This is a genomic window from Streptomyces sp. NPDC040432, assembly GCF_055595445.1.
Genome location: NZ_JBVIVP010000001.1, coordinates 394359 through 508915, shown reverse-complemented (window position 1 = coordinate 508915; position 114557 = coordinate 394359). Strand labels below are relative to the sequence as shown.

94 protein-coding genes and 2 pseudogenes (2 of these 96 cut by a window edge) are annotated in these 114557 nt (G+C 73.5%); 63 read left to right on the top strand and 33 right to left on the bottom strand.

The features are described 5' to 3' along the window. The 3 genes in view from ACZ58N_RS02305 to ACZ58N_RS02295 are tightly spaced (at most 54 nt apart) and all read right to left on the bottom strand, a layout consistent with a single transcriptional unit that may run on beyond the window. A protein-coding gene (locus ACZ58N_RS02305; protein ID WP_471155198.1) for a Tm-1-like ATP-binding domain-containing protein crosses the window boundary here: on the bottom strand, positions 1-884 show its 5' portion. It extends 373 nt beyond the left edge of the window; 884 of the gene's 1257 nt are visible here — the first part of the coding sequence; the start codon lies at positions 882-884; the stop codon falls past the left edge of the window. A 48-nt stretch (positions 885-932) separates the two neighbouring features. After that, a complete protein-coding gene (locus tag ACZ58N_RS02300) occupies positions 933-1436 on the bottom strand; it encodes an NUDIX hydrolase (protein WP_471154555.1) in 504 nt (167 codons plus the stop codon). Positions 1437-1490: 54 nt separating this feature from the next. Continuing rightward, complete coding sequence (locus ACZ58N_RS02295; protein WP_471154553.1) at positions 1491-2576, bottom strand: cation diffusion facilitator family transporter; 1086 nt, start codon at positions 2574-2576, stop codon at positions 1491-1493. Between the two features lie 164 nt (positions 2577-2740). On the opposite strand from ACZ58N_RS02295, the gene ACZ58N_RS02290 reads away from it, so the two are divergent. From ACZ58N_RS02290 to ACZ58N_RS02280, 3 genes are read left to right on the top strand one after another with little or no spacing between them, the layout of a single operon-like run. Continuing rightward, positions 2741-5128, top strand: a complete 2388-nt coding sequence (locus ACZ58N_RS02290) for an FHA domain-containing protein (RefSeq protein WP_471154552.1) — start codon at positions 2741-2743, stop codon at positions 5126-5128. Positions 5129-5134: 6 nt separating this feature from the next. Next, entirely contained in the window at positions 5135-5761 is a 627-nt protein-coding gene (locus ACZ58N_RS02285; RefSeq protein ID WP_471154549.1) for an SH3 domain-containing protein, read from the top strand. Further along, the gene (locus tag ACZ58N_RS02280; RefSeq protein WP_471154546.1) at positions 5758-6735 is read left to right on the top strand and encodes a serine/threonine-protein kinase; all 978 of its coding nucleotides are present in this window, start codon (positions 5758-5760) and stop codon (positions 6733-6735) included. The genes ACZ58N_RS02285 and ACZ58N_RS02280 overlap by 4 nt, the downstream gene beginning before the upstream one ends. On the opposite strand, the gene ACZ58N_RS02275 is transcribed toward ACZ58N_RS02280, so the two are convergent. After that, positions 6730-7986, bottom strand: a complete 1257-nt coding sequence (locus ACZ58N_RS02275; RefSeq protein WP_471154544.1) for a streptophobe family protein — start codon at positions 7984-7986, stop codon at positions 6730-6732. The two genes, ACZ58N_RS02280 and ACZ58N_RS02275, sit on opposite strands and share 6 nt — an antisense overlap. A 126-nt stretch (positions 7987-8112) precedes the next feature. On the opposite strand from ACZ58N_RS02275, the gene ACZ58N_RS02270 reads away from it, so the two are divergent. Continuing rightward, the gene (locus ACZ58N_RS02270) at positions 8113-9657 is read left to right on the top strand and encodes a DUF6777 domain-containing protein (RefSeq protein WP_471154542.1); all 1545 of its coding nucleotides are present in this window, start codon (positions 8113-8115) and stop codon (positions 9655-9657) included. 64 nt (positions 9658-9721) lie between these two features. After that, entirely contained in the window at positions 9722-11938 is a 2217-nt protein-coding gene (locus ACZ58N_RS02265; RefSeq protein ID WP_471154541.1) for a SpoIIE family protein phosphatase, read from the top strand. A 71-nt stretch (positions 11939-12009) separates the two neighbouring features. Here ACZ58N_RS02265 and ACZ58N_RS02260 read toward each other — a convergent pair whose 3' ends face one another. The 3 genes from ACZ58N_RS02260 to ACZ58N_RS02250 all read right to left on the bottom strand — a co-directional run bounded on the left by ACZ58N_RS02260 (position 12010) and on the right by ACZ58N_RS02250 (position 15539). Continuing rightward, the gene (locus ACZ58N_RS02260) at positions 12010-13962 is read right to left on the bottom strand and encodes an ABC transporter permease (protein WP_471154539.1); all 1953 of its coding nucleotides are present in this window, start codon (positions 13960-13962) and stop codon (positions 12010-12012) included. A gap of 174 nt (positions 13963-14136) precedes the next feature. Then, positions 14137-14946 carry a molybdate ABC transporter substrate-binding protein gene (gene modA, locus ACZ58N_RS02255; RefSeq protein WP_471154537.1) on the bottom strand — a complete coding sequence of 270 codons (810 nt, stop codon included), beginning with the start codon at positions 14944-14946 and terminating at the stop codon, positions 14137-14139. A 197-nt stretch (positions 14947-15143) separates the two neighbouring features. Further along, positions 15144-15539 carry a TOBE domain-containing protein gene (locus ACZ58N_RS02250; protein ID WP_471154535.1) on the bottom strand — a complete coding sequence of 132 codons (396 nt, stop codon included), beginning with the start codon at positions 15537-15539 and terminating at the stop codon, positions 15144-15146. Between the two features lie 134 nt (positions 15540-15673). Here ACZ58N_RS02250 and ACZ58N_RS02245 point away from each other — a divergent pair, with 134 nt between their 5' ends. Continuing rightward, positions 15674-16099 (top strand): RNA-binding S4 domain-containing protein, encoded by a 426-nt coding sequence (locus ACZ58N_RS02245; protein WP_471154533.1) that lies wholly within the window; start codon positions 15674-15676, stop codon positions 16097-16099. Between the two features lie 54 nt (positions 16100-16153). On the opposite strand, the gene ACZ58N_RS02240 is transcribed toward ACZ58N_RS02245, so the two are convergent. Together ACZ58N_RS02240 and dhaL are read right to left on the bottom strand one after the other, a co-directional pair. Continuing rightward, positions 16154-16561, bottom strand: a complete 408-nt coding sequence (locus tag ACZ58N_RS02240; RefSeq protein ID WP_471154531.1) for a PTS-dependent dihydroxyacetone kinase phosphotransferase subunit DhaM — start codon at positions 16559-16561, stop codon at positions 16154-16156. Beyond that, a complete protein-coding gene (dhaL, locus tag ACZ58N_RS02235) occupies positions 16558-17166 on the bottom strand; it encodes a dihydroxyacetone kinase subunit DhaL (protein ID WP_471154529.1) in 609 nt (202 codons plus the stop codon). Before dhaL ends, ACZ58N_RS02240 begins: the two co-directional genes overlap by 4 nt. A 367-nt stretch (positions 17167-17533) precedes the next feature. Here dhaL and ACZ58N_RS02230 point away from each other — a divergent pair, with 367 nt between their 5' ends. Further along, positions 17534-18229: a DUF4142 domain-containing protein gene (locus ACZ58N_RS02230; RefSeq protein ID WP_471154526.1), complete on the top strand. Its 696-nt coding sequence runs from the start codon at positions 17534-17536 to the stop codon at positions 18227-18229. A 9-nt stretch (positions 18230-18238) separates the two neighbouring features. Continuing rightward, complete coding sequence (locus ACZ58N_RS02225; protein WP_471154525.1) at positions 18239-19609, top strand: DUF1996 domain-containing protein; 1371 nt, start codon at positions 18239-18241, stop codon at positions 19607-19609. Positions 19610-20343: 734 nt separating this feature from the next. On the opposite strand, the gene ACZ58N_RS02220 is transcribed toward ACZ58N_RS02225, so the two are convergent. Next, positions 20344-21609, bottom strand: coding sequence for a PucR family transcriptional regulator (locus tag ACZ58N_RS02220; protein ID WP_471154523.1), 1266 nt, complete (start codon positions 21607-21609; stop codon positions 20344-20346). 611 nt (positions 21610-22220) lie between these two features. Here ACZ58N_RS02220 and ACZ58N_RS02215 point away from each other — a divergent pair. The 6 genes and pseudogenes from ACZ58N_RS02215 (at position 22221) to ACZ58N_RS02190 (ending at position 29324) form a co-directional block, all read left to right on the top strand. Beyond that, positions 22221-23690 carry a hypothetical protein gene (locus ACZ58N_RS02215; protein WP_471154521.1) on the top strand — a complete coding sequence of 490 codons (1470 nt, stop codon included), beginning with the start codon at positions 22221-22223 and terminating at the stop codon, positions 23688-23690. Then, positions 23687-25135 carry an NADH-ubiquinone oxidoreductase-F iron-sulfur binding region domain-containing protein gene (locus ACZ58N_RS02210; protein WP_471154520.1) on the top strand — a complete coding sequence of 483 codons (1449 nt, stop codon included), beginning with the start codon at positions 23687-23689 and terminating at the stop codon, positions 25133-25135. The genes ACZ58N_RS02215 and ACZ58N_RS02210 overlap by 4 nt, the downstream gene beginning before the upstream one ends. Before the next feature lie 145 nt (positions 25136-25280). Then, a complete protein-coding gene (locus ACZ58N_RS02205; protein WP_471154518.1) occupies positions 25281-26399 on the top strand; it encodes an SCO0930 family lipoprotein in 1119 nt (372 codons plus the stop codon). A gap of 51 nt (positions 26400-26450) precedes the next feature. Further along, positions 26451-27086: a hypothetical protein gene (locus ACZ58N_RS02200; protein WP_471154515.1), complete on the top strand. Its 636-nt coding sequence runs from the start codon at positions 26451-26453 to the stop codon at positions 27084-27086. Between the two features lie 309 nt (positions 27087-27395). Continuing rightward, positions 27396-28564: pseudogene (locus ACZ58N_RS02195) on the top strand (molybdopterin-dependent oxidoreductase); the annotation flags it as partial. Positions 28565-28685: 121 nt separating this feature from the next. Then, positions 28686-29324, top strand: a complete 639-nt coding sequence (locus ACZ58N_RS02190; protein WP_471154512.1) for a fasciclin domain-containing protein — start codon at positions 28686-28688, stop codon at positions 29322-29324. A 99-nt stretch (positions 29325-29423) separates the two neighbouring features. Here ACZ58N_RS02190 and ACZ58N_RS02185 read toward each other — a convergent pair whose 3' ends face one another. Both ACZ58N_RS02185 and ACZ58N_RS02180 read right to left on the bottom strand, forming a co-directional pair. Continuing rightward, a complete protein-coding gene (locus tag ACZ58N_RS02185; RefSeq protein WP_471154509.1) occupies positions 29424-29714 on the bottom strand; it encodes a YkvA family protein in 291 nt (96 codons plus the stop codon). A 17-nt stretch (positions 29715-29731) separates the two neighbouring features. Beyond that, the gene (locus ACZ58N_RS02180) at positions 29732-30196 is read right to left on the bottom strand and encodes a MarR family winged helix-turn-helix transcriptional regulator (RefSeq protein ID WP_471154506.1); all 465 of its coding nucleotides are present in this window, start codon (positions 30194-30196) and stop codon (positions 29732-29734) included. Positions 30197-30305: 109 nt separating this feature from the next. Between ACZ58N_RS02180 and ACZ58N_RS02175 the strand changes: the two genes are divergently transcribed. From ACZ58N_RS02175 to ACZ58N_RS02165, 3 genes are all read left to right on the top strand, one after another. Then, entirely contained in the window at positions 30306-30881 is a 576-nt protein-coding gene (locus ACZ58N_RS02175) for a DoxX family membrane protein (RefSeq protein ID WP_471154504.1), read from the top strand. Between the two features lie 46 nt (positions 30882-30927). Next, positions 30928-32730: a glycoside hydrolase family 15 protein gene (locus ACZ58N_RS02170; RefSeq protein ID WP_471154502.1), complete on the top strand. Its 1803-nt coding sequence runs from the start codon at positions 30928-30930 to the stop codon at positions 32728-32730. 272 nt (positions 32731-33002) lie between these two features. Further along, a complete protein-coding gene (locus ACZ58N_RS02165) occupies positions 33003-34358 on the top strand; it encodes a serine hydrolase domain-containing protein (protein ID WP_471154499.1) in 1356 nt (451 codons plus the stop codon). 10 nt (positions 34359-34368) lie between these two features. Here ACZ58N_RS02165 and ACZ58N_RS02160 read toward each other — a convergent pair whose 3' ends face one another. Next, complete coding sequence (locus tag ACZ58N_RS02160; protein WP_471155195.1) at positions 34369-36537, bottom strand: SpoIIE family protein phosphatase; 2169 nt, start codon at positions 36535-36537, stop codon at positions 34369-34371. Between the two features lie 124 nt (positions 36538-36661). Here ACZ58N_RS02160 and ACZ58N_RS02155 point away from each other — a divergent pair, with 124 nt between their 5' ends. Further along, positions 36662-37390 (top strand): class I SAM-dependent methyltransferase, encoded by a 729-nt coding sequence (locus ACZ58N_RS02155; protein ID WP_471154497.1) that lies wholly within the window; start codon positions 36662-36664, stop codon positions 37388-37390. Positions 37391-37517: 127 nt separating this feature from the next. On the opposite strand, the gene ACZ58N_RS02150 is transcribed toward ACZ58N_RS02155, so the two are convergent. Further along, a complete protein-coding gene (locus tag ACZ58N_RS02150; RefSeq protein WP_471154495.1) occupies positions 37518-38435 on the bottom strand; it encodes an alpha/beta hydrolase fold domain-containing protein in 918 nt (305 codons plus the stop codon). 213 nt (positions 38436-38648) lie between these two features. Between ACZ58N_RS02150 and tdh the strand changes: the two genes are divergently transcribed. The 3 genes from tdh to ACZ58N_RS02135 all read left to right on the top strand — a co-directional run bounded on the left by tdh (position 38649) and on the right by ACZ58N_RS02135 (position 41918). Then, complete coding sequence (tdh, locus tag ACZ58N_RS02145; RefSeq protein WP_471154492.1) at positions 38649-39677, top strand: L-threonine 3-dehydrogenase; 1029 nt, start codon at positions 38649-38651, stop codon at positions 39675-39677. 105 nt (positions 39678-39782) lie between these two features. After that, positions 39783-40991, top strand: a complete 1209-nt coding sequence (locus ACZ58N_RS02140) for a glycine C-acetyltransferase (RefSeq protein WP_471154489.1) — start codon at positions 39783-39785, stop codon at positions 40989-40991. A 12-nt stretch (positions 40992-41003) separates the two neighbouring features. Then, positions 41004-41918: a LysR family transcriptional regulator gene (locus ACZ58N_RS02135; RefSeq protein WP_471154487.1), complete on the top strand. Its 915-nt coding sequence runs from the start codon at positions 41004-41006 to the stop codon at positions 41916-41918. Between the two features lie 118 nt (positions 41919-42036). Here ACZ58N_RS02135 and ACZ58N_RS02130 read toward each other — a convergent pair whose 3' ends face one another. Both ACZ58N_RS02130 and ACZ58N_RS02125 read right to left on the bottom strand, forming a co-directional pair. Beyond that, the gene (locus ACZ58N_RS02130; RefSeq protein ID WP_471154485.1) at positions 42037-45432 is read right to left on the bottom strand and encodes a hypothetical protein; all 3396 of its coding nucleotides are present in this window, start codon (positions 45430-45432) and stop codon (positions 42037-42039) included. Between the two features lie 121 nt (positions 45433-45553). Then, entirely contained in the window at positions 45554-46333 is a 780-nt protein-coding gene (locus tag ACZ58N_RS02125; protein ID WP_471154483.1) for a DeoR/GlpR family DNA-binding transcription regulator, read from the bottom strand. Positions 46334-46476: 143 nt separating this feature from the next. Here ACZ58N_RS02125 and ACZ58N_RS02120 point away from each other — a divergent pair, with 143 nt between their 5' ends. From ACZ58N_RS02120 to ACZ58N_RS02065, 12 genes are all read left to right on the top strand, one after another. Further along, positions 46477-47379 (top strand): SIS domain-containing protein, encoded by a 903-nt coding sequence (locus ACZ58N_RS02120; protein ID WP_471154482.1) that lies wholly within the window; start codon positions 46477-46479, stop codon positions 47377-47379. Beyond that, positions 47376-48212 (top strand): class II fructose-bisphosphate aldolase, encoded by an 837-nt coding sequence (locus ACZ58N_RS02115; RefSeq protein ID WP_471154479.1) that lies wholly within the window; start codon positions 47376-47378, stop codon positions 48210-48212. Before ACZ58N_RS02120 ends, ACZ58N_RS02115 begins: the two co-directional genes overlap by 4 nt. Positions 48213-48286: 74 nt before the next feature. After that, positions 48287-48841 (top strand): hypothetical protein, encoded by a 555-nt coding sequence (locus tag ACZ58N_RS02110; protein ID WP_471154477.1) that lies wholly within the window; start codon positions 48287-48289, stop codon positions 48839-48841. Between the two features lie 164 nt (positions 48842-49005). Continuing rightward, positions 49006-50196, top strand: coding sequence for an acyl-CoA dehydrogenase family protein (locus ACZ58N_RS02105; protein ID WP_471154474.1), 1191 nt, complete (start codon positions 49006-49008; stop codon positions 50194-50196). 62 nt (positions 50197-50258) lie between these two features. After that, positions 50259-50801 carry a chloramphenicol phosphotransferase CPT gene (gene cpt / locus ACZ58N_RS02100; RefSeq protein WP_471154473.1) on the top strand — a complete coding sequence of 181 codons (543 nt, stop codon included), beginning with the start codon at positions 50259-50261 and terminating at the stop codon, positions 50799-50801. A gap of 493 nt (positions 50802-51294) precedes the next feature. Further along, positions 51295-52095, top strand: coding sequence for a class II aldolase/adducin family protein (locus ACZ58N_RS02095; RefSeq protein ID WP_471154470.1), 801 nt, complete (start codon positions 51295-51297; stop codon positions 52093-52095). Between the two features lie 54 nt (positions 52096-52149). Continuing rightward, entirely contained in the window at positions 52150-53160 is a 1011-nt protein-coding gene (locus ACZ58N_RS02090) for an ABC transporter permease (protein ID WP_471154467.1), read from the top strand. A 56-nt stretch (positions 53161-53216) separates the two neighbouring features. Further along, positions 53217-54749 (top strand): FAD/NAD(P)-binding protein, encoded by a 1533-nt coding sequence (locus ACZ58N_RS02085; RefSeq protein WP_471154464.1) that lies wholly within the window; start codon positions 53217-53219, stop codon positions 54747-54749. Then, positions 54746-55183, top strand: a complete 438-nt coding sequence (locus ACZ58N_RS02080; RefSeq protein WP_471154461.1) for a tyrosinase family oxidase copper chaperone — start codon at positions 54746-54748, stop codon at positions 55181-55183. The genes ACZ58N_RS02085 and ACZ58N_RS02080 overlap by 4 nt, the downstream gene beginning before the upstream one ends. Positions 55184-55202: 19 nt before the next feature. After that, positions 55203-56069, top strand: coding sequence for a tyrosinase family protein (locus ACZ58N_RS02075; protein ID WP_471154459.1), 867 nt, complete (start codon positions 55203-55205; stop codon positions 56067-56069). A gap of 86 nt (positions 56070-56155) precedes the next feature. Further along, entirely contained in the window at positions 56156-56608 is a 453-nt protein-coding gene (locus tag ACZ58N_RS02070) for a MoaF-related domain-containing protein (protein WP_471154457.1), read from the top strand. Between the two features lie 76 nt (positions 56609-56684). After that, on the top strand, positions 56685-58124 hold the full coding sequence (locus ACZ58N_RS02065; RefSeq protein WP_471154454.1) for an amino acid permease: 1440 nt from the start codon (positions 56685-56687) through the stop codon (positions 58122-58124). Between the two features lie 49 nt (positions 58125-58173). On the opposite strand, the gene ACZ58N_RS02060 is transcribed toward ACZ58N_RS02065, so the two are convergent. After that, positions 58174-59037 (bottom strand): helix-turn-helix transcriptional regulator, encoded by an 864-nt coding sequence (locus tag ACZ58N_RS02060; protein WP_471154452.1) that lies wholly within the window; start codon positions 59035-59037, stop codon positions 58174-58176. 259 nt (positions 59038-59296) lie between these two features. Between ACZ58N_RS02060 and ACZ58N_RS02055 the strand changes: the two genes are divergently transcribed. The 4 genes from ACZ58N_RS02055 to ACZ58N_RS02040 are packed head-to-tail and all read left to right on the top strand — an operon-like array spanning position 59297 to position 64336. After that, positions 59297-59677, top strand: coding sequence for a YybH family protein (locus tag ACZ58N_RS02055; protein WP_471154450.1), 381 nt, complete (start codon positions 59297-59299; stop codon positions 59675-59677). A gap of 47 nt (positions 59678-59724) precedes the next feature. Then, the gene (locus tag ACZ58N_RS02050; RefSeq protein ID WP_471154448.1) at positions 59725-60684 is read left to right on the top strand and encodes an oxygenase MpaB family protein; all 960 of its coding nucleotides are present in this window, start codon (positions 59725-59727) and stop codon (positions 60682-60684) included. After that, positions 60666-62753, top strand: a complete 2088-nt coding sequence (locus ACZ58N_RS02045) for a serine/threonine-protein kinase (protein WP_471154445.1) — start codon at positions 60666-60668, stop codon at positions 62751-62753. Before ACZ58N_RS02050 ends, ACZ58N_RS02045 begins: the two co-directional genes overlap by 19 nt. Further along, entirely contained in the window at positions 62750-64336 is a 1587-nt protein-coding gene (locus ACZ58N_RS02040; RefSeq protein ID WP_471154442.1) for a phytoene desaturase family protein, read from the top strand. Before ACZ58N_RS02045 ends, ACZ58N_RS02040 begins: the two co-directional genes overlap by 4 nt. Before the next feature lie 105 nt (positions 64337-64441). On the opposite strand, the gene ACZ58N_RS02035 is transcribed toward ACZ58N_RS02040, so the two are convergent. Beyond that, positions 64442-64891 carry a nitroreductase family deazaflavin-dependent oxidoreductase gene (locus ACZ58N_RS02035; protein ID WP_471154439.1) on the bottom strand — a complete coding sequence of 150 codons (450 nt, stop codon included), beginning with the start codon at positions 64889-64891 and terminating at the stop codon, positions 64442-64444. A gap of 96 nt (positions 64892-64987) precedes the next feature. After that, positions 64988-66163 (bottom strand): FAD-dependent monooxygenase, encoded by a 1176-nt coding sequence (locus ACZ58N_RS02030; RefSeq protein WP_471154436.1) that lies wholly within the window; start codon positions 66161-66163, stop codon positions 64988-64990. Between the two features lie 83 nt (positions 66164-66246). Here ACZ58N_RS02030 and ACZ58N_RS02025 point away from each other — a divergent pair, with 83 nt between their 5' ends. Both ACZ58N_RS02025 and ACZ58N_RS02020 read left to right on the top strand, forming a co-directional pair. Further along, complete coding sequence (locus ACZ58N_RS02025) at positions 66247-66849, top strand: TetR/AcrR family transcriptional regulator (protein ID WP_471154434.1); 603 nt, start codon at positions 66247-66249, stop codon at positions 66847-66849. A gap of 222 nt (positions 66850-67071) precedes the next feature. Further along, positions 67072-67449 (top strand): VOC family protein, encoded by a 378-nt coding sequence (locus tag ACZ58N_RS02020; RefSeq protein ID WP_471154432.1) that lies wholly within the window; start codon positions 67072-67074, stop codon positions 67447-67449. Positions 67450-67510: 61 nt separating this feature from the next. Here ACZ58N_RS02020 and ACZ58N_RS02015 read toward each other — a convergent pair whose 3' ends face one another. Next, positions 67511-69481 (bottom strand): serine hydrolase domain-containing protein, encoded by a 1971-nt coding sequence (locus ACZ58N_RS02015; protein ID WP_471154429.1) that lies wholly within the window; start codon positions 69479-69481, stop codon positions 67511-67513. Between the two features lie 146 nt (positions 69482-69627). On the opposite strand from ACZ58N_RS02015, the gene ACZ58N_RS02010 reads away from it, so the two are divergent. Beyond that, on the top strand, positions 69628-70734 hold the full coding sequence (locus tag ACZ58N_RS02010; RefSeq protein ID WP_471154428.1) for a nitronate monooxygenase: 1107 nt from the start codon (positions 69628-69630) through the stop codon (positions 70732-70734). A 90-nt stretch (positions 70735-70824) separates the two neighbouring features. Further along, entirely contained in the window at positions 70825-72390 is a 1566-nt protein-coding gene (locus ACZ58N_RS02005; protein WP_471154425.1) for an acyl-CoA synthetase, read from the top strand. A gap of 59 nt (positions 72391-72449) precedes the next feature. Here ACZ58N_RS02005 and ACZ58N_RS02000 read toward each other — a convergent pair whose 3' ends face one another. Further along, entirely contained in the window at positions 72450-72998 is a 549-nt protein-coding gene (locus ACZ58N_RS02000; protein WP_471154424.1) for a DinB family protein, read from the bottom strand. Positions 72999-73151: 153 nt separating this feature from the next. Between ACZ58N_RS02000 and ACZ58N_RS01995 the strand changes: the two genes are divergently transcribed. After that, a complete protein-coding gene (locus ACZ58N_RS01995; RefSeq protein WP_471154421.1) occupies positions 73152-74291 on the top strand; it encodes a calcium:cation antiporter in 1140 nt (379 codons plus the stop codon). 78 nt (positions 74292-74369) lie between these two features. Here the strand turns inward: ACZ58N_RS01995 and ACZ58N_RS01990 are convergent, their stop codons facing one another. Continuing rightward, positions 74370-76817, bottom strand: a complete 2448-nt coding sequence (locus ACZ58N_RS01990) for a penicillin acylase family protein (protein ID WP_471154418.1) — start codon at positions 76815-76817, stop codon at positions 74370-74372. A 198-nt stretch (positions 76818-77015) separates the two neighbouring features. Between ACZ58N_RS01990 and ACZ58N_RS01985 the strand changes: the two genes are divergently transcribed. Then, entirely contained in the window at positions 77016-78566 is a 1551-nt protein-coding gene (locus ACZ58N_RS01985; protein ID WP_471154416.1) for a fatty acyl-CoA synthetase, read from the top strand. A 367-nt stretch (positions 78567-78933) separates the two neighbouring features. On the opposite strand, the gene ACZ58N_RS01980 is transcribed toward ACZ58N_RS01985, so the two are convergent. Together ACZ58N_RS01980 and paaK are read right to left on the bottom strand one after the other, a co-directional pair. Then, complete coding sequence (locus ACZ58N_RS01980) at positions 78934-79791, bottom strand: YhjD/YihY/BrkB family envelope integrity protein (RefSeq protein WP_471154413.1); 858 nt, start codon at positions 79789-79791, stop codon at positions 78934-78936. 81 nt (positions 79792-79872) lie between these two features. Continuing rightward, entirely contained in the window at positions 79873-81198 is a 1326-nt protein-coding gene (paaK, locus tag ACZ58N_RS01975) for a phenylacetate--CoA ligase PaaK (protein ID WP_471154411.1), read from the bottom strand. A gap of 183 nt (positions 81199-81381) precedes the next feature. Between paaK and ACZ58N_RS01970 the strand changes: the two genes are divergently transcribed. Continuing rightward, the gene (locus ACZ58N_RS01970) at positions 81382-81597 is read left to right on the top strand and encodes a hypothetical protein (RefSeq protein WP_471154408.1); all 216 of its coding nucleotides are present in this window, start codon (positions 81382-81384) and stop codon (positions 81595-81597) included. 639 nt (positions 81598-82236) lie between these two features. Here the strand turns inward: ACZ58N_RS01970 and ACZ58N_RS01965 are convergent. Then, positions 82237-83868, bottom strand: coding sequence for an acyl-CoA synthetase (locus ACZ58N_RS01965; RefSeq protein ID WP_471154406.1), 1632 nt, complete (start codon positions 83866-83868; stop codon positions 82237-82239). A gap of 199 nt (positions 83869-84067) precedes the next feature. Between ACZ58N_RS01965 and ACZ58N_RS01960 the strand changes: the two genes are divergently transcribed. From ACZ58N_RS01960 to ACZ58N_RS01940, 5 genes are all read left to right on the top strand, one after another. After that, positions 84068-84868: a crotonase/enoyl-CoA hydratase family protein gene (locus ACZ58N_RS01960; RefSeq protein WP_471154403.1), complete on the top strand. Its 801-nt coding sequence runs from the start codon at positions 84068-84070 to the stop codon at positions 84866-84868. Between the two features lie 120 nt (positions 84869-84988). After that, positions 84989-85972, top strand: coding sequence for a Zn-ribbon domain-containing OB-fold protein (locus ACZ58N_RS01955; RefSeq protein ID WP_471154401.1), 984 nt, complete (start codon positions 84989-84991; stop codon positions 85970-85972). Then, complete coding sequence (locus tag ACZ58N_RS01950) at positions 85972-87048, top strand: thiolase domain-containing protein (protein WP_471154398.1); 1077 nt, start codon at positions 85972-85974, stop codon at positions 87046-87048. The genes ACZ58N_RS01955 and ACZ58N_RS01950 overlap by 1 nt, the downstream gene beginning before the upstream one ends. Next, positions 87045-88229, top strand: a complete 1185-nt coding sequence (locus ACZ58N_RS01945) for a thiolase domain-containing protein (RefSeq protein WP_471154396.1) — start codon at positions 87045-87047, stop codon at positions 88227-88229. Before ACZ58N_RS01950 ends, ACZ58N_RS01945 begins: the two co-directional genes overlap by 4 nt. 215 nt (positions 88230-88444) lie before the next feature. Further along, positions 88445-88684, top strand: coding sequence for a DUF397 domain-containing protein (locus ACZ58N_RS01940; RefSeq protein ID WP_471154393.1), 240 nt, complete (start codon positions 88445-88447; stop codon positions 88682-88684). A 164-nt stretch (positions 88685-88848) separates the two neighbouring features. Here ACZ58N_RS01940 and ACZ58N_RS01935 read toward each other — a convergent pair whose 3' ends face one another. Then, entirely contained in the window at positions 88849-90039 is a 1191-nt protein-coding gene (locus ACZ58N_RS01935) for a low temperature requirement protein A (RefSeq protein ID WP_471154390.1), read from the bottom strand. 26 nt (positions 90040-90065) lie between these two features. Here ACZ58N_RS01935 and ACZ58N_RS01930 point away from each other — a divergent pair, with 26 nt between their 5' ends. The 3 genes from ACZ58N_RS01930 to ACZ58N_RS01920 all read left to right on the top strand — a co-directional run bounded on the left by ACZ58N_RS01930 (position 90066) and on the right by ACZ58N_RS01920 (position 94335). Next, entirely contained in the window at positions 90066-90473 is a 408-nt protein-coding gene (locus ACZ58N_RS01930) for an ACT domain-containing protein (RefSeq protein ID WP_471154388.1), read from the top strand. A 101-nt stretch (positions 90474-90574) separates the two neighbouring features. Further along, positions 90575-93403, top strand: a complete 2829-nt coding sequence (locus ACZ58N_RS01925; RefSeq protein ID WP_471154386.1) for an ATP-binding protein — start codon at positions 90575-90577, stop codon at positions 93401-93403. Between the two features lie 431 nt (positions 93404-93834). Further along, positions 93835-94335 carry a hypothetical protein gene (locus ACZ58N_RS01920; protein ID WP_281209983.1) on the top strand — a complete coding sequence of 167 codons (501 nt, stop codon included), beginning with the start codon at positions 93835-93837 and terminating at the stop codon, positions 94333-94335. A gap of 44 nt (positions 94336-94379) precedes the next feature. Here the strand turns inward: ACZ58N_RS01920 and kstD are convergent, their stop codons facing one another. From kstD to ACZ58N_RS01905, 3 genes are all read right to left on the bottom strand, one after another. After that, positions 94380-96185 carry a 3-oxosteroid 1-dehydrogenase gene (gene kstD, locus ACZ58N_RS01915; protein WP_471154384.1) on the bottom strand — a complete coding sequence of 602 codons (1806 nt, stop codon included), beginning with the start codon at positions 96183-96185 and terminating at the stop codon, positions 94380-94382. A 164-nt stretch (positions 96186-96349) separates the two neighbouring features. Then, positions 96350-97534 (bottom strand): GDSL-type esterase/lipase family protein, encoded by a 1185-nt coding sequence (locus tag ACZ58N_RS01910; RefSeq protein ID WP_471154383.1) that lies wholly within the window; start codon positions 97532-97534, stop codon positions 96350-96352. A 16-nt stretch (positions 97535-97550) separates the two neighbouring features. Continuing rightward, positions 97551-98135 carry a TetR/AcrR family transcriptional regulator gene (locus ACZ58N_RS01905; RefSeq protein WP_471154381.1) on the bottom strand — a complete coding sequence of 195 codons (585 nt, stop codon included), beginning with the start codon at positions 98133-98135 and terminating at the stop codon, positions 97551-97553. Positions 98136-98230: 95 nt separating this feature from the next. On the opposite strand from ACZ58N_RS01905, the gene ACZ58N_RS01900 reads away from it, so the two are divergent. After that, positions 98231-98722 carry an FBP domain-containing protein gene (locus ACZ58N_RS01900; protein WP_471154379.1) on the top strand — a complete coding sequence of 164 codons (492 nt, stop codon included), beginning with the start codon at positions 98231-98233 and terminating at the stop codon, positions 98720-98722. 115 nt (positions 98723-98837) lie between these two features. On the opposite strand, the gene ACZ58N_RS01895 is transcribed toward ACZ58N_RS01900, so the two are convergent. After that, positions 98838-99962, bottom strand: coding sequence for an aminoglycoside phosphotransferase family protein (locus tag ACZ58N_RS01895; protein ID WP_471154376.1), 1125 nt, complete (start codon positions 99960-99962; stop codon positions 98838-98840). A gap of 229 nt (positions 99963-100191) precedes the next feature. Between ACZ58N_RS01895 and ACZ58N_RS01890 the strand changes: the two genes are divergently transcribed. After that, positions 100192-101691, top strand: a complete 1500-nt coding sequence (locus tag ACZ58N_RS01890) for a DNA-binding protein NsdB (protein WP_471154374.1) — start codon at positions 100192-100194, stop codon at positions 101689-101691. A gap of 138 nt (positions 101692-101829) precedes the next feature. Here ACZ58N_RS01890 and ACZ58N_RS01885 read toward each other — a convergent pair whose 3' ends face one another. After that, positions 101830-103254 carry a PP2C family protein-serine/threonine phosphatase gene (locus ACZ58N_RS01885; RefSeq protein WP_471154371.1) on the bottom strand — a complete coding sequence of 475 codons (1425 nt, stop codon included), beginning with the start codon at positions 103252-103254 and terminating at the stop codon, positions 101830-101832. A gap of 463 nt (positions 103255-103717) precedes the next feature. On the opposite strand from ACZ58N_RS01885, the gene ACZ58N_RS01880 reads away from it, so the two are divergent. Beyond that, a complete protein-coding gene (locus tag ACZ58N_RS01880) occupies positions 103718-105976 on the top strand; it encodes a xanthine dehydrogenase family protein molybdopterin-binding subunit (protein ID WP_471154368.1) in 2259 nt (752 codons plus the stop codon). Positions 105977-105991: 15 nt separating this feature from the next. Beyond that, positions 105992-106447, top strand: coding sequence for a (2Fe-2S)-binding protein (locus ACZ58N_RS01875; RefSeq protein ID WP_471154366.1), 456 nt, complete (start codon positions 105992-105994; stop codon positions 106445-106447). 63 nt (positions 106448-106510) lie between these two features. On the opposite strand, the gene ACZ58N_RS01870 is transcribed toward ACZ58N_RS01875, so the two are convergent. Further along, positions 106511-106924 (bottom strand): SHOCT domain-containing protein, encoded by a 414-nt coding sequence (locus ACZ58N_RS01870; RefSeq protein WP_471154365.1) that lies wholly within the window; start codon positions 106922-106924, stop codon positions 106511-106513. A 153-nt stretch (positions 106925-107077) separates the two neighbouring features. Between ACZ58N_RS01870 and ACZ58N_RS01865 the strand changes: the two genes are divergently transcribed. Continuing rightward, on the top strand, positions 107078-109099 hold the full coding sequence (locus tag ACZ58N_RS01865) for an APC family permease (protein WP_471154364.1): 2022 nt from the start codon (positions 107078-107080) through the stop codon (positions 109097-109099). A 31-nt stretch (positions 109100-109130) separates the two neighbouring features. On the opposite strand, the pseudogene ACZ58N_RS01860 reads toward ACZ58N_RS01865, so the two are convergent. Continuing rightward, positions 109131-110270: pseudogene (locus tag ACZ58N_RS01860) on the bottom strand (RsbRD N-terminal domain-containing protein); the annotation flags it as partial. 127 nt (positions 110271-110397) lie between these two features. Here ACZ58N_RS01860 and ACZ58N_RS01855 point away from each other — a divergent pair. The 6 genes from ACZ58N_RS01855 to ACZ58N_RS01830 all read left to right on the top strand — a co-directional run. Beyond that, positions 110398-110961: a TetR/AcrR family transcriptional regulator gene (locus ACZ58N_RS01855; RefSeq protein WP_471154361.1), complete on the top strand. Its 564-nt coding sequence runs from the start codon at positions 110398-110400 to the stop codon at positions 110959-110961. Between the two features lie 320 nt (positions 110962-111281). Further along, positions 111282-111692, top strand: a complete 411-nt coding sequence (locus ACZ58N_RS01850) for a hypothetical protein (protein ID WP_471154359.1) — start codon at positions 111282-111284, stop codon at positions 111690-111692. After that, the gene (locus ACZ58N_RS01845; protein WP_471154357.1) at positions 111689-112453 is read left to right on the top strand and encodes a transcriptional regulator; all 765 of its coding nucleotides are present in this window, start codon (positions 111689-111691) and stop codon (positions 112451-112453) included. Before ACZ58N_RS01850 ends, ACZ58N_RS01845 begins: the two co-directional genes overlap by 4 nt. Further along, a complete protein-coding gene (locus ACZ58N_RS01840) occupies positions 112450-112965 on the top strand; it encodes a roadblock/LC7 domain-containing protein (protein ID WP_471154355.1) in 516 nt (171 codons plus the stop codon). The genes ACZ58N_RS01845 and ACZ58N_RS01840 overlap by 4 nt, the downstream gene beginning before the upstream one ends. A 97-nt stretch (positions 112966-113062) precedes the next feature. Beyond that, on the top strand, positions 113063-113437 hold the full coding sequence (locus tag ACZ58N_RS01835) for a hypothetical protein (protein ID WP_389701753.1): 375 nt from the start codon (positions 113063-113065) through the stop codon (positions 113435-113437). Between the two features lie 185 nt (positions 113438-113622). After that, positions 113623-114557, top strand: the 5' end (the start) of a protein-coding gene (locus ACZ58N_RS01830; protein WP_471154352.1) for a bifunctional glycosyltransferase/CDP-glycerol:glycerophosphate glycerophosphotransferase. The gene runs 2641 nt beyond the window's last position; only the first 935 of its 3576 coding nucleotides appear in the window; the start codon lies at positions 113623-113625; its stop codon lies beyond the right edge, outside the window.

The window sequence follows — 114557 nt, the reverse complement described above, 5'->3', positions numbered from 1 at the left end:
CCGAACTTCACCATGTCCAGCGCCCCCAGGCTCACCACCTGCGGGATCCCCGCCCGCCCGGCCGCGGTGAGCCGGTCGGGTCCGGCGGTCAGGATGCCGCCGCACAGGTCGTCGGCGAGTTCGCTGAGGGTGAGGTCCAGCACGCCGGCGAACACCCCCTGCCCGGCCAGGGTCTCCAGAGTGCGGCCACCGGAGCCGCTGACGTGGAAGACCAGCACCTCGTAGCCCAGCTCCGTCAGCCGCTCCCGCGCCGCGTCCACCCCGATCGTGGTGACGCCGGCCATGCTGGCCGCGACCAGCGGACGGGGTCCCGAGCCGAGCCGGGCCGGACGGCTCCGGTCCTGGGCGGCGCGGGCCCAGCCCTTCGCCATCCCGGCGACGGCCTCCACGGCATTGGCCAGCACCGGGGCGGAGACGCTGTTGATCCCCGCGATGTCCACCACGCTGTACATCATCGTGAGGTCCGAGGAGCCGACGTACGGGGCCACGTCCCCGGACGCCATCGACGAGACCATCACCTTGGGCACGCCCAGCGGCAGGGCCCGCATCGCGCGGCTCGCGATGGAGGTGCCGCCGCTGCCCCCGATCGCGAGGACCCCGTGCAGCCGACCCTCGGCGTGCAGGCGTAACAAGGTCGCCTCGGCCCCCTTCGCCATCGTGGTCACGGCCGCGCCCCGGTCGGCGGCCGCGCGCAGCTCCGACAGTTCCGTTCCCGCCGCCCGGGCCACCGCTTCGCGCGGCACGTCCGCGGGCACCTTCGGTTCGCCCATGATCCCGGTATCGACCAGGACCACATCGACGCCGGCGCGCGACAGCCTCTCGCGCAGCCAGCCGTACTCGACACCCTTGGTGTCCAGGGTTCCCACCAGCACGACGTTCGTCATATGTGCAATGTCCATGCAGGTGGGGTTTGTTGGCAAGTAAAGGTCGGGTCAACCCTTCAGGAGTCCCAACAGTCGCTCCAGGAACGGGATTTGAGAGGCAATCAGCTTGTTTCTGGCCACCGTGGGAGCGAACCAGGCCACCCGGTCCAGTTCCGGGAACTCCTCCTCGCGGCCCGAGTGCGGCGGCCACTCCATCGTGAAGGTGCCGGGCACCATCAGGGCGGGGTCGAGGTCGGCCTCCACCGCCCAGATGGTCACCAGCTTCCCGCTCGTCAGCCGTACGTCGCCCAGCGGCAGGTGTTCGCCCTCCGGCGGCGGCAGCCCGATCTCCTCGGTGAACTCCCGGCGGGCCGCCTCCCGCGGGGTCTCCTCGGGGCCGTACTCGCCCTTCGGGATGGCCCAGCCACCGGCGTCCCGCCCCGACCACAGCGGACCGCCCATGTGCCCCAGCAGCACCTCGATCCCGGAGCCCGGATCCTCCGCGACCCCGTCGGCGGTCCGCCGGAAGAGGAGCAGCCCGGCACTGCGCTTGTACCTGATCGGTCCCGTCATGGACCCATGTATGCCCCGCCCCGACCGCGCTCAGCGGTCGGGGCGGGGTGAAGGTCAGTGCGGGTGCGGGCCCTGCCGGTGCACCGGGCCGTGGGCGTCGGCGCAGTGCCCGTCGCCCGAGTTCTCGTCGCCCGGACGGCCGACCGAGAGCAGCGAGTCCTGGACGTGGTCCACCTGGAGGGTGGTGTGGGTGATCCCGTACTCCTTCTCCAACAGGGCCTCCAAATCGCGGCGCACGGCGTGGCAGTCGCCCGCCGGCTCCACCAGCACGTGCGCGGACAACGCCGCCTGCCCCGAGGTGATCGTCCAGATGTGCAGGTCGTGGACCTCCGTCACCGGCGGGTGCCCGGCGAGCCGGTCGCCGACCGCGTCCGGGTCCAGGTGGGCCGGCGCCGCCTCCAGGAAGATCCGGCCCGACTCCCGGACCAGTCCGTAACCCGCCTTGACCATCAGCACCACCACCACGAGCGAGGCGATGGAGTCGGCCTGCCGGAAACCGGTGGTCAGCACGATCAGACCGGCCACCGCCGTCCCGATGAAGGCGAACAGGTCGTTCAGGATGTGCTGGTAGGCGCCCTCGACGGCCAGCGAGGTCCGGTTCGCCCGGGAGATGCACCAGGCCGCCACCACGTTGACGACGATGCCCGCCAGTGCCGTCACCAGCACCAGGCCGCCCTCCACCGGCGGCGGATCGATCAGGCGCCGCACGGCCTCGTACGCCAACCACACCGCCAGGAGCAGCAGCGTCAGACCGTTGGCCTGCGCCGAGAGTATCTCCGCGCGCTTGAGGCCGAACGTGAAACCGCCGCGGGCCGGGCGGGCGGCCAACCGCATCGCGATCAACGCCAGGACGATCGAGACGGCGTCCGTCAGCATGTGCGCCGCGTCGGAGATCAGCGCCAGCGAATGCGCCATGACGCCGATGACCACCTCGATCGCCATGAACCCGCAGATCAGGGCCAGCGCGATGCCCAACCAGCGGCGGTCGGCGTCCGGGTCCACCCCGTGGGAGTGCCCGCCGGGGCCGTGCGCGTGGGCGCCGTGACCGTGCTCGGGGTGCTCGCGCCCGGCGGGGTCCCGGGCCTCCCGGCCGCCTCGCCCCGGGTGTCCGTGCTCGTGCGCCTGCTCGTGCGCGCTCATCGCTTCCCCCGTCTTTGTTCGCCGTCTGTTCGGTTCCGACGCGTGAAGTGAAGCGCACCGCGACGCGAACGGCAAAGGCTGCAACGGGGACCGTTGTCATTACCTTTAACACCCCTCTGACCTGCTGTTATGCCAGCAGCGCAGGATCATGGGAAAATCTGTCCATGGTCCAGCGCCCCGGTGTGCCGACCCCACCCGAACTCGTCCTGGAAACCGCCCGCGGCTCCACCGAGATGAGCCCGGAGCGGACCTACCACGTCGGCCGTGACCCCCTCTGCGAGATCTGCCTCGACGACGCCCGGGTCTCCTGGCACCACGCGGTACTGCGCCCCGACGGCGACCACTGGACCGTCGAGGACGAGGGCAGCACCAACGGCACCTGGGCGGACGGCCAACGGGTCCACGCCTGGAGCGTCGGCCCCGGCAGCGAACTGCGCTTCGGCAGCCCCCAGGACGGCCCGCGCGCCGTCCTCGTCGGCCGGCCGCCGCCACCGCCGCCGGCCCCCGACCCCGGATCCGTCGCCCGGCCCGCCCGGCCCTCCGGCGTCGCGGCACCCGCCCTGACCGGCACCTTCCGCCGGCCCACCAGCGTCCGGCCGCTACCCGCCCGGACCGCCGTGCGGATCGGCCGCGACCCCGCCAACGACCTCGTCCTCGACGACCTCGTCGTCTCCCGCCGACACGCCGAACTGCGCGCCCTCGCCGACGGCACCCACGAGATCGCCGACCTCGGCAGCCACAACGGCACCTACCTCAACGGCGCCCCCGTCGAACGGGCCCCCGTCACCGAGGGCGACATCGTCGGCATCGGACACTCGGCGTTCTGCCTCGTCGGCGACCGGCTCCAGGAGTACGTCGACACCGGCGAGGTCTCCCTCGACGTCCAGGACCTCGCCGTCACCGTCGACCACGGCCGCAAGACCCTCCTCGACCACGTCTCCTTCCCCGTCGGCGCGAAGTGCCTGCTCGCCGTCATCGGCCCCAGCGGCGCCGGCAAGTCCACCCTGCTCGGCGCCCTCACCGGACTGCGCCCCGCAGACCACGGCAGTGTCCTCTATGACGGCCGCGACCTCTACCGCGACTACGCGGAACTGCGCAGCCGCATCGGCCTCGTCCCCCAGGACGACATCCTGCACGCCCAACTCACCGTCCGGAGGGCCCTCACCTACGCCGCCGAACTCCGGTTCCCGCAGGACACGGCCAAGGCCGAACGGCAGGCCCGGGTGGACGAGGTGATCGGCGAACTCGGCCTCGAACAGCGCGCCGACCAGCCCATCCACAGCCTCTCCGGCGGCCAGCGCAAACGCGTCTCCGTGGCCCTCGAACTGCTGACGAAGCCCTCCCTCCTCTTCCTCGACGAACCCACCTCCGGCCTCGACCCCGGCATGGACCGCTCCGTCATGCACATGTTGCGCGGGCTGGCGGACGACGGCCGCACCGTCATCGTCGTCACCCACAGCGTGCTCAGTCTCGACGTCTGCGACCGGCTGCTGGTCCTCGCGCCCGGCGGACGCACCGCCTACTTCGGGCCTCCCGGCCGCACCCTGGACTTCTTCGGCTTCAGCCAGTGGCCCGAGGCCTTCGAGGCCTTCGAGAAGGAACGGGACCGCGACTGGGCCGGCCGGTACAGGGCCTCCCCCGAGTACCGCAGGTACGTCACGGGCACCGCCCGACCCCCGCTGCCCGACGGAACCCGGCCGCGCCCCGCCGACGCCGACGTCGCACCGCCGCCCACCGCGCAGAGTTGGGGGTCCCAGCTCTCCACGCTGATCCGCCGGTACGCGGCCGCCCTCGGGGCCGACCGCACCTTCCTCGCCATCATGGTCGCGCTGCCCTTCGTCATGGGCGCCATGGCCCGCGCCCTCGCCGGCAGCACCCTCACCAGGGAATCGGCGATCAACGCCCTGCTCATCCTGTGCGTCGGAGGCGTCCTGACGGGCGCCGCGAACGCGGTCCGGGAACTCGTCAAGGAACGGGTGATCTACCAGCGCGAACGCGCCGTCGGACTCTCCAGATCGGCCTACCTGATGTCCAAGGTCGTCGTGCTGGGCGCCATCACCGTCGCGCAGGCCGTCGTCCTCACGCTCGTCGGCCTCCTCGGCGTGGAACTCGGCGCCCCCGACGGCAAGGGAGTCTTCCTCCCGCCGCTCCTGGAGATCATCGTGGCCGTCGCCCTGCTGTCCTTCACCGCGATGATGCTCGGCCTGCTGGTCTCCGCCCTCGTCAAGAAGGAGGAGGTCACCATGCCGCTGCTGGTCCTCCTCGCCATCGTGCAGGTGGTCTTCTGCGGGGCGCTCCTGCAACTCGACGGGGTCCCCGTCATCGAACAGCTCGCGTGGCTCGTGCCCTCGCGCTGGGCGCTCGGCGCGATGGCAGCCACCCTCGACCTCGGCCGGATCGTGCCCGGCCCGCTCACCGACGACCCCCTGTTCGCCCACTCCGCCGGGGTCTGGCTGCTCGACATCGGCATGCTGGTGGCCCTGTCCGTCCTGTTCGGGGTGCTGATCGCCCGGCTGCTGCGCCGGCACGAGCCCGCGATCATGCGGAAGTAGGCGCCGGTGAACAGCGGACCGGGCACGCCCGGCGCCGGATTCCGGCCCACGCACGTCGTCCCCGGCGACGGACTGCCCGCCTGGGAAGCCCCCGACCCGACCCGGCCGACCGCCGCGCTCGACGCCTTCCTCCCGGTGCAATTGCTGTCCCGAACCGGCGAATGGGCGGAGGTCCTCTGCTCCAACGGGTGGTCCGCCTGGGTCGACGGACGGCTCCTGGTGGCCGTCCCGCAGCCGCCCCCGACGGCGGGCCGCCCCCTCGAACGGACCGCGGACCCCGCACCACTGCTCGCCCGTACCGCCGAGGCGCTGGAACGCGCCCGCCGGGCCGCCGCCGACCTCGCCGAAGGCCGCCTCGACGCAGACGGCGTCCGCCGCGCCACCCTCGGACTGCGGGCCGGCGTCGTCCTCGACGGGGACCGGCTGTGGGTCTACGACGAGGCGGCGGGCCGGTGGATGTACGCCGACGGGAGCCGCCCGGCGACGACGTACGCGGTCGACGCGGAACCGGCGGCCCCGCCCGCGCCGGAGCCGCCGCCACCCGCGCCGGACCCCGCGGCGGGGGCCGACGTACGGGAAGTGCCGCACGCGCCGACCCGCGTCACCGCGACGCCCGACGGGGACCAGCCGTGACGGGCGCCGACGACGCGCAGCGCGGTAGGCCCGCGGGCCTACCGGGCCGGCGGATCGCCGGGTACCTCGTCGAGGAGGAGATCGGCCGGGGCGGCATGGCCGTCGTCTACCGGGCCCGGGACCTGCGCCTGGACCGGACGGTCGCGCTGAAGGTGTTGGCCCCCGAGCTGGCCCGCAACGATGCCTTCCGTGCGCGCTTCGCCCACGAGTCGAAGGTCGCGGCGGCCATCGACCATCCGCACATCGTGCCGGTCTTCGAGGCCGGAGAGGCCGAGGGGCTCCTGTACATCGCGATGCGTTACGTCGCCGGACAGGACCTGCGCGCCCTGCTCGACCGGACGGGCCCCCTGCCCACGGCGACGGTGGCTCGCATCGCCGGCCAGGTCGCGTCGGCGCTGGACGCGGCGCACGCGCACGACCTGGTCCACCGGGACGTGAAGCCCGGCAACGTCCTCGTCGCGCAGGGCACCGACGGCGACCACCCCGAGCACGTCTACCTCACGGACTTCGGACTGACGAAGAAGTCGCTGTCGCTGACGGGGTTCACGACCGTCGGACAGTTCGTCGGGACCCTCGACTACGTGGCCCCCGAGCAGATCTCCGGCAAGCCGGTGGACGGCCGCTGCGACGTCTACGGCCTGGGCTGCGTGGTCCACGAGATGCTGACGGGAGGCCCGCCCTTCCGGCGCGACGACGACCTGGCCCTGCTGTGGGCCCACCAGTACGATCCGCCCCCGCCGCCGTCCGCGGACCGCCCGGAGCTGCCCCCGGAGGTCGACGCCGTCCTGGCGAAGGCCCTCGCGAAGTCGCCGGGGGACCGGTGGGACCGCTGCCTGGACTTCACGACGGCCCTGCGCGCCGCGGCAGCCCGCGCGCCGCAGTCCGTGCCGGATCCCGCGGTGGACGCCCCCGCGCCGCCCCCCTCCTGGGCGCTGCCCGTGTTCGGGCGGGGGTGGGGGACGCCGTCCTCATGATCGGGCCGGGGGGTCGGCCGGGACCCCACGGCGCAAGGGGCGGGCCAGGAGGGCGCCGAGGAAGCCGGCCACCGCACCCCACACGAGGGCGAGGCCGACGTTGCGCCACAGCAGCGGCGCGAACTCGACCGTGCCGCCGAGGCCGGTGTCGGCCCCGCCGATGCCCAGCAGCGAAAGCCCGAACTGTGCCTGGACACGGGCCAGCAGGCACACCGTCAGGGTGCCCAGGGCCAGGGCGACGCCCAGATGGAGGGCGTGCCGATGGGGGCGCACGTGCCCGGGGGAACGCAGGGCGGCCAGCACACCCGTCCCGAGCAGCAGGACGACCGCCACCGCCACCAGCCACCAGGCCCGGACATCCCGCTCGGCGAGGGAGGCCACGTCCACCGTGGACGGCTCCGACCCGCGCAGGGCCTCGTCGAGCAGCCGCGGCATCGGCAACCCGAAGGGGCCCTCCACCCGGCCCCGCCAGGCCCCTCCGAAGCCGAGGGTGAGCGCGGGCCACACGAGGTTCGGCAGGCCCAACAGGATGACGGCCAGGGTCCGGTCGCCGTGCCCCTGGGTCAGGGCGACCACCACGCCGACGACGAGGCCGAGGACCACGTACGCGAGGAGCAGGAGGGTCGTCGCGAACGCGGCGGGGCGCACGGCCGCGTGGAAGCGCACGAGCGCGGCCGGAAGCGGGGCGCGCCGTGAGACCAGCAGGGCGATCAGCAACAGGCCCAGGATCCAGAGGAGTCCGAAGAAGAGGGTCGCGGGCAGGTCGGCACGGAAGCCCACCGCGGGCGTGGCGTCGAGGAGTTCGCCGATCTCCCCGAGCGAGGGGTCGTCGGTGGACAGGCCGAACTCCTGGCGGGCGAGCAGGGCGGTGCCGAGCAGCGCGAGCAGCCACAGGAGGGCCGGGCGGGCCGCCCGGATCAGGAGTTCGGTCGGCGCCGCGACGGCCCGGTTGTGCAGGGGGCGCAGGAAGAGGGCGCCGGTGGTGAGCGCGCCGGCGAGGGACACCGAGAGCGGGAGCACGGACAGGCTCACGTCCGCCTCCGCCAGGAATCCGGCCCCGCCGGACACCTCCACCGCGCCGCCGGCCGCCATCACCACCACTGCGGCCACGACCCGGGGGAACGCCCCGTCCGGAAGGTCGCCGGCGCCCGCGAGGGCGAGCCCGACCGCGGCCACCGCGACCATCGCCACGAAGCCCGCGACGACGGCGACGAGAGCGTCCCACCAGCCCCTCGGAGAGGTACGGATCACCCTGCAACGGTAGGCACCCCCGGCTTGCGGCCACCACCCGAACGACGCACACAATGGTCGGCAGAAGTGCGGAAAGTCCGGAAACCTCCCGCTCGTCGGCGGCACGTTCGCTTGGGAAGAGAGCCTGTGACCACGCAACCCTCCGGCGAACGTCCGCCGCAGCCCGATCAGCCGCCGTCCGCCGCATCGCCGCCGTCGGGGGCCTCGCGATCAGGGGCCTCGAAGGGGCCCTCGCGCAGCGCCTCGTCGGGCCCGCCCGGACCGCCCACGGGCCCGCCCACCGGGCCGCCGTCCGGGCCGCTCTCGGGCGGCGGGCGGGGAGCGCCGCCCCCGCAGGGGCCGCCCCCGCCCCCGGACGGGGACCCGTCCGGGAAGCCGTGGTGGCGCTCCCTGCGCGGCTCGGTCGCCGCGATCGTCGCGCTGGCCGCCGTCGCCGCCCTGGTGGTGGTGCTGACCCGGTCCGGCGGCGGGGGCACGCCCAGGCCCGACCCCGACCGGGCCGGCGCCGAGGTGTTCCTCCAGCCCGCCGCCGCGACCGGCCCCGACCCGTTCACCGAGTCCACGGCCGCCGGGGCGGCGACCGTACCGCCCGCGAGCCGGCCGCCGGGCCCGTCCGTATCACCCACACGGAGTAGCGGTGCGCCCCTCGGCATCCGCAGCGTCACCGGATCCACCCCCGGCCTGTACGGCGGCACCAAGAACGTCGCCAGCTGCGACGTCGAGAAACAGATCGCGGTACTGGCGGCGGAGCCCGCCAAGAACACCGCCTTCGCCGCCGCGCTCGGCATCCGACCGGCCGCCGTACCGGGTCATCTGCGCTCCCTCACGCCCGTGCGGCTCGCCCTGGACACCCGCGTCACCAACCACGGCTTCCGCGACGGCCGGGCCACTCCCTACCAGGCGGTGCTCCAGGCCGGGACGGCCGTCCTCGTGGACGACCGGGGCGTGCCCCGGGTGCGTTGTGCGTGCGGGAACCCGCTGGGGGCGGCCGTCGCGCTGAAGGCGAACGCCGAACGGCAGGGGCAGCCGTGGACCTCCTACCGACCGCAGGACGTGGTGGTCATCGCCCCGTCGGTGACCGTCGTCAACAAGCTCGTGATCTACGACCACGAGGACCGACGCTGGTTCGAGCGCGAGCGCGGCTCCGACCCGAAGCCCGACCGGCCCGTACCGCCGCCGGTCATCCCCACGCCCACGTACACGACCCCGCCGGTGAGCCCGCCGCCCAGTCCTCCCATGACCCCGTCCGAGTCGGACGGTTCGCCGCCCGCCACCTCGCCGCCCATCACCGACTCCGGGAGTCCGGACGACGGTCCGCGCTCCGACAGCCCCGGGGACACCCCCTCCGACAGCCCGGGGGACACCCCCTCCGACGAGTCCCCCTCCTCGCCGGAGGAGTCCCCGGCCGATTCGCCCGACGGGACGTCCCCGGACACCTCCGAGGGGACGTCCCCGGACACCTCCGACGGGCCGTCGACGAGGTCGAAGGCACCCGGGCTCACCGAGGACTCCGGCACCCCTCCCGGAACACCGGATTCCGCGCCGGCGGACCGGCCGGACCAGGAACGGGCCGCCACTCCGAGCACCGCCTCCCCGAGCACCGGTACCGCGACCCACAGCGGTACCGCGAGCAGCTCCGGTCCCGCGACCGCCCCGCCCTCCCGGGACTGACCCGATCGGCGGCCGGCGCGCCCTGCGCATGCCGGGGACGGGGTAACAGTGAGACCCTTGCTGCATGGACCAACGGGGACGAAACCCCGAGGTCGACTGGCCCGCGCGGCCTGATCTGAGCCTCGCGCTCAACCGCATGGGTACCTTCGACTGGGATCTCGACAGCGGGCGGATGCATCTGGACGCCACGGCGTTGGAGGTGCTCGACCTGCGTCCGGAGGAGTTCGACGGAACTCCGACCGGGCTGCGCGACCGCGTCGCCCCGGGCGAGGAGGAGCGGTACGACAGCCGCGTCGTGCAGGCCCTCCGGGACGGCCGCAGCCACTACGGGGTCTACTTCCGGACGCCCCGCGCGGGCGGCGACACCGCTTGGATCCACCTCCAGGGCCACATCCTGCGCGACCACGACGACCGCCCGTACCGGATCATCGGCATCCTCCGTGACGCCGCCCACGACCCCGGCGAACCGGGTGCCGCCGGGGAGCGGGACGAGGGGCGGCGCCGGTTGACCGGCGTCGTCGAACGGACCACCGCGATCCTCGCCCACGCGCGCACCGTGAACGACGTGACCGACGTCCTCAAGGACCGCGAGGCCCTCGGTCACCTCGGGGCCGTCAGCGTCATGCTCGGGGTCGTCGACGGCGGCCGCATCCACCTGGTGGCCGAGGGCCAGCTGGGCACGTACGTCCCCGAGATCGAGTACACGCGCATCGACGCCCGCTTCCCGATGAGCGAGGCCGTACGCACCCTGCAGTCGGTCTACATCTCCTCGCGGGAGGAGTTCCAGCGGCGCTACCCGCTGCTGTGGCCGTACATCGAACCGCTCTCGGTGCGCAGCGGGGTCTACCTGCCGCTGATCGCCCAGGGGCGACCCGTCGGCGCGCTCGGGCTGCTCTACACGCGGGACGGGGACTTCACCACCGAGGAACGCAACCTCCTCGTCGCCCTCGCCAGCGGCATCGCGCAGAGCCTCCAGCGGGCGATGCTGTTCGAGCAGGAGCACGACCTCGCAGAGGGCCTCCAGCGGGCGATGCTGCCGCGCCGGATCCCGGAGGTGCCGGGCGCCCGGATCGCCGTGCGCTACCGGGCCGCCCGGATGGGCCGGGACATCGGCGGCGACTGGTACGACGTGATCCCGCTCGGCGCGGGCCGGGTCGGGGTGATGATCGGTGACGTCGAGGGCCACGACACGGACGCCGCCGCCGTCATGGGCCAGTTGCGGATCGTGCTCCGCGCGTACGTCCTGGAGGGGCACACCCCCGGCACGGCGATGGCCCGCGCCTCCGCGTTCCTCCGCGAACTGGCCACCGACCGCTTCGCCACCTGCACCTACGCCGAGGTCGACCTCAACACGGGCATGCTGCGCATGGTCCGGGCCGGTCACCTCGACCCCGTCGTACGGCGCGGTGACGGCAGTTGCCACCGCATCCAGGTGGCGGGCGGCCTCCCCCTGGGCCTGCCCCCGCGCGACCGGCAGGGCACCGGCTCCGGATACCCCGTCACCTCCCTCGAACTGCACCCCGGGGACACCCTGCTGCTCTGCACCGACGGCCTGATCGAGCGACCGGGCCGTGACCCCGAGGCCGGCATGCGGGAGCTCATGGAGACCGCGGGCGCCGGCCCCACCGACGTCGAGGAGCTCGCCGACGTGCTCTGCGACCTGGTCGGCGACGCGGGCGGCGGGGACGACATGGCGCTGCTCGTGCTGCGCCGCCGGGGCGCCGCGCTACCGCGCGGCGGAGGCCCGCTGCACCAGCGGCTCACCCCCGGCGACCCTGACGGACCGGCGATGGCCCGCCACCTGATCCGGGCCGCGGTCACCGCGTGGGGTGCCCGGGAGAGGACCGACGAGATCGAGCTGGCGGCGGACGAGCTGATGACCAACGTCCTGGTCCATACCGACGGCGGAGGCCACGTCGTGATGTGGCTGACCCCCGGAGGCCGCATCCGGATCGAGGTGGAGGACACGAGCAGCGCCCTGCCGAGGCGACGGGAAGCGGGGGACTGGGCGGTGTCGGGCCGTGGCCTGATGCTCGTGGACCGGCTCACGGACGACTGGGGCGTGGAGCCGAGGGGCAGCGGCAAGAGCGTCTGGTGCGAGTTCGACGTCCCCGTTCCGGCATCGGGACACCTTCCGGAGCCGCCGCCGGATGCGGGTGCGATCACGGATGTGGGTGCGGGCGCCGGCTGGATGCCGGGCGCGGGGCCGCGGCTGGCGCGACCCGAACCGGAGCCCCCGCCGGAGCCGGCCGGGACGTCCCGGCCGGCGTGGGACGACTGAGGCCGGCGGAGCGCGCCGGGCTCCTGGTCCTTCCTGCGGCTGCGACGGTGTTCGGGAGCGCCCAGGCCGGCCTACAGCCGTACGAGGGTGACCTCGGTCGCCTTCACGCTCGTCCAGACGGCCGCGCCGTCGGTCACGCCGAGTTCGGCGGCCGCCTCCGGAGTGATCTCCGCGACCAGGTCGGGCGCCTCGGCAGAGGTGATCAGCACGCGCAGCCGACTGCCCGAGGCGGTGATCTCCCCGACCGTGCCGGGCCAGACGTTGCGGGGGCTGCCGCCCGGGCGGTCCCGGTGCACGGACACCGCCTCCGGGGCGATGATCGCGAGGGCCTGCGCCCCCTCGGGCAGCGTCTCCGCGACCACCAACCGGCCGCCGCCCGTGAGGGCGAGGCCCTCGGCCGACGCGGTCCCGGGCCAGGCGTTGCGGCCGAGCATCCGTGCCACCCAGGGCGAGCGCGGATGCCGGGTGACCTCGGCGGGAGCGGCGTCCTGGAGGGTCCGGCCGTCGGCGAGCACGAGGACCCGGTCGGCCAGCGACACCGCCTCGACGGGGTCGTGGGTGACGATGAGGCAGACGCCGCCGAAGCCGGCCAGATGGGTGCGCAGGGTGTGGCGCACCCGGGCCCGGGTCGTCTGGTCGAGGGCCGCGAGCGGCTCGTCGAGCAGCAGCAGTCGGGGGCGGGCGGCCAGCGCCCGGGCCAGGGCGACGCGTTGCGCCTGCCCGCCCGACAGCTGTGCCGGCCTGCGCCGGGCGAGGTGACCGACACCGAGCCGGTCCAGCCAGGCCTGGGCCTCGTTGCGGGCGGTCGCCCGGTCGGTGCCGCGCGCGCGGAGCCCGTACGCCGTGTTCGCGAGGGCGCTCAGGTGCGGGAACAGGGCCCCGTCCTGCGGGACCCACGCCACCTGCCGCCGGTGCGGGGGCAGCGCCGTCACGTCCGTGTCGCCGAGGCTGAGCGTGGCGTGGGCGCGGGGCGTCAGGCCCAGCAGGGCGCGCAGCAGGGTGGTCTTGCCCGCGCCGTTCTCCCCGACGACGGCGATGGTGGTGCCCGGTGCGGCGTCCAGGGTGAGCTCGTTGAAGCCGGTCACCTCGGCGTGCAGCGGCCAGCGCCCGCCGTCGGCGCCCAACGCGCGCTTCGCCCCGTCGGCCGAAGCCGGCGTTCCGGAGGCTTCGGGGCCGGACGGGGCGGGTTCCTCCGCCACGGGCGGGACCTCGACCGCGGGCCGGGCGGCGGGGGTGCCGGTCCAGCGGCCGCGCAGGGCGATCAGCACGCCCATGGCGATGGCGAGCAGCAACAGCGAGACGGAGGTGGCCGCCTCCGGCTGGTCCTGGAGCAGCAGGTAGACCTGGAGGGGCAGGGTCTGCGTGGTGCCCGGCAGATTGCCGGCGAAGGTGATCGTCGCCCCGAACTCGCCCAGCGCGCGGGCCCAGGTGAGGGCCGCGCCCGCGATCAGCCCGGGGGCCACCATGGGCAGCGTCACGGTGAAGAAGACCCGTACCGGCGAGGCGCCCAGGGAGGCGGCCGTCTCCTCGTAACTCTGCTTGAGGCCGCCGAGCGCGCCCTCCAGGCTGATGACGAGGAAGGGCATCGCGACGAAGGTGGCCGCGACGACGGCGCCCGAGGTGTGGAAGGGCAGCGTGATGCCGAAGGTCTCCTCCAGCCAGGGACCGAGCAGCCCGCGTCGTCCGAAGCCCAGCAGCAGCGCCACACCGCCCACGGTCGGCGGGAGCACCATCGGCAGCAGGACCAGCGAGCGGACCACGGCCTTGCCCCTGAACTCGACGCGGGCCAGCAGCCAGGCGAGGGGCACGCCGAGGACCAGCGACAGTCCGAGCGCCCAGAAGGACACGATCAGCGACAGTTCGAGGGCCTCGACGACGCCGGGGCTGGTGAGGTGGGTTCCCAGTTCGCCCCACTGGGTCCGGGTGAGGATGCCGATCAGGGGCAGCAACAGGAACGCGACGGCGAGCAGCGCGGGGAGCGCCAGCGTCAGGGGCGGCCGGTTGCGGGTGCGGAGTCTGCTCATGGGGGTTCCTGGCTGGAGCTGCTGGGACCGGTACCGGGAGGTGCCGGGGACGAAGCCTACGGAGCGCGGTGCGCCGCCGGGGCCGGGAGCGCCGAGGGGGACTGCCCGTCCCCCCGGACCGGGCAGTCCCCCTCGACGGCGTACGGCGTCGTACGCCGTCGTTCGGCCTTGCGGTTACGGCTGCTGGAAACCGGCGTCCTGGAGGATCTTCTGCGCCTCGGGGCCGTTCAGCCAGGTCACGAACGCGGCGGCGGCTTCGGCGTTCTTGGACTGCTTGAGGGTCGCCGCCGGGTAGGAGGCGACGGCGTTCTGGTCGTCCGGGATGTCGACCGTGACGACCTTGTCGCCGGACTTCGCGGAGTCGGTCTTGTAGACGAGACCGGCGTCGGCCTCACCGAGCTCGACCTTGCTCAGCACGGCGCGGACGTTGGGCTCCTGGGAGACCGGCTTCACCTCGACCTTCTGGGCGTCGAGGATCTGCCTGCTGTAGCGGCCGACGGGAACCTCGGGCGCGGCGAGGACGACCTTCAGCTTGGTGTCGGCCAGGTCCTTCAGGTCATCGACCTTGAAGGGGTTGCCCTTGCCCGTGGCGATGACGAGACGGTTCTTCGCGATCACCGAGGGGTCGTTCGTCTCGGCCTTGAGGCCGTCCATCGTCTTGGTGTCGGCCGTGACGAGAGCGTCGGCGGGGGCGCCCTGCTTGACCTGGGCGGCGAGTTCCTGCGAGCCGGCGAAGGAGAACGTGACCTTCGTACCGGGGTTGGCCTTCTCGTAGGCGGCGCCCGCGGTCTTGAAGACGTCGGTGAGCGAGGACGCGGCGAGGACCGTCAGGTTCGCGGTCCTGGCCGCCGGGGCGGAGGCCGAAGCGGAGGCGGAGGCGCCGGTGTCGGACTTCTTGTCGCCGCCGCCACAGGCGGACAGCGGTACGAGAAGGGCCGCGGTGAGGACGGCGGCCGCGGTACGGCGGTTCAGGATCGGGGACATGGCTGGGTGCTCCTCGGTCGGGTCGGCGGCCGGCCTGGTGCCGGGACCGCGTGGTGGTGACCCGCGCCGGTGACGGGCGGAGCGGGCGGGGAGGTCTGGGGGGAGAACGGGCGGCGTGGGCGGCGGACGGGGGCGCGGGACGGGAGCGGCGGGGTGCGGGGGAGGAAGTGGACGGACGTGGGACGGGCCGTGCCGGGTCAGGCTCGGTCGACGTGCACGCTGGTCGACTTCACGCGGGCGGTGGCCCGCATTCCGACCTCCAGCCCCAATTCCTCCACGGCCTCGCGCGTCAGCAGGGAGACCAGGCGGTGCGGACCCGCCTGGATCTCGACCTGGGCGGACACGTCGCCGAGCTTCACCGCCGTGACGATGCCGGGGAAGGAGTTGCGCACCGAGGTGTAGGGCTCTCCGTCCTCGACGTGCGCGCCTTGGCCGACCTCCACGGAGAAGGCGGCCAGATCACGGCCGTTGATCAGGCGACGGCCGCCCTCGTCGCGATGGGTCGCGACCCGGCCGGCGTCGGCCCAACGGCGTGCCGTGTCCGGGCTGACGCCCAGCAGGCGCGCCGCCTGTCCGATCGTGTAGGACTGCATGTGCGACAAGGTAGGGGCATCACTCGCGCATTTGCAATTCGTTTGGAACGATCTCCATCGCAGATGCCATGGGCCTTGTGGTATCTGCCAAAAGTCATTCCGTTCTCGGAGTGCGTGCTCGGTAAAGTCGGGGCATGGCTGACGAAAAGACGCAGGAGCCGTCGACGACCGCAACGCCCCCGACCGGGCCGGTGGAGACGGGGAGCGCCCGGGTGGACGCCTGGATCTGGTCGGTGCGGCTGACGAAGACCCGTTCCGTCGCGGCGACCGCCTGCCGGGCGGGGCACGTGAAGGTCAACGGGGAACGCGCGAAGCCGGCGCAGACCGTGCGCGCGGGCGACGAGGTACGCCTCTTCCACGCGGGCCGTGAGCGCGTCGTGGTCGTCCGGCGGCCCGTGACGAAGAGGGTGGGCGCGCCGGTCGCCGCCGAGTGCTTCATCGACAACAGCCCGCCGCCGCCCACCCCCGTCGAGGCCGCGGTGGTCGGCATCCGTGACCGGGGGACGGGTCGGCCGACGAAGCGCGACCGCCGGGAGATCGTGAACCTGCGCGGCCGCTGACGGGCGCACCGCACCCGCGCCGACCGGCCCCCGGGGCCGGTCGGCGCGGGTCGGTCAGGCCTTGCGGTACGCGTACGCCTCCGCGGCGCCGGCCACGACGGCGTCCAGATCCGCACCGGCCGAGGCGGCGACGACCGCCGCCACCGCCCCCTCGACGAACGGGGCGTCCACCAGCCGGCAGCCGGCCGGGAGGTCGCCCTCCTCCAGCAGCGACTTCACCGTCAGCACCGAGCTGCCCAGGTCCACCAGCAGCGCGACCCCCGCGCCACCGTCCACCGTCGACGCCGCGGCCACGATGAGGTCGGCGCTCGTGCCCAGCCCCCCGTCGGCGGTGCCGCCCGCAGGGGCCACCGGGGCCACCGATCCGCCGCCGGCCAGCCCCCGGGCCAACTCGGCCACGGAGCGCGCCACGTCGGCGCTGTGCGACACCAGCACGATCCCCACCAGCGGTCCGGCGTTCACGCGGCGCCCTCCGCGGTGTCGGCCAGCGCGTCCAGCAACAGGGCGGACGAGGTCGCCCCCGGATCCTGGTGCCCGGCGCTGCGCTCGCCCAGGTAGCTGGCCCGGCCCTTGCGGGCGATCAGCGGCACCGTCGCACGCGCGCCGTTCTCCGCGGCTTCCGCCGCAGCCCGGTAGGAGGTGTCCAGCGCCGCCACGCCCGGCACCAGTGCGTCCAGCATCGTCTTGTCGCCCGGCGCCGCGCCGCCCAGTCCGGCCACCGCGCCCACGCCCGCCGACAGGGCCTCGCGCAGCTCGTCGTCGGAGACCCCGGCGGCGTCGCCCAGCTCCTTGCCGGTGCGGCGCAGCAGCGTCCCGTACAGCGGCCCGGACGCGCCGCCCACCGTGGAGATCAGGGTCCGCCCGGCGAGCTGGAGCAGTGCCCCGGGCGGGGTCGCGGGATCGGCGCCGGCAAGGGCGCTCCGTACGGCCACGAACCCGCGCAGCAGGTTGCTTCCGTGATCGGCGTCCCCGATGGGGGAGTCGAGCTCGGTCAGTCGGTCCGCCTCGCGTTCCACCGCCTCGGCGGTGGCGTCCATCCAGCGTCGGAAGAAGTCTGCGTCACGCACCGGGTCTCCTCGCCTCGCCTCGCACCCGCCTGGGCCCGTCCCGCTCCACCCTACGACCGACGGCGCGCCCGGCGGCGGCGCGGCGCAGCGCGCCTTCCGCACGGGCGCGGGCGGGACGTGGGCAGGCGGGAGGGCAGGGGAGGGCGCCCGCGGCGGAACCGGCGACGACCGGGGTGCGGCCGGGGCACGGTACCAGCCTTTCGGGGGGTTCCCCGGATGTCTATCCGATGGTGATTGCCTTGACGTCCGGTCACCACGGGCGGCGCTAGCGTCCCTTGGCACCCGGGAGTGCGGATGCGTCCGGGCGGCCCGTCGCGGCCGCCGGTACGGCCCGCAGCCCTCCTGGCACCCAGAGCAAGGAGGTACTGTGCCGTCACTGCGTCGGTCGTCCGTCGGCAGCATGTCGCTCGCTTCGAGGCACGTGATCGGGACGGGCATCGTCATCGGTGCCCTCGCCTTCACCCTGATCGCCCTGCTGATCCCCGTGGACAAGTTCGGCGGTACGTCCGCCTCCGCCGCCACGGCCACGGCGGACGACGACGGCGCCGGAACCCTGAGCACGGCCTTCGGGCCGCTGACCCCCGCGGACCGGGACTTCGTCCGCAAGGTCCGGCTCGCCGGTCTGTGGGAACTCCCCGCCGGCCGGCAGGCCCAGCAACGTCCCACTCGCCCCACGGTGAAGACCGCCGGTGAGCACCTCGTGGAGGGCCACACCGAACTGGACCGCCGGGTACTGGAGGTGGGTCAGGCCCTCGGCGTCGAACTGCCGGACCGACCCAGCACGCAGCAGCAGGAATGGCTCGACCAGCTCGACCAGGCCCAAGGGGCCCAGTACGAGCGACTGTTCGCCCAACTGCTGCGCCGGGCGCACGGCAAGGTCTTCGCCCTCGTCGCGCAGATCCGGTCCCAGACCCGCAATTCCATGGTCCGCGCCCTGGCCACCGACGCCAACGCCACCGTCCTGGACCACATCTCGGTCCTGGAGGACACCGGGCTGGTCGACTTCGACGGCCTCGCGGACGCCTCACCGGCTCCCTCCACCGTTTCCCGATCGACGAAGTGAAGTGATCGCATGAGTCAAAAGGGCCACAAACGTCGCCTCCGACCCGCCCACAAGGCCCTCGCCGTGGCGGCCGCCCTCATCATGGGCGGCGGCGGGGTCGGCCTCCTCGCCCAGGGCGCCTCCGCCGGGCAGGACGGCAAGGCGGCGGTCACCGCCACCATCGACTGCCCCGACGTCGGCGACAAGCTCCGCGACGTCCCCGACCAGGCGCGCAAGGAGGTCGACGAGAACCTCGCCCAACTCGACACCCAGGTCGCCGACGCCTACGCCAAACTCTCCTCCGGCCGGGCCAAGGGCAACGCCCTCCTCGGTGACCTGAAGAACCAGCGCGGCCGGACCATCGGCCGCCTCTCCGACGCGATGGGCAAAGCGGGCTCCCGGCCCCAGGGCCTGGACCAACTGAGCTCCTGCTCGATGCAGGAGGCCCCGGCCGCCGACGCCGCGGACGTGAAGAACGCGCAGGCCGCCGGCGCCGCGCCGGCCGCGGCCAAGGGCGCCGGTGGTCCCGCGCGCAGTGACTTCGTCGCCATCGGCACCGTGCGCCCCAACGTGCGCAAGCCCGCCGCCCGCGGGGGCGCCTCCACCGGGACCTTCTCCGTGCAGTGCGGGCGCAACGAGAACCGCCACTTCAACCCGGACAACGTCATCGTCGCGCCCGGCGTCAGCAACGGCGCGCACCACATGCACGACTACGTGGGCAACAAGACCACCGACGCGTTCTCCACCAACAACAGCCTCGCCGCGTCCGGGACGACCTGCACCAACGGCGACCAGTCCACCTACTACTGGCCGGTGCTGCGGCTGCGCAACGGACAGAAGGAACGGGACGCCGCCGCGCCCGGCGGCGGCCAGGACGGGAACGTCGGAACGATCCTGCAACCGAAGCAGGTGTCGATCGACTTCAAGGGCAGCCCCGCGAGCAAGGTCACGGCCATGCCGCGGTTCCTGCGCATCATCACCGGTGACGCCAAGGCGTTCACCAACGGGACGGCCAACGCCAACGCCTCGTGGAGCTGCACCGGGTTCGAGAACCGGCAGCTGAAGGACAAGTACCCGATCTGCCCCAAGGGCAGCGACGTCGTACGCACCTTCAACTTCCAGAGCTGCTGGGACGGGCGCAACACCGACAGCGCCAACCACCGCACGCACGTGGCGTTCGCCGACAAGAACGGCTCCTGCCCGAACGGCTTCAAGGCCATCCCGCAACTGGTGCAGCGGATCGTGTACGGGGTGCAGCCGGGCGCCAAGTTCGCCGTCGACAGCTTCCCCGAGCAGCTGCACAAGCCCGTGACCGACCACGGTGACTTCATCAACGTGATGTCGGACAACCTGATGGCCAACGCGGTGCGCTGCATCAACGGCGGGCGCACCTGCCGCTGAGAACCTCGGGGCGCACGCCTTCCCTCCCCGGCGTCCCCCGAGAGCGGTGCCGGCCCGAAGCCGACTTCGGGCCGGCACCGCGCGTTTTGCGCGTCCGCGCCGGGGAGGGAGGGGTGCCGGTGCCCGTGCGGTGGTGGGTCTGCGGGCGCGGGGTCCGGGTCCCCGGGGGTCTCTGTTCCCGAGGTCCCGGCCGGGACCGTCGGGCGGATCCGGCCCTGAGGCCGGCCGGGGCCGTCGCGGGGGTTCCGGCGTGCCGCACCGGTGGACGCGCCCGGCGAGCAACTGCCGAGGTACGACCGCCGGCCCTCGGGCCGCCGCCGGGACCGACTTCCCGGACCGGGGCTGCGGGGTCCGCGCCCACGGCCGGGGGCTCCGCGGCCATCGGGTCCCGCGACCCCGGGCCTGCGCCCGGGGTCGAGCCGCGGGGTCCGGCTGCCAGGTCGGAGCCACTGGGTCCGGGAACCCCGTCGGGGTTCCCGGACCGGGTCGGGCGCCCTCGGACCTGCGTTGCGGGGTCTGCGTTCGGGGCTCCCTGTCGGGGTCGGGCCGCAGGGGCTGTGTCCGGGGTCGGGGCGCCGGGGTCGTGCTCACGTGCGGGTCGCCCCGTACGGCCGGTTCGGGCCGTCCCGGTGGCCTTCGGGACGGCGGGGGAACACGTCGGCGCCCGGTCCCTCGGGGGAGGGGCCGGGCGCCGGGAAGTCTGTGGGGGGAGGGGGAGCGGAGTGGGGGGAGGGTTACAGGCCGTTCACGCGGGCCATGCGGCCCACGCCGAGCGGTCCGAAATCGGTGGCGACGGCGCGCGCCCGGCGGCCGACCCGGGAGTGCTGGCGCCGGACCTGGGCCATGAGGCGGCGGCTGCGCAGGGCCAGTTCCAGTTCGAAGCGGGTACGGGGGTCGCGCAGTCCGGGCCCGAAGAGCTTCTCCAGCTGACGCATGCGGTAGCGGACCGTCTGGGGGTGCACGCTCAGGGCTTTGGCGGCCTCGGGTGCGCCGCCGCCCTCCAGCCAGGCGAGGAGGGTCACTTCGAGGCGCTCGCTCTGGCGGGGGGTCAGGCTGGCGAGCGGCCGGAGCCAGCGGGCGGCCAGGGCGTGGGCCAGTGGCTCGTCCTGGAGGAGCAGCAGGGTCGAGAGGTGGTCGTCGACGAAGACCGCCCGCGCCTCCATGCCGGCCCGGGCGGGGGTGAGGGTGAGCAGCCGCAGCGCCCACCGCAGCGAGGACGCGGTGTCCCGTACGGCGACGGGGTGGCCGACGGCGGCGACCCGGCCGCGCAGCACGGCCTCCAGGGCGGTGCGGGCCTCGGGATCCGGGCTGGGGACCAACAGGCAGGGCTGGGCTCCGGCCAGCCCGGGGAGACCGTCGTCCAGCGCGGCGGCCAGTTGCTGGACTTCCCCGATGGTGGTCATCGCGATGGCCCGGACCGCCGTGGGGAGGGGCCAGTTGGCCGCCGTGGCGAGTTCGGACAAAGCCAGGTCAGACATGGACATGTCACCCGTAAGGGCGGCGAAGAGCTCGCGACGGGCCCGCTCGGCGGCCGGTCCGGGCCCGCTCGTGGGGACGACGGTCAGTGGTGCGGACCGGCCGCGCCGGTGAGGCGCCCCCCGATCCTCCGGACCGGAGCCCCGGTCGGGGCCGCAACCCCCTTCATCGTCGGGGTCGGAGGGGGAGTCGGGGCGCACGGGGACGGGTGGGCCGCAGTCGGGGGTGACCGCCGCGCGTGCCCGTTCCTGGTCGGCGCACTCGTCCTCTCCCTTCTCGCCCTCCGCCGGCCGGTCGTGGCGCGGCGCCGTGGACTCGCGGTAGCCGAGGGTGGTGAGCAGGCCCGCTTCAACCTGCCGTCTGACCACCTCCTCGCCCACGTCGTCCACCAGTTCGGCGAATCCGGGAACGCCTTCCCGGAGTTCCTCCACTATCCCGGCGGCCAGCGCGGGTAGTTCCCTTCGTAGGACGCGGGTCCATTCGCCGCGGGGGCGGGACCAGATGCGGTTCAGAAGTTCGCACATTTGTTACCTCGTTCATGCCGGGGTACGGCCTGTCCGTGGAGGGGTGACCAGCCTCGTGGAGGCTGCCTCCCTCCCCCGCCGGCGTCAGTGCCGAAAGGGGAGTCCAGCACCTCTACTCCCTCCAGGAGCGTGCCATCCACTTGCAGTCCCGCGACTTTGCCTCGATTTTGCCGACGGGTAGGTGTGGCGGCCGACAAGACGTGAGCCCGGTCGGCACCGCACCGTTGGAAGGGAATCTTCCGGGGGTGTTCGAGCTGATGATGCCGTGGCCGCGAGAAGTTGTCACGATTAGATAAATACTGTGGAGGGATTGCGAACCTCCACGATGCTTCTGCACTCCGGCCCCCGCTCCCGGCCGGCGAGGCATCCATCTCCCGCCCGCCGCGGAGCAGTTCCGACGACTACCCCCGGGCGCCGAGTGCGAGGTGGAGTGCTCGGGCCCGGGCGTATGGGAGAACCCGATGCCCCTGTCCCAGACCCGTATGCCACGCTCTCACCGGGCCCGACGCACCAGACGGCATGCCGGTGCGGCCCCCGCGGAGGCCGGTGGCCGAAGGGCCTTCCGGCGCCCGCCCCTGTTGTCCGCCGCCGGGGGCCCGCACCCCGCGGCCGTGTGCGCCGCGGCCCTCGCGGCCCTGCTCGCCCTCGGCGTCGCGGCCAGGGCGGGCGCGCTGACGCGCCTGTTCGACTTCCTCGACTACGGAGCCGGCGTCCTCTCCCTCGTTTCGCTCACCTCCGCCGTGCTGTGGGGACTCGCTGCCACGGACCGTACGTTGTTGACGTCCGGTCACCGGATCCTCGCCCAGGGCGCCCACCGCGGACTTGCCGTCTCCGGGCTCGGCTTCCTCGCCCTGCACGTCTGGGTCAAGATCGCCGAATCGCAGACCGAGGCCGGCGCCGCGTTCATTCCGTTCACCGACCGGGAACAACCCGTGCTCATCGGGCTGGGCACCCTCGCCGGTTACCTCTTCGTCTCCGTCGCGGTCTCCGGCGCCGTGCGCAGCGCCTTCGCCACCAAGGGCCGGTCCATGTGGTGGCGGGCCCTGCACATGGGCGCGTACCCGGCCTGGGGGGCCTCGCTGGTGCACGGGCTGAAGGCCGGACGCCCCGCCAGTGCGTGGGTGACCGTGGCCTACGGGTTGTGCCTGGCCGGCGTCGCGGCTGTCCTCTTCCTACGGATGCGGGCGCGGTTGCGGGCCGCCCCGGCCCGTCCCGCACCGCAGCCCGCTGCTCCGCAGTCGCCCGGACAGGCGCCGCCGCGCAGCCCGAAGCCCTTCGTACGCCAGCCCGCCGAGCAGTCCGCGGAACGGCTCACGGCCCGCCTCGCCCGCCAGCTGGACCCCCGCTCCGGCTCACCCGACTCCGAACAGGAAGCCGTGCGGACCGCGTTCGCCGAGGCCGAAACGGCTCGGATGCCCGCGTTCGTCGAGGCCCCCGCCGGGCAGCCCGGCTCCCCGCAGGTCCCGTTCTCCCCCTCGGTCCCCGCACAACCGGCCTTCTCCCCGCCGATCCCTGCCCCGCCGGTCTTCTCCCCACCGGTCGTTCCCCCACCCGTCTTCCCGCAGCCGGCCTTCGTCGAGCCCGCCTTCGCCCAGCCCGTCCTCGTCCAGAACGCTTTCGGACAGGCCGTGTTCGGGCCGGGCGCGTTCGGTCGACCCGGAACCGCCCAGCCCGATTCCGGCCAACCCGACCTCGGTCAACCCGACTTCGGGCAGACCGCCTTCGGCCAACCCGACTTCGGACAGCCCGTGTTCGCGCAGTCGGGGTTCCCCCCGGCCGGGTTCGTCCCGCCCCAGGCGGCCGCGCCGGGCGCTCCGCCCTCGTTCGCCGGACAGCCCGTCGGCAGGGAGCAGTTCGCCGTGCCCCCGGTCATCCCGCTGCCGGGCATCCTCTCCCAGGGTGCGGACCCGCTCGCCGACACCCTCCTGATACAGGCGGGGGCCGTCGGCCCCGTGGTGGCCGCCCGGGCCGCCCCGCCGACCGGGCCCGAACGGGCCCCCTACGCGATGATGTTCGTTCCCGGCGGCCCCACCGCCACGAACGATCGTCCCGGTGCGCCGTTCGACGGCGGGCGCGCATGACCGGCGTCACGCGGCCGGCCCTCGGCTGCGTCGGACAGCCCCGTCTGCTCGCCGGACTCGACACCGCCACCCGCCTCGACCGCGCGGCCCACCTGAGCGTCCACGGCCCGCTGCCCCCGTACCGCCCCGACGAGCTCACGGAACTGGCCGAGCGCATCGACCTGCGGGGCCGCGGTGGAGCGGGCTTCCCCTTCGCCCGCAAGCTCCGGGCCGTCACCCGGACCGCCGCCGCCCGCGAGGGCCGGACAGCCGTCGTCGTCAACGGCAGCGAGGGGGAACCGAGTTGTCTGAAGGACACCGCCCTGCTGCTGCACGTACCGCACCTGGTGCTCGACGGGGCGCTGCTGGCCGCCGCCGCACTCGGCGCGGAGGACGTGGTCGTCGGCGTCACCCGGGACGACGTCGAACAGTCGCTGCGCGCCGCCGTCGCCGAACGCGGCCCGGTCGGCAGCCGGGTCCGCGTCGCCCGCCTTCCCGAACGCTTCGTCACGGGCGAGGGCACCTCCCTCATCAACGGCATCGAAGGCGGCCCCGCCCTCCCGTCCGGGCGCAAGGTGCGCACCAGTGACCGGGGCCTCGGCGGCCTGCCCACGCTGCTCTCCAACACCGAGACCTACGCCCAGCTCGCCGTCGCCGCCCGGCTGGGCGCCGACGCCTACCGCGAAGTCGGCACGCCCGCCGAACCGGGCACCATCATGCTCACCGTCGGCGGCGCCACCGCCGTCGAGGTGCCGACCGGCACCTCGCTCGCCTACGTACTGGAACTGTGCGGGTCGGATCCCGGCCAGGGCGTGCTCGTCGGCGGATACCACGGGCGGTGGCTGAACCCGGCCGCGGCCCGGTCGGCCGCGCTGTCCCGCCAGTCCCTCGCCGCGTACGACGCGGTCCTGGGCGCCGGAGCCGTCCTGCCGCTGCCCGAGGACACCTGCCCGGCGGGCGAGGTCGCCCGGGTCACCCGCTGGATGGCGGACGAGTCCGCAGGCCAGTGCGGACCCTGTGTGCGGGGCCTGCCGTCCCTGGCCGACGCGGTCGACAAGATCGTGGGCGGTGGCGGGATGGGCGCCCTGGAGGCGGTCGAGGCCCGCATGCGCGCCGTGCGCGGCCGCGGCGCGTGCAGCCACCCCGACGGCACGTCCTCGTTCGTCGCGTCCGCGCTCGCCACCTTCCCCGAGGAACTGCGCGACCACGCCCTCGGCAGCGGATGCGGGCGCCGCGTCCTGGGCGCCCTGCCGCTCCCCGCCGACGAGAACCCCGAACGCCTCGTCGTCGACTGGACGCTCTGCAAGGGACACGGGCTGTGCGTGGACCTGCTGCCCGAGGTGGTGCGCCTCGACGCGGACGGGTACCCGTCGCAGGCCGTCATGCCCGTACCGGGCCGGCTGCGGCCGAAGGCCCTGCGGGCCGTGCGCCGCTGCCCGGCGCTCGCCCTGCGCATCCAGGAATGAGCCCGCTGTGAACGGGCCGCGCGATGCCGCGTTCAGCCGTTAGCGCGATCTGACAAATTCGCGGCCATTCGAATTCACCGGACCCCGCAGGCCCTATGAATGACCGAGGACGCAAAAGCGCCGGGCAGGAACCGAAGGAGTGATCGTGATCAGCAAGCGTCGTGCGATATCTGTCGGATCGGTGGCCGCGGTAATCATGTTCGCGGCGGGCTGCGGGGGCGGTACGAACGCCGCCGGGAATGTGAATTCGGTGCAGCCGGTCGGCGACGGAAAGGCGATAGGAAAGGGAGGTGACTCGGCGTACGGCGCCGGCGGATACGGATCGGACGCCGCGGCCGGGTCGGGTTCCGGGTACGGATCGGAGTCCGGGGGCTCCGCCGCCGAGAAGGCGGGCGCCGCGGGCAAGCTCGCGGTCCGGGACATCGCCTCGGTGGGCAGCGTGGTCACCGACAGCGCCGGCGCCACCCTCTACCGGTTCGACAAGGACACGCCCGAGCCCCCCAAATCCTCCTGCGACGGCGACTGCGCGACGGTGTGGCCGCCGGTTCCGGCGGGCGACGCCACCGCCTCCGAGGGCATCGAGGCGAGCCTCCTCGGCGAGGTGACCCGTACCGACGGCAGTCGCCAGCTGACCCTCGCCGGCTGGCCCGTCTACCGCTACGCCAAGGACACCAAGCCGGGCGAGGCCAAGGGCGAGGGCGTCGGCGGCACCTGGCACGCGCTGGCGCCGAACGGCAAGAAGGCCATCGACGCGAAGGGCGGCGCGAAGGGCGGCGGCGCGGGCGACGAGGCGGGTGACGCAGCGGGCGGCGCGAAGGAGGGCGCGGAGGGCGGCACCACCGGCGACGCGGCCAAGCCCGGGACGGGCGGCGAGGGCGGAGCGGGTGACGCGAAGCCCGGAGCCGCCGCCGAACTCGCCGTGGCGACGAACGAAAAGCTCGGCAGGATTCTCGTCGACGGAAAGGGAAACACCCTCTACCGGTTCGACAAGGACAGCGCCTGGCCGATGAAGATCGGCTGCCTCGGAGCATGTCTTGACACGTGGAAGCCCGCACCGGTCGTGGACAAGACGAAGGTGTCGGGAATTCCCCAGGAATGGATCGGATCGGTGAAGCGCCCCGATGGCAGCATGCAATTGACGATCGACTGCTGGCCCGTCTACACGTTCACCGGTGACACCGCTCCCGGGCAGACGAACGGACACGGAAAGCAGAACCTCTGGTTCGCGGTCAACGACGCCGGTAAGAAGGTGGCCGTCAAGTAGCCCGTTTCGGAGGTGTCCACCCAGCCCGCGCCGGACCCCAGTGAGGCAGCCGTGTCCGACTCAGCCCGCATCACCGCCCGCCACCTCCTGCCGTGTGCCGTCGTCCTGCTCGCCTCCCTGATGTGCGGCGGGTGCGCCGGCCAGCAGGAGAAGGCGGACCGGGGCGCCGCGGCCACCCGCCAGGACGTCCCCGGAGAGCTCGGTCCGGTGTCCACCGCCCGTACCGCCACCCTCCAGGAGATCGCCGCCGTCCTCGGCTGCACGGCCGAGGTGACCGTCGACGCGGAGGAGCTCAAGGAGGCGGCCTGCGGGGCGGGCCCGGACTCCTACCGCATGACCACCTTCGCCGCCGACCAGGGCCAGCGCGCATGGCTCGCGGAATCCGCGATGTACGGCGGTACCTACCTGGTGGGGAACCGCTGGGTCGTCACCGCCGCCAACGCCGAAGCCCTGGCGCCCCTGCGCGAACGCCTCGGGGGAACCGTCGCGAACGGCACCTCGCACGCGGCGTCCGGCCCGGCGGAGAGCCACCCGGGGGAGCACGACGCCAAGACCCCCGGTGCCGAGGAGCCCGACACGAAGACCCCGGGTGCCGAGGACCAGGACGCCGGAGGCCACGGCGGGAAGGGTCACGACGCCGGGGGCGAAGCACACGGCTCGGCCCCGGAGGCGCCCGCCGCGCCCTGAGGCCGACCGGCCCGCGGGGCGCACCCGTACCTCCCACCGGGGTCCTCCTACCGGGACCCCGGTGGGAGTCCCCCGTCCGTCCGCGGCCTCCCGCCGTCCCGGTGGCGGGCCCGACCCCGCCGGGGGACCGGTCGCCGCGCGGTTCGGGCGTCGAGGACATCGAGGCTTCGCGGCGGCGGTTCCACGAGGGGCTTCCGGTCCTGGTGGAGGGCACCGCCGGGCCCGCGTTTCGCGCGTCAACGGCGGGTCCGATCTCACTCGGTCGGCTGAACGGCCAATCCGCCGACCGGATGGCGCCGAAGACCGGGTGTGAGCATCAACCGCAACACCTTCGCCCGCACCGCTCCGGCGGCGCTGAGCGGCCTGTTGGCCGGCTACGCGGCCCTGGCGGTCGCCGAGCTGGTCTCGGCCGCCGTGCGCCCCGAGGCCGGTCCGGTTACGACGGTGGGCGGCGCGGCCATCGACAGGACCCCGGCAGCGGTCAAGGACTGGGCGATCCGCCAGTTCGGGACCGCGGACAAACTGGTCCTCCAGTTCGGGATCCTCCTCACCCTCGGCCTGCTCGCGGTGGCGCTCGGCCTGCTGGCCCTGCGTCACCGGCGCACCGGCGCGGCCGGGGTGCTGCTGTTCGGCCTGGTCGGCGGCGCGGCGGCCCTGAACCGCCCCGATTCCGCCGGTCCGGCCGACGCCCTGCCCTCCCTGGTGGGGGCGTTGGTCGGCGCCGGGTTGCTGTACCACCTGGTCGGGCGGTTGCCGGCCGTACGGGAGACGGGCGCCGCGGCGGACGGCTGGAGCCGTCGCGGCTTCCTCGTCGCCGCCGGGGCCGCTGCGCCGGCCTCGACGGCGGCGGGCGCCCTCGGGCGCGGGCTGAACGCCTCCAGGGGCCGGGGCGCCGAGGCGTCCCGGGCCGCGGTCCGGCTGCCCGCCCCCGCCTCACCGGCCGCCCCGCTGCCCCGCGCGGTATCCCTGCGGGTTCCGGGCATCACCCCCTTCACCACCCCCAACGCGGACTTCTACCGGGTCGACACCGCGCTGGTGGTCCCGAAGGTCGACGCCGACACCTGGCGCCTGCGCGTGCACGGGAAGGGCGTGACGCGCCCGCGCACCTACACCTACGCCGACCTCCTGGCCCGTGACCTGATCGAACGGGACGTCACCCTGACCTGCGTGTCCAACGAGGTCGGCGGTCCGTACGCGGGCAACGCCCGCCGGCTCGGCGTCCCCCTCGCCGACCTGTTGCGCGAATGCGGGGTCCGGCCGCCCTCCGGCAGGGGTCCCGCCGACCAGCTCGTGGCCCGTTCGGTCGACGGCATGACCCTGGGCTCGCCCGTCGAGTCCGGCACGTCGAGGTCCGCGTCGACGACGGCCCCTGGGAGTACGCCGACCTCGCGGCGCAGGCCGGTACCGATACCTGGCGCCAGTGGTCCCACGCCTGGAAGGCCACGCCCGGCGGCCACACCCTCACCGTCCGCGCTAGTCAGTGTCGCCTGAGCGCGGGCGTCCCAGGCGGTCCCCGCCCCCCGATCCTGCCTTCCCTCCCTGTTCCTTTTCCTTCCACACCTTCCTGATCCGTTCGTGAAAGCTCCTAGGAGAATCGTGATGAACACCCGTCAGTTCCGTCGTACCGCCGTTGCCGTCACCGCCGCGGTCGTCCTTCCGTTCGCCCTCGCCGCCTGCTCGGAGTCCGGCAAGGACTCCGCCGCCGGTCCGGCCGCGGACACCACCGCTTCCCAGACGACCATGCCCGACGCCTCCGCGGCGGCGGACAAGCCCTTCGGCCCGGCGTGTGCCGGCGTCCCGAAGGACGGCGCGGGCAGCTTCGACGGCATGGCGAAGGACCCGGTGGCCACCGCCGCCTCGAACAACCCGGCCCTGTCCACGCTGGTCGCGGCCGTCAAGCAGGCCGGACTCGTCGACACCCTGAACAACGCGAAGGACATCACCGTCTTCGCGCCCACCAACGACGCGTTCGCCAAGATCCCGAAGGCCGACCTCGACAAGGTCCTCGCCGACAAGGCCACCCTGACCAAGATCCTCACCTACCACGTCGTCGGCCAGAAGCTCACCCCGAAGCAGCTGGAGAACGGCTCCTTCGACACCCTGGAGACGGGCAAGATCACCACGGCCGGATCCGGTGAGGCCTACAAGGTCAACGACACCTCGGCGGTCGTCTGCGGCAACGTGCCGACGGCCAACGCCACCGTCTACATCGTCGACACCGTCCTGATGCCGAAGTAGCGCCCCCGGCGCGGGAGCGCCCACCGCGGCGCACCCGAACGGACGCTGCGTGGCCCCGGGGAATGGGCCGCGCAGCGTCCTCCGTACGGCCCCCGGCCGTCAGACGGTCCGGTCGACGGGCTTCCTGGCGGCCTCGGCCGCCGCGTGCAGGGAGCGCAGGGCGAGCAACAGGACGCCCACGTCGTCGAGGTACACCGGGTCGGGGACCAGGTCCACCGGCGAGACGGTGTAGACGACGGCGACCCAGAACAGTGCCTTGTCGCGGAGCGGGATCCCGGCGTCGAGCAGCAGCTTCCGGGCCGCGAACACCCGGACCAGCAGTACCGCGGCCACGATCGCCAGGGCGACGGCGAGGACCGCCGCGATGACCAGCCAGACTTTTCCGTCCATGGGATCCCCTTACCCGCTCAGGCGCCCTGCTCCCGCAACCGGCGGCCCACTTCCCCCAGACCGGCCGAAAGAGCGTCGAGCTGCTCGGGGGTCAGGACGTCGACGAGGATCTCCCGGACCGTGGTCACGTGCCCGGGGGCCGCTTCCTCCAGTCGGGCCAGGCCCGCCTCGGTGAGGACGGCGAAGACCCCGCGGACGTCGGAGGGGCAGCTGCGGCGCCGGACCAGTCCGGCCTTCTCCATCTGGGTCACCTGGTAGGTCAGCCCGCTCTTGGAGTTGATCAGCCCGTTCGCCAACTCGGTCATGCGCAGTTCGCGGTCGGGCGCGGCGGCGAGTCGGACGAGGATCTCGTACTGCGGGTGAGACAACCCGGAGTCGTCCTTGAGCTGCTGGTCGAGACGCCGGTTCACCAGGGCCGAAGCGGCCAGGAAGCCGTTCCAGGCCCGCATCTCGCGCTCGTCCAGCCATCTCGTCCCGTCCATGGTTCCAGCCTACACGGGTTGTTCCAATTTGAATCAGTGGCTAGGGTCTGGGCAGCCGGTTCGAATTTGAACTACCCGCGTCGGACCGGCCCGACCGGAAGGAACCCCCATGACCAGCGCCTCCGCCACCTCGACGAAGGCCCCGGCCACCGCACCGGCCGCGCACCCGACCGCCGACCTGCCCGCGGCCGTCACCGCACCCCAGGACGCCGGCCTGCTGCTCCTGCGCCTCGTCCTCGGCCTGACCATCGCCGCCCACGGTACCCAGAAGCTGTTCGGCTGGTTCGGTGGCGGCGGCCTCAGCGGCACCGGCGGGTTCTTCACCTCCGTCGGCTACCCGGCCGGCGACGCCATGGCGGTCATCGCGGGCCTCACCGAGACCCTGGGCGGCCTCGGCCTCGCCGCCGGACTGCTCACCCCGCTGGCCGGGGCAGCCGTCACCGGCACGATGATCAACGCCGTCGCCGTCCACGGCACCGGCTCCTTCTTCGCGCCCGAGGGCATGGAGTACGAACTCCTGCTGGCCGTGGCCGCCGCCGCCCTCACCCTCACCGGTCCCGGCCGCCTCGCCGTCGACCGCTTCCTGCCCGTGGCCGCCCTGCGCTCCCACGGGCTGAAGCAGGGGGCGCTCGCCCTCGCCCTGGGCATCGTCCTCGCGGCCGTGACGCTTCTCGTCCGCAACTGATCGTCCGGGCTGATTGGCCCCGGGAAATTGGGGGAACAGCGGATGAATGACGCACCCCACACAGGCGATCGAAGACTACGCACTCATCGGCGACCTCATGACCAGCGCCCTGGTCGGCCGCGACGGGTCCATCGACTGGCTGTGCCTGCCCCGCTTCGACTCGGCCGCGTGCTTCGCCGCCCTTCTCGGTGACCAGGAGAACGGCCACTGGCGCATCGCCCCTGACGGCGTCGCCGACGGACAGCCGTGCACGCGCCGCGCCTACGTCGACGACTCCCTCGTCCTGGAGTCCTACTGGGAGACCCCGGACGGCACGGTCAAGGTCATCGACTTCATGCCGCAGCGCGACACCGCACCCGACGTGATGCGCATCGTCGAGGGCCTGTCCGGCCGGGTCACCCTCCACAGCACGCTGCGCCTGCGGTTCGACTACGGCCACGTCGTTCCCTGGGTCCGGCGCAGCGAGGGTGACCGGGTCGCCGTCGCCGGACCCGACTCGGCCTGGTTCCGCAGCGAGCCCCCCGTCCGCACGTGGGGCGAGGAGAACAGCACCTGCTCGGAGTTCACCGTCGACGCGGGGGAGAAGGTCGCCTTCGTGCTGACCTGGCACCCCTCGCACGAGCCGCGCCCCGAGCAGGTGGACCCGTACACGGCACTGGAGCAGAGCCTCGCCGACTGGCGGGCGTGGGCCGCGCAATGCCACTACGAGGGCCCCTACAAGGAGGCCGTGACCCGTTCCCTGATCACCCTCAAGGGCCTGACGTACGCGCCGACGGGCGGCATCGTCGCCGCCGCCACGACCTCCCTGCCGGAGGAGCTCGGCGGGGTCCGCAACTGGGACTACCGCTACTGCTGGCTGCGCGACTCCACCCTCACCCTCGGCGCGCTCCTCGCCACCGGCTTCCTCGACGAGGCCCGCGCCTGGCGGGCCTGGCTGCTGCGGGCCGCGGCGGGCGACCCGGCCGACCTCCAGATCATGTACGGGATCGCCGGCGAACGACGGATCCCCGAGACCGACCTGCCGTGGCTGCGTGGCTACGCCTCCTCCGCGCCCGTGCGCGTCGGCAACGCCGCCGTGGACCAGCTGCAACTCGACGTGTACGGCGAGGTCATCGACTCCCTCCACCTCGCCCGTTCCTCCGGACTTCCGGCGGAGCGGCACGCCTGGAGGATCCAGCTCGCCCTCCTCGACTTCCTGGAGAAGAACTGGCGCCGCCCGGACGAGGGGCTCTGGGAGGTGCGCGGCCCCCGCCGGCACTTCGTGCACTCCAAGGTCATGGCCTGGGTCGCCGCGGACCGGGCCGTCCGCACCATGGAACGCGACCCCTCCATCCCCGGAGACGTGGAGCGTTGGCGGACCATAAGGGACGAGGTCCACGCGGACGTCTGCGAACACGGCTACGACGCCGAACGGGGCACCTTCACGCAGTACTACGGCTCGCGCGAGCTCGACGCGGCGACCCTGCTCATCCCCCGGGTCGGCTTCCTGCCGCCCGACGACCCACGGGTGATCGGCACCGTCGACGCGGTCCGGGCGGAACTGGGCGGCAACGGACTGGTCCGCCGCTACAGCACCGAGGGCCCGTCCGTCGACGGGCTGCCCGGTGACGAAGGGGCCTTCCTGGCCTGCTCGTTCTGGCTGGTGGACGCCCTGCACATGACGGGCCGTGGCAAGGAGGCCCGCGAACTGTTCGAACGGCTCCTGGGCGTGTGCAACGACGTCGGCCTGCTCGCCGAGGAGTACGACCCCGTCGCCGGACGCCAACTCGGCAACTTCCCGCAGGCGTTCAGCCACGTCGGCCTCGTCAACAGTGCCCTGACCCTGGCCGGGAGGGACGTGGCGCAGTGACGGGCCGCGCCGACGCGGGACAGGTCGTCGGCGCGGCGGATCGGGGGACCGGGCGGGCGAACCCCGTCCACCCGGACCCGGCCCACCCCGGACCCCGCTCCGCCCGCGTCAAGACCCCCGAACGGGGGAGGCGCACCCGGTACCGGAGGCCCATGCGGCGGCCCCCGGGATCGTTCCCCCGGACGATGGGCGGCCCCCGCGGGCTCGGAAGAATCGAGGCACAAGGTCGAACGGCGGCCCCGTGAAGGGCCGCCCGCACCCGGGGAGATCCTGTGCCTTCACACCACGGCCGGCGCGGCCGATTACGCGCCACCACCGTCGCCACCGGCATCGCGCTGGCCCTCCTGGCCGGCACGGCCGCGACGGCGGCCGCGGCCCCGGCCACGGGGACCGACGACCCCGCGGCCGGGGCCCGGCACACCGACCTCGACCGCCGGGCGTTGGCCCGGCGGCTCGACGCGGTGCACACGGCCGGCATGTACGGCGCGTACGCGTCGGTGCGTGACGGCCGGGCCCGCTGGACCGGCGCCACCGGCCTCGCGGACGTCGACACGGGCCGCCGCACGACCCCCGACATGCGCCACCGGGTCGGCAGCGTCACCAAGTCCTTCACCGCCGTCGCCGTGCTCCAGCAGAGCGCCGCCGGGCGCCTGCGGCTCGACTCGCCCGTCGGCGACCACGTACCCGAACTCGTGCCCGGCGAGCGCGGCCGGAAGATCACCGTGCGCATGCTGCTCAACCACACCAGCGGCATCGCGGACTACATCGCGGAGGCCTTTCCCTCGGTGAAGCAGGGATCGCCGAGCAGCCTGGAGGAGTTCCGCCACCGCACCATCTCCCCGGCCACCCTCGCCGGGTACGGGGTCGGCCTCCCGCAACTGTTCGAACCGGGAACGTCCTGGTCGTACTCGAACACCAACTACATCCTGCTGGGCGAGGTGCTCCGCAAGGTCACCGGGCAGGACCCGGAACGCGTCATCACGCGCGACGTCATCCGGCGCGCCGGCCTGCGGGACACCTGGTTCCCCGGGACCGACCCGCGCATCAGGGGCCCGCACTCCCGGATGTACGAGGGCTTCGGCGGGGCCCTTACCCCGCCGCGCGACTTCAGCGAGTACAACATGACGATGGCGGGCACGGCCGGCGCGCTCATCTCGACCACCCAGGACCTCAACACCTTCTACCGGACCCTGTTCCGGGGCGGCCTGCTGCCGGCCGCGCAACTGAAGGAGATGCGCACGACCGTCCCCTACCGCGACGAGGACGGCACCGTCCTGCTGCGCTACGGACTCGGCATCTACACCGTGGACACCCCCTGCGGCCCCGTCTGGGGACACGACGGCGGCGTCTTCGGCGCCACCACCCGAGCGATGTCCACCGCCGACGGCGAACGACAGTACGCGGCGGGCCTCAACCTGACGGGCTACCAGCGCACCGACCCCGACGGCAACCCCGTACCGCACCCCGTGGACGCGGCCGAGGTCGCCCTGTCCGAACAGGCCCTGTGCGGCGGTACGGCGCCCACGGCCCGCGCCGACGCCCCCCGGGCCCTCCCGCGCCTGCCCGACACCCTGGCCGCCCCGGCGGAGGCGACCCGGCCTGCGGCATCCGGGCAGCGCGCGCGGTAGCCGCCGAGCCCTACCGGGCCACCGTGCGGGACGCGAGGAGGAGGGCGATGTCGTCCGGCCGGTCGGCGGTGCCGCCGACCTCGCCGACCAGCCGGTCGGCCGTCTCCGTCAGCGGGGACGGCCGGGCGGCCGCCAGCGCGGCCCGCAACCGCTCCACGCCCGTGTCGATGTCCGTGCCCGGTGCCTCCACCAGCCCGTCCGTGTACAGCGCGAGCACCGCCCCCGGCTCCAGCACCAGCTCGGTCACCGGGTACTCCCCGCCCGGGTCGATGCCGAGGACCACCCCGCCGGGCAGGTCCAGCACCTCCGTACGGCCGTCCGTGTGACGCACCAACGGCTGCGGGTGGCCGGCGCGGACGGCCAGGGCACGGCCGGTCTCCGGGTCGAGCAGGACGTAACAGCAGCTGGCGAACTGTCCGGGGTCCAGATCGATCAGCAACTGGTTCGTGCCCCGCATGACCTGCTCCGGTGCGTTCCCGCTGAGCGCGAAGGCCCGTACCGCGCTGCGCAGCTGGCCCATGGTCGCGGCGGCGGACACCCCGTGGCCCTGGACGTCCCCGATGACCAGGGCCAACAGGCCGGCGCCGGTGATGATGACGTCGTACCAGTCGCCGCCCACGTCCATGCCGTCGGTCCCGGGCAGGTACCGGCCGACGGTGTCCACGTTCGCCAGCACCGGCAGCCGGTGCGGCAGCAGTGCCGCCTGGAGCCCGCGGGCCAGCGCCGCCTCGTTGTCGTAGCGCCGCGCCCGTTCCAGGGCCTGGGCGATCAGACCGGCCAGCGCGGTGAGGACCGTGCGCTCCTCCGGGCTGAAGCCGCGCGGCGCGTCGAAGCCGAGGATGCAGGAGCCCACCGGCCGGCCGGAGGCGATCAGCGGGAGGAAGGCGCGCGCCCCGACGTGCGCGTCCAGCGGGATCCCCGGATAGGCCTCGGCCAGGTGCTGCATCGACTCGAAGAAGATCGGGCGGCCGGAGGTCAGGGTCTCGACCCCGGGCAGCCGTACGTCGAGGGAGACCCCGTCGAAACGGTTGAGGAAGCCCTGGGGGAAACCGGTCTCCCAGGCGAGGTAGAGGTGCCGCTCGTCGAGGAGGTAGATGGCCAGCTGGCGGCCACCGAACGCGGGCAGCAGCTCGTCGGTGACCACGGCCGACACCTGGCGCGCGGTGACCGCCTCGGTCAGGGCGATGGCGAGGGCCACCGGCCGGTACAGGGCCGCGGCGCGGTCGGCCGGCGAACCCAGCCCGGAGCCGGGACTGGCCACCGACCCCGGCGCGTAGGCCGGCTTCTCGGCGGCTCCGAGGGTCACCGTCACCCCACCGGGCCCCGGGAGCAGCCCCACCGACAGCCACTCCCGCTCGGGATCGGCCGCGTCCCGGGCGGCGAAGTGGACCGGATCGCCCGACAGGAACACGGCCCTGAGGTGGTCCTCGTACGCGGGATGCCCCAGCCACGGCAGCGCCTCCCACAGGATCCGGCCCCGCAGCAGGGGCTCGCCCAGACCGAGCAGTTCCTGGGCGGAGGTGTTGGCGAAGCCGATCCGCCCCTGCCGGTCCACGGACAGCACCGCCTGGGCGAGGTGGTCCAGCGCCTCCCGGGCGTCGCCCGGAGCCGTCGGCGACGGCAGACAGATCGGGTCGGCGTTCCAGGACACCCGCTCGCCGCGCGCCGCCAGCGCTGCCAGGTCCCAGGCCAGCCGGTCGGCGACCCGGCGCAGCCGGTCCCGGTCCTCGGTCCCGACCGGCACCCCCGGCGTCGCCGGGCGCATCACCAACAGCACCCCGAACCGCTCGTGCCCCGCCGTGACGGGCTCGTAGAGGGAGGCGAACGTGAACGGCAGGCCGGCCATCAACTGGGGGAAACGCCGCATGGACGCCTCGCCGTCGTGCAGGTGCACCGACTGGCCGGCGCGGTAGGACTCGGCGACCGGGTACGGCCGGTTCACGTGCATCCGCCACCAGGGCCGGAACAGTTGCCCCGGCAGCCCGGCGAGCACGGCCATCCGCAGCAGGCCCTCGCTGTCCGAGCGCAGGTACACCCCACCCGCGAACCCGCCCAGGTCCTTCACGGCGCCGACGACGGCACTCGCGAGCACCCCGGCCGTGGCGTCGGAGGCTGGGCCGCCGCTGTCCGGTCTCGCCGTCACACAGCCAGCATGCGCCCTCGTCGGCGGGACCTGCATCCCGGCGGCGCGCGGCCCCGCCCGCCCGTACGCCGTACCGACTGACCCGAACGCCTCCCCCGTCCGAGGGACGCACCCGACCTCCCGGCCGTCACCCGGACCGGTCGCGGGGAGGGATGCCGGCATGCACCAGCCGTACGACACCCTCGCGCACCCCGCGCCCGGCGCGGCCTTCTCGGCGGCCGACGCCTTCACGCTCCGCACGGCCCTCGACGTCCTCGGCGGGGTCCGGGACCTCGACACCCTCGACGTCGCCTGCGGCCACGGCGGCTCCGCCGGGCTGCTGGCGAGCGGCGGGGCACGGCGGACCGTCGGCGTCGACAACTGCCCCGACCGCGTGCGGCTGGCCCGGGAACGGCACGGCGCGGTCGCCCCGAGCACGGTGGAGTACGTCGTCGCCGACGCCGCCTCGATGCCGCAGCTCGGTCCCTTCGACCTGGCCACCGCCGTCTACCTGTTCAGCCACGCCCCCGACCGGACCGCCCTGCACGCCATGTTCCGGGGGATCCGCTCCAACCTGCGGCCCGGCGGCCGACTGCTCTCCCTGGTCCGCAACCCCGGCGCCTTCCCGCGCGTGGACTGGTCCCCGTACGGGGTGCGCATCCTCGACCGGGTACCCGACGGGGAGGCGCCGGCGCTGCTCAAGGCGCAGTTCCTCACCGAACCGCCGCTGCACTTCGAGTACCGGGAATGGGCGCACGCCGACTTCGCCGAAGCCGCCGTCGACGCCGGTTTCACCACCGTCGGCTGGCAGCCCAGCCGTACACCGCCCGCCGACTCCACCCGCGACGAGGCCTACTGGACGGCCTACCGCGCCTGGCCGGTCAGCTCCTTGATGACCTGCACGGCCTGACACACCGGCCCGCCCGGCGCCGGCGTCGCCGCGCCATCACCGGACGGTCCGGCGCCGGTCCGGCGAGTGGCGTCCGTCCGGCGAGTGGCGTCCGTCCGGCGAGTGCCGTCCAAGGAGAGCCGTCCGCTCAAGGAGAGCCCTCCGCGGCCGACAGCCGCACCAGTTCCACGATCCGATCCCGGGCCGCCCGGCCCTCCGGTACCGGCATGAGGGGGTAGCCGTGCGGCAGGCCCGCCTCCTCGTGCCACTCCACCTCGACCCCGGCCCCGCGGGCGCGCCGCAGCAACTCCCGGCTGTCGGTCGTCAGCACGTCCCGGGTGCCGGTGAACACCGTCATCGGCGCCAGCCCGGCGAAGGAGCCGTGCAGCGGGCTCACCCGGGGATCGTCGGCGGCGAGGACGCCCGCGTACAACCTGCCGGCCTCCACCAGACCCGGCCGGGCCAGCATCGGGTCGCCCGCCTCGATCGCGGCCTGGCCCGGATGGCTCATGGTCAGGTCCAGCCACGGGGAGATCAGCACGATCCGGGACGGCTGCGCCCCGGTGCGCTCCCGCAACCGCTGCGTGGCGGCCAGCGCCAGCCCCGCGCCCGCGGAATCCCCGATCAGCACGGTTCCGCCCGCCCCACCGTCCTCGATCAGACCGCTCAGCAGGTCGGCTGCCACCGGGACCGTCCGGTCGGCGGTGCCGCGCGGGGCGAGGACGTACGCCGGTACGACGACCCGGGCCCGAGCCCGGGTGACCAGGGTGCGGATCATCGACCAGTGGGGCCGGACCAGCTCGTTGATGTACGCGCCGCCGTGCACGTACAGCACCCGCGTCACGGGCTCCTCCCCGCGCGGGGAGACGTCGTACACGGGCCAGGCTCCGACGAAGGTCCGCGAGACCTCGGCGACCCGGCCCAGCGACCGCGGCGGCAGGTGCGACGACGGCCGGCGGGCGGACTCCGCCACCCGGGCCCGGACCGCTTCCGCACTGGCGAACCGTCTTCGCCGGCCCGTCGCGATCAGCGCGGCCGAAAGCGCCCTGCTGCGCAGACTCGGCACGCCCCTCACCTCCCCTTTTCCCCTGCCCCGGACCCCGGTCCCGGGCCCCTGCCCCGTCACCTGAGGAGCATAGGCGTGAAGCTGTGCTGTCGACCCGCTTAAGAAAGTCTCGATGGACTGATCACGGTCCGAATCGGCACATTGGTGCACGTCAACGACGCCACCCGGACCCCACCGGCCCCGGCGCCCCCTCCGCATGCCTGGAGCCACCCCATGAAGGCACTCGTCAAGCACAAGGCCGAGCCCGGGCTGTGGCTCATGGACGTCCCCGAGCCCGAGTACGGCCCCGGCGACGTGCTGATCAGGGTGCTGCGGACCGGCATCTGCGGCACGGACCTGCACATCCGGGCGTGGGACGGCTGGGCGCAGGGCGCGGTCCGCACCCCGCTGGTCCTCGGCCACGAGTTCGTCGGCGAGGTCGCGGCGCTCGGCGCGGACGTCCGCGACATCGAGGTCGGCGCCCTGGTCAGCGGCGAGGGCCACCTGGTGTGCGGGAGGTGCCGCAACTGTCTGGCCGGCCGCCGCCACCTGTGCCGCAGCACGATCGGCCTCGGCGTCGGGCGTGACGGCGCCTTCGCGGAGTACGTCGTCCTGCCCGCGCAGAACGTGTGGGTCCACCGGACGGCCGTGGACCTGGACGTGGCGGCCATCTTCGACCCGTTCGGCAACGCCGTGCACACCGCGCTGTCCTTCCCGCTGGTCGGCGAGGACGTCCTGATCACCGGCGCGGGTCCGATCGGCATCATGGCGGCGGCCGTCGCCCGGCACGCCGGCGCGCGCAACGTGGTCATCACCGACGTCAGCCCGGAACGGCTGGAGATCGCCCGCAAGGCGGGTGCCACCCTCGCGGTGAACGTCGCCGAGTCCTCCATCGCCGACGCGCAGGCGCAACTCGGCCTGCGCGAGGGCTTCGACATCGGCCTGGAGATGTCGGGCCGCTCCGAGGCCATGCGCGACATGATCGACAACATGACCCACGGCGGTCGCATCGCCATGCTCGGCCTGCCGGCGCAGGAGTTCGCCGTGGACTGGGCGAAGGTCGTCACCTCGATGATCACCATCAAGGGGATCTACGGTCGCGAGATGTTCGAGACCTGGTACGCGATGACCGTGCTGTTGGAGGGCGGGCTCGACCTGTCCCCGGTCATCACCGGCCGCTACTCGCACCGCGACTTCGAGGCCGCCTTCGACGAGGCCGCCACCGCACGCAGCGGCAAGATCATCCTGGACTGGACGGCGTAACGCGCCCGACCGGCCCCCTCGAACCATCTCCCTCCGGCCGGGCCCCGCACACCCTCCCCCCTCCGCGGGGCCCGGCCCCCCTTCGCCGTACTAGGAGCACCGCACATGTTCGAGTCCGTCCGCGACGACCTCCGCACCACCCTCGACGAGATCCGCGCCGCCGGCCTGCACAAGCCCGAGCGCGTCATCGGCACCCCGCAGAACGCCGCCGTCGCCGTGACCGCGGGCGGCGCCCCGGGCGAGGTCCTCAACTTCTGCGCCAACAACTACCTGGGCCTCGCGGACCACCCCGAGGTCGTCGCCGCCGCGAAGGACGCGCTGGACCGCTGGGGCTACGGCATGGCCTCCGTCCGGTTCATCTGCGGCACCCAGGAGGTGCACAAGGAGCTGGAGGCGCGGCTGTCCGCCTTCCTCGGCCAGGAGGACACGATCCTCTACTCCTCCTGCTTCGACGCCAACGGCGGCGTTTTCGAGACCCTCCTCGGAGCCGAGGACGCGGTCATCTCCGACGCCCTCAACCACGCCTCGATCATCGACGGGATCCGCCTGTCCAAGGCCCGCCGCTTCCGCTACGCCAACCGCGACCTCGGGGAGCTCGAAGCCCGCCTGAAGGAAGCCACCGAGGGCGGCGCCCGCCGCAAGCTCGTCGTCACCGACGGCGTCTTCTCCATGGACGGCTACGTCGCCCCGCTCGCCGAGATCTGCGACCTCGCCGAGCGGTACGACGCCATGGTCATGGTCGACGACTCGCACGCCGTCGGCTTCGTCGGCCCCGGCGGCCGCGGGACCCCCGAACTCCACGGGGTCATGGACCGCGTCGACATCATCACCGGAACCCTCGGCAAGGCCCTCGGCGGTGCCTCCGGCGGTTACGTCGCCGCCCGCGCCGAGATCGTCGAGCTGCTGCGCCAGCGCTCGCGCCCGTACCTCTTCTCCAACTCCCTCGCCCCGGTCATCGCGGCGGCCTCCCTCAAGGTCCTCGACCTGCTGGAGTCGGCCGGCGACCTGCGCGAGCACCTCGCCGCGAACACCGCGCTGTTCCGTTCGAGGATGACGGAGGCGGGCTTCGAGATCCTGCCCGGCGACCACGCCATCGCCCCCGTCATGATCGGCGACGCGGCCGAGGCGGCGAGGATGGCGGAGCTGCTGCTGGAGCGCGGCGTGTACGTGATCGGCTTCTCGTACCCGGTCGTCCCGCTGGGCGCGGCCCGCATCCGCGTGCAGCTCTCGGCGGCCCACTCGACGGCCGACGTGGAGCGCGCGGTGGCCGCCTTCGTGGACGCCCGCGCGGCTCTCGTCGCTGCTCAGGGCTGACATCATGGGGGAGTGATCGACCCCCGCCGGCTGCGCATCCTGCGGGCCGTGGCGGACCACCGTACGGTGACCGCCGCGGCCGCAGCCCTCTACCTCACCCCGTCCGCCGTCTCCCAGCAGCTCGCCGCGCTGGAACAGGAGACGGGACACGCCCTGCTCACCCGCAGCGGACGGGGCGTGCGGCTCACCGCCGCCGGGGAGATCCTGCTGGGGCACGCGCACGAGGTGCTGGCCCAGCTGGAGCGGGCCGAAGCCGAACTCGCCGCGTACGCGGGCGGCGCGGCGGGCGAGGTCACCGTCGCCGCGTTCGCGACGGGCATCGCCGAGGTCCTGGCCCCCGCCATCGCCCGGCTGGGGCGGGAGCATCCGGGCATCAGGCTCCGCGTGCGGGACGCGGAGGGCGACCAGAGCCTGCCGATGCTGCTCGACGGGGAGGCGGACGTCGCCCTGGCCGTCGAGTACCGGGGCGGACCCGGCGCCGACGACGCCCGACTGTCCGTCCTCCCGCTGTACGCGGAACCCTTCGACGCGGTCCTGCCCGCCGGGCACCCCCTCGCCGACCTGCCGACCGTGGCGCTGGCGGACCTCTCCGACGCCGACTGGGTGGGCCAGTACCCGGGCAACCCCTGCTACGACGTGACCCTGCTGGCGTGCGAACTGGCAGGCTTCCAGCCCCGGTTCGTCCACTCCTCCGACGACTTCCGCGCCGTCACCGCACTGGTCGGGGCGGGGGCCGGGGTGGCCCTCGTGCCCCGTTCGGCGCTGCGCGGCATGGACCTCAAGGAGGCCCGCGTCCTGCCCGTCACCGGGGCCGCCGCCACCCGCCGGGTCTTCGCCGCGACCCGGCGCGGCGCCGAGGACCATCCGCTGATCGCCCCGGTCCTCGCCGCCCTGGTCCGCGAGGCGGAGCGGCTGCCGGCGCACTGACCCGCCCGACCCGCCTGCGGGGACGGCGCCGGCGGCGACGCGGACGCACGCCGGCCGCCCGGCCCGCCCCGGGCGGATCAGGGGTCCGGGCGCGGGCGAGCCGGTCGGGCCACGACCGTCACTCGGACTCCGTCAGGGTGCGGTACGCCTCGTGCCGTACGTCAGGTCGCGGGTGCCGGCGCAGTGCGCGCAGCAGGACCCGCCACTCCTCGGGCCAGCTCAGCACGGTGCCCATCCCGGCCACGAGGGCGCAGGCCAGCAGGCCGGCGCCGACCCGGCCGTCCCGGGCCAGCCGGTCGGCCACCTTCAGCAGACCCCCGGCGCGCGGCGGCAGCGCGCTTTGTCCCCAGTGGGGTCGCAGCCGCCCCGCCAGCTGCCCCGCGACAACCGCGCCGGCGTCCTCAAGGGCCTCCGCGAGGTCCTCCATGCGGCGCGTGACCTCATCGGGTTCGGCGTGCAGGTCGACCAGGGACCGCAGCAGCTCCGCGCGTTCCGCGGCGAGCAGCGGATGCCCCGCCAACTGCGCGGCGAGCGACTCCGGCAGCTCGGCCCCGCTGTCGCGGACGGCGGACGTGGACACCAGCGAGCGCAGTCGTTGCAGGGCCGGCAGGTCGCGGTCCCCGACGGCGTCGAGGCCACCCTCGGGGCCGTCCAGCGAGACCAGCAACCCGGCGATCGCGCCGTGCAGCACGCTGCCCGGGGCCGCGCCGCCCAGCGGGTGCGGCAGCGTCGAGGAGGCCAGGTCGCGCAGTGCCGAGGCCACGCCCGCCCAGCGAGTCCGCCGGTCGAGGTCGCAGACCGTACGGGAGAGCCGTTCGCCCAGTCCGGGGGCGTACACGGCCCAGAGGCCCAGGCTCCGGATCGTCGAATGGCCCTGGAGACCGCTCGCGGTGTGGCTGAGCACGGCGTCGTACAGGGAGTCGACGAGGAGGGCCCAGCGGGCGCGGTGCTCCCGCGGCAGCTGCCGGGGGCCGACCGCCACCAGGGCGGCGAGCAGGGCGGGGTCGCCCTCGCGCGCGGCCTCGTCGAGCAACCGCCACGCTTCCGGGACGCCCAGCAGCGCGGGCAGGGCCCGCACGACGGTGGAGCGGACGTCCGGGTGACGGTCGGGAGCCCGGAACGCGTGCGCCAGCAGGGCCGCGGTCCGCCGCTGCGGCAGGTGCAGGGCCGCGAGTCGGATCGCCTCCTTCCTGGACGTCACCTTCGCGGGCTGCTCACCGGTCAGCAACGGTCCCAACAGCAAGGCCAGTTCGGAGGGGGCGGTGTGGTCGGCGGCGCGCGCCGCCGCGTACACGGCGACCCGTGCCCGGTCGGTGCCGGCGTGCTCCAGGAGGACCGCCAGGGCGTCCCGGGGCCGGTCGGTCCGGGCCAGGGAGCCGAGCGCGGCCTCGGCGAGTACCACGTCCGGGGCGTCGGTGTGGGCCGTCACCGACGCGTACCCCAGCTCCGGGACCGGGGCGGCGGCCCGGATCGCGGCGGCCCGATCGGTGAGGGGGAGGGAGACGTCCGCGGCCGTCGCGGCGGCGATCCGTACGGCCGTGGCCTGTTGGCGGGGCAGCCACCGGTCGCTGTGGTCGAGGTCCGGCAGCGGGGGCGGGGAGCCGGGCAGCAGGAACCGGCCGTGGGGCGGGGCGTCGTGGAGCAGTGCGTCCAACAGGTCCGTGCGCGACCGGCACACGACCTCCAGCACGCGCGGCAGGACGACCGCCGAGGGTTCCAGGGCGATGATGTGCGCCACCCGGGGACCGCGGGTCGCGGGCGCGTCCAACCAAAGTTCCACCGCTGCCCGGAAGGTGGTGTCATCACCCCGTTCCAGCGCGGTGACCAGCATGTTCTGAAGGTCGGGCATCCGTCGGGCCCGGGGTCCGAGGGCGTGGGCCAGGCCGAGCAGCAGACGGAAGTCGGCCCGTGCGGCGGCGGCTTCGAGCCAGGGGCGCAGGGCGTCGAACACCTGGTGCTCCTGGCCGCGGCGCAACGCCCGGTACAGGGGGCCGAAGGTGGGGGCTCCCTCCAGGCCCGTGATCCGGGCCAGGGTGTCCAGGGCCCAGGACGACAGGGCCGTGTCGGGACCGGTGGCGTGCTCGACGAGCACGCGCTCGGCGAGCGTGCGCAGGGCCGTCCGGCTCCCGTCCGAGCCGTCCGGAGCCTCCAGGGCGTCGGTGGCGATCCGCTCCAGCGCCGCCACGTCATCGGCGTGGAGCACGCGGGGCGCCGTCGTGGCCAAGGCCCCGAGCGCGGCGCGACGCACGGGATCCCGGTCGTTGCGCAGGTGCCGCGTCGCCCCAAGCATCTCGGCGACTGCCGCGCGGCCGCCGTCGCGGGTGGCGCCCGCGACCAGCAGCGGCCAGGCCGTCTCCCGGTCTTCGGCGTCGGAACGCCGGACGGCGGCGAGCAGCGCGGTCCGCGACCGGGTGAACGGGCCGTGCCCGAGCACGTCCAGGTCTTCCCACCAGCAGTCCTCGGCCGGGTCGAACTCGGCTTCGGCCCGCCGGACGGCGGCCCACCGCTGTTCCCGGGGCAGCAGGGCGAGCACGTCCACGTGCGGCCACGCCACCGGCGCGCCGGCGGTGACCTCCGAGTCGAAGGCCTGCCGGGAGCCGGGGGGCAGGGCCTTCAGGAGCGCCGTGTAGTGCAGGTCGCGGTGGTTCCAGTGGCGGCCCAGCGCGGGCAGGGAGACGGGAGCGGCCCGGACCAGCCGACGCATCACCCGCGGCGGCGGCACCCGTTCGAAGCGCGCCTCCTGTCGGTCGGGGGAGACGATCCAGCGGACCACCCGTTCGGCGTCGACATCGATCAGGGCGCCCAACCCGTCGTACAGCGGGTGCGGCAGGGCGGCGGGCCCGTACCGTTCCAGCAGGTCGAGCACCCCGGCGGGGCGCTGCGGCGCCAGCGCCGAGACCGCCGTGGCGTGCACCCGCCACCACGTGTCCCGATCGTGCCCGGGAGACCGCTCCGCCAACGCGGTCCCGAAGTGGTCCAGCACCGCGTCGGGATGGCGGCGGGCGAAGCCCGGCCAGCCCTCCACGGCGTGCGCGAGGGAAGGCAGGTGCCGTGCCACGAAGGGGGCCGAGCAGGCCGGTAGCAGCCGTACCGCCTCCGCGTCACCCCACTCGCCGCGGAGCCGTTCGACCAGCCGCTCGGTGAGCGCGGTCCGGCCGCCGCGGAGCAGCAGCCGGGCCAGCCGCTGCCGTAGGGCGGTCGGGGCATCCTCGTACGCGGCTTCGATCGCCGCGTCCGGGACGGACGGGCTGCGGGCCGCGCGCAGGGCGTACGAGGCGACGCACCGATCGGGGTCGGTCAGGCGCGTGGCCAGGAAGTCGGTGTCCCGCCCGGCGAAGGCCGCGAGTGCGGCGAGGCGCCGCTCGTACGGGCCGAGCGCGTCCAACTCGGCCAGCAGAAACCCGAGTTCTCCGGTGGCGGCGAGGCGGTGGGCGGTCTGCGCGGTGAGGGCGAGGCGCGCGGGGAAGGGCAGCGGTTCGAGTACGGAGAGCAGCTGCTCCGCGGTGGTGGGCATCCGGAGATTCTGCCCGGGGTGATCCGTACGCGCGATCGAATAAGGGGGTGCCGGGTGTCCGGCACCGCCGCCGGGGGGCGGGTGCCCGGGAGGGGTGCGGCGGCCGGCCTCCGGCCCCGGGTCAGACGCGGACCACCTGGACCCCCGCCTCCTCGAACCGCGCGGCGACCTCGGCCGCCAGGCCGGTGTCCGTCACCAGGACGTCCACGGCGGCGGTCGGGCAGATGCGGGCGAACGCGCGGACCCCGAGCTTCGAGGAGTCCGCCGCGACGACCACGCGGCGCGCCCGCTCGCACAGCAGGTGGTTCACCGCCGCCTCGTCCTCGTGTCGGGTGGCCGCGCCGTCCGCCGGGTCGAAGGCGTCGACCCCGACGACGGCCGTGTCGACGGTGAGCCGGCCGAGCGTCTGCTGGGCCAACGGGCCGGTGAGTTCGTACGACTGGGGTCGGGCCACCCCACCCGTCAACACGATCTTGAACTGGGGTCGGATGACGAGTTCGCCCGCGATGTTCAGGGCGTTGGTGACCACGGTGAGCGCGGGGGAGCCGGTGGCCAGGTCGGGTCGGGCCGCCAGCGCGCGGGCCACCTCCGTCGTCGTGGTGCCGCCGGTCAGACCGACGACCTCGCCCGGCGCCACCAGCGCGGCGACCGCCTCGCTGATCCGCTGCTTCTCGGCGGCCCGGCGGGTCGACCGGTAGCGCAGGGGGAGCTCGTACGACACCCCGTGCGGCACCGCCCCGCCCCGCGTGCGGACCAGGAGCTGCTGCTCGGCGAGCTGGTCCAGGTCGCGCCGGATCGTCGCGGCGGACACGCCGAGCGCCTCGGCGGCCGGCTCCACCTCCAGCCCGCCCCGCTCCACCAGCAGGTCCAGCAGTCTCTGCCAGCGTTCCTTGCGGGTCATGGCGCCCTCCCGAGTTCTCCCCTGGCCGCCGCTTCGGCCCCGTTGTCGAGATTAACCCAGGGCGCCACCCCGAAGATGCTTGAAGTTGCGCGAAAGAGGCCGCTACCTTGCAGGAACACGCACCCAACGCGCAGGGAGCCCGCATGAGTCACGTCGCGAACGAGTTGGCCACGCAGCCCGAATGCTGGGAGCGGGCCGCCGAACTGGCCCCGTCCCGGCGGACCGTACTGCCGCAACCCGGGGAACGCACCGCCATCGTCGGGTGCGGCACCTCCTACTACATGGCCCAGGCGGCCGCCGCGCTGCGCGAGGAGGCCGGGCAGGGCGAGACCGACGCCTTCCCCGCCTCCGAGTTCCCCCGCCACCGGCGCTACGACCGGGTGGTGGCCCTGACCCGCTCCGGCACCACCACCGAGGTGCTGGACCTCCTCGCCGGGCTGAAGGAGGCCGGGGTGGCCACCACCGCCGTCATCGGCGACCCCGACACCCCGGTGATCGCCCTCGCCGACGAACTGGTCGTCCTCGACTTCGCCGACGAACGCTCCGTCGTCCAGACCCGGTTCGCCACCACCGCCCTCACCCTGCTCCGGGCCCACGTCGGCGCGCACACCCCGGCCGCCGTCGCCGACGCCCGCACCGCGCTCGCCGCACCGCTGCCCGTCGGCGCCGAAACCCGGGGCCAGTTCACCTTCCTCGGCCGCGGCTGGAGCGTCGGCCTGGCCCACGAGGCCGCCCTCAAGATGCGCGAGGCCTCCCTGTCGTGGGCCGAGTCCTACCCGGCCATGGAGTACCGACACGGCCCCGTCAGCGTCACCGGACCCGGCTCCGTCACCTGGTCCCTGGGCGGGACCCCCGACGGCATCGCCGAACAGGTCCTCGGCACCGGCGCCGCCTGGGTGGCCGGCACGCTCGACCCGCTCGCCGAACTGGTCCGCGTCCACCGGCTCGCCGTCGCCGTCGCCGCGCACCGCGAGCTGGACCCCGACGCACCCCGCAACCTGACCCGCTCGGTCGTCCTCACGAACACCGCGGGAGCCCTCCGATGACCCTCGCCACCACCGGGACCCTCGTCGCGGACGCGGCCGGCGCCGGCCGCGCCGTGGCCGCCTTCAACATCATCACCCTGGAACACGCCGAGGCCGTGGTCGAGGGCGCCGAACGGGCCGGACTCCCCGTCATCCTCCAACTCAGCGAGAACGCGGTGAAGTTCCGCGGCGGAGCCCTGCTGCCCATCGCCCGAGCCGCAGCCGCCTGCGCCGAGGCCGCCCGGGTCCCCGTCGGCCTGCACCTCGACCACGTCAAGAGCCCCGACCTGCTGCGCCGGGCCGTGGACGCCGGATTCGGGTCGGTGATGTACGACGCCGCGCACCTGCCCTACGCCGAGAACCTGGAGGCCACCCGCTCGGCCGCCGACTGGGCCCACGTCAACGGGCTGTGGATCGAGGCCGAGCTGGGCGAGGTCGGCGGGAAGAACGGCGCCGCGCCGCTGGATCCGCACGCGCCCGGCGCCCGCACCGACCCCGACGAGGCGCGCAGATTCGTCGCCGACTCCGGTGTGGACGCCCTCGCCGTGGCCATCGGCAGCAGCCACGCCATGACCCGCCGCACCGCGGCACTGGACCACGCCCTGCTGGCCCGGCTCGCCAAGACCGTCGACGTACCCCTGGTCCTGCACGGTTCCTCCGGCCTGCCGGACACCGAACTCGCCGCGGCGGTGGCCGGTGGCATCCGCAAGGTCAACATCGGCACCGCCCTGAACGTGGCCATGACCGAGGCCATCCGCACCCACCTGACCCCCGCGGACCCCAGGCCCTATCTCACGGCCGCCCGGACGGCCATGGCGGACACGGCCGAGGCTATGATCAGCGCCCTGAACTGACGGGACGCGACCGGCCACGGGAGCGAGGGACCCGGCGCTCGTGACGGCCGGCGGCGGGGGAGCGGGGACGGACCATGGACGACCGGCGCTCCCGCGACCGCACCGACCGCCGCCGGTTCCTCGCCCTGACCGGCGGGGCCGCGCTGCTGCTCGCCGGGGTCGGCGCGGCCGCCCTGTGGCCCGACCCGAACCCGGCCCCGGAGTCGGAACGGGAGCCCGACCGGCGGCGTGTCCGTACCGACACCGAACCCCTGAACAGCCGCTTCGAGCAGGCCCTCGGACCGCTCTCCGATCCCCACTGGCTCGGCTACGACATCGACGCCTCCTCCGCCGGCCGTTTCCTCCCCGGCCCGGACTCCCGCATCCGGCTCGTCGGCATCGCCCGGATGCGCCCCGGATCGGCAGCGGACATCGTCGAACGCTCCGGCCACCCCTTCGTGCCCGCCGACCTCCCCGCCCCGCCCGCCCCGCTGTCGGCCCACGTGCCGGCCGGCGCTCGGTGGCGGACCAGCCCCGCGTTCGACACCGCCGCGAACCGGCCCGGTCCGTCGGTCGTGCCGTCGGGCACCCACCATTTCGACGCGGCCCTCGACCTCGTCTGGTTCGACCTCGTCCTCCTCCACACCTGAGCGACGGACACCCCGGACGTCCACCGGGCGGGAGGACGAGTCCTCGGGCGTGGGCGGCCGCGGTGCCCGCCGGTCTCCCGGGCCTTCCGAATTCTTGTAACGGGTTCTAGTCTGACCGCCGCCACCACAGAGACCGGCTGGACCGCGAGACTCCCGGAGGGGCCGTGCACCTCGAATACACGCCTGAGCAGCAGCAGTTGCGCACCGAACTGCGCGCCTACTTCGCCGAGCTCGTGCCGCAGGACGTCTACGCCCGCTACGAGGACCCCGCCGCACAGAAGCGCTTCTACCGCGAGACCATCCGCCGGCTCGGAACGGACGGCTGGCTCGGCGTCGGCTGGCCCGAGGAGTACGGCGGGCGCGGAATGTCGCCCATGGACCAGTTCATCTTCTTCGACGAGGCGGCCCAGGCGGTCGTCCCGCTGCCGTTGATGGCCCTCAACACCGTCGGTCCCACCATCATGCAGTTCGGCACCGAGGAGCAGAAGGCGTACTTCCTGCCCCGGATCCTGGCCGGGGAGATCGACTTCGCCATCGGGTACAGCGAGCCCGACGCCGGCACCGACCTGGCCGCGCTCAAGTGCAAGGCCGTCCGCGAGGGCGACGAGGAGACCGGCACGTACGTCGTCAACGGGCAGAAGATCTGGACCACCAACGGGGACACCGCGGACTGGGTCTGGCTCGCCGTCCGCACCGACCCGGACGCCCCCGCGCACAAGGGCATCACCATGCTCCTCGTGCCGACCGCCGACCCCGGCTACTCCTGCACCCTCATCAACACCCTCGCCTCGCACGACACGACCGCCAGCTACTACGAGGACATCCGGGTCCCCGCGAGCCGTCGCGTCGGCCAGGAGAACAAGGGGTGGCGCCTGATCACCAACCAGCTCAACCACGAGCGGGTCACCCTCGCCGCCCACGGCACCATGGCCATCCGCGCCCTGCACGACGTGCAGCGCTGGGCGGCCGGGACGAAGCTCGCCGATGGCCGCCGGGTCATCGACCTGCCCTGGGTGCGGGGCCGGTTGGCCCGCACCCACGCCCGCCTGGACGCCATGAAGCTGCTCAACTGGCAGATGGTGAACGCCGTGCAGTCCGGCACGCTCACCCCGCAGGACGCCTCCGCCGTCAAGGTCTACGGCTCCGAGGCGCGCAGGGACGCGTACGCCTGGCTGATGGAGGTGGTCGGCGCGGCCGGCTCCCTCAAGGACGGCTCCGCCGGGGCGGTCCTGCACGGCGAACTCGAACGCGGCTACCGCAGCGCCGTGATCTTCACCTTCGGCGGCGGGAACAACGAGATCCAGCGCGAGATCATCTCCTGGATCGGCCTGGGCATGCCCCGGGTCCGCCGCTGACCCGGGCGCGACCGCGGAAATCCGTTCCGAGGCCTTTCGGGGCGCCCTACTGTGGGGCGGTGATGACCGAGGTGATCGTTCTCAACGGTGGTTCCAGCTCGGGGAAGTCCGGGATCGTCCGGTGCCTGCAGGAGGTCCTGCCCGATCCGTGGCTCGCGCTGGGGACCGACACCCTGGTCGACGCGATGCCCGCGTCCATGAGGGCGTCGGACGCCGGGATCGCGTTCGCCCCGGACGGTGAGGTGAACGTCGGGCCCGGGTTCCGGACGCTGGAGGCGGCGTGGATCGCGGGCGTCGCCGCGATGGCCCGGGCGGGCGCCCGGGTCGTCGTCGACGAGGTCTTCCTCGGCGGGGCGGAGTCGCAGCGGCGGTGGCGCCATGCCTTGGACGGGGTAGGGGTGTTGTGGGTCGGGGTCCGGTGCGACGCGGCGGTCGCCGCGGGTCGCGAGGTCGCACGCGGCGACCGGGTCGCCGGGATGGCGGCGTCCCAGGCGGACCTGGTCCACCGGGGCGTCGCCTACGACCTGGAGGTGGACACCACGCACGCCGAGGCGATGGAGTGCGCGCGGGCCATCGCCGCGCGCGTCGCCCGCTCGACGCGGTGACGCCGGCGTGACCGGCGCGCTGACCGCGGCGGTGACGACGGTCCGACCGATGCGCCGACCGCGGCGCGACCGATGCGGTGACGACGGTCCCACCGATGCGGTGACGACCCGACCGCGGGTGGGGGCCCTCCGGGTGCGCGTTCGCGCACCGGGTGCGTTCGGCGGTCGGGTACGGGTGCCCCCGGCGGCGTGAATGATGCGGTCCGCTTCGCCGAGCCGTGGCGTTACGTATGCATATGCCCGTGATCGGGCCCGCTGCGCAAAGGTGAAAAGCACGGTTATGAAGGCGCGCGGCGGCCGTCGAGGCCGAAAACGCGCGCTTCCGTGGGTCAGGATTCAGATGTGAGGGAGCTGAAGCCCTCGCCCACCACCGTCGCCCCAACAACCCCCTGACCAGGGGTTTCGCTGTCGACCCCCCGTACCTGCCGCGGCTTTGCCATGCCCTGGTGCGGGTGGGGGACGGGGCCCACCGACCCCTCCAGGAGAAATGAACGTGTCCACCACCATCACGGCCGCCTTCATCGCCGACACCCACACCGGCCTGCCGATCCCGGCCGACCCGGTCTTCGCGTCCGTCGCCGACGAACGCCGCCACCGCAAGCAGCGACTCGCCGCCGCCATGCGGCTGTTCGGCAAGGCGGGTTACGCGGAAGGCATATCCGGCCACATCTCCGTACGTGACCCCGAGGACCTCGACACCTTCTGGGTCAACCCGTTCGGCGTGTCCTTCAACCGGGTCCGGGTGGCCGACCTGATCCGCGTCGATGCCGAGGGCCGCGTCGTCGACGGCACCGGCAAGGTCAACCCGAGCGCCTTCACCATCCACTCCAAGATCCACGAGCGCCCCGAGGCCAACGCCATCGCGCACGGCCACACCGTCCACGCCCGCGCCCTCGGCGCCCTGGAACGGCTCCTGGAGCCCTACGACCAGGAATCCGCCGCCTTCTACCAGGACCAGGTGCTGTACGGGGACTACGAGGGCCCGGCCATCAGGATCGAGCACGGCGAGGACATCGCGAACCGCCTCGGCGCGAAGCGGGCCATGCTGCTGCGCCACCACGGCCTGATCACCGTCGGCGGCTCCCTGGAGGAAGCCGTCCACTGGTTCTTCACCTACGAGAGCTGCGCCCAGGTCCAGTTGCTGGCCCTCGCCGCCGGCCGCCCCGTACCCATGTCCCACCAGCAGGCCCTGCTCGCCCGTGACGGTTTCGGCGACGAGCAGCTCGGCCGCTACAGCTTCCAGATCATGTGGGACGAGATCACGGCCGAACAGCCCGACCTGCTCGACGAATAGCACCGGGCAGCGACGCGCAGACCCGCCGGCCGCACCAGATCCCAGGAAGCAATCATGAGCTCAACCGCCTCACCGCGCGCCGAAGCGCGCACCATCCTCATCATCGTCGCGATCGTGCAGTTCGTCATCGGCGGCTGGTTCTCGTGGTCGGCGTCCCACGCCGCACCGCGCGACCTGCCCGTCCTCGTGGTAACGGCCCCGGGCGCCGACCGGCTGACCGAGCGGCTGCTCGCGAGCGCACCGGGCGCGTACGAGGTCAAGGACGTCGCCACCGTCGAGGACGCGGACGCCGCCCTGCGCGAACGCGAGGCGTACGGCGCCCTGCTGCCCACCGCGGGCGGCGGCCTGGAACTCCACCTCGCCTCCGCGGCCTCGCCGACCGTCGCGCAGAACCTGACCGGCCGGGCGCAGGAGCTCGCCGCGGGGCCGGTCCGCATCACCGACGTGGTGCCCGCCGACCCGGACGACCCGCACGGCGCGGGCTTGTCCATGGGCTTCCTGCCGTTGCTCATCACCGCCGTCATCGCCGGTCTGCTCTTCGTCCTGAAGGTGCGCTCCGCCCCGGCCAGGTTCATGGGCGTCATCGGGTTCGCCGTCGTCTCCGGCCTGCTCAGTTCCCTCATGCTCACCCACCTGAGCGGGGTGCTGCCCGGCAACTACTTCGTCAACGCCGGAATCATCGCCCTGCTGGAACTCGCCATGGTCGGCGTCATCACCGGTCTCGGTTCGCTGATCGGCCCGCCCGGCATCGCCGTCGGCGCGGTCCTGACGTTCGTCATCGGCAACCCGCTCTCCGGCCTGGCCTCGGCCCCGGAGATGCTGCCCCAGCCGCTGGGCGCCCTGGGCCAGTTCCTTCCCGCGGGAGCCGCCGCCGGCCTCCTGCGCACCGCCGGACCCTTCGACGGGGCGGGCTCCGGTCAACCCGTGCTCGTCCTCCTCGTCTGGGCGCTGATCGGCGCGGCCCTGCTCTGGGCGAGCTCCCGGCGCAAGCCCGCCGCCCCACCGCGGGACGACGCCCGCGACTCCGCCGGCGAAGCGCGGCCCGCGACCGCCCCGGCGCACTGAACCCCGGTGCCCCGGGTCGCCCGCCCCACCACCACCTCATGAAGGTCGACATCACCATGAACACAAGTGACCGCCCGCCGACGCGCATCGGCCTGGTCGGCGGCGGGGCCGCCGCCGTGTGCCTGCTCGACCGGCTCTCCCGCACCCCCGGCCGAGGCCTCGGATCCATCACCGTCTTCGAACCCTCCGAGAACCTGTGGCGCGGACGCGCCTACCAGCCCGACGCCGACTCGGTCCTCGCCAACATCATCCCGGCGGAGATGAGCGCCCGCACCGGGGCGCCCGACGACTTCCGGCAGTGGCTCGAAGCATCCGGACTCCCCTACGGGGAGGGCGACTACGCGGCCGACGGCTACTTCCCGCCGCGTAGGGTGTTCGGCGACTACCTGGAGCGGACCGCCGAGAACGCCGTCGAGGCGCTCTCCCTGGGCGGTTGGCCGGTCCGGCTCGTCCGCGACACCGTCGTCGCCGCCCGGGAGGCGGTCGGCGAGGTGGCCCTGACCACCGGTGACGGCCGCACGCACACGTTCGACTACGTGATCTGCGCCGTCGGCGCCGGCCGCCCCGCCGACCACTACGAACTGGCCGGCAATCCGGGCTACTTCGCCGACCCGTACCCACTGGGCACGACGGTCGCCGACATCCCGCGCGACGCCGACGTCACCGTCCTGGGCACCGGCCTGGCCGCGGTGGACGCCGTCGTCACCCTCGGCGCCCACGGGCACCGCGGCCGCGTCACCATGGCGTCCCGCAACGGCGCGCTGCCGGCCGTCCGCCAGCGGCCGGTCTTCCCGGAGATGACGCACTTCACCCCCGCTGCCCTGCACGCCGCCGCGGCCCGCGGCGACGACGGCCGGATCGGCCTGGACGACGTACTGGACCTCCTGGTGAAGGAACTGGCGGAGCACGGGTCCGACCCGTCCGTCGTGCTCGCCGAACTGTTCTCCCTCGGCGTGGAGGCACCGCTGGACCGGCTGCGCCGCCAGTACGACTGCATCGACGCGGCCGACACCGGCATGCGGGTCATGCAACACGTCGTCCCGGAGAGCGGCCCCGACGCGTGGACCCTGCTGCGGCCGGAGGACCAGGAGTTCATCCGCGAGACCCACTACCGGGCCGTGATGAGCCTGTGCTGCCCCATGCCGCCAGCCAACGCGCGCAAGCTGCTGGAACTGCACGGATCCGGCCGGCTGCGGGTCCTGCGCGGCCTGTGGAACGTCAAGCCGCTCCCCGACACCGGGTTCCACGTCGGGGCCGACGGCGACGACTACCGCACCGATGTCGTCATCAACGCCGTCAGCGCCCCCTCCCACCGGGTGCCCGCCCAGGCCCGCCCGTTCGTCGACTCGCTCGTCGAGGACGGCATCGGCGAGTACCACCCGCACGGCGGCCTCCACATCGAGCCGGCGACCAGCCGCGCCATGGGCGCGGGCCGCGCCCACCGGCGGATGCACGCGATCGGCGACATGGGCGCCGGGACGCTGTTCTTCACCTCCGGCATGCCCTCGGTCCTCGAACGGGCGGACGACATCGTTCGGGCGGTCTTCGAGGACATCACCGCGACGAGGACCGAGGAGGAGTCCGCGTGAACACGCTCACCCGCAGGGACGTGATCAGGGCCGGCATGACCACGGCCGTCGTCCTCGGCACCGGCGCGGCCGTGGCGCCCATCGTCCTGGCCGACCCGGCCCCCGCCGGCGGTTCCCGCGCCGGGGCCGACGCCGATCCGGTCCCGCCGGCAGGGACGTTCGACGAGGTCTACCGCGGCCGCCGCATCCAGGGCGGGCCGACGCCCGTACGGTTCGCCTCCTCCCGCAGCGGCGCCCCGGCCGGCGGACCCGGCATCGAGGTGAGCATCGACGGCCGCCCCCTGCACGTCATGCGGCGGGCCGACGGTACCTACCTCAGCCTCGTCAACCACTACCAGTCCTTCACGACCCCGCTGGAAGTGGCCCGGGCGGCGGTCGAGGAGATCGGCACCGCGCAGCTGTCGACGGCGCGGCTCCACCAGCACACGGCATGAAGTCGAGGAACGAGCACACGTGTACACGCGCAAGAACCAGAAGGACCTCACCGCCGACGAGCGCGCGGCCTTCGTCAACGCGGTCCTGGAGGTCAAACGCCGGAGCGTCTACGACGAGTTCGTGCGGCTGCACGGCCAGTACTTCGTGTCCGACGGCGAGGGCGGACAGCGGGTGGGACACATGTCCCCGTCGTTCTTCCCGTGGCACCGCCAGTACCTGTTGGAGTTCGAACGGGCCCTCCAGCAGGTCGACCCGAAGGTGACGCTGCCCTACTGGGACTGGACGGTCGACCGGTCGACGGCCTCGGGACTGTGGGCCGACGACTTCCTCGGCGGCAACGGTCGCCCGGGCGACCGGCGGGTCATGACCGGGCCCTTCGCCCACGACGCGGGCCGCTGGCCGGTGGACGTGGGGGTCACCGAGGAGAAGTACCTGATGCGCGACTTCGGCCGGCCGGCCGACCCGGTCGCGCTCCCCACCCCCGCCGAACTCGCCCGGGCCGTCGACGACCCGGTGTACGACGCCTCCCCCTGGGACTCCACCTCCACCACCGCGGGCTTCCGCAACAAGGTCGAGGGCTGGACGGTCGGGGAGGTGGAGGGCTGGCACAACCACAACCGCGTCCACCTGTGGGTCGGTGGCCAGATGACGGGCGGGACCTCACCCAACGACCCGGTCTTCTGGCTCCACCACACCTTCATCGACCTGATCTGGGCCCGCTGGCAGCGTCGACACCCCGGATCGGGCTACGAACCGAGCCGGCCCGTACCCGCCGGCGACCCCCAGCACGGCCGGGTCATCAGCCTCGACGAGCCGATGTCGCCCTGGCAGGTGCGGCCCTCCGCGCTCCTCGACCACACCCGCTTCTACCAGTACGCCGAATGACGCGCCGGCGGGTCCGAACCCCGGCCGAGCGCCCCACCACCCACCACCACGAACCCATCGCCGACCGCACACACGGAGGAACCGTCATGCGCATCCGTCACACCGTCCCGGCCCTCGCCGCAGCCGCCCTGATCGCCCTGGCAGGGGCCCCGGCCGCGCAGGCCGCCACCGCGCCCGCGCCCGCCGCCGGAGCTGCGGGCATCCGCGCCGAGGTCCCGGCGTTCGCGGGCCACACGTACGTCCTGACGCTCGACAACGGCGCCGTCCTGCGCAACACGTACTCCACCGACGGCTCCACCCTCGACTGGACCGCCCTGGCCGGCCCGATGGCCGGGCACAGCGGGCAGGAACGGCTCTCCGTGCGGGCCGTCGGCGCGGGCCTGTACTTCGTCAACTGGGTCGAGGCCTCCGGCATGACCGTCAGCCACGTCATGGACCTCGGCCGGGGCACCGTCAGCGTCTACTGGACGTACACGACCCCCGACGGCGGCCGCGCCGGTGAACTGCACACGGCGACGCTTGAGCGCGCCTCTTCTTGACCGGCACGGTGCGGCGGGACCGGCCCCACGCGGGGCCGGTCCCGCCGCACCCGTTCCCAGGGGGGAATCCGTACACATGACCGTTCCACTCACCACGGCGCCCGAACCACCCGCCGCACCCGCGCCCCCGTCCACCGCGACTCCCGTCCCCGCCGCCGGGGCGCAGCTCGCCCGTTCGTTGCGGCCGCGCCACCTGACCATGCTGGCCCTGGGGGGCGTGATCGGCGCCGGGCTGTTCGTCGGCTCCGGCACCGGTCTGCGCGTCGCGGGACCGGCCATCATCCTGTCGTACGCGCTCGCCGCCGCGCTGGCCCTGCTGGTGATGCGCATGCTCGGCGAAATGGCCGCCGCGATGCCGGCCGGCGGCTCGTTCTCCGTCCACGCCGACCGGGCCCTGGGGCGCTGGGCGGGCTTCACCGCGGGCTGGCTGTACTGGGCGGTGACGGCCATCGCGATCGCCATCGAGCTGATCGCCGCGGCGACGATCCTGCACCAGTGGATGCCCGGTGTCCCGCAAGGGCTGATCGCCCTGGTCGCCCTGGCCGTGTTCACCCAGTCCAACATGTTCTCGGTCGCGTCCTTCGGGGAGGCCGAGTTCTGGTTCGCGGGCATCAAGGTCGCCGCCATCATCGCGTTCCTCGCGCTGGGCGTGGCCGCGTTCTGCGGGGCCGTCCCCGGTGTCGACTCCCCGGGCATGGCCAATCTGACCGGTCGCGGCGGGTTCCTCCCGCAGGGCTGGAACGGCGTCGTCGGGGGACTGCTGACCGTCGTGTTCGCGTTCGGCGGGATGGAGGTCATCACCATGGCCGCCGCCGAGTCCGGGGATCCGGCCCGCTCCGTCACCAAGGCGGTGAACAGCGCGATCTGGCGGATCAGCCTGTTCTACCTCGGGTCGATCGCCGTGATCATCACGTTGCTGCCGTGGGATTCCGCGACGCCGGGCCGCAGCCCCTACGTCGCGGTGCTGGACGGCTTGGGCATCCCCGGCGCGGGCCGGCTCATCGAGGTGGTCGTGCTGATCGCCCTGCTGTCGGCGATGAACGCCAACCTCTACGGCGCCTCGCGGATGGTCCACTCGCTCGCCGCGCGCGGCGACGCGCCCCCGGCGCTGTCGCGGACCTCGGGCCGCGGTGCCCCGCGGGCGGCCGTGGCGGTCTCGGCGGCCTTCGCGCTCGTCTCGATCGGGCTCGACCACCTGTGGCCGGATCGGATCCTGCCCTTCCTGGCGAAGGCCATGGGCGGTTCCATGCTCTACATGTGGCTGACGGTCGCCGCCGCCCATCTGGTGCTGCGCCGGCGCCTGGAGCGGGAGGCGCCGCACCTGTTGGTGGTGCGGATGCGCGGGTTCCCGTACCTGTCGTGGCTGGCGGCGGGCGGGATCGTGGCGGTACTGGTCCTGATGGCCCGTGATCCCGGGACGCGCGGGCAGCTGGGTTGGTCGTCGCTGCTGGTCCTGGTGCTGCTCGCGGCCGCCGGTGTGCGGGCGGTGCGGGACCGTCGCCGGGGCGCCCGATGAGGTCCGGCCGGGGCGGGGTGCGCCCGCCCCGGCCGGGCGTTCGGGGCGGTCAGGCCGACAGGCGTCCGCAGTCGGGCCCGGAGTGGTCCTCGCCGAGCATCCCGGTGGTGGCGATGAGGTAGCCCAGCTGTGCGCGGCTACGGCTCTGCAGGCCGGCGGCGATGCGGCTGACGTGGGCGGCGACCGTGCGCCGGCTGGTGCCCAGTCGGCGGGCCATCGCCTCGTCCGTGTGTCCGGCGACGAGCAGGCGCATGACGGCCCGCTGGATCTCGTCGGCGATGTCGGGTTCCACGGTGCGCGAGGCGCCGGGGTCGATCGAGGAGCCGCGCTCCCAGGCCTCCTCGAAGACCTGGACGAGGAAGGAGACGATGGAGGGTTGTCTGATCTCCAGCGCGGAGGTGCGGGCCTCGCTGTGACCCGGTACGTAGGCCACCGTCCGGTCGATGATGATCAGCCGGTCGAAGACGTGGTCGAGGGTGCGGACCTCGCAGCCCGCCCCGATGAGGCGCTCGATGTGGCGCAGGGTCGCGGCGTGGGTCCGTACCGCGTGTTGGTAGAGGGTGCGGTGCCGGGCCGGTCCGCGGACGTGGTCGAGCCCGTCCAGGTCGTAGGAGAGCCGGGAGCCGCCCGGCTGTACGGTCATCAGTTCCTCACGGCACTCGCGGACCGCGTGGGCCAGCGTGGAATGGATGACCCGTTCGCCGTCGATGGCGGTGGCCCAGCCGGTGTGTTCGCGTTTCGCCGCGGTGTAGATGGCGCTGACCGGTACGAAACTTCCCGCGATGGCCTGGGCGTCCAGGCGCTGTTTCTCCAGGGACTGCTCGATGGGCCGCACCAGTTCGGCCTTGGCCACGTCCGGTGAGACGGGCACCAGCACGGTCGGGTCGTCGGGCGGGGCGACCAGCAGCCCCATCCGCAGGAGACAGGCCGGTGCCCCTTCCCTTTCCGTACAGCCCTTCACCACGGCCTTGCGGTAAACCGTCAGGCCCTCGGCGCATACGCCGCTTCCTCGGTCTGCAGAGTCGTCACGATTACAACATTCCCCCGGGTACTGCCTTGCATGATCCTGCATGGCTCAATTATGCACTTCGAAATCTACCCAATGCGGCGGGATTGGCTGGCATCTTGATGTCTTAATGTCATCTTGACCATGGAACCGGAGGTAACAGGAAATGGTGAGTCGATTCGGCGTACTGGCCGACATCCTGGAGGAATGGCGTGCCGCATTCGACGCGCGCAAGGTCGACGAGATCGTCGACCTCTTCGCCGAGGACGTCCTCTTCCAGGGCCTTTCCCCCCAACTCCTCGAAGGGCGCGCACGGGTCAGGACCTATTACGAGAACGTCCCGCCCGGCACGACGGCCACCGTCCAGGTCCTGCACTCCCGCCCCGTCGCCGCCGACGCCCTCGCCGGATTCGCCCGCGTCACCTTCACCGACGCCGCCGGGACCCCGCTGCCCGTCAGCCTCTCCGTCGTCGCCCAGCACCTCGGCGGCGCCTGGCGGATCCGCCAGTACCACGTCTCACGCCTGAGCCCGCCCCCCGCCGGGTAGGCTCCCGGACCCGGAACGGGCCGGGCAGCAGCAGCGGGAGGCGGACCATGGACGCAGCTCCGTACGGGGATGCCGACCCCGGCCTCTACGGGCCGGGCTCCGTCACCTGGCAGTGCCACGGTGACCCGGTGATGTGGATCGCCGGCGTCCGCGCCCTCTACCTCCAGGCCCTGCACCCCCGCGCGGTCCGCGGAGTACTGGCCAACAGCGCCGCCTTCGACAGCCCGGACGGCCGCGCGGACGCCTGGGGGAGGCTCCTGCGCACCGCCGACTTCGTCGGCACCCTCACCTACGGCACCACCCGTGCCGCCGAAGCGGCCGGAGCCCGGGTCCGCGCCATCCACCGCAGGCTCTCCGCCACCGACCCCGTCACCGGGGAACGCTTCCCCGTCGACGACCCCGCCCTGCTGCTCTGGGTGCACTGCGCCCAGATCGACAGCTTCCTCCACGTCCTGCTCCGCTCCGGCGCGCCCCTCACCCCGGCTCAGGCCGACCGGTACGTGGACGAGAACCGGGTGAACGCCCGCCTCGTCGGCCTCGACCCGGCCGAGGTACCGGCCGACGCGGCCGGCCTCGCCGCGTACTTCGAGGCGGTCCGCCCCGAACTCGCCGCCGGCGCCGACGCCCGCGCCGTGGACGACTTCCTGCGCGCACCGCCCGTCCACCCCCTCCTGGTCCCTGGCCGAAACCTGCTGTGGGGTCCCCTCGCCGCCCTCGCCTACGGCTCCCTCCCGCCCTGGGCACACGCCCTCTACGGCAGACCCGCCCCGCCCCCGCACGTCACCACCCGACGCCTGCGTCGCACAGGTCGCATGCTGCGCAGCATTCCCGCTGGTCTGCGCTGGCAGCTGCCGCCAGGTCACATCTTGAAAGCGATGCGTCGACTGGGCCCCGGGAGCCGCCCCTCCGCGTACACACTGCGTACATCAGCGGCCATACTGGACCGGCCGGGGAGGGCGTGGCACGACGACGGGGGCGGCTTCAAGACATGGCGGAGTCCAGACTGATCCAGGGCCGGTACCGGTCGCTCGATCTGATCGGGCGCGGTGGCATGGGCGAGGTGTGGCGCGCCCGTGACGAATCACTGGGCCGGCAGGTCGCCGTCAAGTGCCTCAAACCGGTCGGCCACGACCAGGACGCCCACTTCACCCAGGTCCTGCGCGAGCGCTTCCGCCGCGAGGCCCGCGTCGCGGCCTCCCTCCAGCACCGCGGCGTCACCGTCGTCCACGACTTCGGCGACGACAGCGCGGCCGGCGGCCCCCTCTACCTGGTCATGGAACTGCTGGAGGGCCGCAACCTCAGCCAGCTGATGGAGGACAACGAGGCGCGCCCGCTCCCCGTCGACGTGGTCCTCGACATCGCCGAGCAGATGGCCGCCGCGCTCGGCTACACCCACGACCAGGGCGTCGTCCACCGCGACCTCAAGCCCGCCAACATCATGCGGCTCACCGACGGCACGGTGAAGATCTGCGACTTCGGCATCGCCCGACTCGCCCACGACATCGGCTTCACCGCGAAACTCACCGGCGGCGGCATGGCCATGGGCACCCCGCACTACATGTCGCCGGAGCAGATCGCCGGCGGCGAGGTCGACCACCGCAGCGACCTGTACTCCCTCGGCTGCGTCCTCTACGAGATCGCCACCGGTGCCCCGCCCTTCGACCTCGGCGACTCCTGGTCCGTCCTCGTCGGCCACCGCGACAACACGCCGGTGCCCCTGCGCGAGCACCGTCCCGAGCTGCCCGCCCACTTCGAGCAACTCGTCCTGGAACTCCTCGCCAAGCGCCCCGAGGAGCGCCCCGGCGACGCCCGCCACCTGCACCGGCGCCTGGTCGAGGCACGGTACGGCCCCGTCGGCCCGGTGCCCCGGGCCCCGCTGCCCGCGTGGGCCGCGGGCATGACGGCGGGCCGCAAGGCCGGCATCGAGGCCAGGCCGGCCAGCGGCGCCTGGGCCGTGCTCACCGGCTCCTGGACCGCCGCCCGCCCCGCCGGACGGACCGCGCACGCCTCCGGGGAGCAGCGCATCACCCGGCCCGCCCCCGCCGAGGACCCCCGGCTGACCAGCGTGTACGGGCTGCCGCGCAGCCCCCTGCCCGCCCCCGGGGACCCGAGGCACCCCGACGCGCTCGCCGCCGGGCACACCCGCGCGTTCGCCCTCAGCAGGGCCGGGCGCAACGAGGAGGCCCTCGCCGTCTACGCGGCCGTGGCCCGGGGCCGGGCCGCCGTACTGGGCCCGGACCACCCGGACACCCTCGCCGCCCGCCAGGAGGAGGCGTACGAGCTGTCGCGGCTGCAACGCCACCGCGAGGCGTACGAGATCTACGGGGCCGTGCTCGCCGCCCGCACCCGCACCGCGGGCCCCCGCCACCCCGACACCCTGCGCTGCCGGCACAACCTCGCCTGCGCCCTGGGGGCCCTCGGCCGGCACGCCGACGCGCACGCCGCCGCCGCCGAAGTGGCCGCCGACCGGGCCGCCGTGCTCGGAGCCGAGCACGCGGACACCCTGTTGACCCGCTACGAGGCCGCCTACGCCCTCGGCCGTCTCGGCCGCTGGGAGGAGGCGTTGGCCGGGTTCCGGCAGGTCGCCGCCGCCCGCGAACGCGCCCTCGGCCGCGACCACCCGGACGCCCTGGCCGCGCGCTACGAGACCGGCATCGCGCTGGGCCGCACCGGACGTCCCGCCGAGGCCCTCGACGTGTTCCGCGCCCTGGTCGAGGACCGCACCCGGGCCTACGGCGCCTCCGACCCGGAGACCCTGCGCGCCCGCCACGTCCTCGGCGTCAACCTGGGCCGACTCGAACGCTGGGAGGAGGCCGTCGCCGAGGCCCGCGAGGTGGGCGAGGCCCGGGCCTCCGCCCTTGGTGCCGAACACACCGACACCCTGGTCAGCCGCCGGGAACTCGCCGTCGGCCTGGGCCGGTTGGACCGCTGGGACGAGGCGCTGCCCATCTACCGGGAGCTCTCGGGCATCCGCGAGCGGTCCCTCGGCGACGAGCATCCCGACACCGCCCTGGCCCACGCCGACGAGGCACACTGTCTGGAGCGACTGGGCCAGGTGTGTTACCAAGAGCCATGACAGCCACCACGGGCTCCACCGGTTTCGCGCACGACGTGTACGACGCGGTCATCGTCGGAGGGGGCCACAACGGTCTGGTCGCCGCCGCCTACCTGGCCCGGGCCGGCCGTTCGGTGCTGGTCCTGGAAAGACTCGGACACCCCGGCGGGGCCGCCGTCTCCACCCGGCCCTTCGTCGGTCTCGACGCCCGACTGTCGCGCTACTCCTACCTCGTGTCCCTGCTCCCCGCGAAGATCGTCCGCGATCTCGGTCTGCGGTTCGCGGTGCGGCGGCGCACCGTGTCCTCGTACACGCCCGTCGAACGCGCCGGCCGACCCGACGGTCTGCTCATCGGCGGCGACGGGACGCGCACCCGGGAGTCCTTCGCCCGGCTCACCGGCTCCGACCGGGAGTACGAGCGCTGGCGCGCCTTCTACGGAACCACCACCGAGGTCGCCCGCAAGGTCTTCCCGACCCTCACCGAACCCCTGCCCACCCGGGACGCGCTGCGGGCCCGGATCGGGGACGAGGACGCCTGGCGGATGCTCTTCGAGGAACCGCTGGGCCGGGCCGTGGAGCGGCACTTCGAGGACGACCTGGTCCGCGGGGTGGTCCTGACCGACGGCCTCATCGGTACCTTCGCCGACGCCCACGACCCGTCCCTCGTGCAGAACCGCTGCTTCCTCTACCACGTCATCGGCGGCGGCACCGGCGACTGGGACGTGCCCGTCGGCGGCATGGGCGCGCTCACCGACGCCCTGGCCGACGCCGCGCGCGCCGCCGGCGCGGAGATCGTCACCGGACACGAGGCACTGCGCATCCACCCCGACGGCACCGCCCCCGCCGAGGTCACCTTCCGCACCGAGTCGGGCGAGGGCAGCGTCGCCGCCCGTACCGTCCTGGTGAACGCCTCGCCCCGGGCGCTGGCCGAGCTGCTCGGTGAGGATCCCGGCACGGGACCGGCCCCGGAGGGCGCCCAGCTCAAGGTCAACATGCTGCTGAGCCGCCTGCCCCGGCTCAGGGACACGGCGGTCGACCCCCGCGAGGCGTTCGGCGGAACCTTCCACATCGCCGAGGGGTACGAGCAGTTGCGGCGCGCCCACGCCGAGGCCGCGGCGGGCGAACTGCCCTCCGTACCGCCCTCGGAGATCTACTGCCACTCGCTGACCGATCCGTCGATCCTCGGCCCGGAACTGGTCGAGCAGGGCTACCAGACGCTCACCCTCTTCGGACTGCACACCCCGGCCCGGCTGTTCGAGAAGGACAACCGCCAGACGCGCGAGGTCCTGCTGACCGCGACCCTGGCCCAGCTGGACGCCCACCTGGCCGAGCCGATCACCGACTGTCTGGCCTTCGACGCCGACGGCCGACCCTGCATCGAGGCCAAGACCCCGATCGACCTGGAACGCGAACTGCGCCTTCCCGGCGGGCACATCTTCCACCGGGACCTGTCCTGGCCCTACGCCGACGCCGGTGTGCCGGGCCGCTGGGGCGTGGAGACCGCCCACCCCAACGTCCTGCTCTGCGGCGCGGGAGCCGCGCGCGGCGGCGGCGTCAGCGGGATCCCGGGCCACAACGCGGCGATGGCGGCCTTGGGCCGCTGACCGGGCGAGGTCGGACCGGGGCGGGCGGGTCGGCGGCGGGGCGAGCGGTCGCGCCGACGTCGGGCCGAGGGTCGCCCCGGCGTCAGGCGGAGGGTCGCCCCGGCGTCAGGTGGAGGGTTCGATGACGACGATCGGGATCTCGCGGTCCGTCTTGGCCTGGTACTCGTCGTACGCGGGCCAGTGCCCGACCATCACCGGCCAGAACGCGGCGCGCTCCTCCGGGGTCGCGGTGCGGGTCGCGGCCTGGAAGACCTTCGGGCCGACCTGGACGCGGACCTCGGGGTGTTCGGTGAGGTTCCGGTACCAGAGCGGGTGCGTCGCGTCGCCGCCCTTGGAGGCGACCACCAGGTAGCGGCCCCCGTCCTCGCCGTAGATGAGGGGCGTGCGGACGGGCTTGCCGGAGACCCGGCCGAGGGTGGTGAGCAGGAGGGTCTGGGTGCCGTTCCATTCCCGGCCCTCCTGCCCGTTCGAGCCCACGTACAACTTCACGTGGTCCAACTGCCAGGTGCCTTCCCGGGGGTCGGTCGGGTGGTCCCAGTCGATGTCCGTCGTCATGGGGCTTCGCCTGCCTTCGTGTGATCGGTCGATGAGCTCGACAACTGATCGGTCGACGAGCTCGACAACGACGGTCAACGCCTCCGGGCACGCCGGTTATGCCGGGTGCTCCGCAAGGACGCCCGGAAGGGTGAATCCGTCGAAGAGGTCGTCCAGGGCCCGCCGCGCGGCCCGGGCGGGGGTCGCCCGGAGGGCGAGGTCGCGGGCGGCCACCGCCAGCGGGTGGGTCAGGGCGGCGATCCGCCCGGCGCGCCGGGCGCGGACCCGGATGGCGTCGGTGCGCGCCAGGCGGGCCCGGGTGTACGCGGCGAGGGCCTCCGGCGCCGGCAGCGCGTCCAGCAGGTGGGCCAGGACGACCGCGTCCTCGACGGCCTGGCAACCTCCTTGGCCCAGGTTGGGGGTCATGGCGTGCGCGGCGTCGCCGACCCAGGCGATGCGGCCGTGGTGCAGGCGGGGGAGCGGGGCGGCCAGGTCGTACAGGTCGTGCTGGAGGACGGTCGCGGGGTCGAGGCGCTCCAGGAGGGCGGGGATCGGGTCGTGCCACGTCCCGTGGTGGCGGAGCAGCTCGACCCGGACGTCCTCGGGCCGGTATCCGGCGGGCACGACGGCCGTCGCGTACAGGTAGGTCCGGCCGTCGGCCAGCGGAACCGTTCCGAAGCGCCGGCCGCGCCCCCAGGTCTCGGCGGCCTCGGTGACGGCGCCGCCCGCCGGCAGCACGGCGCGCCAAGCGGTCTCCCCGCTGTAGTGCAGGCCGGGGTGGTCGGGGAAGTACCCGCGGCGCAGCGGGCTGTGGATGCCGTCGGCGGCGATCACCACGTCGGCGGGGAACTCCCCGCGGGGCGTGCGCACCACCGGCCGGTCCCCGTCGGCGCCGGTGACCTCGGTGACGGCGGCCCCGTGGCGCAGGGTGTCCGAGGGGAGGGCCGCGGTCAGGGCGGCGGCGAGGTCCGAGCGGTGCACGGCGAGCGGCGGACGGCCGTAGCGGACGGTCATGGCCTCGGTGTCGGCGCGGCTGAGCCAGGCGCCCGTCGGCCGGCGCAGCCCCATCCCGGCCGCCACCGCCCCGCCCCCGGCCCGGGTGGCGTCGAAGCCGACGGCGTCGAAGGCGCGCAGGGCGTTGGGGGCCAGGACGATGCCCGCCCCGACGGCGGAGGGTCCTTCGCCCCGTTCGCAGACGGTGACGTGCCAGCCCCGTCGGTGCAGGGCCAGGGCGGCGGTCAGGCCGCCGATCCCGCCACCGGCGATGACGGCCTGGCGTCGGCGTTCGGGCATGGCACGGCCTCCTGCTGTTCGAGATCCCCGTCCTCTACATCCGTAGAGGACATGCCGCCACTCTACAGATGTAGAGTGGCGGCATGTCCACCCCCGCCGCCCGGCCCCCCGCCCCCGACCGCCGGACCCTCATCGCGGACACCGCGATCGACCTGGTGGCAGCCGGTGGGCTGCGGGGCCTCACGCACCGCGCCGTCGACGGCGCGGCAGGACTCCCGGCGGGCAGCACCTCGTACTACTTCCGGACGCGGACGGCCCTCATCGGCGCCTGCTACGAACGGCTCGCCGAACTGGACCTCGGAGACCTCGACGGTGACGCGCCGCCCGGACCCCTCGATCGGGAAAGCGCCGCGCGAGCGCTCGGCGCGCTGCTCCACCGCTGGCTCACCGAAGGCCGCGCACGCCAACTGGCACGCTTCGAACTGAGCCTGGAAGCCGCCCGGAACCCGGAGTTGGAACCCGAACTCCACCGGGCCGGCCTGCGCGCGCGGGCCCGCGCGGCCGCCGTCCTCACGGCCCTCGGCGCCGCCCGGCCGCAGGAGTCCGCCGAACTCCTGGCGGCCTGGACGGACGGCCTGCTCTACGACCGCCTCGCCGGCTCCCTGGCCCGCTCCCGCCCCACCCCGGAACCGGCCGAACTCGCCTCCACCGTACGGCGCATGCTCGACGCGGTCCTCGCGCCGTGACCCGCCGGGACCCGACGGCGGACGGCCCGGGGCCCTAAGGTCTGTCGTCGAACTCCCGTCTGCCTCGCGGTGTCCGGCACGCACTCCCGCCGCACCGGGCGCAAGCCCGAGTACGTCCGGTACGCGGGCTTCCGCCCGGCACGCCGGGAGCACGCACCGGACACCGAGAGGCCGCCCTCCGGGCGACGACGGGACTTCGACGACAGGCCCTAGGATTCCGCCATGATCGCTGAACTGCAGTGCGTGGTCCTCGACTGCCCCGATCCGCGGCGACTCGCCGATTTCTACGCGGTGTTGCTGGGCGGCACCGTCAACCGGCCCGACCGGCGGTGGACGGTGGACGAGCGGTGGGCCACCCTCCACACCCCGACCGGGGCCGTCCTCGCCTTCCAACAGGCCCTCGATTACCGGGCACCGGCCTGGCCCGACCCCTCCCGCCCCCAACAACTCCACTGGGACTTCGCCGTCCCCGACCTCGCCCGGGCCGAGGAGCAGGTGCTCGCCGCCGGAGCGACCCTCCTCGACGCGAGCCACGACGCGGAGGGCTGGCGCGTCTACGCCGACCCGGCCGGACACCCCTTCTGCCTGATCGGCGACTGACGGGGCCGCACCCCCGCGAACCGTCGCCCCGTGGGCGACGGCGCGAGTTCGACGGCAATCCCTAGTCCGCCGACCGGGTCCACCCGACGGCCTCGATGCGGGCCGCGTCGGCGGGGCGGTCCTCGGCGAACAGCAGGCGCGCCGGTTCCGCGACGCGCAGGACGTCCACGTACACCCCCCGCCCGACGTAGCGTCCGGTCGCCGCGTGGCGGAACCGGAGCCGGACCTCCTGGCCCGGTCGGGCGGGCAGGGGGGCCTCCAACCGGTGCCACGAGCGCTCCGACCAGCCGCCCGCGGAGCCCGACGGCCACTGCTCGGGGGCGCCGCCCGTGGTCCGTACGGTGCTGAAGGGCAGCGGCTCCCAGGTCTCCCCGTCCGCGCAGACCTCCAGGTGGAACGCGCCCGCGCCGGGCACGGTGTCCCACCACACGGCGCAGCGCAGCCGGGCGCTCCCGGTGGTCGGGGTCAGCGCCGGCAGCGTCAGCGTGCCGGAGCCGCCGGTCTCCATGCCCGAGTACCAGGCGGGGCCGCCGTGCTTCGTGCGGACCGGAACGGCGCGGGCGAAGCGGTTGCCCACGGCGACCCGGGGCGCGCTGCCCGCCCGCCACGTCCGTACGGGGTGCACGGAATTGCCGAGCAGGATCAGGAAGGAGTCGGTGGACGGGTCGAGCACCAGGGAGGTGCCGGTGAAGCCCGTGTGCCCGGCGGAGTGCGGCGTGGCCATCGCGCCCATGTACCAGTGCTGGTACAGCTCGAAGCCGAGGCCGTGGTCGTCGCCGGGGAAGGCGGTGTTGTAGTCGGTGAAGAGCAGTTCGACGGAGGCGGGGCGCAGGATGCGCCGGCCCGCGTAGACCCCGCCGTCGAGCAGGGCCCGGGCGAGGACGGCCAGGTCCCAGGCGGTGCCGAACACCCCGGCGTGGCCGGCGACCCCGCCGAGCGCGTGGGCGTTCTCGTCGTGCACCTCGCCCCACACCAGCCCCCGGTCCAGCCCCGACCAGGGCGGGCGCTGCACCTCGGTCGCGGCGGTGACCCGGCGCCAGGAGAGCGGCGGGTTGTAGCGCGTGCGGTGCATCCCGAGCGGAGCGGTGATCTCGTCGTGGAGCAGGACGTCCAAAGTGCGGCCGGTGATCCGTTCCAGGAGCAGTTGGAGCGCGATCAGGTTGAGGTCGGAGTACCGGTACACCGTGCCCGGCGTCTCCTGGGGCCTCACCGACCACAGCAGCCGCAACCGCCCCTCACGAGTGGGTTCCTGGTAGAAGGGCGCCCACGAACGCAGCCCCGAGGTGTGCGTGAGGAGCTGCCGGACCGTGACCGCCTCCTTGCCGCCACCGGTGAACTCCGGCAGGTAGCGGTCCACGGTCGCCTCCAGGTCCAGGCGGCCCCGCTCCATCTGCTGCACGGCCAGGACGGAGGTGAACAACTTGCTCAGGGAGGCCAGGTCGAAGACGGTGTCCTCGGCCATCGCGATCCGTTCGGCGGCGGGGAACTCCTTGGGCCGGTCGGTCCGTCCGTCGTAGTCCGCGTACCGGACGGCCTCGCCCATGGCCCGGTGCAGCGCGATCGTACGACCCCGCCCGGCGAGGACCACCGCCCCGGCGTAGTAGGGGTGTTCGGGGGAGGGGCCGAGGAAGCGCCGGGCCTCGTCGGTGACGCCCTCCAGGTGCTTCTCCAGCAGCCCGGCCTGGCGGGCGGACCCGTAGCGCAGTCGCAGTCCCTGCAGGGCGCGCCGCTCGGCGGGGTTCCCCGCGGCCCCGGCGCCCGAGCCCGGCAGTGCCGCGTGCAGGACCAGCACCCCGCCGAGCGCCAGCAGCCGCGCCCCGAGCCGCCGTCGGCTCAGGCCGCCCCGTCCTCCGCCGTCACCGGGGTCGGTGGTCGGCTCGGTCGCGTACGTCCCCCGCACCTCAAGGGGGCCCGCCGCAGGGGTGGTCGGGGGCCCCGCGGGGCGTGGTACCCGGCCCGTACCGTCATCGCGATCCGCGTCCCGTGCAACCGTGCCACGAGACGTCCCGCCACCCGTCCCCGTACCACCCATGTCCGGCCTCCTGTTCCTGCCCGCGCACGCTACTGGGTATCTGCCCGCCCACCCCGCACCCTCCGCACCGACCGACCCGCAAAGAATCTGACACTGCATCAGAAAAGCTCTTCCCTCGGTCGCCGCCCTGCGGCATCCTCACGCCCATGGAGACGGAGCTGAGCAGGAAACTGGGAGTCGAGCACGCCATCTTCGGCTTCACGCCCTTCCCCGCGGTCGCCGCGGCCATCACCCGCGCGGGTGGCCTCGGCGTGCTCGGCGCGGTCCGCTACACCGCCGCCGACGACCTCAAGCGGGACCTCGACTGGATGCAGGCGCACACCGACGGCAAGCCCTACGGCCTCGACGTCGTCATGCCCGCCAAGAAGGCCGTCGACGGCATCTCCGAGGCCGACATCGAGGCGATGATCCCGGCGGGACACCGCGAGTTCGTCCGCGAGACCCTCGCCAAGCACCACGTGCCCGAACTGGCCGAGGGCGAGGCCTCCGGCTGGCGGATCACCGGCTGGATGGAACAGGTCGCCCGCAACCAGCTCGACGTCGCCTTCGACTACCCCATCAAACTCCTCGCGAACGCCCTCGGATCCCCGCCCGCCGACGTCATCGCGCGCGCACACGACCACGACGTCCTCGTCGCGGCCCTCGCCGGCAGCGCCAAGCACGCCCGCCGGCACGCCGAGGCGGGCATCGACATCGTCGTCGCGCAGGGCTACGAGGCAGGCGGCCACACCGGCGACATCGCCACCATGGTCCTGGTCCCCGAGATCGTCGAGGCCGTCGCCCCGCTGCCGGTCCTCGCCGCCGGCGGCATCGGCAGCGGCGAACAGATCGCCGCGGGGCTGGCCCTCGGCGCGCAGGGAGCCTGGCTGGGTTCCCTGTGGCTCACCACCACCGAGGCGGACCTGCACTCCCGGGCCCTCACCGAGAAGCTCCTCGCCGCCGGGTCCGGCGACACCGTCCGCTCACGCGCCCTCACCGGCAAGCCCGCCCGCCAGCTGCGCACCGAGTGGACCGACGCCTGGGACGACCCGGACGGCCCCGGGCCGCTGCCCATGCCGCTCCAGGGCCTGCTGGTCGCCGAGGCCGTCTCCCGGATCCAGAAGTACGAGGTCCAGCCGCTGCTCGGCACCCCCGTCGGGCAGATCGTCGGCCGGATGAACAGCGAACGCGGCGTGCAGGCCGTCTTCGACGAACTCACCGGCGGCTTCGAGCGCGCCATCGCCCGCATGAACCGGATCGCCGGCCGCCCCTGACCGCCCGGCAACCGGGCCGGTCACCCCCCCCGGCCCGGGCGCCGGGACGGGACAGGACCCACCCGAGTGAGCAGAGGAGCGAGCAGCAGCATGACCGACCAGCAGCACGGCCAGCCCCCCAACGGCTTCTGGGCCCAGGCAGCCGCCGATCCCGACCGCATCGTCCTCGTCGCCCCCGACGGCGAGGAGTGGAGCGCCGGCCGGCTGCACGCCGATGTCAACCGCCTCGTCCACGGGCTGCGCGCCGCCGGGCTGGAACGCGGGGACGTCTTCGCCGTCGTCCTGCCCAACGGCGTCGAGTTCCTCACCGCCTACCTCGCCGCCTCCCAGGCCGGCTTCTACCTCGTCCCGGTCAACCACCACCTCGTCGGCCCGGAAATCGCCTGGATCGTCTCCGACTCCGGGGCGAAGGTCCTGATCGCCCACGAGAGGTTCGCCGACGAGGCCCGCGCGGCCGCCGACGAGGCCGGGCTGCCCGCGGAACGCCGCTACGGCGTCGGAGACGTCACCGGCTTCCGCGCGTACGGCGAACTCCTCGACGGACGGCCCGCCTCGGCGCCGGACGCCCGCACCCTCGGCTGGGTGATGAACTACACCTCCGGCACCACCGGCCGCCCGCGCGGCATCCGCCGGCCACTGCCCGGCAAGCTCCCGGAGGAGACGTACCTCGGCGGGTTCCTCGGCATCTTCGGGATCCGTCCCTTCGGCGACAACGTCCACCTCGTCTGCTCGCCGCTCTACCACACCGCCGTCCTCCAGTTCGCGGGCGCTTCCCTGCACATCGGTCACCCGCTCGTACTGATGGACAAGTGGACGCCGGCGGAGATGCTGCGCCTGATCGACGCGCACGCCTGCACGCACACCCACATGGTCCCCACCCAGTTCCACCGCCTCCTCGCCCTCCCGCAGGAGACGAGGGACGCCTACGACGTCTCCTCGATGCGGCACGCCATCCACGGCGCCGCCCCCTGCCCCGACCACGTCAAACGGGCGATGATCGAGTGGTGGGGCCACTGCGTGGAGGAGTACTACGCGGCGAGCGAGGGCGGAGGCGCCTTCGCGACGGCCGAGGACTGGCTCAAGCGGCCCGGCACCGTCGGCAAGGCCTGGCCCATCAGCGAACTCGCGGTCTTCGACGACGACGGCAACCGGCTGCCTCCCGGTGAACTGGGCACCGTCTACATCAAGATGAACACGGGCGGCTTCAGCTACCACAAGGACGAGGGCAAGACGAGGAAGAACCGCATCGGGGACTTCTTCACCGTCGGGGACCTCGGTGTGCTCGACGAGGAGGGCTACCTCTTCCTCCGCGACCGCAAGATCGACATGATCATTTCGGGCGGTGTGAACATCTACCCCGCCGAGATCGAGTCCGCGCTCCTCACCCACCCGGCCGTCGCGGACGCCGCCGCCTTCGGCATCCCCCACGACGCCTGGGGCGAGGAGGTCAAGGCGGTCATCGAGCCCGCCGAGGGGTTCGTGGCGGGCGACGCGCTGGCCGCCGAGATCCTGCACCACTGCGAGCGGCGGCTGGCGGGCTACAAGCGCCCCAAGTCCGTCGACTTCATCGACGTGATGCCCCGCGACCCCAACGGCAAGCTGTACAAGCGCCGACTGCGCGATCCCTACTGGGAGGGCCGCGACCGGGCCCTGTGACGGACCGGGCCGGGACGCCGCCCCGGCAGGCACTTCGGCGCCTCGCCGCCCGGGCCGACTCAGACGCCCACGGCCCCGTCGATCCGCTCCCGGAGCAGATCGGCGTGGCCGTTGTGCCGGGCGTACTCCTCCACCATGTGGATCAACACCCAGCGCAGCGACACCGTCCCCCGCCATCCGTCGTACTCCTCGACGTCCAGGTGGGGGGCCTCCTCGGTGAACCGGTCGGCGAAGGCCACCTCCTCGCGCCAGGCCGCCCACGCCTCCTCCACGGCCCCGGGCCCCTCCCGCGCGCCGTCGAAGTCCCCGTCGGGATCCGTCACCGAGGAGAAGTGCGGCGCCGCGTCCCCACCGGCGAGCACCTGCCGGAACCAGCGGCGCTCCACATCGGCGAGGTGACGCACCGGACCGAGCAGCGACAGCGTCGACGGTTCCACGGAACGCCGGGACGGCTCCGCCACCCCGGAGCACTTCAGCTCCAGGGTCGCGCGCTGCGCGGCGAGGACGCCGACGAGCACCGGCCGCTCCGCCCCCGTCGCGGGCGTGGCGAACCTCGGATCGTCCTCGGCACCGGTGAACAACCCCGCTCTCCTGCGCACGCTCCCCATCCCCGGATCATGGACCGCACGGCGCCCGCACGGAACCCCCGCGCGCCCCTCGGTGCCCGCCACGCCCAAACATTTCGTGAGAAGTGCCACGTAGGGCCCCTTGATCCGCGCCGCGCACCGCACCGGGGGATCAGTTCTGGCAACTTGGCACATATGAGTACGGCTACCCACAGATCCCCCCTGACCGACTGGACCGTCGTGGTCCCCGTGGTGGCGCTGGTCGCGCTCGTCTTCAGCTGGGGACGTGACCTGCCCGGACTCGCGGTTCTCCTCGTGTCCCTCTGCCTGGCGGGCGCGGTCCTGGCGGCCGTCCACCACGCCGAGGTCGTGGCCCACCGCGTCGGCGAACCCTTCGGCTCCCTGGTCCTCGCCGTCGCCGTCACCGTCATCGAAGTGGCGCTCATCGTCACCCTGATGGCCGACGGCGGCCCGAAGACCTCCTCCCTCGCCCGGGACACCGTCTTCGCCGCGGTCATGATCACCTGCAACGGCATCGTCGGCCTGTCCCTGCTCGTCGGAGCCCTGCGCAACCGGGTCGCCGTGTTCCACGCAGAGGGCTCCGGGGCCGCCCTGGCTACCGTCGCGACGCTCGCCACGCTCAGCCTCGTCCTGCCGACCTTCACCACCAGCAAGCCCGGCCCCGAGTTCTCCACCGCCCAACTGACCTTCGCCGCCGTCGCCTCGCTCGCCCTCTACGGACTGTTCATCGCCGTCCAGACGGTCCGTCACCGGGACTACTTCCTGCCCGTGGACACCCACCGCATCCGCAAGGAGGCCGCCCGGGCCGCCGCGGCGGCCGCCGCCGGCGAGGAGGACGAGCACGCCGATCCGCCCACCTCCAAGGCCGCCCTGATCAGCCTCGGTCTGCTGCTCGTCGCGCTCATCGCCGTCGTCGGCGACGCCAAGGCAGTGTCCCCGACCATCGAGAAGGGCGTCGCCGACGCGGGCCTGCCCAACGCCGTCGTCGGTGTGATCATCGCCCTGCTCGTGTTGGCGCCCGAGACCCTGGCGGCCGTCCGCGCCGCCCGCCGCGATCGGATGCAGACCAGCCTCAACCTCGCCTACGGCTCGGCCATCGCCAGCATCGGCCTGACCATCCCGGCCATCGCCCTCGCATCGGTCTGGCTCTCCGGACCGCTGATGCTCGGCCTCGGCCCCATCCACATGGTGCTGCTGGTCCTCACCGTGGTCGTCAGCGCCCTCACGATCGTCCCGGGCCGCGCCACCCTGCTCCAGGGCGGCGTGCACCTCGTCCTGCTGGCCGCCTACCTGTTCCTGGCCGTCAGTCCGTAGGCGACCCGTTCCGTACGCGCCCCCGGTGGGACCGGACCACCGGCCCCACCGGCCCCACCGGGCGGACCGCGCCGGCGGTCAGCGTCGCTCGCGCGGCCACACCACCTTCAGCTTCGGCGAGCTCAGGATGTCCCGCTCGCAGAACCGTGAGGTCACCCAACGTTCCTGGGAGAACAGTCGGGTCTGGTCGGCGAAGAACGGCGAGTTCGGGTTCGCCGACTGGCCGTACGTCAGCAGGGTCCGCGCCACCGGGCAGCGGCTGCCGTCCCAGCCGACCGCCTGCATGTGGCTGGAGCCGTGCAGGACCTCCGGGTACCCGCCGGCCGCCGCGTTCCAGGGCGCCTCGATCTTGTTCCAGACACCGAGCGCCTCCGAGCCGCCGCCCACCGGCAGTTTCCGTCCGCCGCGCACCACGAACTGGTGCGCGCCGAGCGGGGCGTCCAGCGCGATCCCGGCCGCCCGCAGTTCGGTGACCGTGTCCGCGAGGGCCCGGCCGACGCCGGGAGCCGCCCGGTTGAGCGTACGGGGCGTGCGGACGGGGTCGGCCGCCGAGAACGGCACCAGCCACAGGTCCTTCGCCGCCGTGCCCGCGGTCAGCTTCCGCCAGAACCGGTCGAAGAGCAGGGCGCCGCGGCTCGTGGAGTCGACCGTCCGGTCCCACGACGCCAGCACCCCGCAGGCCGCCGAAACGTCCACCGGTACCCCGTCGCTGCCGGCCGCCGCACCGCCGGGCAGGGCCGCGCAGGCCGTCGCCGCGTCGGCGGCCGCCAGGTCACCGGCCGGGACCCGGTTCGCGTACTGCTGCCGCTCCAGGTCACCGACCGTCAGCCGGCCCCGCGCGGCCATCGCCGACACGTCCTCGACCGCGCCCCGCGTGCGCAGCGAACGCGGCGTGCCGATGTTGCCCCACACCCGCTCGTAGCCGGTCAGCGGGCGGTCCGCGTTGGCCAGCCAGGCGCTGTCGTTGGAGTTCTCCGCGTACGGGGCTCCCCGCAGCGTCGGCGCCCTGCCGGGGCCGAACACCCCGGGCTGCACCGCGTCCGGGTCGTTGCCGAGGGCGCAGTCACCGCGCGAACCGTCCAGCACCGCCAGCCCCGATGCGGGGTAGGTGGCCCGGCCGAGTGGGGTCGAGCAGCGCGCGGCGAGCTCATCGGTGATCCTCGGCAGCACCTGGGACTGGGTGAACAGGGTGTCGCCGCCCGCGTCGGCGGCGACCGTGTTGACCCAGGGCAGGCCCTGGGTGCGCTTCAGGGCGTCCTGGATCCCGGCGACCGAGCCGGCCCTGCCCATGGCCAGCGCGGTGTCGGAGCCGCGCAGGTTCGCCGCGTTGGGGTCCGCCAGCGCGTAGGCCGTCGTGGCCGTCCAGGGCAGCGGCAGGGACGGCCCCAGGTCGGAGACGACCGGCCCGTAGCGGGTCCACCACTGGCTGCGGACGACCGGCGTCCCACCTCCCGCCACCGGCACGACGACCTTGCGCTCCGTCATCCGCTCCGGCCTGCCGTCGACGAGGTAGGCCGTCGGGTCGGCCGGGTCCAGGGCGAGCTGGTGCAGGTTCAGGGGAGTGCCGGTGGCCACGGTGTGGCTCCAGGCGACCTTCTCGTTGAAGCCGATGTTCACCACGGCCGTACCGAGCAGGGAGCCGCCCGAGACGTTCAACTCGCCCGGAATGGTCTGCTGGGACTGCCAGAAGCGGCGTCCGCCCTGCCACGGGTAGTGCGGATTGCCCAGGAGCAGGCCCCGGCCGTTCGCCGTGGTCGGTCCGGCGAAGGCCACCGCGTTGGAGCCCATGTCGTAGCGGGTGGTGTCGAACAGCTCCCGCGCGGCCTCGGCGGCCGACCCCGGATCGGGCGCCGGGGGAGGTGTCGGTCCGGCCGGGGCGGGGGGCCGCGCCGACACGATGCCGTCGACGCCGCGTCCCTGACCGCCCAGTACCGACACCGCGAAGCCGCGGGCGGCCACGTCGGTGACGGTGACGGGCCGAACCCAGGCGGCCCCCTTGCACGCCGGGTCCGTGATCCTGTTCTGGGCGAGCCAGGCGTTGTACCCGGCGGCCCATCCCCGCATCAGTTCGCGCACGTCCTTGCCCGGACCGGCCGGCGCGGGCGTGGCCAGCAGCTTCTCGACGGTCCCGGCCTCCCGCACGCCCGTGAAGTACAGGTCGCTGGAGAGGTTCTTCGTGGCCGACGACAGGGAGCCGTCGGGCGCCGCGTCCGGGCCGAACCAGCGCGAGCGTTCCCCGGCGACCGTCAGGAAGCCGTCGGCGAGCACACAGACCTGATCGGCGGCCTGTGCCCAGCCGGTGCCGAAACCGAGGTGCGCGTAGTCGCGCGCCAGGATGTGCGGGATGCCGTTCTCGGTGTAGCGGATGACGGCGGACAGGCCCCCGCCCGAGGGCGCGGCCCCGCCGTCGGGACCGGCGCCGGCGGCTCCGGCCCGGGGCATCGCCGCCGTCACCGCGAGCAACGCCGCCCCGGTGACGGCGACACGGCGCAGGAGCGGGCGGGTACGGCGGTGACCGTGCGACAAGCGCGTGACCGAGCGCTGGACCGAGCTCAAATCTGACCCCCAAATGGCCTGCGGGAGGCCGCACTTGCCCCTGGTGCAGGCCGAGCCCCCGTGTCCCCACACTCACGCAGGTCGGCCGACGGTCTGTCAACATGCCGTTAGGTATCCCGGGGCGCGGCGCTGTTGACCGCACGCGCGCGCCGGGGTGAGGATCACGCCATGACGGCAGTGCGGGACAACACGGTCGACGGGCTCCTCGCCGACAGCGCGCGGCGGGTACCCGACCGCGTCGCCCTCCGGTACCGGGAGCGGAGCTGGACGTACGCGGAACTCGACGCGGCCGTCACCACCGGCGCCGCCGTGCTGCGGGTCCGTCACGGGCTGGCGGACGGCGACCGGGTCGCGACCTTCGCCCACAACAGCGACGCCTACCTGATCGCCTTCCTCGCCTGCGCCCGGGCAGGCCTGGTCCACGTGCCGGTCAACCAGAACCTCGGCGGCGAGGACCTCGCGCACATCCTGGACAACTGCACCGCCTCCCTGGTCCTCGCCGATCCGGACCTGGCGGGCCGGATCCCCGACGGGACGCCCGTGCGGCCGCTGCGCGACGGGCCGGGCTCCTTCCTCGCCGCACTCGGCGACGCGTCGCCGTCCGAGGCGTCGTCGTCCGGCGCGTGGTCGTCCGACGCGTCGCCGGTCGAGCCGGAACGGGATCCGTCCCGGCTGGTCCAGTTGCTGTACACCTCGGGGACCACGGCCCTGCCCAAGGGCGCGATGATGACGCACCGGGCCCTGGCGCACGAGTACGAGAGCGCCATCGAGGCCCTGGACCTGACCGAGGACGACCACCCCGTCCACTCGCTTCCGCTCTACCACTCGGCGCAGACGCACGTCTTCCTGCTCCCCTACCTCGCGGTGGGCGCCCGCAACACCATCCTCGACGCGCCCGCCGCCGAAGCGGTCTTCGACCTCGTGGAGGCGGGCCGCGCGGACAGCCTCTTCGCGCCGCCGACGGTGTGGATCACCCTGGCCGGCCATCCGCAGTTCGCGGAACGGGAGCTCGGCGCGCTGCGCAAGGCCTACTACGGGGCGTCGATCATGCCGGTGCCCGTGCTGGAGCGACTGCGCGAGCGGCTGCCGGGGCTCGGCTTCTACAACTGCTTCGGGCAGAGCGAGATCGGCCCGCTCGCCACGGTGCTGCGGCCGGAGGAACACGAGGGGCGGATGGACTCGTGCGGCCGGCCGGTGCGCCACGTGCGGGCCAAGGTCGTGGACGAGGACGGCGCGGACGTCCCGGACGGCACGCCCGGCGAGGTGGTCTACCGGTCCCCACAGCTGTGCCTCGGCTACTGGAACGACCCGGTGGCCTCCGAGGAGGCCTTCCGCGACGGCTGGTTCCGCTCCGGCGACCTCGCCGTGCGCGACGCCGACGGGTACTTCACCGTCGTCGACCGGGTGAAGGACGTCATCAACTCGGGCGGCGTCCTGGTCGCCTCCCGCCAGGTCGAGGACGCGTTGTACACCCATCCCGGGGTGGCGGAGGCGGCGGTGATCGGACTCCCCGACGAGAAGTGGATCGAGGCCGTCACGGCGGTGGTGGTGCCGCGCGGGGAGGTGACCGAGGCCGAGCTGATGGTCCACGCCCGGAAGCGGCTGCCCCACTTCAAGGCGCCGAAGCGGGTGGTGTTCGTCGAGGCCCTGCCCCGCAACGCCAGCGGCAAGATCCTCAAGCGCGAACTCCGCGACCGCCTCGCGCCGCCCACGGTCTGACGGTCTGACGGTCTGACGTTCTGCCGCGACGGGCCGGGCCTTGGCCGGTCGTGGCGGGCCGTGGTTGCCGTGCGATGCGAGTACGGCCGCCGCTCAGGCGCTCGGCTGCCCGCTGCCGCGACGATCGGTGTCCCGCCACATCCTCGGGACCGGGCAAACCTGGGACCGGGCGACCGGGCGACCGGGGGACCGGGGGACCGGCTTGAGTTTCCGGCCGATCGTGTCCTTCGGCCGACGGCCACCGCCGTGGCCGTGGTGATCCCCGGCGGAGGCCGGCCCGGCCCAACGGCCCGGCGCAAGCGGGCTCGTCCGGGCCGGAACCTGCCCGGGCCCTGACGCGCGGCCCCGCGCGGGCATCGCGAGACGATCAGTCCGCGGGTCCTTCGGGATCCGGTGCTCCGTGACCGGGGGCGAGGACGCCACCACGGCGTAGGCGGCGCAGGGTGAGGGACTCGTGGACGAGGCGGCCGACGAGGGCTCCGCCGTAGACGACGAAACCGACGCCGACCAGCCAGGACTGGACGACGAGCAGCGTCCCGAACGGCCCGTACGTGACGGCGTTGGAGGCGATCAGCGGCGAGAACACCAGCTGCGAGAAGACCCGCAGGCCGAGCAGACCGAGGCTGGTGGCCACCGCTCCCGGCAGCAGGGCCCGCCAGCGGACCCGGCCGCCCAGCAGGAGCCGGCCCGAGGTCCAGAAGAAGAGGCACGTGCCGACCACGTCGCCGACGGTGCCGAGGATCGCGCCGATGGCGTCGTCGGAGGGGGCCGGGATGCCCACGAGCAGGGCGAGGTAGCAGACGAGCAGGGCCAACCAGACGACGTGGCGCCACATGGTGTGCCAGCGGGCGGTCGGTACGTCCCAGACCTTTTCGTACCCGGTCTGCACGGCGGAGCCGAAGGTCAGGCCGAACACCGCGAGGGCGGCCAGACCGAAGGCGGTGGTCCGTTCCAGGGCCAGGTCGGCCGCGCCGAACAGCGCCTCCACGCGGGCCCGGGAGGGCGCGGACACCCCCAGAGCCTGCCCCAGCCAGCGGCCGAAGCCCGAGCCGCTGCCGGGCGCCGCGGCCGCCACGACCACCAGCAGCGGCACCAGGGTCAGGAAGCCGAGCGCCGCGAAGCCCATGGCGCGGTGCATCAGCTCGATCTCCCGGCCCCGGCTCCAGGCCAGCCCGGCGGGGGAGCCCTGGAGCCGGTCGTACAGCCGCCGGAGGATCGAGGTCACGCCTCATGCACTACCCGGGCCGGGCGGCCCGCTCCCGGGAGCGGCACCGAAGTGAGCCCGAAGGGGTGGTTTCGCATGCCGTCAGCGCGGCGCGGCCTCCTCTCCCGGGCCGGCCTCGCGCAGGTCCTTCAGTCTCTTGATCTTGCCGACCGAGCGCTCCAGGGTTTCCGGATCCACCACCTCGACGGCGACCGACACCCCCACGGACTCCTTCACGGCCCGGACCACCTCGGCCGCCGCCGCTTCGCGCTGCCCGACCCCGGCCTCCCGGCGGGCCTCCACCCGTACGGTCAGGGCGTCCATCCGGCCGTCCCGGGTCAGCCGGAGTTGGAAGTGCGGGGCCAGGGCGGGGGAGCGCAGCAGGATCTCCTCGATCTGGGTCGGGTAGAGGTTCACCCCCCGAAGGATGATCATGTCGTCGCTGCGGCCGGTGACCTTCTCCATCCGCCGGAAGGCCGGGCGGGCCGTTCCGGGCAGCAGCCGTGTCAGGTCCCGGGTGCGGTAGCGGATGACCGGCATGGCCTCCTTGGTCAGGGAGGTGAACACCAGCTCCCCGGTTTCGCCGTCGGGCAGCACCGCCCCGGTGAGGGGGTCCACGACCTCCGGGTAGAAGTGGTCCTCCCAGATGTGCAGGCCGTCCTTGTGGGAGGCGAACTCCTGCGCCACACCCGGCCCGATCACCTCCGAGAGCCCGTAGATGTCCACCGCGTCGATGCCGAGCCGGTCCTCGATCTCCCGGCGCATCTCCTCGGTCCACGGCTCGGCGCCGAACACGCCCGTCCGAAGGGAAGTGGAGCGCGGGTCGATGCCCTGGCGTTCCATCTCGTCCAGCAGGGTGAGCATGTAGGAGGGGGTCACCATGATCACCTCCGGGCGGAAATCCTGTATGAGCTGCACCTGGCGGTCCGTCATGCCGCCGGAGGCCGGGACGACCGTGCAACCGAGGCGTTCCGCGCCGTAGTGGGCGCCGAGGCCGCCCGTGAAGAGTCCGTACCCGTAGGCGACGTGGACGATCTGGCCGGCCCGGGCCCCTGCCGCGCGCAGGGAGCGGGCGACGACATCGGCCCAGGTGGCCAGGTCCCCGTCGGTGTAGCCGACCACAGTGGGGCGGCCGGTGGTGCCGCTGGAGGCATGGATGCGGCGGACTTCGGAGCGGGGCACGGCGAACATCCCGAACGGGTACTGCCCGCGCAGGTCGGCCTTGGTGGTCAGCGGGAAGAGGGCGAGGTCCGCGAGGGAGCGGCAGTCGTCGGGATGCACGCCCGCCTTCTCGAAGGCCTTGCGGTGGAAGGGCACCCGCTCGTACGCGCGGTGCAGGGTCGCCCGCAACCGCTTCAGTTGGAGCGCCGCCAGCTCGTCGGCGCCGAGCCGCTCGCCTTCGTCGTGGAGATCCGCGTACGCCGTCATGCCGTCACCTCACCGAGAGCCAACCGAACGTTCATTCGGTAGAGTGCCGGACCCGGCGAGGTAAATCAATGACTCGAACGAGTGATCGTTACGGGTGGTCTCCTGAGCGGCGCCCGCCCGGGTGGCGGCGTACGGTCGAAGGAGGTGCCCCCGCCGGAGGAGGCGCGAAGGGAGGCGGCGGCCATGTCCGTCATCGACCCCGCGGTATCGGTCCGCCTCAGCGCGTCCGAAGCGCGCCGCCTGGCCGGGTTGCTGGCCGAGGTGGCCCACCTGCTGGAGGATTCGGGTCCGCAGCGGCTCGCGGATGCCCAGGCCGAGACCCTCGGTCAGGGCGCCGGTCGTCCCGAACTCGCCGGCTGGGCCCGCGGAGTCGCGGCCGAACTCCGCGCGCAGGTCTGACCACCGGAACCGCGCCGGCGCCCGCGGACACCGGTACGGCAGCGTTGCCCGCTCCCGCTCTCGCTCCCGCTCCCGCTCCCACCCCCGCCGATGTCGGTGCGAGCCGGGTCCCTACCGCACGCCGTGCACGCACCCGGAGGCAGGCGCCAGCCGGCGCTCGGTGCCCGGCGCCCGCACGGGGCGCCGCACCGCACGGGCCCGGTACCCGCGGCGCCGGATGACCCGGCAGGACCCTGGAACCGCGGCCCCGAATGACAGGGCCACCGCGATGCGGGGTCACCGCCACGCATGGCCACTGTCACGCAGCCCGGCACGTACGGAACCGGATCGCCCGCCTCGGCACGCACGGCCCCGGGGGGCGCGGCCCGGAAGTGCGAGCCCGGTTCGGTGCTCGCGTCGCCGAACGGGGCGATCCGGTCGAGTGCCCGGCGCACCACCGCGCGCGGGCCGGGCCCGCGGAGCGCCATCCCCCCGGGGCCCCGCGACGTGCCCGGTTCGCTCCGTCGATGGGCCGCCCACCGGCCCGCCGTCGATGGTCGCTCCACCGGCGGACCGTCCACCGGCAGGCTGCCCACCGGCCCCGTCACCCGTAACCGGGCGCCGCCCGTTCACGTCGCCGTCGCCCCCTGAGCGCTCCGCTCAGCCCGCGGAGTCCGCCTCCGTCGCCACCGACCGCGCCCAGCGGTAGTCCGCCTTGCCGCTCGGCGAGCGCTGGATCGCGTCGGTGATGACCAGCTGGCGCGGGATCTTGTACCCGGCCAGCCGGGTCCGACAGTGGCTCTGGATCACGTCCAGCGTCGGCTCGGTCGCACCCGCCCGTACCTGCACCACCGCGGCGACGTGACTGCCCCAGGTCGGGTCCGGGACGCCCGCGACCAGGGCGTCGTACACGTCCGGATGCGACTTGAGGGCCTGCTCGACCTCCTCCGGGTAGACCTTCTCGCCGCCCGTGTTGATGCACTGCGAGCCGCGGCCGAGGACCGTGACGATGCCTTCCTCGTCGACCGTCGCCATGTCGCCGAGCAGCACCCAACGCTCCTCGCCCTTGCGGAAGAAGGTCTCGGCGGTCTTCGCCGGGTCGTTGTAGTACCCGAGCGGGACGTGACCGCGCTGCGCGAGCCGGCCCGGGACGCCCACCGCCACCGGCTCGTACGTGACGGGGTCCACCACCCGGGTGCGGTCGTTGACCTCCAGCCGGAACCCCCGCTCGGGACCGGAGTCGTTCGTGGCCTTGCCGTTGGATCCGGACTCCGACGACCCGAAGTTGTTCAGGAGCAGCGCGTTCGGAACCAGCCGCTGGAACTCGGCGCGCACCGTCTCCGACATGATCGCCCCGGACGACGAGACGCTGAACAGCGAGGAGAGGTCCGTCCCCTCCATGGGCCCGTTGAGGGCGTCGATGAGCGGACGCAGCATCGCGTCGCCCACCAGCGACACGCTCGACACCTTCTCCTTCTCGATGGTGCGCAGGACCTCCTCCGGGACGTACTTGCGGTGGATGACCACCCGCTGCCCGTAGTTGAACGCGATGAACGAGGTCAGGGTCGAGGTGCCGTGCATCAGCGGGGGAGCGGGGAAGAAGGTCAGGCCGGCGCCCCGCGAGGCGACCCGCTCGGCCAGCTCCTCCGGTCGCTTCACCGGTTCCCCGGTCGGCTCCCCGCCGAAGAGCCCCGCGAAGAAGAGGTCCTCGGCCCGCCACATGACGCCCTTGGGCATGCCGGTCGTGCCGCCGGTGTAGATGATGAACAGGTCGTCGGCGCTGCGCGCGGGGAACCCGCGGTCGGGGGATCCGGCCGCCTCCGCGTCCTGGTACGCGACGGGCTCGATCGCCGGTCGCGGGGCCCCCTCGGGAACCGCGCCGACGCGGACCAGGTGTCGGAGCCGCGGCGTCTGCGGCAGCGCGGCCGCGACCCGCTCCGTGAACTCGCCCTCGAAGACCAGGGCGGCGAGGTCGGCGTCGTTGTAGAGGTAGACCAGCTCCTCCTCCACGTAGCGGTAGTTGACGTTCACCGGCACGAGTCGGGCCTTCAAGCAGGCCAGCACGGTCTGCAGGTATTCGACGCCGTTGTACAGGTGCAGGCCCAGGTGCTCGCCGGGCTCCAGCCCGCTGTCCAGCAGGTGGTGTGCGAGTCGGTTGGCCGCCGCGTCCAACTCGGCGTAGGTGAGCCGGCGCTCCGCGCCGGTGCCCGGGTGGTCCACGTACACGAGGGCCTCGCGGTCCGGGACCACGTCCACGACCGACTCGAACAGGTCGGCAAGGTTGTACTCCACCGTTCCTCCTGACCCTGGTGACATCTGGTGCCGGGCCCGTGTCCGGGCCCGGTCCGGTCCGCTTCGGCGGTCATTACAGCGCCGCCGCACGGAAGTGGGAAGGGAGTCGCCCAAGAAAACTGACTGTGTGTCAGAAAACTATTGAACTGCACCCGCCCCTACTGCAACCTGTTCTAGGTCTTGAGACGGGAGGACGGCAATGGGTGGGACGGAACACCTGACCGTGGAACGCCACGGAGCCACGCTGGTGCTCACCATGAACAGGCCGGAAGCGAAGAACGCGCTCTCGCTTCCGCTGTTGGTGGGGCTGTACGACGGCTGGTTGGAGGCGGACGCCGACGACGCGATCCGCTCCGTGGTACTGACCGGTGCGGGCGGGGACTTCTGCGCCGGCATGGACCTGAAGGCCCTCGCGGGCAAGGGCATGGCGGGGGACCACTACCGCGACCGGCTGAAGGCCGACCCGGACCTGCACTGGAAGGCGATGCTCCGCCACCACCGGCCCCGCAAGCCGGTGATCGCGGCCGTCGAGGGGTACTGCGTCGCGGGCGGCACCGAGATCCTCCAGGGCACCGACATCCGGGTCGCCGGCGCCGGGGCGACCTTCGGGCTCTTCGAGGTCAAGCGCGGCCTGTTCCCGATCGGTGGCTCCACGGTGCGGCTGCCCCGGCAGATCCCGCGCACGCACGCCCTGGAGATGCTGCTGACCGGCCGCCCCTACTCGGCGGAGGAGGCGGCACGGATCGGGCTGATCGGACGGGTCGTGCCCGACGGGACCGCCCTGGAGGCGGCCCTGGAGATCGCCGGACGCGTCAACGCGTGCGGGCCCCTCGCGGTCGAGGCCGTCAAGGCGTCCGTCTACGAGAGCGCCGACATGACGGAGACGGACGGCCTCGCCGCCGAACTGACCCGGGGCTGGCCGGTCTTCGACACCGCCGACGCGAAGGAGGGCGCCCGGGCCTTCGCCGAGAAGCGACCGCCGGTGTACCGCCGAGCCTGACCGGGCCGCCCTCGCGGCGATCCCGACCGGCGCCCCGGCCCGCCCGGCTCGGGACCGTCCCGCGCCGTACCGCCCCGACCCCTCCCGCCCCACCCGTCCCCCGGAGAATCGGAGACCCCCATGACAGCCGCCGCGTCCCCACCCGAGGTGCTGCGCGCGCCCCTCGTCGTCGAGTTCCCCTTCACCCGGTCCCTCGGCCCCGTCCAGAGCGCCTTCCTCACCGGCCTGCGCGAAGGCGTCGTCCTCGGCGTGCGGACCTCCGACGGCAAGGTGATGGTGCCGCCCACCGAGTACGACCCCGTCACCGCCGAGGAGATCCGCGAACTCGTCGAGGTCGCCGCCACCGGAACCGTCACCACGTGGGCCTGGAACGGCGAACCCCGCCCCCAACAGCCCCTCACCACCCCCTTCGCCTGGGTCCTGGTCCGACTCGACGGCGCCGACACGGCGATCCTGCACGTCCTCGACGCCCCCGGCCCCGAAGCCGTCACCACCGGCATGCGCGTCCGCGTCCGCTGGGCCGACCGGCGGACCGGCGCCATCACCGACATCGCCTGCTTCGAGCCGGACGAAGGACCTGCCGAGGATCCGCACACCGCTCCCCGGCGCGACGCCACCCCCCACGACGGGCTCTTCGACGACGCCGTCACCGGCATCGTCGCCGAGGCCCGCCTGGACTACACGTACAGCCCCGGCCGAGCCCAGACCGCCTACATCGGCGCCCTCTCGGAACGCAGGACCGTCGGCGAGCGGTGCCCCTCCTGCCACAAGGTGTACGTCCCGCCGCGCGGCGCCTGCCCCACCTGCGGGGTCGCGACCACCGACCGCGTCGAGGTGGGACCGGCCGGCACGGTCACCACCTACTGCATCGTCAACATCAAGGCGAAGAACCTCGACATCGAAGTCCCCTACGTCTACGCCCACATCGCCCTCGACGGAGCCGACCTCGCCCTCCACGGCCGGATCGGCGGCATCCCGTACGACCGGGTCCGCATGGGCCTGCGCGTCGAACCCGTCTGGACGGACGGCGGCGGCTACCCCGACCACTACCGCCCCACCGGCGAGCCGGACGCGGACTACGACGCGTACAAGGAGCTCATCTGATGTCCGCCACGCCGAGGACCCGGCGCCACGCCCGCGAGGTGGCCGTCATCGCCTTCGCACAGAGCGACCACCTGCGCCGCACCGACGAACTCAGCGAAGTCGAGATCGTCATGCCGGTCATCCACCAGGTACTGGAACGGACCGGCCTCAAGGCCAAGGAGATCGGCTTCACCTGCTCCGGCTCCAGCGACTACCTCGCCGGCCGGGCCTTCTCCTTCACCATGACCCTCGACGGGGTCGGCGCCTGGCCCCCGATCTCCGAGTCGCACGTCGAGATGGACGGCGCCTGGGCCCTCTACGAGGCCTGGGTCAAGCTCCAGACCGGCGAGGCGGACACCGCGCTCGTCTACTCGTACGGGAAGTCCTCCCCGGGCCCCCTGCGTGACGTCCTCACCCGCCAGCTCGACCCCTACTACCTCGCCCCGCTCTGGCCCGACTCCGTGGCCCTGGCCGCCCTCCAGGCCCGGGCGCTGATCGACGCGGGCGACACCGACGAGGAGGCCCTGGCCGCCATCGCCGCCCGCAGCCGGGCCGCCGCCGCGGACAACCCGCACGCCCAACTCGCCGGCGAGGTCCCGCAGGGCGACCACCTGGTGGCGCCGCTGCGCACCGGCGACTGCCCGCCCATCGGTGACGGCGCCGCCGCGGTGATCCTGGCGGCCGGCGACGCCGCCCGGCGGCTCTGCGAACGCCCCGCCTGGATCACCGGCATCGACCACCGCATCGAGGCCCACGCGCTCGGCCTGCGCGACCTCACGGACTCCCCGTCCACGCGTCTCGCCGCCGAACGCGCCGGCTTCTTCGAGGCGCCCGTCGACACGGCGGAACTGCACGCGCCGTTCACCTCGCAGGAGGTCGTGCTCCGCAAGGCCCTCGGCCTCGGCGACACCGTGGACGTCAACCCCTCGGGCGGCCCGCTCGCCGCCAACCCGGTCATGGCCGCCGGCCTGATCCGGATCGGCGAGGCCGCCGCCCGGATCCACCGCGGCGAGTCCGACCGGGCCGTCGCCCACGCCACCTCCGGACCCTGCCTCCAGCAGAACCTGGTCGCCGTCCTGGAAGGAGACCCCCGTTGAGTACGACGAACACGACGGGCAAGGAGCCGGTGGCCGTCGTCGGCATCGGCCAGACCAAGCACGTGGCCGCCCGCCACGACGTCTCCATCGCCGGGCTGGTCCGCGAGGCCGCGAGCCGCGCCCTCGCGGACGCCGAACTGACCTGGGCCGACATCGACGCGGTCGTCATCGGCAAGGCCCCCGACTTCTTCGAGGGGGTGATGATGCCCGAGCTGTACCTGGCGGACGCCCTCGGCGCGGTCGGCAAACCGATGCTCCGCGTGCACACGGCGGGCTCCGTCGGCGGTTCGACCGCCCTCGTCGCCTCCAACCTGATCGCCGCCCGCGTCCACCGGACCGTCCTCACCCTGGCCTTCGAGAAGCAGTCCGAGTCCAACGCCATGTGGGGGCTGTCCCTGCCCGTCCCCTTCCAGCAGCCGCTGCTCGCCGGGGCGGGCGGGTTCTTCGCCCCGCACGTGCGCGCCTACATGCGGCGCACCGGCGCACCCGACGCGGTCGGCTCCCTCGTCGCCTACAAGGACCGGCGCAACGCGCTGAAGAACCCGTACGCCCACCTCCACGAGCACGACATCACCCTGGAGAAGGTCCAGGCGTCGCCGATGCTGTGGGACCCGATCCGCTACTCCGAGACCTGCCCGTCCTCCGACGGAGCCTGCGCGATGATCCTCACCGACCGGGCGGGCGCGGACCGTTCGCCGCACCCGGCGGCGTGGGTCCACGGCGGCGCCATGCGCAGCGAGCCGACCCTGTTCGCGGGCAAGGACTTCGTCTCGCCGCAGGCCGGCAAGGACTGCGCGGCCGACGTCTACCGGCAGGCCGGGATCACCGACCCGCGGCGGGAGATCGACGCGGTGGAGATGTACGTCCCGTTCTCCTGGTACGAGCCGATGTGGCTGGAGAACCTGGGCTTCGCACAGGAGGGCGAGGGCTGGAAGCTCACCGAGGCCGGTGTCACCGAACTCGACGGGGACCTCCCCGTGAACCCCTCGGGCGGGGTGCTGTCCACCAACCCGATCGGCGCCTCCGGAATGATCCGCTTCGCGGAGGCGGCGCTCCAGGTCCGGGGCCGGGCCGGCGAGCACCAGGTGCCGGACGCCCGCCGGGCGATGGGACACGCGTACGGCGGCGGGGCGCAGTTCTTCGCGATGTGGCTGGTCGGCTCCGAACCCCCGACCACCTGACCGGCGCCGCCCGCGCACCGGCCGGGATCGGTCGGGGCGTGGGCCGGCGGCGGCGATGGCCGTCGGGCTGCTGTCCGGTGGCCGCCCGGTGGCCGCCCGGTGGCCGCCCGACGGCGGACCGACGTCCGGCCACCGCGTGCCGCGGGTGGCCTGTGCGGCACCCGTCGCGATGGCTACCCTGGGCGGCCGGACGACGTACCGGGAGGAGCACGCACGTGGCCGAGAGCATGATTTCGCGACCCCTCGCAGGCTGGGGCAGGCCCGACCTCGATCTCAGCGGCGCGGACTGGCAGCCGGGCAGCCGAGGGGTGGGCGACGTCCAGATCGCCTTCGTCGAGGGGTTCATCGCGATGCGCGACAGCGAGCGCCCCGACGACCCTTCGGTGATCTTCGCGCCGGACGAGTGGCGCAAGTTCGTCGTGCAGGCACGGGTCGGCCGCTACGGCCCGACCTGACCCGACCCGATCCCACGGCCCGACCCCAACCCGACCGGCCGACCCGGTCCGACCTGTCCCCGGGCCGGCCGGGAGCACGTGATCGGCCTCCTGAAGGCCGAGAACACGACGCCCGCGGACGTCCGCGCCGGACCGGACCGGTCCCGCCCCCGGTGACGCCGCCGCTACGGCGCCGCCCGGGCCGGCGGCGGCGACGGGCGCAGCCGCTCCACGAGGAGCGGCCACCGCACGGCCAGTACCAGCGTCCACACCAGCGCCACCGGGCCCCAGTCGGCGGAGACCGCGCACAGCGCCGCCACCAGCACCAGCGCGGGGCCCACCAGCAGCGACGTCCGAGCCGCGCCCCGACCCGAACACGCGGCAGCCAGCCCCGCGATCAGCAGGTACACGCCCAGGGTCGCGCACATCAGCCACCGCACGGCGGCCGGTACGGTGCCGTCCGCGTACGTCACCGCGTCGCCCGCAGCCGCGGCGAACGCCGCCACCGACCCGGCCACGAAGCAGTGCAGCGGGAGCGCCAGCCGCAGCGGGAGGGCGTCCACCGCGAGCAGCGGGATCCCGTCGGCCCCGTGCCGCAACGACAGCGACCACAACTGGAGGAGCAGCACGAAGGCGCCGACGCCCACCCCGCACAGCGCCCAGTCCCACTCCGCCACCGAGGCCGCCGCGACCATCTGCGCGATGGCCTCGCCCAGCACGATCAGCACGAACAGACCGAGCCGCTCCCCGAGGTGCGGAGCGTCCGGCACGGCCGCACGCGGTACGGGTCCCTTCCGCTCCCCGCGTGCCCCGGTGGCCGCGTACTCCTGCTCCACGCGCGCGGTGACCTTCTGGGCGGAGACCGTGAACATCACGACCAGGTCGATGGCCAGCCCCAGCGCCCACAAGGCGTAACGGAGCGTCCCCTCGCACCACATCGACACGATCCACGGCGTCAACCCCATGCCCACCTGGGTGATCGGCAGGTCGGCCACGTACTCCCCCCGCCGCCCCCACGCCTTGCCCGCCAGGGACCGCACCACGATGTAGGCGAGGGCGAAGGCCCACGCCTTGTCCTCGCGCACACCGTGCACCGAGGCCGCCATCACCGCCATCCCGAACATCCCGGCCAGGACGATGCGGGTGCCGGCCTGCTCGCCCGTGACGTTCCCGTACACCGTGAACAGCATCCAACCCGTCCAGAAGGCCAGGAACATCACCGTGTACAGGGCGAGATCGGCCCATCCCGGCCCCCCGTGCAGCAGGTGCGCCAGCTGGGCCACTCCGGCCACCGCCGTCAGGTCGAAGAACAGCTCCAGCCAGGAAGCGTGCCGTTCCCCCGGCTCGTGCGCCACCGGGACCACCGATTCGGTCATATCGGGATGATAGGTAGGGTGGGCGCATGAGCGGAGAGAGCGACCTGAGGAAACTGCTGAGCGGCATGCGCCCGGAACTGGACGAGGGCAGGTACGTCTTCTGCACCCTCCCCGGAGTCACCCGCGCACCCGACGGACTCACCCCCGTCGCCACCGTCCTGGAGGCCGAGGGCCTCACCCTGGTCCTGCGGCAGGAGGAGGCCGACGCCGCCGGGCTCGCCTACGACTGGACGGCCGGCCGGATCACCCTGCGGATCCACTCCGCCCTCGACGCCGTGGGCCTGACCGGAGCCTTCGCCGCCGAACTGGCGGCCCACGGACTCAGCTGCAACGTCGTCGCCGGTTACCACCACGACCATCTGTTCGTGGCCGCCGACCGGGCCGCCGAAGCGGTCTCCGTACTGGAGGAACTCGCCACCCGTTCGGCGGAATAGCGAAATCCGGAAAACATTCCGATCTTTCCCGAGCTCAGGCCCTCCCCGGCGCACGCGCGGGCGTACGCTGACCTTCCGAACAGGCCTGGGGGGTACCAGCCATGACGGACCGCCGGACCCGGACACGGCGCACCATCTTCGAACGCGAAGCGGAACTCGTCGCCGTCGATGAGGCCCTCGACCGGCTCACCGATCCCGGCCCGGACACCGGCGGCGCCCTGCTCGCGCTCTCCGGACCGGCCGGCCTCGGCAAGACGACACTGCTCGCCGAAGTGCGCCGCCGGGCGCTGGCCCGCGACTGCACGCTGCTCGCCGCCCGCGGCGGCGAGCAGGAGCAGAGCCAGCCCTTCCACGTCGCCCGCCAGCTCGTCCAGCCCCAGCTGGCCGGCCGCTCCGAGGCCGCCCTGCGCGAGGCCCTCGGCAGCTGGTACGCCATCGTCGGCCCCGCTCTCGGCCTGTGCGCCCCCGAGGGCGCCCCGCCCGACCCCCAGGGCCTGCGGGACGGCCTCGACTGGGTCCTCACCCACCTCACCGTCCAGCGGCCCCCCGTCGTCCTCGTCCTCGACGACGCCCACTGGGCCGATGCCGAATCCCTGGGCTGGCTCGCCGCCTTCGCCCCGCGCGCCGAGCACCTGCCGCTGCTCCTCGTCGTCGCCTACCGACCCGACGAACTGCCCGCGCACGCCGAGTCCTTCCGCACCCTGCCCGGCCGGGCCGGACAGCGCCCCCTGACCCTCGCCCCGCTCAGCGCCGCCGCCGTCTCCACCCTGATCCGCGAGGCGGTCGGCGACCACGCCGACGACGCCTTCTGCCAGGAGGCGTGGGCCGTCACCACCGGCAACCCCTTCGAAGCCGTCGAACTCACGGCCAAGGTCCGCGACAAGGGCCTGCCCCCGGTCGAGGCCAGCGCCCCGCTGCTGCGCGACCTCGTCGCCGCGCAGCGCGGCAGCGGCCTCGTCGCCCGCCTCCAGAGCCTCGGGCCCTCCACCGTCCGCTTCGCCTGGGCCTGCTCCGTCCTCGGCACCGCCATCCCGCAGCAGATCGCCGCCCGCGTCGCCGGTCTCGGCACCGAGGAAGCCGCCGACGCCACCCTCCGACTGCGCGACGCCCGCATCCTGTCCGCGGCCCCCGAGGACGGCGACGCCGGACTGGAGTTCGTCCACCCCCTCATAGCCACCGCGATCTACCGCGGCATCCCCAACGCCCTGCGCGTCGCCCTCCACGGCAAGACCGCGTCCGCCGTCGTCGACGCCGGGCTCGGCTCCTCCGCCGCAGCCCGACACCTCCTGGAAACCCAGCCGGAGAACGACCCCTGGGTGGTGCGCACCCTGCGCGAGGCCGCCGCCGCGAACCTCCGGGCCGGCGCCCCCGAGGCCGCCCGCCGCCAACTCGCCCGCGCCCTCCAGGAACCCCCGGACTTCGACGAACGCGCCGCCGTGCTCTACGAACTGGGCTGCGCCTCCCTGCTCACCGAACCCGCCAACACCGTCAACCACCTGCGGGCCGCGCTCGCCGAACCCTTCGACGACCCGGCCCTGCGCCAGGGCATCGTCATCCGCCTCGCCCAGGTCCTCTCCCACAGCGACCTCCTGTCCGAAGCCTCCGAACTGCTCGCCCGGGAGATCCCGCACACCCAGGACGCCCGCGCCCGACTGCGTCTGCAGTCCGAGCAGTTCATGTGGGACGCCTTCAACGCGGCCGAATCCGACTCCCCGGCCCGCTCCCGCCGCCTCACCAAGCTCGCCGAACACCTCACCGGCCGCGACCTCACCGAGCGGTACGTCATCGGGCTCCGCGCCTGGGACGCCTGCCTGCGCGGCGAACCCGTCGAGGTGGTCCTGCACCACGCGGACCGGGTCCTGGAGGAACACTTCAGCTGGGCGCACGAGGACCGCGGCTTCGAGGTCCCCGTACTGACCGCCATGGTCCACATGTACGCGGACCGGCCCGGCCGGGCGGAGGAACTCTTCGACGCGGGCACCGCCGAGTTCGAGCGACAGGGCTGGTACGGCGCCCACCTGTCCTTCGCGCACAGCCTCCGCGGCTACATCCGCTTCCGCCGGGGCCGGCTCGTCGAGGCCGAGGAACTGGCCCGCACCGGCCTGCGGCTCGCCGAACGCGTGGGCCGCCGCACGCCCGTGCACTGGTACGCCATCACGATCCTCATCACCACCCTCATCGCCCGCGGCCGGACCGAGGAAGCCCGGGAACTGGCCCACGAACACGACTTCGGGGAGCCCTTCCCGGCCGCCGTCGTCTTCCCCGACTCCCAGACCGTCCACGCCGAACTGTTGCTCGCCCGCGGTGACCGCAAGGCGGCCATCGCCGAACTCGAAGCCGTCGACCGACGGCTCACCCCGCGCGGCATCCAGAACCCGTCGTGGTGCCCCTGGCAGCTGCACCTGGCCCTGGCCGTCGCCCCCGAGGACCCGACGAGGGCCAGGGCGCTGGCCGCCGACGCCCTGCGCCGGGCCCGGGCCTTCGGGGCCCCCTCCGGCATAGGACAGGCCCTGCGGGTCTCGGCCGACGTCGCCGATCCGCAGGACAGGCTGCCGCTGCTGCGCGAGGCCGTCACCCTGCTCGCGACCTCCCCGGCCGGCTACGAACTGGCCCTCGCGCTGACCTCGCTCGGCACCGAACTCCAGGACCGGGCCCTCCTCACCCGCGCGCTCCTCACCAGCCGAGAGTGCGGCGCGGACGCGCTCACCACCACCCTCACGAACCGGCTGCTCACCCTCGGCGGGGAGCTGCCCTGCGGCTCCTCCTGGGAGGACGAGCCGACCCCGGAGGAACTGAGCGCCGCCGCCGCCGTGATCGAGGGCCTCCCCTCCCAGGACGGCCCCGAACTGTCCGCCGTCTGCCGCAAACTGGGCACCGATCCCGCCGGACTCGCGGACGCGCTGGCCGCGTTCGCCCGCGGCGGGAGATGAACCGGACCCCGTCCTGACCGGCGCCGTCGGGCCACCAGGATCCGGAGGCCCGGACCGCGCGAGTCCGGTACGGGACGGTTCACCTCCCTTCCACTCCGCCGCCCCGTGTGCCGACGGAGTGCAAGGAGGACGCCCGTCCCAGGGCCCGGGTCACACCGCTCCGACACCGGCCCGACCGCGGACCCGGTCGCCCGCACCGCGGAGGTGACGCCCCCGGCCGCCCGGCGGACACCGGGGAGCTTCGCCTCCGTGCCGCCGGTCCACCCCGATCACACCGGTCCGCGACCGAGACCGGCCCGTCCGCCCGTGCCCCGGTCGGGTAAGGAGCGGATTCCCGCGAAGGCCCGTACCCGCAGGTCCGGGATGTCCGGGACGGTCGGGCCCCGGGGCCCCCGCGCCGGAAAACGCGCGCGGCCACGTACCATGGCGACATGTCCTTCCTCCGCCGCCACCGCGCCGCCACACCCGCCGGCCCGGACTTCGACGTCCTGGCCATGGACCCGGGGGACTGGCCGGGCAACCTCGGGGCCGGGCTTCTCCCCGCCCCCGACGGCAGCTGCCAGGGCGTCTTCCTGCGCTACGACCTGTTCGGCGGCCGCGGCCCCGCGATGATCATCGGCAACCTTCCCGAGGGGTCCCCCGCCCGGGACCTCGCCGAGGGCGAGGTCCCCTTCGAGGTGGCCCAGCTCCTCGACGCCCTTGAGAACGAGGAGGAGGTCGAGGTCACCGGCTCGGAGGACTGCCCCGTGATGCAGGGCGACAACCTCCTCATCGTCCGCAAGGTCAAGCTCTCCGAGAGCCGGATCTCCTGCGTGCAGTTCGACCGCAGCGACAACGTCCTCGTGACCATCGCCAGCTGGGACCGGCCGATCACCGACGACCTCTACGCGCTGCTCAAGCCGCTCCCCGCCGAGCTGTTCCAGCAGGGCTGAGCCCGACCGGGCCGCGCGCCGAGAGCGCTACGGCCCGGTCCGCGTCACGCGTCCGCGATGTCGTTCGCCGCCACGTAGCCGAACGTCATCGCGGGCCCGATCGTCGATCCGGCCCCCGCGTAGCTGTGGCCCATGACAGCCGCGCTCGCGTTGCCCGCCGCCCACAGACCCCGGATCACGGTGCCGTCCGGCCGCAGCGCCCGCGCCCGCGCGTCCGTCACGATGCCGCCCTTCGTCCCCAGGTCACCGGGCACGATCTTGAAGGCGTAGAACGGTGGCACCCAGACCGGCGCCAGGCACGAGTTCGGGTGCACGTTCGGGTCCGTGTAGTAGTGGTCGTACGCCGTGTCACCCCGGTGGTGGTCCGTGTCCTCGCCGCTCCACGCCTGGGCGTTGAACCGGTTGAGCGTGGCCCGCAGGGCGCCCGCCGGCACCCCGATCCGGCCCGCGAGGGCGTCCCAGGTCCACGCCTTGTGCGCGGCTCCCGTCGCGTACCAGGAGTCGGGGAAGGGCAGGGTCGGCAGGATGTCCTTGAACAGGTACTTGTTGCGGTAGTGCTGGTCCACGATCAGCCAGGCGGGGATGTGCGAACCGGTGGAGCCCCGGTCCTTCTCGTACATGACGTGCACCACGTCACTGTAGGGGGCCGCCTCGTTCACGAAGCGGGCGCCCGCCCGGTTGACGATCAAGCCACCGGGCAGGGTCCGCTCCGCCAGACAGAAGTACGGTTCCCCGGGCAGCGGGATCGACGGTCCCCACCAGGCGTCCTCCATCAACGCCAGCTCGGCGCCGACGCGTTGACCCGCGCGGATGCCGTCACCGGTGTTCTCCTTCGCCCCGACCGACCACTGGGTGCCGATCGGCTGCTGCTGGTACTGCGCCCGCATCTGCGCGTTGTGTTCGAAGCCACCGGAGCCGATCACCACCCCCTTGCGGGCCCGCACGACACCCCGTACGCCGGCCTGCTCCACCACCACGCCCGTGACCGCGCCACCCTCCTGGACGAGGTCCACCAGCGGGCTGTTCAACCACACCGGGACGCCGGCCCGCTGCAGGCCGGCGCGCAGCCCGGTGGCCAGGGCCTGCCCCATGGTCAGCGGCTTCTCGCCGCGCAGGGCCGCGGCCGTCCCGCGCGCCAGGCACTCGGCGGACACGGCGAGCCCCCTCGCGCTGACCGCGGCGAGGTTCAGCCACTTGTAGTCCTGGCTGAACACCACCATCCCGGCCGGTACCGGCATGTACGCCGGATTCAGGTGCGCCAGCTCGGCGCCCAGGACGTTCCCGTCGATCTGGTCGGGCTCGATGGACCGGCCGTTCGGCAGGCCGCCGGGCAGGTTCGGGTAGTAGTCGCTGTAGCCGTCCATGAAGCGGAACCTCAGCGGGCTGTTCGCCATGACGAAGTCCAGCATCCGGGGCCCGTTCGCGAGGAACGCCTGCTGCCGGTCGGCCGGCACCTCGGGGCCCACCACCGCCGCGAGGTACGTCGCCGCCTTCTGCGGCGTGTCCGGCACCCCGGCACCCAGGATCACCGAGTTGTTCGGCAGCCAGATCCCGGCGCCGGAGCGGGCCGCCGAGCCGCCGAAGGTCGGGGCCTTCTCGACGACCAGGACGCTCAGGCCGCGTTTGGCCGCGGTCAGGGCGGCGGTCATCCCGGCGGCCCCCGACCCGACCACGACGACGTCGTACTCGCCGAGCGCCGCCCCGTCGGCCCGCGCGGCGGCCCCCGGCAACACGGTGGCCGCGAGCACCCCGGCCCCCGTCCCCGCGAGGACGGTCCGGCGGGAGGGCAGGGACGGTGGGGAGGGCGGGGACGTCGGGGCGGAACGGATGTGGTCGGGGCTTTCGGTCATGGGCGGGCTCCAGCGGAGAGGAGGAGGGGCGGCGGCTCCAGCATTTCTGATGCTGAGTCAGAAAAGGTGTTCGGGGGATCATGTGATGTCAAGGCATGCGCCGCCCCCGGCGCCCGCGGCCCGCCGGGGATGCCGGCGGCCGGTCCCCGGGAACCCGGATCCGATCAGCCGGAGCCGGTGGCGAACGGACCGCCCGCGCCGAAGGCGGCACGGGCGAAGCGTTCGCCGATCAGGCGGTGCGCGGCGGTGTCCGGGTGGAGGTCGTCGGGCAACGGCAGGTCGGCCTGGTCGGCCTCGCCGTAGAGGGCGAGCCCGTCGAGGTGGTGCAGGTTCGGGTCGTCCGCGGCACGCTCCCGGACGATCCGGACGAGTTCCTCCCTGATGACCCGGAGCGTCAGCTTTCCGGCGGCGACCTCGGCGGGATCGCCGGTGGCCGTGAACCGCAGGCGTCCCTCGCCCATCGCCCCGACGTCCATGGCGCTGGGCCCGGGGGTGTGCTCGTGGAGGGCGCAGTGGATCGGTGAGACGACGAGCAGTGGGGTCGAGGGGTGCCCCTCGCGGAGGGTGTCGAGGAACCCGTGGACGGCCGGGCCGAAGGCGCGCAGCCGCATCAGGTCCGTATTGACGATGTTGATGCCGATCTTGACGCTGATCAGGTCGGCCGGTACGTCGCGCATCGCGCGGGCGGTGAAGGGGTCGAGCAGGGCGTTGCCGCCGAACCCCAGGTTGACGAGCTCCACCGCCCCCGCGGCGGCGGCCACGGCCGGCCAGGTTCCGGTGGGGGTCGCGGCGTTGGAACCCTGACTGATCGAACTGCCGTGGTGCAGCCACACCCTGCGGCCGTGCGGGGGCGGGATGTGGACGGGGGCGTCGGTGCGCAGGGCGACGAGCCGGGTGCTCTCGTCGTACGGCAGCCAGATCTCCACGTCCTTGTCGTCGGCGCTCAACCCGGCGAACCGCAGGGTCGCCATCGGACCGGGGCGGGTCACCGCGGTACCGGCGGTCATGTCGATGGTGAGGACATCGCCGTGGGGTGCGCGGGCCGCGCCCGCCGGCCGACCGTTGACGAGCAGCTCGTACACGCCGTCGGGAAGCGGCGGGAAGCCCGGGTGGACCCGCTTGGTGGCGATCACGTCCAGTTCGACGCCGGTGGCGCGGGTGCGGAAGGCGAGCCGCACGCCGGCCGGCTGGGCCTCCGCGAGGGCGAGCCCGCCCACCGGGATCCGGCGCCGGGCCCACGGGGGCAGCCGGTGGGGGAGCGCGCCGCGGTCGGTCCGCTCCAGGTCGAGGGCGCCGCGCAGCAGTTCGGCGGTGACGCGGGTGGTGGTCCACCCGGTGTGCGTGTTCATGTCCCGCTCGCTTCGGTCAGGGGGTGGTGGGCCAGCCGCGCAGCAGCACGTCGAGCGCGTCGATGATCTCCGTCCAGCTCTCCCGGGACCCGGGCGCGCTGTGGTCGAAGCCGCCGGCGCTCTCCAGGGTCACGAAGCCGCTGAAGACGCTGCCCAGCAGCCGCACCGCGTGCGTCTCCTGCGGTTCGGGCAGGCCGTAGCCGCGCAGCACCGCCCGCGTCATCCGCGCGTGCCGGGGGCCGGCCCCGGTCACGGCGGTTTCCGGGTCGAGCGGGAAGCGGGCGGCGACGAAGCGGCCGGGGTGGGCCAGGGCGTAGTCCCGGTAGGCGTTGGCGAAGGCGACCAGGGCCTCCTTCCCGGACCGGCCGGCAACGGCGTCGGAGGCCCGGGCGGCGAGTTCCTCCAGGGCGAGCAGGGCGATCCGACTCTTGAGGTCGTGGGCGTTGCGCACGTGCGAGTACAGGCTCGCGGTCCTGACGCCGAACCGGCGGGCGAGCTCCGCGGGGGTCGTCTGCTCGAAGCCGATCTCGTCGGCCAGCTCGGCTCCCGCCCGGACCAGTCCTTCCGTCGTCAGCCCCACCCGTCCTGCCCGTGCCGCCATGTCCGTCCTCCGCCTCGACGGCGCCGCCCGCGCGGACCGTTCCTAAGCACATTATCTGTTTGCCTAATGTGTTTAGGCAACTTAGCGTGTGTGTCATGAAGCCGCTGACCGAGCAAGAGATCCGCACCGCGTTCGTGAACTGCACCAAGGGTGAGGCGAAGCGCCTGTCGGTCCCCCGAGACCTGGCCGAGCGCCCCTGGGACGACCTCGACTTCCTGGGGTGGCGCGATCCCCAGGCCCCCGACCGCGCCTACCTCGTCACCCTGCTCGACGACCGCCCCGTCGGCGTCCAGCTGCGCTCCTCCGGCGCAGGCGCGGGCCAGGCGCGCCGCAGCATGTGCACGCTCTGTCTGACCACCCACACCGGCGGGGTCTCCCTGCTGGTCGCGCCGAAGGCGGGGAAGGCCGGGCAACAGGGCAACTCGGTGGGCGTCTACATGTGCGACGACCTCTCCTGCTCCCTCTACCTGAGGGGCAGGAAGGACGCGGGCGTGGGCGGTCGGCTCCAGGAATCGCTCACCCAGGAGGAGAAGATCGCACGGACCGGGACGAACCTGGCCGCGTTCCTCGCCAAGGTCACCGCCTGATCCGCCGGGCGCGCGCAACGGCGCCACCGTACGGGGCGTGGACGCACGGAATCCCGTGTCCCCCACGCAGGTGCGGGACACGGGATCTCCGTACGCGGTGTTCGACGGGCGGGCGTCAGCGCGTGCCGACCGCCGCACGGACGGCTCTGCGCGCCATCCCGGCGTCGTCGTGGAGGCGGCGCAGCAGCAGGCGCTGCTCCTCGCCCGAGGACAGGGCCCCCGCCGGTAGCGGCCGGCTCGGGGCCGTCGCCAGCATCGAGCGCTGCACCGCCGTCTCCGACATCCGGATCTCCCGGGTCAGCACCAGCATCAGGTTCACCAGGAAGGCGTCCCGGGACGCGGGCCCCGCCGACTGGGCCAACCGGCTGATCTGGCCGCGCGCCGCGGGGGCGTCACCCAGCACCGTCCACAGCGTCGCCAGGTCGTAGCCCGGCAGGTACCAACCCGCGTGCTCCCAGTCGAGCAGCACCGGTCCGGCCGGGGACAGCAGCAGGTTCGACAACAGCGCGTCACCGTGGTTGAACTGCCAGGGGGTGCTCGCCGGCCGCAGCCCGTGCAGCAGCTTCTGCAGGTCGCCGAAGTCCCGGTCGGTCAGCAGTCCCAGCTGGTGGTCCCGCGCGATGCGCCGCGCGTAGTCCACCGGCTGACCGAACAGCTCCGCCGGCGGACGCCACTGGTTCACCCGGCACACCGCGCCCAGCGCGGCCCGCACGTCGGCCCGCGGCGGGGCTTCCACCGGGTGCCGCTGGAGCGCCGCCACCCGACCCGCCATCCGCTCGACGACCAGTACGCAGTTCTCCGGGTCCGCGGCGATCAACCGGGGCACCCGCACCGGCGGGCGGTGCCGGACGAACGCCCGGTACGTAGCTATTTCGTGCCGGTACCGCTCACGCCACTCGGGCGAGTGATCCAGTAAAACCTTCGCCACGGCGGTCATCCGTCCGGTCGTCCCCACCAGCAGGACCGACCGACCGCTGCGCCGCAGCACCTGGACGGGAGCGAACTCCGGACAGATCCGCTGCACCGAGGCGAGCGCGGTGCGCAGCTGCGCACCCTGCGGCCCCGACAGGTCGATCCGTCCGCTGAGCGGCTGCGACCCGGCCCCCGGCATCCGCCGGGCCCGCAGGGCGCCCTGCGCCGGGGCCGTGGGGCGGGCGGGATCGAGGTAGGGGCCGCCGCTCGCCTGGAGCGTGCGGTGCGGCCGGACCGGGGCGGACACGGAGGACGTGGCTGCGTACATGGCGTTTACGGTTCCCTTCGTGCGCCGACGAGTTGCGTACGCCACCCCGCCGATCCCGGCTTCACCCTGGGGAGTTCCGCCGGTGACCGGGTCGGGGAGGCGCATTCCTACCTGACACCGGGCGGCCCGTGGCGAACCATCGGGCGTGCCCTGGCGAAGCCTGGCGAATAGTCGCTGGGCATCTGACGGGGGGCTACTGTCAACTCAGCCGAGAACCTGGGGGCTTGACGTGAGCAAGGGACCAAACACCCGTCTGAACGACCTGTTCGGCCTCGCCGGCTGGTCGAAGGGCGAACTCGCGAGGATGGTCAACCGGCAGGCGGCCGCCATGGGCCACCACCAGTTGGCGACCGACACCTCGCGGGTGCGGCGCTGGATCGACATGGGGGAGACCCCGCGCGAACCGGTGCCCACCGTACTGGCAGCCCTGTTCACCGAGCGGCTCGGTCGTGTCGTGACCATCGAGGACCTCGGGTTCGTACGGCAGCGGCGCACCACGAAACGGCAGCCGGACGGGGCGAAGGAGAACCCCGACGGAGTGCCCTGGGCGCCCGAACGCACAGCCGCGGTCCTCACCGAATTCACGGGAATGGACCTCATGCTCAACCGTCGCGGCCTGATGGGCGCGGGAGCCGCGCTCACCGCCGGCTCAGCCCTCAGCAACGCCATGTACGACTGGCTGCACACCGACCCCGCAGCCGCCAAGGAGACCCGGAGCTTCGGCGGTGGGGCCCACCATGCCGATCCGGCGGGCTACGACCGCTACGAGGCCGCCCCGATCGGCTCCCAGGAGATCGAGGCCCTGGAACGGTCGGTCGAGGTCTTCCGGGCCTGGGACGCCTCCCGGGGCGGCGGGCTCCAGCGCAAGGCCGTCGTGGGCCAACTCAACGAGGTGGGCGGGATGCTCGCCTACCACCACCCGGACCACCTCCAACGCCGGCTGTGGGGGGTGGCGGCGAACCTGGCCGTGCTCGCGGGCTGGATGTCGCACGACGTCGGCCTGGAACCCACCGCCCAGAAGTACTTCGTGATCGCGGCCCACGCGGCGCGCGAGGGCGGCGACCGGCCACGGGCCGGCGAGGCCCTGTCCCGGGCAGCCCGCCAGATGGTGCACCTGGGCAAGCCCCACGAGGCCCTGGACCTGATGAAGCTGGCGAAGTCGGGTTCCGGCGAGCAGACCCTGCCGCGCACCCGCGCCATGCTGCACACGATCGAGGCCTGGGCCCAGGCGGCCATGGGCAAGGGCCAGGCCATGCGGCGCACGCTGGGCGAGGCAGAGGACCTGTTCGTCTCCGACAAGGGGGACGTCCCGCCGCCCTCGTGGATGCAGCACTTCGACGAGGCGGACCTGCACGGCATGCAGGCCCTGGCCTACCGGACGCTCGCCGACCACGACGCCTCCGCCGCTCCGATCGCCGCGCGCCACGCCAAGCAGGCGCTGCGGCTGCGCGGGGACGGCTACCAGCGCTCGCAGACCTTCGACTACATCTCCATGGCCTCGGCCTGCTTCATCGCCGACGATCCGGAGCAGGCCGACCGCTACGCCCGCCTCGCCCTGGTCTCGATGAACGAGACCTCCTCGCACCGGACCTGGGACCGGCTGCGCGAGATGTACCGGCTCACCGGCCAGTACTCCGGGTACGCGCGGATCGAGGACCTGCGCGAGGAGATCGAACTGGCCCTCCCCGACAGCCCGGCGCCGCGCGCCCCGCGCGGCACGGGAGTCTGAGGGGGCGGCCGGTGCGGGGCCGTCGGGGTTCCGGGGACGAGAAGGGCCGCGCCCTCCGGCGCGGCCCCCGATGTCCGACGTGCTGATGCCCCACGTGTCCGTGGCATCGCGGGTTTTCCTCGCGACCGCCGATGTGCGTCAGTCGCCTATGCGGGCGACCAGGATGCAGGCGTCGTCCTCGCGTTCGCTCTCGCCGAACTCCTCCGTCACCATCCGCACGCAGTCCCGCGCGGACCGGGCCGCGGAGAAGCGGGGAGCGAGCGCCAGCAGCCGCTCGGTCCCGTCCGTCCGGCTGAACTGGATGCTGCGCGGTGTCAGTCCGTCGGTGTGCAGGACGAGTACGTCTCCCGCCTCCAGCCGTTCCTCCGCCTGCCCGTAGACCGCTCCGGAGGTCGCTCCCAGCAGGACACCCTCCGGCGGGAGCAGCGGGCGGCCCTGGCCCCGGCGGAACAGCAGGGGTGCGGGGTGGCCGGCCTGCGCCCAGGAGAGGACGCGGCGGACCGGGTCGTAGCGGCAGCAGACGGCCGAGCCCAGGGCGGGCTGGACGGAGGTCTCCAGGAGTTGGTTGAGCCAGCCCATGAGGGGTCCCGGCTCGATCCCGGCCATGGCCATGCCGCGCAGGGCCCCGAGCATCATCGCCATGCCGGAGGTCGCGCTGACCCCGTGTCCGGTGAGGTCACCGACCGTCAGGAGGGAGCGTCCGTCGGGGAGTTCGAGGGCGTCGTACCAGTCACCGCCGATCAGCGCGCTGGTCGCGGAGGGGAGGTAGTGCGCGGCCACGTCCAGCGCGCCGGCGTTGTCGTGCGGGAACCGCAGGGAGCCGCGCCACGGGGGGAGCACGGCTTCCTGCAGCTCGACCGCCAGCCGGTGCTCGGTCTGCGCGATCTCCCGGCGGCGCTGGAGCGAGTCGTGCGACTCGCGTACCGCCCGCTGGCTCCGGCGCAGTTCACTCACGTCGCGCAGCACGGCCCACATGGAGGCCGTGCAGCCGTCGGAGTCGAGGACCGGCTCGCCCCTCATGTGCAGCGTCCGTACCCGACCGTCGGCCCGGACGATGCGGAACTCGCCGTCTATCGGTTTGCCGTCCACGAGGCAGTCGGTGACCATCGCGGTCAGCATCGGCTGGTCCTCGGAGAAGAGGGTGGAGCCCAGCTCGTCGAGGGGGAGCGCGCCCGCCTCGGGGGACCGGCCGAAGATCTGGAAGAGCTCCTCGGACCAGGTCACCTCGTCGGTCAACAGGTTCCACTCGGCGCTGCCGACGCGCGTCGGGCGGTCCTCCGCGGTGGCCTCGGGGGCCGCCGCCGGCGCCTCGACGTGCTCGGGTGCGGGCGGCAGGCCCTCCTTGAGCTGGCCGAGGTGCTGGCGGAGGTCGTCGAGGTGGTGCACCGCGAGGTCGCACAGGGCGCGTTGCCAGCGGCCCTGGGCGTCGTCATCGTCCACGACGGTGTCGCGGCGCACCGCGTCCACTTCGCCCCGCAGCCGGCGGGTCTGCGAGATCAGTGCGTCCACCGACCCCGGCTCGGGCGGCTGCGCGGGAAGGTCCGCGTACAGATGGGACGGCATGAGAACTCCGATACAGGCGCGGCACGGCCAGGTCTGAAAGAAGGACCGGTAACGACTGTTGCACAGCGCGAGTTGGGCTGTAAGGCGTTTGGCAACATCCGCAACGGTCTTGCTCCGGGCATATGCCAGCGGCGATCCGTGACCTCGTGCCGTGTGCGAACGAAACCGGTCCGGGTCCTGCGCTTCCGGCCGGAAACCGGCTCTCGGGGGGCGTTCCCTCGATCGTTTGACCGAGTCGTGCGAGCGGTGTCCGCACGCCTCCGCGCCGCTCGACGCGCCGTACGCACCTCCGGGATTACCGCCCGAACGAAGGACCCCACCGCGCTGAGATGACGCGGGTCCGGCGCCGTCGGGTTCCGCCCGCCGCTTCCCACCTCCCTGCGCGATCGCTACGCTACGCGTCGGTAACGAGCGGGGGGCGGTCCGCAGACGCGGACCCGGGCAGGGTGGGGGACACCAGTACATGACACCGCAGAGCCGCGCGGACGGACCGGACCGCGCACCCGGCGGCGGGGCGGGGCGCAGCCGCCGCTCCTTCCTCACCCACCTCGTCGCCGCACCCGTCCTGGCCCTGGTGACCCGCGCGGGCGCCGACCTGCTGGCGCCCGCGCCCGCGCACGCGGTGGTCCCGAGCCTGCCGGCCATCGCCGACCTGGTCGACCTGGGGGACCTGTTCATCCTGGCCGGCGCGCCGACGTCGGCCCTGCTCGCCCTCGCCGTGGAGCCGGACGGCACCGTCCGCTTCCGCCTGCCGCGCGAGGAGGTCGGCCAAGGACTCACCACCGCCGTGGCCATGCTCGTCGCCGAGGAACTCGACACCCCGCTCGCGACCGTCCGCGTCGAACTCGACGACGCGCGCACCGAGCTGCTCTTCAACCAGCTGACCGGCTCCTCCAACTCCATCCGTTCCCTCTACGGGCCGGTCCGGCAGGCCGCCGCCACCGCCCGGGCCCGCCTCGTCGCGGCCGCCGCCGCGGGCTGGGGCCTGCCCACCTCCCGGCTGACCACCGCGAACGGCTCCGTCCGCGCCCCCGACGGCCGTACCGCCAGCTACGGCAGCCTCACCGTCGCCGCCGCATCGCCGGCGCTGGTCGTCCTCGGCGCCGGCCCGAAACCCGCCGCGAGGCACACCCTGGTCGGCACCCCCACCAACCGCGTCGACGCCCGTGCGATGGTCACCGGGGCCCAGCGCTACACCCTCGACCTCGACGTGCCCGGCGCCAAGCCCTGTGTGGTGCGCCGCCCGCCCACCCTGGGCGGCGGTGTGCGCGCCGTCGGCAACCGCGCGGCCGTCCTGGCCATGCCGGGAGTGCTGGACGTGGTGACCGTCGCCACCGGGGTCGCCGTCGTCGCCGAGACCTTCGGCCAGGCCATCGACGCCAAAGCCGCCCTTCAGGTCACCTGGGGGCCGGGCCCCGCCGACCACCTGTCGGACCCGCAGATCCGTACGAAGCTGCGCGCCGCCGTGCCACCGCTGCTGGTGCCGCCGCTGCTCACCCCGTACGTGGACGCCGAGTTCGACTTCGCCTTCGTCAGCCACGCCCCGATGGAGACCAACTCCGCCATCGCCGATGTGCGGGACGACCGGGCCGAGATCTGGTCGGGTCTCAAGTCGCCCATCGTCGCGCGCCAGACCATCGCCGCCGACCTCGGACTGCCGCTCGACAAGGTGAAGGTGCACGTGGTCCAGGCGGGCGGTTCCTTCGGCCGCCGGCTGTTCTTCGACGCGGCGCTGGAGGCCGCCCGGATCTCCAAGGCCTGCCGCCGACCGGTGAAACTGATGTGGACACGGGTGGACGACACCCGGCACGGTCGGATGCGGCCCGCCACGCACCACCGGATCAGGGCCACCCATCTGTTGGGCGAGGTGCTGAGCTTCGAGCACCGGGTGGCCGCAGCCGAGACCGACTTCCGGCACGGCCTCGGCGAGATCATCACCGCGACGGCGGCGAGCCTGCCGCTGGGCCTCGGCAACGCCACCCTCGCCCAGACGTTGTTCCACACCACGGTCAAGAGCCCCTATCACTTCGGGCTCACCACCCAGGCCCTCACCGAGGTGCCGACCGGCATCCCCACCGCCTCGTGGCGTTCCGTCTACTCGGCGAACACGCGGGGCGCCGAGGAGATCGTCGTCGACGAACTCGCGGCGGCCACGGGCAAGGACCCGTACCGCTTCCGCCGCACCTTCCTGAAGACCGACGCCCAGCGCGCCGTCCTGGACAAGGTGGCCGCCGAGGGGGAGTGGGGCCGCGCCATGCCGTCCGGCTGCGCGCAGGGCATCGCCTTCCACGAGGAGTACAAGTCCCGCACGGCCTGCCTGGTGGAGATCGACGTCCGGGATCCGCAGCGGGTGCGCGTCACCAAGGCGGTCATCGCCGTCGACGTCGGCCTGCCCGTCAACCCCCGCGGGCTGGAGGCCCAGATGGTCGGCGGGCTCACCGACGCCATCTCCACCACCCTGCGGGCCGGCCTGCACCTCGACAAGGGGCTCCCCCTGGAGGGCAGTTACAGCCAGTTCCACTGGGCCCGGCAGCGCGACACCCCACGGGACGTACGGGTCATCGTGCTCCCGGCGACCGGCGCGGAGCCCGGTGGGGCCGGTGAGCTCGGGGTGCCGGCCGCCGTCGGCGCCATCGCCAACGCCTGGGCCCGTGCCACCGGCTCCAAGCCGCGCAGCTTCCCCCTCGACTTCGACGTCGACTTCACCCCCTACCCGCGCTGACCGCTGGAGTACGCCGTGCCCTCGCACACCTTCATCGTCAACGGGCGCAGCGTCACCGTCGACGCGCCCGACAACCTGCCCCTGCTGTGGGTGCTCCGCGACCTGCTCGGGGTCCAAGGGCCCAAGTACGGCTGCGGGGTGGACGTCTGCAAGGCCTGCACGAGCCACCTCGACGGGGTGGACGTCCGCCCCTGCGTGGTGCCCGTCTCCGCCTGCGCGGGTCGGACGGTGACCACCATCGAGGGGCTGGCGGACGGGGACGTACTGCACCCCGTCCAGGAGGCCTGGCTCGAACAGGACGTCGCCCAGTGCGGGTTCTGCCAGCCGGGCCAGATCATGGCCGCGGTGGCGCTGCTGCGGCGGACGGCCGAGCCGACGGACGAGGACATCGACGCCATCGCCAACATCTGCCGCTGCGGCACGTACTTCCGCATCCGCGAGGCCATCCGCAGCGCCGCCGCGAAGATGTGAGGAACGGTCGCGGGGCCGGCCCGTCGGGGGCCGGCCCCTCACGGCGGGCCCGCCGGGCCGCCGTCAGGCCAGCAGCTTCTGCTTGGCCTGCTGGAACTCCGCCTCGCTCAGGTCACCCTTGGCCTTGAGTTCGGACAGCCTCGCCAGTTCGTCCGTGGTGTTCTTGCCGGTGGTGCCGGCCGCGTCCCGGATGTAGCTGTTGAAGGCCTCCTGCTGCTCCTGCGCGTGCTTGATCTCGCGCCGTCCCATGTTCTTGCCACGGGCGATCACGTACACCAGTACGCCGAGGAACGGGATGAGGATCAGGAACAGCAACCAGGCCGCCTTCACCCAGCCGCTCATCTCGTGGTCGCGGAAGAGGTCCACGACGATGCGGAACAGCAGGACGATCCACATCACCCAGAGGAAGATCCACATCACGGTCCAGAACGCGCCCAGCACCGGGTAGTCGTAGGCGAGATAGACGGATCCGTCCACGGCCGTCCTCCTTCCGTTCGGGCGACCGCTCGCATCCGTTGCCCCGCGACGGTCGACGTGATCACCATCGCAGCGGCCCCCCAAGATCGCCACCGGAACGGACGTACCGGCAGCTTCCCGGAAAAAGGGCGCCAAATGGTCGATCATGCCGGAATGAGGCGTATCAATGCGAAACGCGTGCTGGTCGGTGAACCCCTCGACACCGCGCGCCTGGGTGAGACCCTCCTGCCGAAACGGCTCGCCCTGCCGATCTTCTGCAGCGACCCGCTCTCCTCCGTGGCCTACGCCACCGAGGAGATCCTGCTGATCCTCGCCCTCGGCGGAGTCGCGCTGCTCCACCTCACGTGGTACGCGGCCGCCGCCATCGTCTTCCTCCTGGTGGTCGTCATCGCCTCGTACCGGCAGACCTGCCACGCCTACCCGGGTGGCGGCGGCGCGTACGTCGTCAGCTCCGAGAACCTGGGCCCGACCGCGGCCCTGACCGCCGCCAGTGCCCTCCTCGTCGACTACGTGATGACCGTGGCCGTCTCCGTCGTCTCGGGGGTCGCCGCCATCACCTCGGCGATCCCGGCCCTCAACGACCACGAAGTCGCCCTGTCCGTGGCCTTCGTGGTCCTGCTGACCCTGATGAACCTGCGCGGCGTACGGGAGTCGGGGCGCGTCTTCGCCATCCCCACGTACGGCTTCGTCCTCGTCATCTACGTCATGTTCGCCTTCGCCGCCGTCCGCATCGCGACCGGGGACACCATCCGGGCCGAGTCGGCCGACCTGCCCATCACCGCCACCGGTACGTACACCGGCCTCGCCCTGGTCTTCCTCGCGATGCGCGCCTTCGCCTCCGGCTGTACCGCCCTCACCGGGGTCGAGGCCATCAGCAACGGCGTACCCGCCTTCCAGAAGCCCAAGGCGAAGAACGCGGCGTCCACCCTCGCCGTGATGGGCGCGCTGTCCGTGACGATGTTCGTCGGCATCACCGTGCTCGCGATGTCCTACAAGGTGCACGTCGCGGCCGACCCCACGGAACTGGGCCTGCCCCCCGGTACCCCCATGTCCACCGCCCTCGCCCAGATCGGCCGGGCCACCTTCGGCAGCTGGCACTTCCTCTTCTACCTGCTCCAGGCGGTCACCGCGGGCGTGCTGATCCTCGCCGCGAACACCGCCTTCAACGGCTTCCCGATGCTCGCCTCCATCCTCGCCAAGGACCGCTACGCCCCCCGTCAGCTCTTCAACCGCGGTGACCGCCTCGTCTACTCCAACGGCGTCGTCCTGCTCGCCCTCGCCGCCATCGCCCTCATCGTCGCCTTCGACGCCGAACTGACCCGCCTCATCCAGCTGTACATCATCGGCGTCTTCGTCTCCTTCACCCTCTCCCAATCCGGCATGGTCCGGCACTGGCGCAAGGAACTCGCCTCACCGGCGACCGCCAAGGAGGAGCGGATCCACATCCACCGCAGGCTCGCCATCAACGCGATCGGCGCGGCGATGACCGCCGTGGTCCTGGTCATCGTCCTGCTCACCAAGTTCACCCACGGAGCCTGGCTCGTCGTCATCGCCATGCCGGCGCTGTTCCTCGGCATGAAGGGCGTGCGCCGCCACTACGACCAGGTCGCCCGACAGGTCACCGTCGCCCCCGGCGTCACACCGCGCCGGATGACCCGCCACCACGTGGTCGTCCTCGTCGCCAACGTCCACGCCCCGACCCTCAAAGCACTCGGCTACGCACAGGGTCTGCGGCCCCACACCCTCACCGCGGTGTCCGTCGCCGCCGACGAGGAGGACGCGCAGCGGCTGCGCCAGGCCTGGGCGGAGCACGATCCGGGCATGCCGCTGAAGGTGCTGCACTCGCCCTACCGCGACGTCGTCGGGCCGGTCCTCGCACACCTGGAGGCCGCGGCGGAGGCCGAGGAGACGGACATGGTGTCGGTGGTCATCCCGGAGTACGTGGTCGGCCACTGGTGGGAGCAGCCGCTGCACAACCAGAACGCACTGCGCCTCAAGGCACGGCTGCTGTTCACCCCGGGGGTCGCGGTGATCGACGTGCCGTACCTGCTGGAGTCGGCCCGGCACGCCGCGCCGGAGGAACCGGGGGCACCGGAGCCACCGCGGGACCCGGGTGCGCCGGGCGGTCCCCGGGATCCCCGGCCCCCTCGGGAGCCGGCGGGACCGGGACGGTAGGCCGCTGGGTCACCGCGGCGTGCGCCAGGGCCAGCTCCACCACGTGCGCCGGGTCCGACAGGGCGCGCCCGGTGAGCTGTTCCAGGCGCCGCAGCCGGTTGGAGACCGTGTTGCGGTGGCAGTACAGCCGCTGCGCCGCGTACGTCGTCGAGCCCTGGCAGGTCAGCCAGGTGCCCAGGGTGGTCAGCAGCACCCGGCAGTCCTCCGGGGGCAGGGCCAGCACCGGGCCCAGCACCACCCGGCGCAACCGGGCCGCGAGTTCCGCGTCGGCCGCGACCAGGGCCCCGGGCAGCCGCTCGTCCAGCAGGGCGATGCCCGGGCCGCCGGAGCGGGGCGCCGTGCGCAGCGCGAGCCCGGCCAGCCGGCGGGCCCCGGCCACCTCCTCGGGGTCCGTCACCACCGGGCTCACGCCGGCCCGCACCGCGAGCGGGTCGAGCAGCTCGCGCAGTGACTCCAGGGGATGATGGCCCAGTTCCACCAGGCCGGTCTCCCCGTCGGCGCGCAGCCGCCACAGGACGCGCGGGGCGGCGGCGGTGCCACCGGCCCCGCCGGGTCTGTCGGCGGTGGGTCCGCCGGGCTCGCCGGGCTCGCCACCGCCACCGAGGACGATCACGGCGAACCGTCCGCGCGCCGGCAGCCCGAGCCGGGCCGCGGCCTCCGCCGCCGTCCCCGTACCGTCCAGCAGTGCGTCCAGCAGGGCCGCGCGGCGCTCCCGCTCGCGTTCGCCCCGCACCCCCTCGGCCCGGTGGTAGCCCTCCGAAGCGGCGTCCGTCATCCGGTCGAGCACGTCCCACAGCGCGGGAGCCCCGGGCAGCAGCCGTGGCAGCGCGTTCCGGTCGTGCGCGGCCACCGCCTCTGTGAGGCTCTGCCACAGCGCCCGGCCGCAGCCGCGGTAGACGCGGTGCAACGAGTCGAGCGGCACACCCTGTTCGGCGCGCAGGGCGCCGGTGGCCCGGGCGTCGGAGAGGTCCGGGGGGAGCCCGCGCGCGCCGCGGACCAGCCCCTCGACGGCCTGGCGGAGGGTGTGGTGGATGCGCGCGCGCAGTTCCCCGCGCCCGAGCAGGGCGGCGTAGGCGGGGTCCTCCGTCAGGGTCCGGTCGGCGAGCCGGTCCGCCGCGACGGCGATCCGGCGGTCCAGGTCCTCGCGTATCTCCTCGATGATCCGCTCCATGACCCGCAGGGTGACACGGGGGAGGGGGCACTGGGGAGGGGCCGGAGCTCACAGGTCCGCTAGCGTGTGCTGAGCACTGCAGGTGCAGTGCTCACGGAAGACGCCCGCCCGCACCCCAGGAACCCCCATGCGTCAGAACCCGCAACGCCGCGCCGCCCTGCTCGACGCCGCGATCGAAGTGCTGGCCCGCGAGGGCTCGCGCGGCCTGACGCTGCGCGCCGTGGACGCGGAGGCCGGCGTCCCGACGGGGACCTCGTCCAACTACTTCTCCCACCGCGGGCAGTTGCTCGTCCAGATCCTGCACCGCACCCGCGAGCGGCTGGTCCCCGACCCGGCCGACCTGGCCGGACCGCTCGACACCAAGGTGCTCCTGCGGCTGCTCCTGGAGCGGATGCGCCGCGAGCGCAGCGTGCACGTCGCGATGCTGGAGCTGCGGCTGGAGGGCACCCGCAGGCCCGAACTCCGGGAGGCGATCGTCGGCTTCCAGAAGCTGGAACTGGCGGCCAACGTCACCTGGCACCTGGACGCCGGTCTGCCCGGGGACCCCGACGGCGTGGTCCTGCTCTACCTCGCGATGCTCGGCCTGATCGTGGACGACCTGACCGCGCCCACGATGCTGGACGAGGTCGCGACGGAGCGGCTCCTCGCGGTGATGGTGGCACGTCTGCTCCCGGAGCGCCCCGCCGACTGACCGTCGCGCCGACGGGGAGCACCGGGGCGCGTCCGCCCAGCCCCGTCACCTGGTCGAGGGTGCCCCGCCGGCGGTGCGCGTGACGTGCGTCCGGTAGCGGACCGGTAGCGGCGCGTTGCCCTTCACGATCGAATGTGGCGACCAATGGACCCACGTGTGATCAGAAACGCACGGGTTCCGGCCAAGGTGTCACCCGCGACCGCGCATGTTCCAGCGGAAAATGCCAGAACGCCCTTTCGCACTGTGGAACTTGAGTAAGTTCCCTCCTGTCGCGCCGCACGACCGTGCACTCAGCAGGTCCGGCCGGGAGGGGAGCCCGCGTGCCCGGGATCGACGAATGCCTGCTCGAAGCCATGGCCCTGCCTGGTGCGCGCGGGGCCGCGCTGGTCGACTGGAGCAGCGGACTGGCCCTCGGCACCGCCGGGGACTCGCCGGTCGGCGATCACGAGACCACCGCCGCCGAAACCGCCGAACTGGCCCGGGCGGCGGCCGAGTACGAGTCGTTCGCCCCCGCGGCCGGCATGCCGCAGGACGCGGGCGGGCCGGGCTCCGGCCCGCCCGTGGAGGACCTCATCGTCACCACCCGTACCGGATATCACGTATTGCGCTTCGTCGAGACGAGCTTCGACAGCAGCGTATTCCTCCACCTGTGGCTCGACAGGGCCGACGGTAATCTCGCCCTCGCACGGCTCAGGCTCCGCGCACTGGCCGAAGGACTGGTGCTCAGATGACCACCGCTGTATCCCCCCTGCTCACCCGGCTCGCGGCCGAACGCGCCACCGGCGCCCTGCTGCGCGACCGGGGGACCCTCTTCCTGGAGGACGGCAGGATCGTGCACGCCGAGAGTCCCTCCACCCCCGGGCTGGACGTGCTCCTCACCACGGGCGGCGGCCTCGCGCCCGAACGCTGGAACGAAGCCATCAACGCGGCCGGCGCGCGCCGCCAGGTCGCCCGCTTCCTCGTGGACAGCGGTGGCCTGGCGGGTGGCGAACTGGAGATCTGTCACCTCGCCGCCATCTTCGACGCCGCGTTCTTCGCGCTCTCCCCGGGCAGCGGACCCTCACGCTTCCGTCGGGGCGCGACCCACTGGATCGGCTCCGTCCGCTCGGTGGCCGCCGCCGCTGTCGAGCGCGAGACCAGTCGCCGCCGGGAACTGCTGGACGCCGTCTGGCCGTACCCGCTGCTCGACACGGTCCCGGTGGTGCCGCGGCCCGCGGCGCCCGGGCAGACGATCACCGCCCGTCAGCGGCTCCTCCTCCAACGCGCCGACGGCATACGGACCCCCGCCGACCTGGCGTGGGTACTGGGCAGGCCCGCCTTCCACACCCTGCTCGACGTACGAAGACTCGCGGCCGCGGGGCTCGTCGAGACCCCGCACGAGGTGCCGGTCCCGGAACCGGTCCCGCCCCTGCCCGACTGGATGACCCAGGCCCAATCCCCGGACGTGGCACTGCTCCGCCGGCTACGCGACGCACTGGAGGCAAGCCTGTGAGGCTCCCGCTGCGGCCGGTCCTGCGCGCCGACCGCCTCGACCGAAGGCAGCTCGAAGGGAGGAAGGCCGAGATGAGCCCGTCGATGCTGGGCCCCGAGGCCGAAGCCGAGATACTCGCCGAACTCCGTCGGCTGCGGGCCCGGGTCCCGCAACTCACCGGAGCCCTCGCCGCGAGCGTCGACGGCCTGGTCCTGGCACAGGACAGCGCCGCCACCGAGACCGAGTCCGTGGCGGCCCTGACCGCCGCCGCGCTCGGTGTCGCCCAGCGGCTCAGCGACAGCACCGGCCAGGGCGCGTTCCGGGAACTCCTCGTACGGGGTGAGCACGGGTACGTGGCCACGTACGCCGCCGGTGAGGCCGCCGTCCTCACCCTGATCGCCGAGACCCGCGTCAACGTCGGCCGGCTCCACCTGGAGGCCCGCCGGTCCAGCCTGCACATCACCGAACTCATAGAACACAGCCTCGGCCGCCGGGGCCCCGCGGCGCCGTCCTCCGGCGCCCCGGGGCCATGACCGGTACGGACCAGGCCCCCCGCCTTTCCCCCATCGGTAAACGAAAGCAAACACGCAACCGGCACCGATCGATGTCGGAGAAGAAAGAGGAACAGTCATGGTCAACGTGGAGACCGCACTCAAGGAAGCCCTCACCACTATCGACGGCGCGCTCGGCGTGGCCCTGGTCGACTACGGCAGCGGCATGGCCCTCGGCACCGTCGGCGGCGGCAAGGACCTCGACCTCGCCGTCGCGGCCGCGGGCAACACCGACGTGGTGCGCGCCAAGGTGCGCACCATGGAGATGCTCGGTCTGAAGGACGAGATCGAGGACATCCTGATCACGCTCGGCGGTCAGTACCACCTCATCCGGCTGATGCGGGGACGGAACTCGGAGGGCTTCTTCCTCTACCTGGCACTGGACCGGTCGCGGGCCAACCTCGCGATGGCCCGGCACCAGCTGAAGAAGATCGAGAACGAGCTGGAAGTCTGACGGAGGCCCCGCGGGGTCGCTACGCCGCGGCGGCGGGCGGTTGAATTCTTTGCCGTCCGCCCCGGCGGAGCAATGGATATGTCCGAGATGGGCGGAATTTATCATCCCGTTACAGAGTAAGATGCTGTAATCGGCTGATCAACAACTCATCAACTTAAGCAAAAACGCTGGAGAACCCGCCACCCATGCCCCCGCGCCTGAGCATCGTCGTCCCCGTCTACAACGTCGAGCTCTACCTCGACGAATGCCTGGAGTCCATAGCCGCCCAGACGTTCGACGACTTCGAGGTCGTCCTCGTCGACGACGGGTCCACCGACTCAAGCGCGGCGCTCGCCGAGGCCTTCGCGGCTCGCGACGCACGCTTCCGTCTGGTCCGTCAGAAGAACGCGGGGTTGGGTGCCGCCCGCAACGTGGGAGCCCGGCACGCGTCGGAGGGCAGCGAGTACCTGGCGTTCGTCGACAGTGACGACACCATGCCCACGGACGCCTACCAGCTGATGATCGACGCCCTGGACGAGACCGGGTCGGACTTCGCGGCCGGCAACGTCGAGCGCTTCCGCTCCGTCGGCAAGCAGCAGTCGTGGGGCCACCGGGCCGCATTCGCGAAGACCCGGCTGAAGACCCACATCTCCAAGTTCCCGGCGCTGGTCACCGACCGCACCGCGTGGAACAAGGTCTACCGGCGCACCTTCTGGGACGAGCACGGCTTCCAGTACCCGGAGGGCATCCTCTACGAGGACGCCCCCGTCAGCGTCCCCGCCCACTACTTCGCCACCAGCGTCGACATCATCAGCGACGTCGTCTACCACTGGCGGGTCCGCGAGACCGGCGAGCGCTCCATCACCCAGCGCTCCACCGACCCGGTGTCCCTCATCGACCGCGTGACCTCCGTCCGCCTGGTCCGCGAGGCACTGCTCGGCAAGTCCGGCGAGAAGTACGCCCGCTACCTGCGCGACTACGACCACAACGTGCTGTCCGAGGAACTCCCCCTCATCTACAAGTACGTGGACGAGGGCGGCCCGGACTTCCGCGCCGCCTTCGTGAAGGAGGTCGGCGGCCTCGTGCGGGAGATCGGCACCGGCCCCTGGCACGACCTGACCGTCGCCGACCGGCTCAAGGC

Excerpts from the sequence above, each read along its gene's own strand:
- ACZ58N_RS02295 (WP_471154553.1), bottom strand. The coding sequence starts at position 2,576 with ATGAGCGCGCACGAGCAGGCGCACGAGCACGGACACCCGGGGCGAGGC.
- ACZ58N_RS01950 (WP_471154398.1), top strand. The coding sequence starts at position 85,972 with ATGTCCGCCACGCCGAGGACCCGGCGCCACGCCCGCGAGGTGGCCGTC.
- ACZ58N_RS02005 (WP_471154425.1), top strand. The coding sequence starts at position 70,825 with ATGACCGACCAGCAGCACGGCCAGCCCCCCAACGGCTTCTGGGCCCAG.
- ACZ58N_RS01905 (WP_471154381.1), bottom strand. The coding sequence starts at position 98,135 with ATGGCGGCACGGGCAGGACGGGTGGGGCTGACGACGGAAGGACTGGTC.
- ACZ58N_RS02245 (WP_471154533.1), top strand. The coding sequence starts at position 15,674 with ATGGCTGACGAAAAGACGCAGGAGCCGTCGACGACCGCAACGCCCCCG.
- ACZ58N_RS02085 (WP_471154464.1), top strand. The coding sequence starts at position 53,217 with ATGAACACAAGTGACCGCCCGCCGACGCGCATCGGCCTGGTCGGCGGC.
- ACZ58N_RS02055 (WP_471154450.1), top strand. The coding sequence starts at position 59,297 with ATGGTGAGTCGATTCGGCGTACTGGCCGACATCCTGGAGGAATGGCGT.
- cpt (WP_471154473.1), top strand. The coding sequence starts at position 50,259 with ATGACCGAGGTGATCGTTCTCAACGGTGGTTCCAGCTCGGGGAAGTCC.
- ACZ58N_RS02110 (WP_471154477.1), top strand. The coding sequence starts at position 48,287 with ATGGACGACCGGCGCTCCCGCGACCGCACCGACCGCCGCCGGTTCCTC.
- paaK (WP_471154411.1), bottom strand. The coding sequence starts at position 81,198 with ATGACGGCGTACGCGGATCTCCACGACGAAGGCGAGCGGCTCGGCGCC.
- ACZ58N_RS02170 (WP_471154502.1), top strand. The coding sequence starts at position 30,928 with ATGACGCACCCCACACAGGCGATCGAAGACTACGCACTCATCGGCGAC.
- ACZ58N_RS01960 (WP_471154403.1), top strand. The coding sequence starts at position 84,068 with ATGGGTGGGACGGAACACCTGACCGTGGAACGCCACGGAGCCACGCTG.
- ACZ58N_RS01955 (WP_471154401.1), top strand. The coding sequence starts at position 84,989 with ATGACAGCCGCCGCGTCCCCACCCGAGGTGCTGCGCGCGCCCCTCGTC.
- ACZ58N_RS02070 (WP_471154457.1), top strand. The coding sequence starts at position 56,156 with ATGCGCATCCGTCACACCGTCCCGGCCCTCGCCGCAGCCGCCCTGATC.
- ACZ58N_RS02220 (WP_471154523.1), bottom strand. The coding sequence starts at position 21,609 with ATGTGCGAACTTCTGAACCGCATCTGGTCCCGCCCCCGCGGCGAATGG.
- tdh (WP_471154492.1), top strand. The coding sequence starts at position 38,649 with ATGAAGGCACTCGTCAAGCACAAGGCCGAGCCCGGGCTGTGGCTCATG.
- ACZ58N_RS02185 (WP_471154509.1), bottom strand. The coding sequence starts at position 29,714 with ATGGACGGAAAAGTCTGGCTGGTCATCGCGGCGGTCCTCGCCGTCGCC.
- ACZ58N_RS01880 (WP_471154368.1), top strand. The coding sequence starts at position 103,718 with ATGACACCGCAGAGCCGCGCGGACGGACCGGACCGCGCACCCGGCGGC.
- ACZ58N_RS02060 (WP_471154452.1), bottom strand. The coding sequence starts at position 59,037 with ATGGGGCTGCTGGTCGCCCCGCCCGACGACCCGACCGTGCTGGTGCCC.
- ACZ58N_RS02090 (WP_471154467.1), top strand. The coding sequence starts at position 52,150 with ATGAGCTCAACCGCCTCACCGCGCGCCGAAGCGCGCACCATCCTCATC.
- ACZ58N_RS01925 (WP_471154386.1), top strand. The coding sequence starts at position 90,575 with ATGACGGACCGCCGGACCCGGACACGGCGCACCATCTTCGAACGCGAA.
- ACZ58N_RS02260 (WP_471154539.1), bottom strand. The coding sequence starts at position 13,962 with ATGAGCAGACTCCGCACCCGCAACCGGCCGCCCCTGACGCTGGCGCTC.
- ACZ58N_RS01935 (WP_471154390.1), bottom strand. The coding sequence starts at position 90,039 with ATGACCGAATCGGTGGTCCCGGTGGCGCACGAGCCGGGGGAACGGCAC.
- ACZ58N_RS01865 (WP_471154364.1), top strand. The coding sequence starts at position 107,078 with ATGAGGCGTATCAATGCGAAACGCGTGCTGGTCGGTGAACCCCTCGAC.
- ACZ58N_RS01895 (WP_471154376.1), bottom strand. The coding sequence starts at position 99,962 with ATGTACGCAGCCACGTCCTCCGTGTCCGCCCCGGTCCGGCCGCACCGC.
- ACZ58N_RS01910 (WP_471154383.1), bottom strand. The coding sequence starts at position 97,534 with ATGAACACGCACACCGGGTGGACCACCACCCGCGTCACCGCCGAACTG.
- ACZ58N_RS02000 (WP_471154424.1), bottom strand. The coding sequence starts at position 72,998 with ATGGGGAGCGTGCGCAGGAGAGCGGGGTTGTTCACCGGTGCCGAGGAC.
- ACZ58N_RS01855 (WP_471154361.1), top strand. The coding sequence starts at position 110,398 with ATGCGTCAGAACCCGCAACGCCGCGCCGCCCTGCTCGACGCCGCGATC.
- ACZ58N_RS02210 (WP_471154520.1), top strand. The coding sequence starts at position 23,687 with ATGACCGGCGTCACGCGGCCGGCCCTCGGCTGCGTCGGACAGCCCCGT.
- ACZ58N_RS02045 (WP_471154445.1), top strand. The coding sequence starts at position 60,666 with ATGGCGGAGTCCAGACTGATCCAGGGCCGGTACCGGTCGCTCGATCTG.
- ACZ58N_RS02010 (WP_471154428.1), top strand. The coding sequence starts at position 69,628 with ATGGAGACGGAGCTGAGCAGGAAACTGGGAGTCGAGCACGCCATCTTC.
- ACZ58N_RS01920 (WP_281209983.1), top strand. The coding sequence starts at position 93,835 with ATGTCCTTCCTCCGCCGCCACCGCGCCGCCACACCCGCCGGCCCGGAC.
- ACZ58N_RS01970 (WP_471154408.1), top strand. The coding sequence starts at position 81,382 with ATGTCCGTCATCGACCCCGCGGTATCGGTCCGCCTCAGCGCGTCCGAA.
- ACZ58N_RS02025 (WP_471154434.1), top strand. The coding sequence starts at position 66,247 with ATGTCCACCCCCGCCGCCCGGCCCCCCGCCCCCGACCGCCGGACCCTC.
- ACZ58N_RS02120 (WP_471154482.1), top strand. The coding sequence starts at position 46,477 with ATGAGTCACGTCGCGAACGAGTTGGCCACGCAGCCCGAATGCTGGGAG.
- ACZ58N_RS02125 (WP_471154483.1), bottom strand. The coding sequence starts at position 46,333 with ATGACCCGCAAGGAACGCTGGCAGAGACTGCTGGACCTGCTGGTGGAG.
- ACZ58N_RS01985 (WP_471154416.1), top strand. The coding sequence starts at position 77,016 with ATGACGGCAGTGCGGGACAACACGGTCGACGGGCTCCTCGCCGACAGC.
- ACZ58N_RS02160 (WP_471155195.1), bottom strand. The coding sequence starts at position 36,537 with ATGCAGGTCCCGCCGACGAGGGCGCATGCTGGCTGTGTGACGGCGAGA.
- ACZ58N_RS02290 (WP_471154552.1), top strand. The coding sequence starts at position 2,741 with ATGGTCCAGCGCCCCGGTGTGCCGACCCCACCCGAACTCGTCCTGGAA.
- ACZ58N_RS02050 (WP_471154448.1), top strand. The coding sequence starts at position 59,725 with ATGGACGCAGCTCCGTACGGGGATGCCGACCCCGGCCTCTACGGGCCG.
- ACZ58N_RS02020 (WP_471154432.1), top strand. The coding sequence starts at position 67,072 with ATGATCGCTGAACTGCAGTGCGTGGTCCTCGACTGCCCCGATCCGCGG.
- ACZ58N_RS02015 (WP_471154429.1), bottom strand. The coding sequence starts at position 69,481 with ATGGGTGGTACGGGGACGGGTGGCGGGACGTCTCGTGGCACGGTTGCA.
- ACZ58N_RS01900 (WP_471154379.1), top strand. The coding sequence starts at position 98,231 with ATGAAGCCGCTGACCGAGCAAGAGATCCGCACCGCGTTCGTGAACTGC.
- ACZ58N_RS02175 (WP_471154504.1), top strand. The coding sequence starts at position 30,306 with ATGACCAGCGCCTCCGCCACCTCGACGAAGGCCCCGGCCACCGCACCG.
- ACZ58N_RS02040 (WP_471154442.1), top strand. The coding sequence starts at position 62,750 with ATGACAGCCACCACGGGCTCCACCGGTTTCGCGCACGACGTGTACGAC.
- ACZ58N_RS02140 (WP_471154489.1), top strand. The coding sequence starts at position 39,783 with ATGTTCGAGTCCGTCCGCGACGACCTCCGCACCACCCTCGACGAGATC.
- ACZ58N_RS01835 (WP_389701753.1), top strand. The coding sequence starts at position 113,063 with ATGGTCAACGTGGAGACCGCACTCAAGGAAGCCCTCACCACTATCGAC.
- ACZ58N_RS01845 (WP_471154357.1), top strand. The coding sequence starts at position 111,689 with ATGACCACCGCTGTATCCCCCCTGCTCACCCGGCTCGCGGCCGAACGC.
- ACZ58N_RS02065 (WP_471154454.1), top strand. The coding sequence starts at position 56,685 with ATGACCGTTCCACTCACCACGGCGCCCGAACCACCCGCCGCACCCGCG.
- kstD (WP_471154384.1), bottom strand. The coding sequence starts at position 96,185 with ATGACCGAAAGCCCCGACCACATCCGTTCCGCCCCGACGTCCCCGCCC.
- ACZ58N_RS02225 (WP_471154525.1), top strand. The coding sequence starts at position 18,239 with ATGAGTCAAAAGGGCCACAAACGTCGCCTCCGACCCGCCCACAAGGCC.
- modA (WP_471154537.1), bottom strand. The coding sequence starts at position 14,946 with ATGTCCCCGATCCTGAACCGCCGTACCGCGGCCGCCGTCCTCACCGCG.
- ACZ58N_RS02180 (WP_471154506.1), bottom strand. The coding sequence starts at position 30,196 with ATGGACGGGACGAGATGGCTGGACGAGCGCGAGATGCGGGCCTGGAAC.
- ACZ58N_RS01995 (WP_471154421.1), top strand. The coding sequence starts at position 73,152 with ATGAGTACGGCTACCCACAGATCCCCCCTGACCGACTGGACCGTCGTG.
- ACZ58N_RS02190 (WP_471154512.1), top strand. The coding sequence starts at position 28,686 with ATGAACACCCGTCAGTTCCGTCGTACCGCCGTTGCCGTCACCGCCGCG.
- ACZ58N_RS02300 (WP_471154555.1), bottom strand. The coding sequence starts at position 1,436 with ATGACGGGACCGATCAGGTACAAGCGCAGTGCCGGGCTGCTCCTCTTC.
- ACZ58N_RS02030 (WP_471154436.1), bottom strand. The coding sequence starts at position 66,163 with ATGCCCGAACGCCGACGCCAGGCCGTCATCGCCGGTGGCGGGATCGGC.
- ACZ58N_RS02115 (WP_471154479.1), top strand. The coding sequence starts at position 47,376 with ATGACCCTCGCCACCACCGGGACCCTCGTCGCGGACGCGGCCGGCGCC.
- ACZ58N_RS02035 (WP_471154439.1), bottom strand. The coding sequence starts at position 64,891 with ATGACGACGGACATCGACTGGGACCACCCGACCGACCCCCGGGAAGGC.
- ACZ58N_RS01885 (WP_471154371.1), bottom strand. The coding sequence starts at position 103,254 with ATGCCGTCCCATCTGTACGCGGACCTTCCCGCGCAGCCGCCCGAGCCG.
- ACZ58N_RS02250 (WP_471154535.1), bottom strand. The coding sequence starts at position 15,539 with ATGCAGTCCTACACGATCGGACAGGCGGCGCGCCTGCTGGGCGTCAGC.
- ACZ58N_RS01930 (WP_471154388.1), top strand. The coding sequence starts at position 90,066 with ATGAGCGGAGAGAGCGACCTGAGGAAACTGCTGAGCGGCATGCGCCCG.
- ACZ58N_RS02265 (WP_471154541.1), top strand. The coding sequence starts at position 9,722 with ATGGACCAACGGGGACGAAACCCCGAGGTCGACTGGCCCGCGCGGCCT.
- ACZ58N_RS02155 (WP_471154497.1), top strand. The coding sequence starts at position 36,662 with ATGCACCAGCCGTACGACACCCTCGCGCACCCCGCGCCCGGCGCGGCC.
- ACZ58N_RS02130 (WP_471154485.1), bottom strand. The coding sequence starts at position 45,432 with ATGCCCACCACCGCGGAGCAGCTGCTCTCCGTACTCGAACCGCTGCCC.